The sequence below is a fragment of the Facklamia lactis genome (genome assembly GCF_015863205.1).
GTDB lineage: Bacteria > Bacillota > Bacilli > Lactobacillales > Aerococcaceae > Facklamia > Facklamia lactis.
In genome coordinates this window covers 1-115,343 of sequence record NZ_JACBXQ010000001.1, presented here as the reverse complement: position 1 = coordinate 115,343, position 115,343 = coordinate 1, and the positions used below count along the sequence as shown (strand labels likewise).

106 protein-coding genes are annotated in these 115,343 nt (G+C 35.3%); 13 read left to right on the top strand and 93 right to left on the bottom strand.

The annotated features are described in order from the left end of the window. Window positions 1–118: 118 nt before the first annotated feature. From HZY91_RS00530 to HZY91_RS00465, 14 genes are all read right to left on the bottom strand, one after another. Window positions 119–976, bottom strand: a complete 858-nt coding sequence (locus HZY91_RS00530; protein WP_197113485.1) for an NAD-dependent epimerase/dehydratase family protein — start codon at window positions 974–976, stop codon at window positions 119–121. Further along, window positions 977–1,591 (bottom strand): sugar transferase, encoded by a 615-nt coding sequence (locus HZY91_RS00525; RefSeq protein WP_197113482.1) that lies wholly within the window; start codon window positions 1,589–1,591, stop codon window positions 977–979. It abuts the gene before it with no gap. Between the two features lie 149 nt (window positions 1,592–1,740). Next, a complete protein-coding gene (locus tag HZY91_RS00520) occupies window positions 1,741–2,907 on the bottom strand; it encodes a glycosyltransferase (protein ID WP_197113479.1) in 1,167 nt (388 codons plus the stop codon). Continuing rightward, window positions 2,900–3,439: an acyltransferase gene (locus HZY91_RS00515; RefSeq protein WP_197113476.1), complete on the bottom strand. Its 540-nt coding sequence runs from the start codon at window positions 3,437–3,439 to the stop codon at window positions 2,900–2,902. Before HZY91_RS00515 ends, HZY91_RS00520 begins: the two co-directional genes overlap by 8 nt. Further along, a complete protein-coding gene (locus HZY91_RS11130; protein ID WP_197113473.1) occupies window positions 3,417–4,040 on the bottom strand; it encodes a DapH/DapD/GlmU-related protein in 624 nt (207 codons plus the stop codon). The genes HZY91_RS00515 and HZY91_RS11130 overlap by 23 nt, the downstream gene beginning before the upstream one ends. Window positions 4,041–4,073: 33 nt before the next feature. Continuing rightward, window positions 4,074–5,615 carry a lipopolysaccharide biosynthesis protein gene (locus tag HZY91_RS00505; protein WP_197113470.1) on the bottom strand — a complete coding sequence of 514 codons (1,542 nt, stop codon included), beginning with the start codon at window positions 5,613–5,615 and terminating at the stop codon, window positions 4,074–4,076. Next, window positions 5,616–7,070: a hypothetical protein gene (locus tag HZY91_RS00500; RefSeq protein ID WP_197113467.1), complete on the bottom strand. Its 1,455-nt coding sequence runs from the start codon at window positions 7,068–7,070 to the stop codon at window positions 5,616–5,618. After that, complete coding sequence (locus HZY91_RS11125; protein WP_328751317.1) at window positions 7,063–8,184, bottom strand: glycosyltransferase; 1,122 nt, start codon at window positions 8,182–8,184, stop codon at window positions 7,063–7,065. The genes HZY91_RS00500 and HZY91_RS11125 overlap by 8 nt, the downstream gene beginning before the upstream one ends. Then, a complete protein-coding gene (locus HZY91_RS00490) occupies window positions 8,184–9,161 on the bottom strand; it encodes an SDR family oxidoreductase (RefSeq protein ID WP_197113464.1) in 978 nt (325 codons plus the stop codon). Before HZY91_RS00490 ends, HZY91_RS11125 begins: the two co-directional genes overlap by 1 nt. A gap of 16 nt (window positions 9,162–9,177) precedes the next feature. After that, a complete protein-coding gene (locus HZY91_RS00485; protein ID WP_197113461.1) occupies window positions 9,178–10,497 on the bottom strand; it encodes a nucleotide sugar dehydrogenase in 1,320 nt (439 codons plus the stop codon). 2 nt (window positions 10,498–10,499) lie between these two features. Beyond that, window positions 10,500–11,597 carry a glycosyltransferase family 4 protein gene (locus HZY91_RS00480; protein WP_197113443.1) on the bottom strand — a complete coding sequence of 366 codons (1,098 nt, stop codon included), beginning with the start codon at window positions 11,595–11,597 and terminating at the stop codon, window positions 10,500–10,502. A 721-nt stretch (window positions 11,598–12,318) separates the two neighbouring features. After that, a complete protein-coding gene (locus HZY91_RS00475) occupies window positions 12,319–13,332 on the bottom strand; it encodes an acyltransferase (protein ID WP_197113440.1) in 1,014 nt (337 codons plus the stop codon). 111 nt (window positions 13,333–13,443) lie between these two features. Next, entirely contained in the window at window positions 13,444–14,037 is a 594-nt protein-coding gene (locus HZY91_RS00470) for a uracil-DNA glycosylase family protein (protein ID WP_197113437.1), read from the bottom strand. An 83-nt stretch (window positions 14,038–14,120) separates the two neighbouring features. Further along, a complete protein-coding gene (locus HZY91_RS00465; RefSeq protein WP_197113434.1) occupies window positions 14,121–14,558 on the bottom strand; it encodes a hypothetical protein in 438 nt (145 codons plus the stop codon). A 145-nt stretch (window positions 14,559–14,703) separates the two neighbouring features. Here HZY91_RS00465 and HZY91_RS00460 point away from each other — a divergent pair, with 145 nt between their 5' ends. Then, window positions 14,704–15,225: a GNAT family N-acetyltransferase gene (locus tag HZY91_RS00460; protein ID WP_197113431.1), complete on the top strand. Its 522-nt coding sequence runs from the start codon at window positions 14,704–14,706 to the stop codon at window positions 15,223–15,225. A gap of 43 nt (window positions 15,226–15,268) precedes the next feature. On the opposite strand, the gene HZY91_RS00455 is transcribed toward HZY91_RS00460, so the two are convergent. The 5 genes from HZY91_RS00455 to HZY91_RS00435 all read right to left on the bottom strand — a co-directional run bounded on the left by HZY91_RS00455 (window position 15,269) and on the right by HZY91_RS00435 (window position 20,594). Further along, the gene (locus HZY91_RS00455) at window positions 15,269–15,853 is read right to left on the bottom strand and encodes a hypothetical protein (protein ID WP_197113428.1); all 585 of its coding nucleotides are present in this window, start codon (window positions 15,851–15,853) and stop codon (window positions 15,269–15,271) included. 12 nt (window positions 15,854–15,865) lie between these two features. Further along, the gene (locus HZY91_RS00450; protein ID WP_197113425.1) at window positions 15,866–16,222 is read right to left on the bottom strand and encodes a DUF6568 family protein; all 357 of its coding nucleotides are present in this window, start codon (window positions 16,220–16,222) and stop codon (window positions 15,866–15,868) included. A 64-nt stretch (window positions 16,223–16,286) separates the two neighbouring features. Continuing rightward, window positions 16,287–17,969 carry a hypothetical protein gene (locus HZY91_RS00445; protein ID WP_197113424.1) on the bottom strand — a complete coding sequence of 561 codons (1,683 nt, stop codon included), beginning with the start codon at window positions 17,967–17,969 and terminating at the stop codon, window positions 16,287–16,289. Window positions 17,970–18,045: 76 nt separating this feature from the next. Next, window positions 18,046–19,197, bottom strand: coding sequence for a CapA family protein (locus tag HZY91_RS00440; RefSeq protein WP_235991442.1), 1,152 nt, complete (start codon window positions 19,195–19,197; stop codon window positions 18,046–18,048). 65 nt (window positions 19,198–19,262) lie between these two features. Beyond that, window positions 19,263–20,594 carry a Y-family DNA polymerase gene (locus HZY91_RS00435; RefSeq protein WP_197113422.1) on the bottom strand — a complete coding sequence of 444 codons (1,332 nt, stop codon included), beginning with the start codon at window positions 20,592–20,594 and terminating at the stop codon, window positions 19,263–19,265. Window positions 20,595–20,820: 226 nt separating this feature from the next. Here HZY91_RS00435 and HZY91_RS00430 point away from each other — a divergent pair, with 226 nt between their 5' ends. Further along, a complete protein-coding gene (locus HZY91_RS00430) occupies window positions 20,821–21,990 on the top strand; it encodes a helix-turn-helix domain-containing protein (RefSeq protein ID WP_197113420.1) in 1,170 nt (389 codons plus the stop codon). Between the two features lie 47 nt (window positions 21,991–22,037). Here HZY91_RS00430 and HZY91_RS00425 read toward each other — a convergent pair whose 3' ends face one another. The 3 genes from HZY91_RS00425 to HZY91_RS00415 are packed head-to-tail and all read right to left on the bottom strand — an operon-like array spanning window position 22,038 to window position 24,703. After that, a complete protein-coding gene (locus HZY91_RS00425; protein ID WP_197113418.1) occupies window positions 22,038–22,832 on the bottom strand; it encodes an ABC transporter ATP-binding protein in 795 nt (264 codons plus the stop codon). Next, complete coding sequence (locus HZY91_RS00420) at window positions 22,825–23,715, bottom strand: ABC transporter permease (protein ID WP_197113416.1); 891 nt, start codon at window positions 23,713–23,715, stop codon at window positions 22,825–22,827. Before HZY91_RS00420 ends, HZY91_RS00425 begins: the two co-directional genes overlap by 8 nt. 1 nt (window position 23,716) lies before the next feature. Next, the gene (locus HZY91_RS00415) at window positions 23,717–24,703 is read right to left on the bottom strand and encodes an ABC transporter substrate-binding protein (RefSeq protein ID WP_197113414.1); all 987 of its coding nucleotides are present in this window, start codon (window positions 24,701–24,703) and stop codon (window positions 23,717–23,719) included. Window positions 24,704–25,102: 399 nt separating this feature from the next. On the opposite strand from HZY91_RS00415, the gene HZY91_RS00410 reads away from it, so the two are divergent. Continuing rightward, window positions 25,103–26,833: an Rqc2 family fibronectin-binding protein gene (locus HZY91_RS00410; protein ID WP_197113412.1), complete on the top strand. Its 1,731-nt coding sequence runs from the start codon at window positions 25,103–25,105 to the stop codon at window positions 26,831–26,833. A 24-nt stretch (window positions 26,834–26,857) separates the two neighbouring features. On the opposite strand, the gene HZY91_RS00405 is transcribed toward HZY91_RS00410, so the two are convergent. From HZY91_RS00405 to parE, 5 genes are all read right to left on the bottom strand, one after another. Further along, window positions 26,858–27,784 (bottom strand): manganese-dependent inorganic pyrophosphatase, encoded by a 927-nt coding sequence (locus tag HZY91_RS00405; RefSeq protein WP_197113410.1) that lies wholly within the window; start codon window positions 27,782–27,784, stop codon window positions 26,858–26,860. Window positions 27,785–27,910: 126 nt separating this feature from the next. Further along, window positions 27,911–28,681: a pyruvate formate-lyase-activating protein gene (gene pflA, locus HZY91_RS00400; protein WP_197113408.1), complete on the bottom strand. Its 771-nt coding sequence runs from the start codon at window positions 28,679–28,681 to the stop codon at window positions 27,911–27,913. Window positions 28,682–28,759: 78 nt separating this feature from the next. Then, a complete protein-coding gene (pflB, locus tag HZY91_RS00395; RefSeq protein ID WP_197113406.1) occupies window positions 28,760–31,015 on the bottom strand; it encodes a formate C-acetyltransferase in 2,256 nt (751 codons plus the stop codon). Between the two features lie 290 nt (window positions 31,016–31,305). After that, window positions 31,306–33,783 (bottom strand): DNA topoisomerase IV subunit A, encoded by a 2,478-nt coding sequence (gene parC / locus HZY91_RS00390; RefSeq protein WP_197113403.1) that lies wholly within the window; start codon window positions 33,781–33,783, stop codon window positions 31,306–31,308. Then, the gene (gene parE, locus HZY91_RS00385) at window positions 33,783–35,921 is read right to left on the bottom strand and encodes a DNA topoisomerase IV subunit B (protein ID WP_197113401.1); all 2,139 of its coding nucleotides are present in this window, start codon (window positions 35,919–35,921) and stop codon (window positions 33,783–33,785) included. Before parE ends, parC begins: the two co-directional genes overlap by 1 nt. Window positions 35,922–36,109: 188 nt before the next feature. Between parE and HZY91_RS00380 the strand changes: the two genes are divergently transcribed. Together HZY91_RS00380 and plsY are read left to right on the top strand one after the other, a co-directional pair. Then, window positions 36,110–36,712, top strand: coding sequence for a nitroreductase family protein (locus tag HZY91_RS00380; protein ID WP_197113399.1), 603 nt, complete (start codon window positions 36,110–36,112; stop codon window positions 36,710–36,712). A 113-nt stretch (window positions 36,713–36,825) separates the two neighbouring features. Next, on the top strand, window positions 36,826–37,443 hold the full coding sequence (gene plsY, locus HZY91_RS00375; protein WP_197113398.1) for a glycerol-3-phosphate 1-O-acyltransferase PlsY: 618 nt from the start codon (window positions 36,826–36,828) through the stop codon (window positions 37,441–37,443). A gap of 88 nt (window positions 37,444–37,531) precedes the next feature. Here the strand turns inward: plsY and HZY91_RS00370 are convergent, their stop codons facing one another. The 12 genes from HZY91_RS00370 to HZY91_RS11055 form a co-directional block, all read right to left on the bottom strand. Further along, a complete protein-coding gene (locus HZY91_RS00370; protein WP_197113395.1) occupies window positions 37,532–38,425 on the bottom strand; it encodes an aldose epimerase family protein in 894 nt (297 codons plus the stop codon). 28 nt (window positions 38,426–38,453) lie between these two features. Then, the gene (gene hslU, locus HZY91_RS00365) at window positions 38,454–39,875 is read right to left on the bottom strand and encodes an ATP-dependent protease ATPase subunit HslU (protein WP_328751648.1); all 1,422 of its coding nucleotides are present in this window, start codon (window positions 39,873–39,875) and stop codon (window positions 38,454–38,456) included. Window positions 39,876–39,879: 4 nt separating this feature from the next. Further along, the gene (hslV, locus tag HZY91_RS00360; RefSeq protein WP_197113393.1) at window positions 39,880–40,413 is read right to left on the bottom strand and encodes an HslVU peptidase proteolytic subunit; all 534 of its coding nucleotides are present in this window, start codon (window positions 40,411–40,413) and stop codon (window positions 39,880–39,882) included. 6 nt (window positions 40,414–40,419) lie between these two features. Continuing rightward, entirely contained in the window at window positions 40,420–41,349 is a 930-nt protein-coding gene (xerC, locus tag HZY91_RS00355) for a tyrosine recombinase XerC (protein WP_197113391.1), read from the bottom strand. Between the two features lie 124 nt (window positions 41,350–41,473). Next, on the bottom strand, window positions 41,474–43,534 hold the full coding sequence (gene topA / locus HZY91_RS00350) for a type I DNA topoisomerase (protein WP_197113389.1): 2,061 nt from the start codon (window positions 43,532–43,534) through the stop codon (window positions 41,474–41,476). A 138-nt stretch (window positions 43,535–43,672) separates the two neighbouring features. After that, window positions 43,673–44,578, bottom strand: a complete 906-nt coding sequence (gene dprA, locus HZY91_RS00345) for a DNA-processing protein DprA (RefSeq protein WP_197113388.1) — start codon at window positions 44,576–44,578, stop codon at window positions 43,673–43,675. 60 nt (window positions 44,579–44,638) lie between these two features. After that, window positions 44,639–45,427 (bottom strand): ribonuclease HII, encoded by a 789-nt coding sequence (gene rnhB, locus HZY91_RS00340; protein ID WP_197113364.1) that lies wholly within the window; start codon window positions 45,425–45,427, stop codon window positions 44,639–44,641. Continuing rightward, window positions 45,417–46,277, bottom strand: coding sequence for a ribosome biogenesis GTPase YlqF (gene ylqF / locus HZY91_RS00335; protein WP_197113362.1), 861 nt, complete (start codon window positions 46,275–46,277; stop codon window positions 45,417–45,419). Before ylqF ends, rnhB begins: the two co-directional genes overlap by 11 nt. 21 nt (window positions 46,278–46,298) lie before the next feature. After that, the gene (gene lepB, locus HZY91_RS00330; protein ID WP_197113360.1) at window positions 46,299–46,871 is read right to left on the bottom strand and encodes a signal peptidase I; all 573 of its coding nucleotides are present in this window, start codon (window positions 46,869–46,871) and stop codon (window positions 46,299–46,301) included. Between the two features lie 4 nt (window positions 46,872–46,875). Continuing rightward, complete coding sequence (locus HZY91_RS00325) at window positions 46,876–48,321, bottom strand: S41 family peptidase (RefSeq protein WP_235991443.1); 1,446 nt, start codon at window positions 48,319–48,321, stop codon at window positions 46,876–46,878. A gap of 23 nt (window positions 48,322–48,344) precedes the next feature. Further along, window positions 48,345–49,070 carry a purine-nucleoside phosphorylase gene (gene deoD, locus HZY91_RS00320; protein WP_197113358.1) on the bottom strand — a complete coding sequence of 242 codons (726 nt, stop codon included), beginning with the start codon at window positions 49,068–49,070 and terminating at the stop codon, window positions 48,345–48,347. 11 nt (window positions 49,071–49,081) lie between these two features. After that, a complete protein-coding gene (locus HZY91_RS11055) occupies window positions 49,082–49,300 on the bottom strand; it encodes a YozE family protein (protein WP_328751293.1) in 219 nt (72 codons plus the stop codon). Window positions 49,301–49,485: 185 nt separating this feature from the next. Here HZY91_RS11055 and trhA point away from each other — a divergent pair, with 185 nt between their 5' ends. Continuing rightward, a complete protein-coding gene (gene trhA / locus HZY91_RS00310) occupies window positions 49,486–50,157 on the top strand; it encodes a PAQR family membrane homeostasis protein TrhA (protein WP_197113354.1) in 672 nt (223 codons plus the stop codon). Window positions 50,158–50,198: 41 nt separating this feature from the next. Here the strand turns inward: trhA and proC are convergent, their stop codons facing one another. The 4 genes from proC to HZY91_RS00290 are packed head-to-tail and all read right to left on the bottom strand — an operon-like array spanning window position 50,199 to window position 54,367. Continuing rightward, complete coding sequence (gene proC, locus HZY91_RS00305) at window positions 50,199–51,014, bottom strand: pyrroline-5-carboxylate reductase (RefSeq protein ID WP_197113335.1); 816 nt, start codon at window positions 51,012–51,014, stop codon at window positions 50,199–50,201. Further along, window positions 51,007–51,516 carry a dihydrofolate reductase gene (locus HZY91_RS00300; protein ID WP_197113332.1) on the bottom strand — a complete coding sequence of 170 codons (510 nt, stop codon included), beginning with the start codon at window positions 51,514–51,516 and terminating at the stop codon, window positions 51,007–51,009. Before HZY91_RS00300 ends, proC begins: the two co-directional genes overlap by 8 nt. A 12-nt stretch (window positions 51,517–51,528) precedes the next feature. Beyond that, complete coding sequence (locus HZY91_RS00295) at window positions 51,529–52,470, bottom strand: thymidylate synthase (protein WP_197113329.1); 942 nt, start codon at window positions 52,468–52,470, stop codon at window positions 51,529–51,531. Window positions 52,471–52,480: 10 nt separating this feature from the next. Beyond that, window positions 52,481–54,367: an ABC-F family ATP-binding cassette domain-containing protein gene (locus HZY91_RS00290; protein ID WP_197113326.1), complete on the bottom strand. Its 1,887-nt coding sequence runs from the start codon at window positions 54,365–54,367 to the stop codon at window positions 52,481–52,483. 141 nt (window positions 54,368–54,508) lie between these two features. On the opposite strand from HZY91_RS00290, the gene HZY91_RS00285 reads away from it, so the two are divergent. Then, entirely contained in the window at window positions 54,509–55,180 is a 672-nt protein-coding gene (locus HZY91_RS00285) for a CPBP family intramembrane glutamic endopeptidase (protein WP_197113323.1), read from the top strand. A 1-nt stretch (window position 55,181) separates the two neighbouring features. Here the strand turns inward: HZY91_RS00285 and HZY91_RS00280 are convergent, their stop codons facing one another. Both HZY91_RS00280 and HZY91_RS00275 read right to left on the bottom strand, forming a co-directional pair. Further along, entirely contained in the window at window positions 55,182–55,859 is a 678-nt protein-coding gene (locus tag HZY91_RS00280) for a uracil-DNA glycosylase (protein WP_197113320.1), read from the bottom strand. A 1-nt stretch (window position 55,860) separates the two neighbouring features. Beyond that, on the bottom strand, window positions 55,861–57,585 hold the full coding sequence (locus HZY91_RS00275; protein ID WP_197113316.1) for an ABC transporter ATP-binding protein: 1,725 nt from the start codon (window positions 57,583–57,585) through the stop codon (window positions 55,861–55,863). Between the two features lie 114 nt (window positions 57,586–57,699). Here HZY91_RS00275 and HZY91_RS00270 point away from each other — a divergent pair, with 114 nt between their 5' ends. Further along, complete coding sequence (locus HZY91_RS00270; RefSeq protein WP_197113313.1) at window positions 57,700–58,278, top strand: 5-formyltetrahydrofolate cyclo-ligase; 579 nt, start codon at window positions 57,700–57,702, stop codon at window positions 58,276–58,278. A gap of 34 nt (window positions 58,279–58,312) precedes the next feature. Here the strand turns inward: HZY91_RS00270 and HZY91_RS00265 are convergent, their stop codons facing one another. The 34 genes from HZY91_RS00265 to rpsB all read right to left on the bottom strand — a co-directional run bounded on the left by HZY91_RS00265 (window position 58,313) and on the right by rpsB (window position 97,129). Continuing rightward, a complete protein-coding gene (locus HZY91_RS00265) occupies window positions 58,313–59,188 on the bottom strand; it encodes a mechanosensitive ion channel family protein (RefSeq protein ID WP_197113310.1) in 876 nt (291 codons plus the stop codon). A gap of 88 nt (window positions 59,189–59,276) precedes the next feature. Beyond that, the gene (purD, locus tag HZY91_RS00260; RefSeq protein WP_197113306.1) at window positions 59,277–60,521 is read right to left on the bottom strand and encodes a phosphoribosylamine--glycine ligase; all 1,245 of its coding nucleotides are present in this window, start codon (window positions 60,519–60,521) and stop codon (window positions 59,277–59,279) included. A 15-nt stretch (window positions 60,522–60,536) separates the two neighbouring features. Next, window positions 60,537–62,099, bottom strand: a complete 1,563-nt coding sequence (gene purH / locus HZY91_RS00255; protein ID WP_197113303.1) for a bifunctional phosphoribosylaminoimidazolecarboxamide formyltransferase/IMP cyclohydrolase — start codon at window positions 62,097–62,099, stop codon at window positions 60,537–60,539. Further along, complete coding sequence (purN, locus tag HZY91_RS00250; RefSeq protein WP_197113301.1) at window positions 62,080–62,667, bottom strand: phosphoribosylglycinamide formyltransferase; 588 nt, start codon at window positions 62,665–62,667, stop codon at window positions 62,080–62,082. The genes purH and purN overlap by 20 nt, the downstream gene beginning before the upstream one ends. 10 nt (window positions 62,668–62,677) lie before the next feature. Continuing rightward, on the bottom strand, window positions 62,678–63,718 hold the full coding sequence (purM, locus tag HZY91_RS00245) for a phosphoribosylformylglycinamidine cyclo-ligase (RefSeq protein ID WP_197113299.1): 1,041 nt from the start codon (window positions 63,716–63,718) through the stop codon (window positions 62,678–62,680). 23 nt (window positions 63,719–63,741) lie between these two features. Further along, a complete protein-coding gene (purF, locus tag HZY91_RS00240; RefSeq protein ID WP_197114525.1) occupies window positions 63,742–65,184 on the bottom strand; it encodes an amidophosphoribosyltransferase in 1,443 nt (480 codons plus the stop codon). A gap of 29 nt (window positions 65,185–65,213) precedes the next feature. Beyond that, the gene (purL, locus tag HZY91_RS00235) at window positions 65,214–67,439 is read right to left on the bottom strand and encodes a phosphoribosylformylglycinamidine synthase subunit PurL (RefSeq protein ID WP_197113298.1); all 2,226 of its coding nucleotides are present in this window, start codon (window positions 67,437–67,439) and stop codon (window positions 65,214–65,216) included. Continuing rightward, window positions 67,432–68,118: a phosphoribosylformylglycinamidine synthase subunit PurQ gene (gene purQ / locus HZY91_RS00230; RefSeq protein ID WP_197113296.1), complete on the bottom strand. Its 687-nt coding sequence runs from the start codon at window positions 68,116–68,118 to the stop codon at window positions 67,432–67,434. Before purQ ends, purL begins: the two co-directional genes overlap by 8 nt. A 1-nt stretch (window position 68,119) precedes the next feature. Then, complete coding sequence (gene purS / locus HZY91_RS00225) at window positions 68,120–68,368, bottom strand: phosphoribosylformylglycinamidine synthase subunit PurS (RefSeq protein ID WP_197113294.1); 249 nt, start codon at window positions 68,366–68,368, stop codon at window positions 68,120–68,122. Between the two features lie 13 nt (window positions 68,369–68,381). Continuing rightward, window positions 68,382–69,104 carry a phosphoribosylaminoimidazolesuccinocarboxamide synthase gene (purC, locus tag HZY91_RS00220; protein WP_197113292.1) on the bottom strand — a complete coding sequence of 241 codons (723 nt, stop codon included), beginning with the start codon at window positions 69,102–69,104 and terminating at the stop codon, window positions 68,382–68,384. Then, window positions 69,094–70,413, bottom strand: a complete 1,320-nt coding sequence (purB, locus tag HZY91_RS00215) for an adenylosuccinate lyase (RefSeq protein ID WP_197113290.1) — start codon at window positions 70,411–70,413, stop codon at window positions 69,094–69,096. The genes purC and purB overlap by 11 nt, the downstream gene beginning before the upstream one ends. Before the next feature lie 2 nt (window positions 70,414–70,415). Continuing rightward, window positions 70,416–71,543 (bottom strand): 5-(carboxyamino)imidazole ribonucleotide synthase, encoded by a 1,128-nt coding sequence (gene purK, locus HZY91_RS00210; RefSeq protein ID WP_197113288.1) that lies wholly within the window; start codon window positions 71,541–71,543, stop codon window positions 70,416–70,418. Beyond that, complete coding sequence (gene purE / locus HZY91_RS00205) at window positions 71,536–72,021, bottom strand: 5-(carboxyamino)imidazole ribonucleotide mutase (RefSeq protein ID WP_197113284.1); 486 nt, start codon at window positions 72,019–72,021, stop codon at window positions 71,536–71,538. The genes purK and purE overlap by 8 nt, the downstream gene beginning before the upstream one ends. A 195-nt stretch (window positions 72,022–72,216) precedes the next feature. Then, window positions 72,217–74,040, bottom strand: coding sequence for a translation elongation factor 4 (gene lepA / locus HZY91_RS00200; RefSeq protein ID WP_328751278.1), 1,824 nt, complete (start codon window positions 74,038–74,040; stop codon window positions 72,217–72,219). Window positions 74,041–74,220: 180 nt separating this feature from the next. Beyond that, window positions 74,221–75,366: a molecular chaperone DnaJ gene (gene dnaJ / locus HZY91_RS00195; RefSeq protein WP_197113282.1), complete on the bottom strand. Its 1,146-nt coding sequence runs from the start codon at window positions 75,364–75,366 to the stop codon at window positions 74,221–74,223. A 101-nt stretch (window positions 75,367–75,467) separates the two neighbouring features. Continuing rightward, the gene (gene dnaK, locus HZY91_RS00190) at window positions 75,468–77,303 is read right to left on the bottom strand and encodes a molecular chaperone DnaK (protein ID WP_197113279.1); all 1,836 of its coding nucleotides are present in this window, start codon (window positions 77,301–77,303) and stop codon (window positions 75,468–75,470) included. A gap of 62 nt (window positions 77,304–77,365) precedes the next feature. Continuing rightward, entirely contained in the window at window positions 77,366–77,989 is a 624-nt protein-coding gene (gene grpE, locus HZY91_RS00185; RefSeq protein WP_328751275.1) for a nucleotide exchange factor GrpE, read from the bottom strand. Between the two features lie 14 nt (window positions 77,990–78,003). Beyond that, complete coding sequence (gene hrcA, locus HZY91_RS00180; protein ID WP_197113264.1) at window positions 78,004–79,017, bottom strand: heat-inducible transcriptional repressor HrcA; 1,014 nt, start codon at window positions 79,015–79,017, stop codon at window positions 78,004–78,006. A 135-nt stretch (window positions 79,018–79,152) separates the two neighbouring features. Beyond that, on the bottom strand, window positions 79,153–80,103 hold the full coding sequence (gene ribF / locus HZY91_RS00175; protein WP_197113262.1) for a riboflavin biosynthesis protein RibF: 951 nt from the start codon (window positions 80,101–80,103) through the stop codon (window positions 79,153–79,155). Beyond that, window positions 80,100–81,029 (bottom strand): tRNA pseudouridine(55) synthase TruB, encoded by a 930-nt coding sequence (gene truB / locus HZY91_RS00170; RefSeq protein WP_197113260.1) that lies wholly within the window; start codon window positions 81,027–81,029, stop codon window positions 80,100–80,102. The genes ribF and truB overlap by 4 nt, the downstream gene beginning before the upstream one ends. 187 nt (window positions 81,030–81,216) lie before the next feature. Further along, entirely contained in the window at window positions 81,217–81,567 is a 351-nt protein-coding gene (rbfA, locus tag HZY91_RS00165) for a 30S ribosome-binding factor RbfA (RefSeq protein WP_197113258.1), read from the bottom strand. A 15-nt stretch (window positions 81,568–81,582) separates the two neighbouring features. After that, window positions 81,583–83,913 carry a translation initiation factor IF-2 gene (gene infB / locus HZY91_RS00160; protein WP_197113256.1) on the bottom strand — a complete coding sequence of 777 codons (2,331 nt, stop codon included), beginning with the start codon at window positions 83,911–83,913 and terminating at the stop codon, window positions 81,583–81,585. Window positions 83,914–83,935: 22 nt separating this feature from the next. Then, window positions 83,936–84,262: a L7Ae/L30e/S12e/Gadd45 family ribosomal protein gene (locus tag HZY91_RS00155; protein ID WP_197113254.1), complete on the bottom strand. Its 327-nt coding sequence runs from the start codon at window positions 84,260–84,262 to the stop codon at window positions 83,936–83,938. Beyond that, entirely contained in the window at window positions 84,259–84,555 is a 297-nt protein-coding gene (gene rnpM, locus HZY91_RS00150; protein ID WP_197113252.1) for an RNase P modulator RnpM, read from the bottom strand. The genes HZY91_RS00155 and rnpM overlap by 4 nt, the downstream gene beginning before the upstream one ends. Window positions 84,556–84,580: 25 nt before the next feature. Further along, window positions 84,581–85,867: a transcription termination factor NusA gene (gene nusA, locus HZY91_RS00145; RefSeq protein ID WP_197113249.1), complete on the bottom strand. Its 1,287-nt coding sequence runs from the start codon at window positions 85,865–85,867 to the stop codon at window positions 84,581–84,583. An 18-nt stretch (window positions 85,868–85,885) separates the two neighbouring features. Further along, window positions 85,886–86,359, bottom strand: coding sequence for a ribosome maturation factor RimP (gene rimP, locus HZY91_RS00140; protein WP_197113246.1), 474 nt, complete (start codon window positions 86,357–86,359; stop codon window positions 85,886–85,888). A gap of 135 nt (window positions 86,360–86,494) precedes the next feature. Beyond that, complete coding sequence (locus HZY91_RS00135; RefSeq protein WP_197113243.1) at window positions 86,495–90,802, bottom strand: PolC-type DNA polymerase III; 4,308 nt, start codon at window positions 90,800–90,802, stop codon at window positions 86,495–86,497. A gap of 76 nt (window positions 90,803–90,878) precedes the next feature. Then, window positions 90,879–92,147, bottom strand: coding sequence for an RIP metalloprotease RseP (gene rseP, locus HZY91_RS00130; protein ID WP_197113240.1), 1,269 nt, complete (start codon window positions 92,145–92,147; stop codon window positions 90,879–90,881). Between the two features lie 21 nt (window positions 92,148–92,168). After that, window positions 92,169–92,966 (bottom strand): phosphatidate cytidylyltransferase, encoded by a 798-nt coding sequence (locus HZY91_RS00125; protein WP_197113237.1) that lies wholly within the window; start codon window positions 92,964–92,966, stop codon window positions 92,169–92,171. Between the two features lie 24 nt (window positions 92,967–92,990). Beyond that, complete coding sequence (uppS, locus tag HZY91_RS00120) at window positions 92,991–93,713, bottom strand: undecaprenyl pyrophosphate synthase (RefSeq protein WP_197113234.1); 723 nt, start codon at window positions 93,711–93,713, stop codon at window positions 92,991–92,993. Between the two features lie 145 nt (window positions 93,714–93,858). Next, window positions 93,859–94,416, bottom strand: a complete 558-nt coding sequence (frr, locus tag HZY91_RS00115; protein WP_197113231.1) for a ribosome recycling factor — start codon at window positions 94,414–94,416, stop codon at window positions 93,859–93,861. A 69-nt stretch (window positions 94,417–94,485) separates the two neighbouring features. After that, on the bottom strand, window positions 94,486–95,211 hold the full coding sequence (pyrH, locus tag HZY91_RS00110) for a UMP kinase (RefSeq protein ID WP_197113229.1): 726 nt from the start codon (window positions 95,209–95,211) through the stop codon (window positions 94,486–94,488). A gap of 78 nt (window positions 95,212–95,289) precedes the next feature. Then, window positions 95,290–96,171, bottom strand: coding sequence for a translation elongation factor Ts (gene tsf, locus HZY91_RS00105; RefSeq protein ID WP_197113226.1), 882 nt, complete (start codon window positions 96,169–96,171; stop codon window positions 95,290–95,292). 154 nt (window positions 96,172–96,325) lie between these two features. Continuing rightward, a complete protein-coding gene (gene rpsB / locus HZY91_RS00100) occupies window positions 96,326–97,129 on the bottom strand; it encodes a 30S ribosomal protein S2 (RefSeq protein WP_197113222.1) in 804 nt (267 codons plus the stop codon). A 200-nt stretch (window positions 97,130–97,329) separates the two neighbouring features. Here rpsB and HZY91_RS00095 point away from each other — a divergent pair, with 200 nt between their 5' ends. Then, window positions 97,330–98,520, top strand: a complete 1,191-nt coding sequence (locus tag HZY91_RS00095) for an Mbeg1-like protein (protein WP_197113220.1) — start codon at window positions 97,330–97,332, stop codon at window positions 98,518–98,520. A gap of 91 nt (window positions 98,521–98,611) precedes the next feature. Here the strand turns inward: HZY91_RS00095 and HZY91_RS00090 are convergent, their stop codons facing one another. From HZY91_RS00090 to HZY91_RS00055, 8 genes are all read right to left on the bottom strand, one after another. Next, window positions 98,612–99,283, bottom strand: coding sequence for a hypothetical protein (locus HZY91_RS00090; RefSeq protein ID WP_197113217.1), 672 nt, complete (start codon window positions 99,281–99,283; stop codon window positions 98,612–98,614). A gap of 5 nt (window positions 99,284–99,288) precedes the next feature. Beyond that, on the bottom strand, window positions 99,289–100,281 hold the full coding sequence (gene floA / locus HZY91_RS00085; protein ID WP_197114520.1) for a flotillin-like protein FloA: 993 nt from the start codon (window positions 100,279–100,281) through the stop codon (window positions 99,289–99,291). Window position 100,282: 1 nt separating this feature from the next. After that, window positions 100,283–100,882 (bottom strand): NfeD family protein, encoded by a 600-nt coding sequence (locus tag HZY91_RS00080; protein ID WP_197113214.1) that lies wholly within the window; start codon window positions 100,880–100,882, stop codon window positions 100,283–100,285. Window positions 100,883–101,002: 120 nt separating this feature from the next. Further along, window positions 101,003–102,217: an AI-2E family transporter gene (locus HZY91_RS00075; protein ID WP_197113211.1), complete on the bottom strand. Its 1,215-nt coding sequence runs from the start codon at window positions 102,215–102,217 to the stop codon at window positions 101,003–101,005. 149 nt (window positions 102,218–102,366) lie between these two features. Beyond that, on the bottom strand, window positions 102,367–104,970 hold the full coding sequence (clpB, locus tag HZY91_RS00070; RefSeq protein ID WP_197113209.1) for an ATP-dependent chaperone ClpB: 2,604 nt from the start codon (window positions 104,968–104,970) through the stop codon (window positions 102,367–102,369). 127 nt (window positions 104,971–105,097) lie between these two features. Continuing rightward, on the bottom strand, window positions 105,098–105,493 hold the full coding sequence (locus tag HZY91_RS00065) for a hypothetical protein (protein ID WP_197113205.1): 396 nt from the start codon (window positions 105,491–105,493) through the stop codon (window positions 105,098–105,100). Window positions 105,494–105,528: 35 nt separating this feature from the next. Next, window positions 105,529–106,350, bottom strand: a complete 822-nt coding sequence (locus tag HZY91_RS00060) for an alpha/beta fold hydrolase (protein ID WP_197113202.1) — start codon at window positions 106,348–106,350, stop codon at window positions 105,529–105,531. Further along, entirely contained in the window at window positions 106,350–106,688 is a 339-nt protein-coding gene (locus HZY91_RS00055) for a metal-sulfur cluster assembly factor (protein ID WP_197113199.1), read from the bottom strand. The genes HZY91_RS00060 and HZY91_RS00055 overlap by 1 nt, the downstream gene beginning before the upstream one ends. 151 nt (window positions 106,689–106,839) lie before the next feature. Between HZY91_RS00055 and HZY91_RS00050 the strand changes: the two genes are divergently transcribed. Beyond that, window positions 106,840–107,658, top strand: a complete 819-nt coding sequence (locus tag HZY91_RS00050; protein WP_197113196.1) for a Cof-type HAD-IIB family hydrolase — start codon at window positions 106,840–106,842, stop codon at window positions 107,656–107,658. A gap of 470 nt (window positions 107,659–108,128) precedes the next feature. On the opposite strand, the gene HZY91_RS00045 is transcribed toward HZY91_RS00050, so the two are convergent. Together HZY91_RS00045 and HZY91_RS00040 are read right to left on the bottom strand one after the other, a co-directional pair. Next, complete coding sequence (locus HZY91_RS00045) at window positions 108,129–109,142, bottom strand: YitT family protein (RefSeq protein ID WP_197113193.1); 1,014 nt, start codon at window positions 109,140–109,142, stop codon at window positions 108,129–108,131. 21 nt (window positions 109,143–109,163) lie between these two features. After that, on the bottom strand, window positions 109,164–109,604 hold the full coding sequence (locus tag HZY91_RS00040; protein WP_197113189.1) for a hypothetical protein: 441 nt from the start codon (window positions 109,602–109,604) through the stop codon (window positions 109,164–109,166). A 160-nt stretch (window positions 109,605–109,764) separates the two neighbouring features. Here HZY91_RS00040 and HZY91_RS00035 point away from each other — a divergent pair, with 160 nt between their 5' ends. Then, entirely contained in the window at window positions 109,765–111,654 is a 1,890-nt protein-coding gene (locus HZY91_RS00035; RefSeq protein WP_197113186.1) for a fructose-1,6-bisphosphatase, read from the top strand. 140 nt (window positions 111,655–111,794) lie between these two features. Next, window positions 111,795–112,652 (top strand): class II fructose-1,6-bisphosphate aldolase, encoded by an 858-nt coding sequence (gene fba, locus HZY91_RS00030; protein WP_197113184.1) that lies wholly within the window; start codon window positions 111,795–111,797, stop codon window positions 112,650–112,652. Between the two features lie 408 nt (window positions 112,653–113,060). On the opposite strand, the gene HZY91_RS00025 is transcribed toward fba, so the two are convergent. The 4 genes from HZY91_RS00025 to HZY91_RS00010 all read right to left on the bottom strand — a co-directional run bounded on the left by HZY91_RS00025 (window position 113,061) and on the right by HZY91_RS00010 (window position 114,974). Next, window positions 113,061–113,537 (bottom strand): HEPN domain-containing protein, encoded by a 477-nt coding sequence (locus HZY91_RS00025; protein ID WP_197113182.1) that lies wholly within the window; start codon window positions 113,535–113,537, stop codon window positions 113,061–113,063. 82 nt (window positions 113,538–113,619) lie between these two features. Beyond that, window positions 113,620–114,075 carry a hypothetical protein gene (locus tag HZY91_RS00020; RefSeq protein WP_197113180.1) on the bottom strand — a complete coding sequence of 152 codons (456 nt, stop codon included), beginning with the start codon at window positions 114,073–114,075 and terminating at the stop codon, window positions 113,620–113,622. A gap of 123 nt (window positions 114,076–114,198) precedes the next feature. Next, window positions 114,199–114,399 carry a cold-shock protein gene (locus tag HZY91_RS00015; RefSeq protein WP_197113178.1) on the bottom strand — a complete coding sequence of 67 codons (201 nt, stop codon included), beginning with the start codon at window positions 114,397–114,399 and terminating at the stop codon, window positions 114,199–114,201. 410 nt (window positions 114,400–114,809) lie between these two features. Beyond that, window positions 114,810–114,974, bottom strand: a complete 165-nt coding sequence (locus tag HZY91_RS00010; RefSeq protein ID WP_197113176.1) for a CsbD family protein — start codon at window positions 114,972–114,974, stop codon at window positions 114,810–114,812. Window positions 114,975–115,108: 134 nt separating this feature from the next. On the opposite strand from HZY91_RS00010, the gene HZY91_RS00005 reads away from it, so the two are divergent. Then, the coding region (locus HZY91_RS00005; RefSeq protein ID WP_197113173.1) for a transposase at window positions 115,109–115,343 on the top strand (235 nt) is incomplete at its 3' end.

Genomic DNA, 115,343 nt, shown 5'->3' with positions numbered 1-115,343 from the left:
AGAAGCTAGAAGGTAATAGTTAATAATTATATTAATCATTTGAATATGATTTTAATAAATTTACATAACAATAAGTCCAGACTACATTCAATTAATAGTATGGACTTGCTAATTATATCTAATTTTCTGTTAAAGTGATTGTTTCCTGTAAACTATATAGTTGATAGTTTCCTTTGCTATATTGACTCAGCTCTTTATCATAAAATAAGTTTCCAAAAACTTTATTTATGATAGTAACATCCTTAAACAGTTTAATTAAAGGGTTGAAAACTCTTATGAGCACTAGTGGATGGCCATGAAAATTTGCAATCATCTCAACCATCTGACTAGTTTGTGTATATTCTTTGTTCTGAGGGAAAAAAATTCCATTATCTTCGTTTAATATAACCAATCGAATTAATTCAGCTAAATGATCAATATATAACATTGATCGCTTATTCGGATAGTTAGGAAAAAAAGGAATTTTTCTTGCCATTTTTGCAAGCTTAGGGTAATTGCCTCTTGAGCCTTTACCATAAATCATTGGAGGACGTAAAATAACCACTTTAAAGTCACTATCCTCTAGCTCAGAAAGTCCATTCTCTGCTTGAATTTTCGAATCTCCATATGGATCTTTTGATTGAGGAATAGTTGATCGTGTAATTCTACCATTTTCCAGTTTGCTTGATGTATAGACAATTGCAGAAGACATAAAAATAAACTGCCTAACCCCTTTTTCCTTAGCATACTGAGCTATTTCAATACAAAGATCACGATTCACAGCATAATACAGATCTGCTTGATTCTTTTTGGCATTCGCATGGGCTATCCCGGCAACATGAAAAACTACCTGGTACTGAGAAAAATCTATTTCTTTCCACTTATTATCACGGGTATCCACAGTATCAATCAAAAAATTTTCTTCTGACTTTTTTAGCCATTTTTCAACCGAAGTGCCAATATATGAATTTTTACCTGTTATCAGAATTTTCTTCATTTATTCGTCCTCATTATTTGATTCCAATGTTCCAGTACCACCTTCAACTACACCATCTGATTTAACCACACTAATAACCGTTCCAATTAAACATTTTATATCAAAAATTAATGACATATTTTCAATATAGTAACCATCGAGAGCAGCTTTTTCTGGAATTGGCAGTTCATCTCTTCCGTTAATCTGAGCCCATCCTGTTAAACCAGGCAAAACGTCATTTGCCCCATACTTATCGCGCTCATCAGCAAGATCATATTGATTCCATAATGCTGGTCGCGGTCCAACAAAAGCCATTTCACCTTTTAAAATATTAATTAATTGCGGCAATTCATCAATGCTCGTTTTTCTCAAAAAATGTCCTGAATGTGTAATATAAGTTTTTGGATTCTTTAACATATGCGTTGGAGTATCTTTAGGAGCATCTGAACGCATAGAACGAAATTTATAAATATAGAAATTACTTCGATGTATTCCTATTCGTTTTTGTTTAAAAAAAACAGGCCCTTTCGAATCAATTTTTATCCAACAAGCCAAAAAAATAAAAAGGGGTGATAATAAAACCAAAGCAATAAAAGATAGTATGATATCAATAATTCTTTTAAATTTAATGTACATAGAAAATAGCCTTTCATATAAATTCTCTAGTCATGCCTGCTAACATAGTTATGACTTCTCTATTTTATCAGTCTTTACTTCTCATAAAAACCATTTCTATTATACATCACAAAATCATTTTTATTAATTATAAAATCTAAAATAAAAACTTAAATAAATTGTTTAAAATATTTTTCTATACAAACTGCATATATTTCTTTACTAAAAACTTCTTTTCTCTCAGCACTTGCTTTTTGGTAATGTTCTTTCAATTTTCTATCAGAAAGTAATGATAATAAAGCATTTGCAATTTCTATTTCTTTTTCATTTTCTTCAGAGAAATCAGATTCAAAACACGGAACTAGCACACCATATTTACAAAAGGATGCTTTATTAATATTATATGTTTCGGCACCTATAATTTCAGAAGGACCTGACAAACAAGAACTAACAACTACAGGTAAATCACAGGACATTGCTTCGATAATAACATTGCCAAAACCTTCATTTATTGAATTTAAAATAAAAATATCAGATTGTCTAAAAACAGAATATAGATTATCCAGAAAACCAAGAAAATAAACAGATTTTTCTATATTTAATTCTCTAGCTAATTCAATCAAATCATTCTTATTTGGTCCTTCCCCAAGAATCAACAGAGATACATTTGAATACGTGCTTTTAAGACGAACAAAACTTTTTAATAATTGTCTGTACCCTTTAACATCAGTTAGTCTTCCAGCAGTAACAATTCTATCAGTTTTTGGTAAAAAAAGATTGGGTAAATAGATTTGTGACTTCTCACTAATAGTTTTTGTATCTATTCCGTTATAAATGACCTCTGTTTTATCTTCAGTAAAAGAATATAAGTTACAGAGTTGTTCTTTCATTTTCTTAGAAATTACAACTATTTCATCTGCATTTTTATAAACAAATTTATCCATAAGAGATTTTTTTATATTTGCATACCCTCTAATTGATACTATATTTTTAACATTTCTATCTGTAAACGATAAAATATTTGTTAAATTTGCAGTATTGCCAATAGAATAAGATATAATAGGTTCATATTTTCTTTTAAGACGAGCTAGTTGAAAAGATCTTTGTAATTGGGTAAAGATTTTCCCTATTATTCCCTTTCTACTAGGCAAGTCTAAATTAATTACCGGCAAAAAGGTATCATAAACCTTATCTTTATTAGAAAAGATAATTAACATCACCTGATAATTTTTGCTTAATATTTCAGCTGTCTGAATTGCTATTCTTTCCTGACCTCCACCAGCTAGTCTAGGAACAATTATAAATATAGATTTACGATTCTCTTTTTTACTAATCATTCTCACTATCCCAATTAATATATTTCAGAATTTCTTCTTGCCTATTCTCTCTATAATTATTTTTATCATACGGAGGTGTATTTTGTAGACTCTTTTCTGCATATTCTTCTATTGACATTATTGGTTTAGCAGGAACTCCTGCCACCACTGTATTTGCTGGAACATCCTTTGTTACTACAGCTCCCGCACCAATTACAGCATTAGGCCCAATCGAAATATCTGGCATTAAAATAACATTATTACCAATAAAGCAATTATCTTTAATTTCAATTTTTCCAAATTTTTTGACATCTTTATATTTATCATCTTCTCTAAAAACCCAACTACCTCCATCATGGGTAATGAATCTCACATTTGATGTTATCCTTACATGATTACCAATCGAAATCAGCCAAGGCTCACTGCCAAATCTCCACGACATTATGGAACTTCTTTCTCCTACCTTTACACCTTTATATCTAGCATATTTTATAGGATCTATATAAAAATAAATAAATTCAAAAACTTTTTTAATTGCCCGAATAATTACCATTGTTAACCTCCATATTCTTGTTCAAAATTTTTATTATTTTGGCTGGATTGCCAGCAACTATACAATTGCCTTCTGGAAAACTTTTGGTTACAACACTTCCTGCCCCTACTACCGTATTATCCCCTAATTTCACACCAGGTAAAATTACAGAATTCATTCCAATCCAGCAGTTTTCACCTAAAGTAATAGATTGACCTTTCTCATGTCGCTTTAAATCCTTTAACGAATGATTTGCAGTAATTATTCCAACATTATCAGCAATATAACACCCTTTCCCAATCGTAATTGTTGCTCCAACAGCTTGAAAATATTTTCCTTGCCCTTGAAATATCAGCAAATCATCAGGATTAAAATGTATATTCTCCGGAGTATTCACATGGTTGCGAGGAGAAATGGGAAAAGGAACCCCATTATTAATTCTCAAAAAGCTTCTAGCAAAAAAGTCAGAAACTACCCAACCCCATCCAATCTTAAGAAAACCAAGTCTACTTTCCCTAAAATACTTCCCAGTAATATATTTTTTTTTATATAAAAACAAAGCCAATATGTTACCTAGAAAATAATCTATCGTACCACGAATAATGTATATAAATAATGGCATTTCTATTCTCCTTACTATATATATTTATAGTTTTTATCTGTTAATTAATAACATAACTCTTTTATAAGCATCTTGAAATTCAGGCACTTTTCTAAAAATTAAAACTATCATTATTAAAGTGAAAAGAATGGAAAAAATAGCCATTAATATAAAATTAATGATCGTATTTGAATAAAAAAGGTTTCTTATAGTAATTAGTACTATAGAAATAAATATCGTAAAGACAGTATATCCAAATAAGTTATAAATATATTTATAAAAAGGAATCTTAAAATATTTTTTGTATAAAATATATGGCTCGATCCAAATACTAACTGTTAAAATACTAACAGTTGTACCTATAACTACTCCTGTAACCCCCATATAATGCTGCAAAATTAAAGAAGCAACAAGATTAACAAGGGCTTCTAATATTGGTTTAAACTTTGTATCTTCATATAACCCCAATGCGTTTCTATATGATACAATTACTCTTCTCATAATTAAAAAATAATAATTTAAAACTAAAAAAACAACTGTTATATCAGCAAGTAAATATTTTTCACCAATCCACAAATGAATAAAAGGATTAATAAGTACCACAAAACCAATAGTAGTGATCGTAGCAATTACAAAAAAGATAAAAAACAATACTTTAAAAACCGAATAAACATTTTCGATTTTTTGATCGTGTACCTGATTTCCTATACTTGGTGTCAAAGCAAAACTAACATAGTTTATTAGAGAAGTGGATAAAGTGAAAAGCATAGTATAATTACTATACATCCCAACAGCAGTGATTCCAACAAACTTAGAAATTATAATCGCATCAGTACTATTTACCAAGTAAGAACCTATTCTATAAAGTAACATTGATTTTATTTTGGAAGTAAGGTCCGCTTTGTCTTTATTAGAAAGCTCCCCAATCACTTCTTCTTTAATAAATGGGTATCGTTTCTCTGCAATTTTTGTAATATAAAAGTTTCCCAAAAATGTTAATAACAGCTGAATAATCAAAGTAGGAATAAACTTTTCAAATAAAAATAAAGCTCCAATTTGAAAAATATATCGCAATATCAAAAATACATTTGTCCATAAAGTTACAATATATGATTTTTGATCTGCAATTAATATAGAGTGTTTGTGAATTATCAAATAAGAAAAAGCTGTATTCATTAGATATAAAACAAAAATAAATTCTAACGATTCAGGGATATTAGGCTTACTTTCCACAAAAAAGTTCAAAAAAGGGGTCATAAGTAAACCTAAGCATAAAATAATTACAGAAATACACAAATACATTTTTTTATAATATTTTAATAAGACATTGATTTTTTCTCTATTGTTATTTGCAAGAGGTTCATACAAACTAAAAGTCATCGCGCTACTTATTCCCATTTCAGTCAATGACAACAATGACAAAATATTAGTCATCAAAGCATTTACTCCAAGGTACTCTATACTTAGAAAATATATAAAAATTGTTCTAAAAGCAAAATTCGCAAGCATAGATACAAAGTAACCAGCCACACCAGCAGTTGAATTTAAAAAAACATTGTATGTTCTATTTTGTTTGTTATTTAAATTATTCTTCAACTATGTTTCACCCATATCTTTTGTTTTTTTTATAAAACCTATATAAATCACTAACCAAGCAAAAAACATGTTTCCTAAATAAGTAATTCCTGATAACATATTTGAAGTACATGTTGCTCTCGCAAACATTATAACACCTAAATAGTAAAAATTTTTTAAAACAACATTTGCATTTTGAGAAGCTTTCTTTTCGAAATGAAGTGATAACATTACAGCAGCACTTGGTATAATAGGAGCAAATAAAAACCCGAAATATGCGTACCCTAAACCAATCGAAGGAATAATCTGCCCTAAATAATAACCACCAAAATAATTATTAAAGATAATATTCGTTGTACCGCCAAAAGTTTTGGTAAATATAATTGTTAAATACGGTAGTCTTTGTAGTATGTCAGAAACAATGTTTAGTGCCGTTAAATTATGTTCATTATTTTTCATTGTTATAGCCGTAGCTACATTATGCGGACCACCAAAGTAAGCAGAGATCATTTTACTAAACTCAACATATAGTTGACTTCCTTCCCCGCTAACACCACTTTTATCCATTAAGCCGTATATCATTATTCCTGTAATGACTAAAATAAGTGCTTTAATATTTATATAGAACTTATTTTTCAGTGCTATTGAACTCGATATCAGCAAAGCAATAGCGCATTCAATTGAATGTGCTCTTCCTTCGGTTGAAATAAGCACTGTCCCACCTAACACAATAAGAAAGAGTATATTTCGATTGAATTGAGACTTCACTTTATTGGCAATCTGAGCTAAAAGAAAAGGTGGATATATAGCTTGCAAAATCCAAAAAAATGTAAATGCTATCGTAACCAATTGTGACCCAAAACTTAAACCAAAGGCATTATGTGAAACCTCTCCCGAAAATAACAATTCATATGATTCTTCAGATCTACCAGTTGTGAGGAAAAATGACTCTTGAAATAATCCTGGAGTTCCAATCATTATCAGGACAATGTATAAAATAATACATATTACGGCCCATTTAAAATACTGCGGTATATTAAAAACATTATTCACAGACCCATTAGAAATATCTTCATCATTTTCTTCTCCACTTTTTCCTGTTGTTAATACAAAAAGAATAGTAATGACCATAAATTCCCAACTCATAAGAGAAATGGCTAACCCCATATCTTGTCCATATACTGATTCTATGCCATAAGTTGAATAATTTCCTAAAAACATTGCAAATGGCACAATAATCATTCTAGCGTAATATAACGCTAAAATTAACAATACACTTATTTTATATTTCATATGAGGGAAGTATAGCCATGAAATAATAAATTGTGTAACATATGTTAACGGAAGAACCCATAAAAGATCAAAAGAATATGTTCTCAATTCATCTTGAGCAATAGAAATAATTGATACTATGGAAGTCATGATAACAAATAGTAATAATAACCATTCATAAAATTTCCTTCTAGTATTATACATCTTTAATTCTCATTTCTAATAGATAAAATCTTTTATATAATTCAGCTGATCTTTCAACATCATATTCTGTATTTTTTAATATAGGTACCATATCTTTTCTATTTAAATAGTTCTTATTAATTATAATATCCGCCCATTCTTCTGGTTTAGCTGTTAATGGTATCGTTTCAACTAAATCCGATAAAATAACTTCCGAAGTAATTCTATCCGATATATAACACGAAAGCCCTGTACATTGAGCTTCTACTACTGACCCAGGGAAACCTTCATATTTAGATGGAAAGACAAAAACATCTGCAGCATTCAACAATTCACATATATCAGTTCGGGATCCTAAAAAATAAACGTTGTTTAGCTTCAGTTCTTTTGCTTTTTTCTTAACAATACCATTCATATGATCTTTACCTACTATTAAAAGTATAGCATGTTTATTTCTTATCAAAACTTTCTCAAAAATCTCCAATAAAAACAAATGGTTTTTTTCTGGTTTAATATTTCCAACATGTATCATCACAAATTTACCACTAATATTTAATTTTTTCCTTGTTGTGATACGTAAATCATTATCAAAATGAAAATCATCCATTTTGATTGCATTTGGCAAAATTTTTACTTTAGAATTTTTCATTGCTCTTGCCCCATACAACCATACTCCAGCCTTATAGGATACCGCAAATTTATGCGTAGCTGTATAATTCACTGGTATTTTAACAATGTTCTTTATAATATTTTTTAACGAATAACCTTCTAGAGATGTTCTAGAATGGGCTATTCTAGTTAATATTCCTGCTCTCTTAGCGCTACCTAGCATTAAGCCTGACCATTGATTCAAGTGACAATGTACAATTTTATATTCCTTGTTTTTTATTAAAAACAAGTTGAAATTTCGTAGTGAGGAGTACATTGTTACTATATTCATAGGTTTATTATAAAAAACTTTCCCACCAAGAGCTTTAATCTCTTCATCAAACTCACCGGCTGTCTCTCTTAAAGTATAAAAATCAAATTGTATCTGAGTCCGATCAATATTTTTATAAATATCCATTAACCGATTTTCCATACCAGCACGATTCATTTGAGTAACAACATGCAATATCCTACATGGCTTTCTCACTATAAATTCTCCTTATACCAGTTGATTGCTGCTACAATGCCTTTCTCAAAATTCCATTCAGGTTGATAATCTAACATTTTCTTTGCTTTGCTGATATCTGCATTACTATGTTTGATATCTCCAGCACGATCAGGTCCAAAAATTGGTTCAATTTCTTCTTTCCCTAATGCTTTAGCAAGAGCATGATAAACATCTATTAAATACTCACGACCTCCATAAGCTACATTAAATGCTTCTCCCGCTACGTCACTGGGGGCTTTCAAAGCCTTCAAATTCGCTTCGATAACATTCTCAATATAAGTAAAATCTCTACTCTGTTTGCCATCCCCATTAATAGTTGGCTGCTCTCCATTTAATAATTGCTTAATAAATTTTGGAATAACAGCTGCATAGGCTCCATCTGGATCCTGACGTCTACCAAACACATTAAAATATCGTAATCCATATGTATCCAAGCCATATAATTTAGTATATAACTTAGCATATTCCTCATTGGTTCGTTTTGTTAGTGCATAAGGGGACAACAAATTGCCTTCAACTCCCTCTTGTTTCGGAAGCTTTGGCTCATCCCCGTAAACTGAAGAACTCGAAGCGTAAACAAACTTTTCAACTTCTGTTTGCCGAGCAGCTTCAAGCATATTTAAAGTCCCTCGGATATTGATCTCTTCATAAAGTAACGGCTTTTCAATACTGCGTGGGACACTTCCCCACGCAGCTTGATGAAGCACATATTTTACACCTTCACAGGCTTTTAAACACGTATCTAAATCTCGAATATCACCTTTAGTAAACTCATAATTCGGATTTTCAATAAACATATCGATATTTTCTTTTTTACCTTGCGATAGATCATCTAGCACTCTAACTTTATGTCCTCTTTCAAGTAAAACTTCGACTAAATTAGAACCTATAAAGCCCGCACCGCCTGTAATCAAAAATAAACTATCTTGATCAAAAGTTACTTCTTGATAACTCATACATGACTCCTCATTTCTATAGACGCCAGTAATTATAGCCTAAATCTTCATATTGTTTACGATTCAAAACACCTTTAATATCAATGAGGACCCGATTTTTGTTCTCGCTGACATCATACATTTGTTCAATATCTTCAGGAGTTAAATTCAAGAACTCTTCATGACCTACTGCAATAATTAATGCATCCAAATCTTTTAAATCTTCAAAATCATTAAATTCTAAACCATACTCTTCTAATGCCTCTTCTTTATCTGCAACTGGATCAACAATTATGGGACTAATTCCATATTCCGCTAATTCCTCAACGACATCAATAATACGGGTATTACGGGTATCAGGAACATCTTCCTTAAAAGTAAAACCTAAAATACCTACTTTAGCTTGTTTTACATTGATATCTGCAGCTATCAACTGTTTAACTAAACTTTCGGTAACATATTTCCCCATATCGTCATTTATTTGACGACCATTTAAAATAATTTTTGATCGGTACCCAACTTGTTCTGATTTATATGTTAAATAATAAGGATCGACTCCTATACAATGGCCTCCGACTAGCCCTGGCGTAAAATTCAAGAAATTCCATTTTGTTCCTGCTGCTTTTAATACCGCTTGGGTATCAATACCTAAACGATTAAAAATAATAGACAATTCATTCATAAAAGCAATATTAATATCACGTTGAGAATTCTCAATTACTTTTGCGGCTTCTGCTACTTTAATACTTTCAGCTTTGTAAACTCCTGCTTCTACCACCATTTCATAAACTGCTGCAATCTCTTCTAACGACTCTTCATCTTGACCTGAGACCACCTTCACAATTGTTTCTAAACGGTGCACTTTATCGCCAGGATTAATACGCTCAGGTGAGAAACCTACTTTAAAATCGACCCCTGCTTTTAAACCCGATTCTTCTTCCAAAATTGGAATACAAATATCTTCCGTTACCCCTGGATAAACGGTTGATTCATACACCACAATGGAACCTGAAGTTAAGTTTTGACCAACAGTACGACTTGCAGCCTCTACTGGAAACAAATTAGGTTTCTTATCTTCAGAAATAGGTGTTGGAACTGCTACTATATGAAATTTAGCTTCTTTTAATCGAGAAGGATCTGCTGTAAAATCAACAGTAGTAGATTTAATGGCTTCATCTCCCACTTCTTTAGTTGGATCAATTCCCTGCTTATAAAGATCAATTTTTTCTTGATTAATATCAAAACCGATCACATCAGCTTTTTTAGCAAACGCAACCGCAATTGGCATTCCTACGTAACCTAACCCTACTAAAGAGATTTTTTCTTCACGATTTTTAATTTGTTCTGATAATGACATTTTTATTCCTCCAATATAGCATTTTCTATTTCTTTTAAATAAGATTCAACAATAATGTTTCGGTCAAAGTTTAATTCTACATGCTGTCGCGCATTTTGTCCCATTCTTTCCCTTTGCTCATTTGATAATTTAATAAACTTTTCAACACATCCTTTCAGTTGCTCTATATTTTTCTTTTCAAAAAGATATCCTGAGACACCATCTTGGATAATTTCTTTACATCCAGGAATTCTAGACGCAATAGCTGGCCGTCCGCAAGCTGCAGCTTCTAACAATACGTTTGACATTCCTTCGTGATAAGAAGGATGAATAACACAGTGAGATTTACCAATGATTTCCATCACATTGTCGATATTTCCTAAATAATTAATAATTTCATCTTGTTGTAAAAATTTGATCGTATCAGAATATTCTTTATCATCGATAAATCCACAAGCATAAAAGTAAGAATTTGGATATCTCTTCTTCACATACTTAGCCAATTCAATATATTCATCTACCCCTTTTTCCTTCATAATCCTTCCAATAAACACAAAATTTATAGGTTCAGATTGAGGATAAGGTAAGATTTGATATTCTTGTAAATTTACGCCTGATCCTGGTAATAATTTGTAACTTCCATGCAGTAATCTATATTCTAAAAATTTTTCTAAATTATATTTGTTTTGAAAAAAAACAACATGTGCTTTAGAAAAAGCTAATTTATATAATTGAATAATCACAAGCTTTACAAGAGATTCTTCTTGCATAACGGTACCAATTCCAGTCACATTAGGTAAAAAAGGTATATTCGTCTTTCGAGTTAGGAGGCCTATATATATATTTGGTTTTATTGTATAACCCAATATTACATCCGGTGATATCATTTTGATAAACTTTCTATACTTATGAATAAGAAGCAAATCTTTAAAAATATTCTTCCCTCTTCGATCTATTTCAACATTCAAAGTGTGACATCCCATAGCCACTATTTCATCTGTATATATCCCTTTTGGCAAAACGATATATACTTCATATATTTTAACTAATTCTGCTAATAATTCTCTTCTAAATTTATAAAGTCCAATATCGTGATTAGTTATTATCAAAACTTTATTCACTGCAACCCCCCACAGATACTACTTTTATTTCTTTTACTTACAATAAATTTCAGAAAATTTCTGCTTTATAGTATGTAAGTTCCATTCACACAAAATTAAAATAGTAAATCTCTAAATCTTGAAATAAGCTCAGCCCTTTTGTAAAACATATCAACACTAATTCTGTTAACTATAACTTTCCTTATAAATAGATATGAAAATTTTACCATCTTCACCTCCTATACAAATTATAAATCAGTAAGAATTGTTGAAGGCATTTATCAGAATGAATGGAAACAATAAGTTAACATGCATTACTTACATATTTAAACTTTTCTGATACAATTCTAAATTAGTATCAAAATATATTAAAAATAGTTTTACCCATAACCCTGACTATTCAAGATAAGTTTTAAGTATAAACAAAACATCGAGTATTTACTTTAACTTGGTACATTTTTTATTTAAAAACCAAGACAGCCATCATTTGATTTATTCGAATCCCCCGAAAACTTCTTAATTTAACTGCTTATGATATTCTATAGCTTTGGAAAAATTTCTAGTAAAGAAAAAACATATTAATAAAGTTTGCTAAACAGATAGCAAAAGGTTTTCCTTTCATACCATAACAAAAAAGTTAGCATAATTCCATTACTTGATTGCAAAAATATATTATTGAACATTCTCAATATTTTTTCGTTTTATAATCCTATGACTATCTTTATTCAAAATTTCTATGTTACTAATATTCTATTATCTTATATTTCATCCGTTTCCCTATGAAATATATCCACACAATTACAGCAAAAGCCAACAAAATATATAAAGTTGGATAAAAACTTAGAAAGGAGTATCGTAATAGCCATTCAATGATGATTAAAGTCAAAACATGGGATAGATAGATATCATACGAATGATCTCCAAGTGTTGATAAAACCTTCTCCCAAAATTCTGTTATACCATTATTGATTAAGGCAACTGATAAGAATAGTGCCAGTGAATAAATAGTAACCAAGGGGCGAGTAGTTGCTACAACCATTCCTTCATTAATAACACTCTCTCCTACTACCAACAGAGCCGAAACTAGCAGAATGAAGTAAACAATCAATTTATACTGAGAAAAGAATTTAATCTTTTCTTCAAAACAGTTACTAAACCAAATGCCAACCACAAAAAAGAAGGAATAAGTATAAAAATGTTGCCATTGATCATACGGAATGAAGGGCCACCAATAATCACCTATATGCTGAATAAGGAATAGACTCACAAAACTAAACATTAGCAACCGATTTAGGGCAATATACGATAAAACTGGATAAAGTAAATATAAAATAGAAATTAACGGAACAAAGTATAAATGATATGAATTACTACCTCGGAAAATATTTAATAAAAATTGCAGAAAAGAAATTGGCTCCCCTTTTAGAGGAAAATTAATTAAAGCATAAACTACATTCCAAATTAAATAGGTTGACCAAATTTTTCTTAAACGACTCCAAATAAATTCCACATAAGAGTCAGAGCGACCATAGGCATCCGCCATATCCAAGCCCCACCCTGACAATAGTAAGAAAATCGGCACAGCAAAGCGAGATAACTGATTAAACACAATTGCTATTATAGAAGGTTCAATATTTAAATCTCTTCCTGCTTCAGTTTGCCCTGTAATTGGAGCTGTAATATGGATCAAAATAACCGCTATAATAGCAAGACCTCTAAAATAATCAAAATTCTTAAAACGTTTAACAATCGGCAAAACATTCACCCCTATGGATATAATGATGTTAATATATTGCTTAGTTTTCCCTGTTTAATTGTACTACTTCTAAATTTGATTGCAATAAAATTTAAAAAATAAGCTAGAAAGTCAAATTCTTTCTACTATTAGGAACCGTATTAAACCTTGCAATTCACTAATTACCTCTTCCTCAAACCATGGATTTTTCTTCAACCAACGTCCATTTAATGGAGAGGGATGTACGATCGGAAAAAAGTCAGGTAAATAATCCTGATAAGCACGAACTGTTTCGGTTAAAGTGCCTTTGCGTTTGTCTTTTAAATAATGTTTTTGCGCATAAGCCCCTACTAGAAGAGTCAATTCGATATTAGGTAAACACTCTAATATGCGAGGGTGCCATTTTACTGCAAAATCCTTCCTTGGAGGCTTATCTCCCGTTTTTGCCTTGCCAGGATAATAGAAATCCATCGGAAGTAGTGCTATTTGATCTGGATTATAAAATGTCTCCTCATTAATTCCCATCCATTGTCGCAATCTTTTTCCAGACGCATCATTCCAAGGACAATGACTTTCTTGCGCTTTAATTCCTGGTGCTTGACCAATTAATGCAATTTTTGCTTCTTTGCCAGCAGTATAAACTGGCTTCCATCCCTTATCACTATATTGACGGTTCGCCGCATCTGATATAATCTCTTCGTAGATTTGTTCTAACTCATCACGCATAATCTCACCTTCTTTATAGAATATCCTAACAAAAACCAGCTGATAGTCCTAACTATAAGCTGGTTTTGCAAAATATTTTTTCTCTATATCGGTCTCACTAAACGACCATATTCATCATAGATATATTCTTGAACTTTCTTACCATCTCCCATCGCTTCTAATAAACGATCTCGATAAGGCTCAGCCAACTCATCAAATAGGAATAGTTCCTCATCTAGTTGTAATTTTTTACGTAAAGATTCAATTTCTCCTGGACTTCTCAATTTAACTTTAAGCGAAGGTAAGCGGCCATCTATTTCGCGTTGAACAATTCGATAATAGTAATTATCATCTCCATATGTAATTTCTAATGCCCCCGAATTGGTTCTCCGGTCCTCAACATTCTTATAATTATCTTTCTGAAGCTCCCACCATGATTTAATCGCTTTCCTTGCTGCTTCTTCCGTTGCATAAGATCCGTGTTCTTTTACAACATTATCACGTCGATTAATCCAATAGTTAGTATATACATTTTGCGGCATAACCTCATCCTTTCTTTTTTTTATTTCTCACCCCTATTTTAACAAAAAGGTAATCGCTTTCAAATTAACTAAGTTTATTTATAGAAAAAATATCACTTTTAGTCTGTTTGTTTTATAATAAAAACTATAAAACTGGAGGTAGATTATGGAAACCAAATTAAATATCCGTCTTGCTCAAATTCAGGACGCTAACTCAATTCGCGAATTATATCGACCCTATGTCGAAGAAACTCTCTTCACTCTTGATACGTTTCTTCCTTCGGTTTCAGAAATCGAAAAACAAATATTAGACTTCCAAGCAACTCATGCTTTTTTGGTAGCTGAGTTAAATGAAAAACTAGTTGCTTTTGCTTATGCCCGTCCGTTTTCACTTCGACAGGCTTATCAATATACTGTAGAAGTGTTTCTGTATACTGATCGTAATCACCCAAATTTAGCCATTAAGCAACAACTCTACCAAGAACTTGAAACTTCTCTTTCCCAGAAAAAGATTGTAGCGCTTATCTCAACGATGACCCATCATCATCAATCCGGTATTCAATTCTATGAAAAAAATGGTTTTACTCAAAGAGGTATCCTTCCCAATGCAGGTATCAAATTTAATGAATGGTTAGATATTATTTGGCTAACAAAAGAATTAAATGCACCTGAAAGACTTTCTAAATAAAACAAAGCCACCTTCCTATCAAAAGATTTGAAGGTGGTTATTCTTAGTATTTTGTCACTTCCTTGGCTCGATAGTCGAAGCGATAATGCCCTTTGTGTATCGTGCCATCTGCATAGTGCTCGTCTAAAGCTAAATTAGAGATGTTCGGGTCTAAGGTTGGGAAAACTGTTATCCGGTAATCAACAGTAGAATAAAAATCACCTTCTGCTTTTAAACGATCCATCAGAACGTCAAAAGCACGTTCCACATGTAAATCTTCAATCGTTTCCTGATTATATTGAATAATAGAGTAAGTAACGGGCTCCTCTAATTGGGCGTACTGTTCTCTCAGACTATCCTGTGTTTCATCTTCTAGTTCGTTCTGCGATAACACTGTATTTGTTTCATGGAGTGTAGTTGACTCCGATTCCATTATCTGATCAGTCGAAACAGATTCCTGACGGATTAAGCTTGATGATTCCTTTTCTTGAGGAATACCGATTTTACTAGTCCACGTATTGCGATAAATAATCATAAGAGCCACAATAGACACCGTCATCAAAGCTATCAAAAACCAGACAATAGGCCCCCCCGATCTATCTCTCACCTTATTTTCTTTTTTCGGCTCCTGCTCCACACCATTCACCATCCTCTTCTCCTTCTAAAGATTCACAAATTCAGCAATTTCATCGACTGTCATTTGGGAATTACAGACAGTTTTGACATGATCATCTTCAGAGAACACTAAACCTGGTACTGTCACCACCTTATATTTATCCCGAAATTCAGCCAATGCTTCTTGATCTTCTTGATTTTGAGAATGTAGAAAATGAACAGTTAAAGCATGTTCATTAGCAACCTGAGAAAGTTTATCAATAAACAAGCGACAAAAGCCACAGCTTTCACGCCCTACAAAAATTAAATGCCCTTCACCAGATTGAATCAGCGCTTGCGCTTCAATTCCGTCTACTTTTTTAAAAGATGCTACTTGCTCATTAAATTCAACTATCGTTGCCATTATACAGCCTCCTCTACGTATGGTCATTTAGTATTATATCGAAGAAAAAGCCAAAATACGAGTTTTATATCCAATCTTCCTCATTAGCTTGTAGTTCTTTAATTTTTCGATACTTTATGTAGCGATTAATAGCAAGTAGGATCAATCCTGCTAATAAGAAAATCCCTGAAAGAAGTAAATAAAATCGTTGTTCTCCAGTTGTGGGTAAGCTTAACTTACTTTTACCTTTTGGCTTATCCACTTCATCTTCTTTTTGATACTTCTTCTCTTTCTTCAAGGGTTTTGCAATATCCTTACCATTTGTGTGTTTATTTATTTTTGACTTATTGTCGAGTTTATCCTTTAAATAAGCTAAATGATCATCCCCATAATGCTCAGGAGTCGAAGAAAGACTTGAATCTTGAATTTTGTTAGACTCGTCTTCATTAATGATATGTTCATCTAGTTCAATTCTGCCCTCATTAGTCGTTTCTTCAGTAGAATCATTGTTTCTAGGCGTATGTAACAACTCTCGACTCGAAAAATCATCTAAATAACCTGACTGGCCCCCAAGATATGGCATCCAAGTCTGACTTTGATCATCGTATAATACTAATTTCAATTGATAACGTTGATGAAAAGCCTGCATTTCTCTAATAACCTCGTCCGAAAATAATGCATGGCTATTAAGGTACTCAGCTAATTGCTCCTTCATATAATCGAGTGTTTCAACATTCAATTGATAAAAATATGCGAGTTGCCCTTCTTTGAGATTCAACATATTGTTATAGCTTGTTTTATACACTTCTATCGAACTATTACGATAATAATCATCTAACGCCATCGTTGCTACAATTTCAATGTCAAATAGGCTTAATTCTTTAGCATATTGATAAATTTGAAAAGCTTCCTCATCTATAACTACTTGCTCCTTACCTTGCAATAAGTCGGCAATTTCTTCTCGAGTTATCTGTCGGTTAAACAAGTTATAGATATCATCAAAAGTAACTTTTCGATAAGCTAAAGGTATCAATTCCTGCAAATAATGATCAATTTCTAATAAGTATTCCGACAAAGTAGAACTTTGCTGGTTAATCATTAATTGGTCTTTAGGTATTATTTTACTACTGTATGGATAAAGCTGACACTGATTCAATTGGGCTTCAGATACTTTGCTAGCATCCAGTGTTTGACTTAAATTATCATTATCGTAAGCCAATTGTTCATATTCTAATTCTAAGTCTGCTTTCTCACTAATATATGAATTAATAATTTCTATCAAGCTATCTATATAATTTTGCCACTCAACAATATCAAGATTTTGGCTCACCAAAGCAAGTTGTTCTTCTGCATTCAGGCTTGCAAAATCAGTCTCATTCACTAAATAATCTTGATAGACAGTCTCAATCACTGCTTCTAGGGCTTTCTCTGCTTCCTCAAGCGAATTACTTTCACCTGTTTCTAGTTGAGCAATTTCATCATTTATAACTTGATATCTTTCATTAATAGCTGCCATACGTGTTTGATTTGCAGTTAATTGTTCACGTGCTGCTGCTAAATCAACATCTTCATTACTTGCTCCACTATTCGAATCTTCCCTTAATAGAATTTGACAAGCCCCTAAATCGACTGGCTGATTATTAATCTGCCTCGTTAATATATAAGGTTCCCTCACAATGTCCGACTCACTCGCCAAAATCCTATCACATGGTATCGAGGACAATAGTAAAACGATTATCAAACCAAAATTCCATTTTCTCTTATTCATCCGATCCACCTCCAAATGTAAATACACATTTCGAGATAGATTGCGCTAACCAAGAAAAGAGAGCATTTTTAAAAAATTATTCAAAATATTCTACCACTTCTACAGAATCTGAATAGGTCGTGAATCGCTCATAAACTTCATTGTATAAGGCATCTCCATTCCACAGTCCATAGTCTTGTGCTTCAGTCAACGGAACCACTAAATAGGTATCCCATTCTGGTAAACCAAAATTATAAGTCGGCATAAGGCGCATTTCTTCTAAAGTGACAGAGCCATCTTCATGTTTCTTAAAAGTATACTCCCCAATACCACCAATTTTTTCATATTCTTGGACTTGTCCTGAAAGAAAATTCCCATGAGAATACCACGCACCTTGTGAGTCACTAAAACGCTCCATGGGTTGCATAATATGAGAATGCCCACCCAATACAAAATTAGCTCCTGCTTCAATGGCTAAATCTGTTAAATCTAACTGCGATTGAACAGGAACCATACTATCTTCCCCATAATGATAGATAACAATTGAAATATCCACTTTTTCATTAAGTGCCTGAATTTCCTGTGGAATTAATTCGGTATCGATTAAAGTTGCAAGATAAGGCTCATCTTCTGGTATCGGATTCCCATTCGTGCCATAAGTATAATTCAAAAAACCTACTTTGATTCCATCAACTTCAATAATTCGTGGCTGATGATAGTCTTCCCAAGATTCATACGAACCTACATATTGCATTCCTTTAGTTTTTAGTGTTTCAATCGAAGCATGGGCTCCAGCGCCTCCATAATCCACCGTATGGTTAGTAGCATTAGAAACGATGTCCACTCCTAAATTGAGTAAAGTATCTACAATTTGTTCCGGAGCATTGAAGATTGGATAAGATGAAACACCTAAGACAGAACCTGCTACTATCGTTTCCATATTTGCCGTTGTAATATCTGCTTCTCCAACATACTTAGCCACCGGCTCAAACATTGAATCAAAATAATAACCCTCTTCAGTTTGTCCATCCCAGTAGACAGCGTCATGCAAGAGAATGTCACCTATCGAACGAATGGTGACTGTTTTTCCTGCGCCAGGCACTACTTTTTCTTCTGTTGTTTCTTCTACCGGTCGCTCCTTTTCTTCACTCTCACGCTCTTGCCTTAGTGGACTACATGCTGAAAAAAACAGCACACAAGTCAACAAACCGCATAAAATTCGCAATGTTCGTCCTATATTCATCTGCATATTCTAACCTCTCTCGCTTCACAATATTCTATTCAAGTATAGCACACACCTTGTTTAAATTTTATCTAAATTTTCTTCCCTCCAGAGCTCTCTTCTCCACTCGCCCAATGCCCTCCAAGAAGCTTAGACCTATGAATAGCTGTTCCAGCCTCTTGAAGAGATGAAGCCCGAACCAAGCTTTGATACCCATAGTAATTACGAATTTGATCTATCGTTTTCTCAAATTGATTAGTGGATTCCTCCCAATCTAAATCTGTCAGAAGTCCCATCTGACCATCGCGTCCTCCTTGAATATTTCCCAGTGAAAGTGCCACTCGTCGAACCACTTGCCCTCGATAAAAAGTTCTAAAAAGTTTTAGCATAGCTGAAATAATTCGATAAGAAGATGAGGAGGGGGATATTTTTGCTTGATGGCTAAACCGCTCTGAACATTCCCCTTCTGCAAAACCCAAACTTAAATGGACACTACTTGCTTTCAACCCTCTTTTTCTAAGCCTTGCTGCCACTTGATCTGTCATTTCCCGAATAATCAATTCTATGTCGTCTTGGAGATAATAGTCCCGTTTCAATATCTGAGACTTGCCAAACGATTCTTGGCGCGGTTTAAATTTCTCCGATAAACGACTATGATCAATCCCATGAGCATGATAATAAAGCTGAGTGCCGATCGCGCCAAATTCTTTCTGCAATATACTAAGATCAAAATGAGCAAGATCATATACTGACATTATTCCCATCTGGCGTAGTCGCTTAGCTGTTCTTCGTCCAATTCCCCATACTTCATCTAATTCTTTTATTGGCCATAATTTAAAAGGAACGTCCTCATACGCCCACTTTGTAATATAAGTGGGATATGCCTCCTTCGCTTCTATATCTAAACTCAACTTAGCTAATAAAGGATTATCACCAATTCCAATTGTCATGATTAAGCCAAACTTGTTCCAAACTTCTTGTTGAATCCTCTTTGCAATTTGATAAGGATTTCCAAACAACCTTTGACTCGCTGTCACATCCAAAAAAGTTTCATCAATACTATAAGGATGCCAATCACCTAAATTTACATAACGTAGAAAGATTTCATTGATTTTTTTATTGATATCCAAATACACTCGCATCCGTGGCGGCACTATCAAAAAATCATCAATCCCCACCGGAAGGTCACTGCTCCTATACCCAGTTTTGATTTCATATTTCATCTTCATCTGAACCGAAGCAGCTAACACTACTCCAGAGTGATGACCCGTATGGGAAACTACACATAATTTAGAACGAAGAGGGTGAAGCCCCCTTTCTACTGATTCCACCGATGCGAAAAAAGATTTACAATCTAAGCATAATATTGAACGTCGAGGAAACATCTGTTCCGGCATTCTACTAGTCAACTGGCTCTTTCCCATTTTCCCACTCCTTTAGCTATCTACAAGTTATTATAGAACATACGTTCGTTTTATCAAGCAGGAAGTCTAACAGTTTTTAAATCTATGAGATTGACTCTTCCCTACACTCAAAACCAATCAACATTAATTTAGATAAATTATAAACCATTTTCGTAAACCTTCCTTTGGTAGTTCTTTTATCTTTATTAGGATATAATGGAAGAAAGAACATTGAAAGGAGTAAAAAATGTATAACCAGACCACTGATAATATTCAAAATTCATTATTTACAACTGTAAAATATGATGACCAACAAATTAAACCTTTCAACCGCTTGCTTAGCATTAAAAAAAATCATTCTGATGCCTTATTAAAATTTACCAAGCCAGTGACACTCACTGAATGTAAAGGACTAGCTCTTTTGGTTATTACAGATACTCCTGAAGACTCAGATTCTTATCATTATTACATTTTACAAAATGCTGTTCGTATTCAGCCTAATACCTACTTCAACACCCTAGCCCTTACGCCTGAATGTAAAATTTATTTAGAGCCCACTCAAAATGAAGATCCACAAATTATGAGTGTCAAAAAACGCATCCAGGTTAATAGAAGTAAAGCAAATATCTCGATTGATGCTATCTATAGTCTTCACTATCAGGTCTATTCTAGTGGCGAATCGCTCAAACAACCTTCTCATGATTATTATGAACTGCTAATTATTGATCAAGGTGAAGCAAAAATTTATCTCAACCAACATACTCAACACATACTTAGCAAAAACCAAGCTTGGCTTAAATCACCGGGTCAAAAACACCAAATGATCTTTAAAGAAGATAGTATGTCCACCTTAATCTCTATTTTGTTTCATGGCCAAGGAATAAACGAGAGCATTAGTCAACGACCTGTAAAATTAGGACACCGCCAAATACAACTTATAGAACGCTTGATCAGCTTATCCAATCAAACCCACATAAATATGCCTTATTATTACGATGAAATGCTTGCAAGCTTACAATTGATTATTGCTCAAATGTTAAATGGTGATCATCAACCTCAAGAAGACAGTTCAACATCCATGCGCGAAAATTACGAAAATGAACTCTTCCAATCTATCGTTGAATTTTTACAAGAACAAGTTCATGAACAACATCAAGTAAATGACCTAGTCGAACACTTTAATATTTCAAGATCAAGTTTACAATCCCTCTTTAAAAAATATACAAGTCAGACTCCAAAAGCTTATATCAACAGCTTACGCTTAAAGAGGAGTAAACTATTAATTCATGAATCCAAGATGACCCTTTCTGAAATCGCTTCAGAGCTAGGGTATGGTTCAATACAATATTTCTCAAGAGCTTTTAGTAAAGAGTTTGGTATTAGCCCATCTACTTATGCAAAATCTATTCTAAAATAATGAAAGACCTGGTTAACTCAATGATCACCAGGTCTTTTTATATACTTTTAAATATTAGGTGTTTCAAACGAAATTAATGATTCCAAAAATTCAAATAAATCCTTTGTTTTTAAATAAGGATGAGCTGCTAAGATGTATTCATGTTGAATTTCTCCTTGATGCATCACAACAATACGATCGGCATAGTCAATTGCATCTTGAAGCTGATGAGTAATCATCAAGGTAGTAAGTCCTTGCTCTTCAATCATCCGTTGAGTTAGGTGCATAACAAGTTTCGCCATTCGTGGATCTAAAGCTGCAGTGTGCTCATCTAACAATAATAACTCAGGTTGCTTTAAAGTGGCCATTAATAAAGACACAACCTGTCTTTGCCCACCAGATAAATTTTCGATAGGCAGTTCTAAACAGTTTTCAAGACCAAGTTTAAACTGAGATAGTTCTTGGCGCATAAAATCTTTGTTTGGTTGCGAAAGTGATCGACTCCAACCTCTTCTTTCGCCCCGTTTACTCGCTAATATCAAGTTTTCAAATACTGTCATTCGAGGGGCTGTCCCCATTGATGGATTCTGAAAAACACGTCCAATATTTGCGGCTCGCTTTCGGGATGCTAATCGAGTGACTTCCTTGGAGCCCATCAGTATCTTCCCTTCATCAAGCATGATACTTCCTGCAACCGCATTAAATAATGTTGATTTACCGGCCCCATTCGTGCCAATCACTGCTACGACTTCTCCTTTTGATAAAGTCAAATTAATATTTTTCAAAACACTCACTGTGGTTCCATTTTGCCGAGTAAATGTTTTACTGATATTAATCAATTGTAGAGGTTGAGAATTAGCCATTAGCAAAACCTCCCTTAAATCGTTTTATCTTCTTAAATACCGCAGGTGCTCCTAAAAAAGCTGCAAGAACTAAAGCTGATAAAAGTCTAAAATAATTAGCATCAAAGCCGAGTTTTAAAACAAATACAAGTAGAACACGATAAAGTGACGCTCCAAGAATAATAGAAATAAAACGGTAAGGAAGCTTAATTTGCCTATAAAAAATGGCTTCTCCAATCACAATTGAAGAAAAAGCAATGACCACTGTTCCTGTACCCAGTTGAATATCTGCAAAACCATTGTCTTGCGCGATTAATGCACCACTTAAACCAATTAAACCATTCGCAAGCATTAAAGCAAAACGCATCATACGCGGAGTATTAATCCCTAGTGAATCAGCCATCACCGCATTATCACCCGTCGCTATCACTGCTTGCCCAATATCCGTTCTAAAAAAAATTGAAAGAAATAAGACAGATAGACTTGTAAAAAGAATTCCAATTCCAAATTGCACAATAAACTTATCTGATACCCCCATTATTAAAGTTGAAAAAACAGTCTCATAGCCTCTTAAAGAAAGATTAGGTTGTTGCATAATCCCTAAAGAAACAGAATAAAGACCTGTCATTGTTATAATAGAGGCCAATAATCCAGATATTTCAAAATAAGTCGTTAAAATACCTGTTATCCAACCTGCCGTCATTCCCGCCAGAATTGCTAATAAAGTTGCAAGTAATGGATGAACGTCTGAAGTAATGGCAAAGACTGATACAGCTCCTCCTAAAGTAAAAGACGATTCAGAAGTTAAATCCGCAAAACCAAGTATCCTAAAAGATATGTATAATCCTAATCCCATTATTCCCCATAAAATACCTTGACCAACTGCTGAGTAATAGATATCCATCTTATTCGCCTCCAATTTCATTTAAACTTTTTAACAAGTATTTCGGGATGGTGATATCTAATTTTTCCACCGTTTTAGCATTATAAACTTTATACTTAGTCTTCACGTAAGAGATAGGTATATCTCCAATTTTTTGTCCTTCTAAAATTTTTATAGCAACCAATGCTGCTTCATGACCGATTTCTGCTTGATTAATGGCTAGGGCTGCTACTCCTCCTTGACTAACCATCATATCAATTGAAGGATAGATTCCAATGCCCGAATCCTCAGTAACATCTAATAAGGCTTCAAAAGCAGAAGCAACCGTATTATCTGCCCCCACATAAATCGCATCCACTTGGCCTGCTAATTGTAATCCTACCATCTGCACATCGATCGCTTGAGCTACCCCTTCCAATTCGACCTTCAAGCCTAATGATTGAGCCACTTCTTTTGCTTTTTCTGCATCTGAGCGACCTGATTCATCAGAAGTAGAATATATAATCCCTAACTTTTTAATCTCTGGTTGTATTTCCTTCATCAACTGAAAGTGCTCTTCTAAAGGAACTTGATCGGAAACTCCCGAAATATTTTGACCTGGCCGATCTAAATTATCTACTAAACCAGCTGTCAAAGGATCAGTAATCCCCGCCAGTATAATGGGTATTTCTTGTGTCTTCTCTTGAAATGTTTGAGCAACAGGAGTTGTAATCGCAAAAATCAAATCAGGCTGATCGTTCACTACCTGATCTGAAATCGTTTGAAGTAAACTCATATCTCCTTCTGCATTTTGTTGATTGATTGATAAATTAACGCCCTCTTGATAACCTGACGCTTGAAGTTGATCAACAATTCCTTGATGAATATCATTCAATGATGGATGAGACACTAACTGGACAATAGCAATTTCTAACTCCTCTTTATTTTGAGCCGCTCCCTCCACATTTTGAAAATTAGCCGTTAACATAGCCAATGAAGAGAAAAAAATAAATTTTATTAAAGTCTTCATTTTGAGTCCTTTCTTTGAATACAAAAAAGCTAACGCACATACTATATGCGTTAGCTTCCTCCACTTACCATATAGTATGTATCAATACATCTACATGGTAGGCTGGACTGCTTGCCACATAGATACAAAAGTAGTTATCACAAACTACGGTTGTATCCAGGGAAATGCCCAAGTCTACAACCTATCTATGCCAGCCTTGCCAGCGATTAAATTGAATGTTGCTACCTGAAAACATTTCCTCGACCTCCTAATTTATCTTAAATTCAGTTTATGGTAATGATTAAATTTTGTCAAGCAAGTTTTTCATCAATTTCTAATAAAAAATCAAACTTCTTTCTAGCCTGCTTCTGTCATTTAAGTTACAATAAAGAATAGACTTTCTGAAAGGAGTGAAAAACCTTGTCCATAGATGGATTTTTTACCCGAGCATTATGCGCTGAACTTCGCAATCAACTGAATAAAGGTCGTATCCATAAAATTTATCAACCTTTCGAGCAAGAATTACAACTTGTCATTCGAGCTAATCGGACAAATCACCGTCTTTCTGCTTCTATTCATCCTAATTATTTTTCTATCTATTTAACAGATGAAAGACCTGCTAATCCTGAGCATGCTCCAATGTTTTGTATGTTATTACGCAAATATCTAGAATCTGCCTTTATAATTGACATCCAACAACATGAAAATGATCGAATCATTGATATGCGACTAACTGGCCGAGATGAAATCGGAGTTGAACAAGAATATCTTCTTAGTTTTGAATTAATGGGACGACATTCAAATATTATTCTGGTAAATCCAACAGAAAATACAATCATTGATTGTATCAAGCACGTTCCGAGCACAATGAACTCCTATCGTTCACTTACACCAGGCTCAACATTTAAAAGACCACCCAAAAACACAGAACAACATAATCTATACACACTAACAGATCAAGAATTATATCAGTTCTCTCTTAAATATCATGACACCCTAGCCTCTGGAAAGGCTTATCAAGTGATTCAAGGCATGGGAAAACAACTTTCAAAAACAATAGCTTACTGGATGTCAGATACAGGAGAAGAGCTGTCCGCTATTACGGCTCTTGAGCGTCTAAAGTCTGCTTTAGACTATCCAGCACCCACTCTTTATCAAACAGATCATTCAGTTAAATTTTATGCTTTTGATCTTCCCCACATAGAAGGAATAAAAATCGCCTATTCCTCTCTTTCTGAATTGTTATTTAATTTCTACCATCAAAAAGTTCATTTGGACCGAATCAAACAATTATCAGGTAACATTATCCAAAAGATTGAACAAGTCATTGATAAAAACAAGAAAAAATTATCCAATTTAGAAAAAGATCGAGCAATAGCAAAAGAAGCTGACACCTATCGAATTATGGGTGAATTATTAAATGCCTTTGCTTATCAAATTCCTAATGGTCAAGATGAGATAACGCTCAACAATTATTATCAAGAGAATCAAGAAATAATCATCAAACTCAACCCTCGTCTATCTGCTGTTGAAAATGCGCAAGTGTATTTCAAGAAATATCAAAAATATCGAGATGCCCTAAAATATATTCAACGCGAAGAAAAGCTGGCCAAAAACGAAATTAATTACCTCGAGGGAATTCTTATCCAACTTGAACAAGCGGACTTAGAAGATGTAGAATCTATCAAACAAGAATTAATCGAAGAAGGATACGTTTCACAAAAGAAAATTTCTAGTAAAAAAAGGGCTAAGACAAAAAGCAAACCAAGACGCTTTAAATCTAGTGATGGTTGTCTGATATATGTGGGGCGCAATAACCAACAAAATGACGAACTTTCATTGAAAAAAGCCGCAAAAAACCACTGGTGGCTCCACGCAAAAGAAATACCGGGTGCGCATGTTATTATAGAATCTGATAAACCTTCCGAACAAACAATGCTCGAAGCTGCACAATTAGCAGCTTACTATTCCAAATTTTCTTCTTCTGCTAATGTCCCCGTTGATACTGTCCAAGCCAAGCAGCTCAAAAAACCTAACGGAGCAAAACCTGGCTTTGTAATCTATGAAGGTCAAAAAACACTTTACGTTACCCCCGATAAAAATCTTATCACTCAATTGGCAATCGATAACAAAAAAAGTAGCACAAGTTAGCTTGTGCTACTTTTTTTATTTTAATTAGCTTAAAGCTGCAGTCAAAGGAGGAACTACTTGTTTTTTACGAGAAACCACTCCTGGCAACTCAAATTGCTGATCTTTAATTTCAGTATTAAAAGCTTCTTCAATCACCCGCAAGTCTTCACCCACTGCTAATCCAATGGAATTTGACTCCAATACATCTGTAATCACTAAGACAAATAGTTCTAAATCCATCTCTGCTCGTTTTGCTGCCATCACTTCTAGCAGACCCTCCTTACGAGCCAGAACCTCTTCAAAACCAATAATATTGGTTTGACCAATTCGGATATTCTTCTCATTCATAATAAAGTTTTTAGCATCACCATCTACTATTTCTTCATCTGTCTGTTTACTAATATCAGCTCCAGATTTTAAGAACTCAAGCCCATACTCGTAAAGATCAACTTGAGCAATTTCAGCTAATTTTAAGCCAATTGCTTTATCTTGTTCCGTTGTTGTAGGAGACTTAAATAACAGAGTATCCGAAATAATAGCTGACAACATAATTCCAGCAATATTTTGTGGAATTTGATGTCCAAATTCTTGAAACATTTTATAAAGAATAGAAGCTGTACACCCAATAGGCTCTGCCCGATAGTATAGTGGTTGAGCTGTATTAAAGCCTGAAATACGGTGATGATCAATCACATAATCAATTTGAACTTGATCTAAATCATCAACTGATTGTTGTGGTTCATTATGATCAACCAAAGCTACATGGGTCACTTCATTTGCAGCAGTTTCTATCATTCGAGGTACTGGTAGACCAAATTTTTCTAATGCAAACACAGGCTCGCCACTTACTTCACCTAATGCAACAGCTTCTGCTTCATGACCTTCTTGCTCTAAAAAATAAGCAAAGGCAATAGCTGATGCTATTGTATCCGTATCTGGCTTCTTATGTCCAAAAACTAAATATTTTGTCATTATTATATCCTCCTCATATCAGTTACTCCTATAGTGTAGCATCTTTTCTAGAAAAATAGAATGCTCGCTTCACATTTCCAATCCCTTTATTAATGCTTTTTGATGCAAAAATCATTCCATCTTATTCTATTTGTTCAAATATCCGGTATATTGGTCTACTTTTAAAATTTTTTTAGCATTCTCAACTCGTTCAACACTCGGCGGCTCAATACCTTCAAGCTTATATTTATAACCTAGAGCCGTATATTTATATACCCCCATCTTATGGTACGGTAACACTTCAAATTTTAAAACATTCTTTAACCCCGCAACAAAATCGGATAAACGATATAAATACTCATCATAATCTGTTCGTGTAGGAACCAAAACGTGACGAATCCAAACATCTTGTCCTATTTCAGACAAATAATTTGCTAAATCAATAATATTAGAATTCGGATGACCCGTTAAATGAATATGTCCTTCATTATCAATATGCTTAAGATCAAACAGTAATAAATCGGTATATTGTAGTAATTGATTAAATTTTGAAAAAAAAGGTTCTTGATAAGTAAATGGTTGACCACAGGTATCAATGGTAGTATGAACGCCATTAGCTTTACAAATTTTAAAGTATTCTATCAAGAAATCCATTTGTAATAAGGGTTCTCCTCCTGACACCGTGACTCCACCATTATTCCCCCAAAAAGCTCGATATTGCTTTGCTTCATCAAATAACTCTTGCGCTGTATAAGCTTGGCCACCGGTTATTTTCCAAGTATCAGGATTATGACAAAATTCGCATCTCATTCGACAACCTTGCATAAAAGAAATAAAACGAATACCTGGCCCGTCTACTGATCCAAATGATTCTGTAGAATGAACATAACCAATTGTTTGTCTCCTTGTCTCCACCATTTTCTCACACTCCTTCCCCATTAAGAAAAGTGCAGCCAGCAAAAGTGGCTGCACTTTTTATAGTTTTTTTAAAGATGTTTACATTGCCTCGTGCATGGTACGATTAATAACATCTAATTGCTGTTCACGTGTTAATTTAATAAAGTTAACCGCATAACCAGAGACACGAATCGTCAATTGTGGGTATTCCTCTGGATGTTCCATCGCATCTAATAAAGTATCACGATTAAAAACATTAACATTTAAGTGATGGCCACCATTAACAGAATAACCATCCAACATGCTAGCAAGATTGGCTTTCTGAGTTTCTTCTTCTTTTCCTAGTGCTTTAGGGACAATTGAGAATGTATTTGAAATACCATCCAAAGCATATTCATAAGGCAATTTTGCCACAGATAGCAGGGATGCCAACGCTCCATGAGTATCACGACCATGCATAGGATTCGCTCCAGGTGCAAAAGGTTCTCCTGCTCGACGACCATCTGGCGTGTTTCCTGTTTTCTTACCATATACAACATTAGAAGTGATCGTTAAAATTGACGTTGTATGAACGGACTCTCGATAAGTTTTATGCTTACGAACTTTTGTCATGAAAGCTTTTAATAAATCTACAGCAATTTGATCGACACGATCATCATTATTACCATATTTAGGGAAGTCTCCCTCTGTTTCAAAATCAATCACTATGCCTTTGTCATCACGAATTGTTTTAACTTTAGCATATTTAATAGCAGATAATGAGTCAACTGCTACTGAGAAACCTGCAATTCCTGTTGCCATAGTACGTAATACTTGAGTATCATGCAGAGCCATTTCAAGACATTCATAAGAGTACTTATCATGCATATAATGAATAATATTTAAGGTATTGACATACAATTCTGCTAACCATTCCATGATATCGTCATATTTAGTCATCACTTCATCATAATCTAAGAACTCTGATTGAATCGGAGCATATTTCGGTCCTACTTGAGCATGAGATTTCTCATCAACTCCACCATTAATAGCATATAACAAAGCTTTTGCAAGGTTTGCTCGTGCTCCGAAGAATTGCATTTGTTTTCCTACTCGCATCGCAGAGACACAGCATGCAATCGCATAGTCATCGCCATATTGCGGACGCATAACTTCATCATTTTCATATTGAATAGCAGAAGACACAATGGACATCTTAGCAGCATATTCTTTAAATGATTGAGGTAATAAAGGCGACCATAAAATGGTTAAGTTTGGTTCTGGAGCTGGCCCTAAATTAGATAATGTATGTAAGAAGCGGAATGAATTTTTAGTTACTAATGGTCGTCCATCTAACCCAATTCCTCCAATTGATTCTGTTACCCATGTTGGATCTCCTGAGAACAATTCATTATATTCTGGTGTTCGAGCGAACTTAACTAATCGTAGTTTCATCACAAAATGATCGACTAATTCTTGCGCTTGTTCTTCTGTCAGTGTTCCATTTTCTAAATCACGTTCAATATAAATGTCTAGAAAAGTTGAAGTGCGTCCTAAAGACATTGCAGCTCCATTTTGTTCTTTAACAGCAGCTAAATATCCAAGATATAACCATTGGAAAGCTTCTTGAGCATTCTCAGCAGGACGAGAAATATCAAAACCGTAAATCTCACCTAACTCTTTTAATTTTTGTAAAGCACGATATTGTTCAGAAACTTCTTCCCGTAGACGCATAATATCTTCAGACATCATTCCATTGCCAATATTGGCAAAATCTTTTTGTTTTTCTTCCATTAATCGTTCTACACCATATAATGCTACACGACGATAGTCTCCGATAATACGGCCACGTCCATAAGCATCCGGTAATCCTGTGATAACTCCAGAACGACGGGCTGCACGCATCTCAGGAGTATAAACGTCAAAAACTCCTTGATTATGTGTTTTACGATATTCCGTAAAAATATGTTCAGTCTCTGGATCTATTTCATATCCATAAGCTTCTAAAGAATTAACAGACATACGAATCCCACCAAAAGGTTGCAATCCTCTTTTGAACGGTTTATCAGTCTGGAATCCTACCACCGTTTCTTTTTCCTTATTGAGATAGCCTGGGCCATGTGAAGTAATGGTTGAGACTGTTTTTGTATCCATATCTAGAACGCCACCGGCCTCACGCTCTTGCTTATTAAGATCCATAACCTGTTCCCAAAGATCCTTTGTGTTCTGAGTAGCTTCCGCTAAAAAGTTTTCATCTCCTTCATAAAGCTGGAAATTTTCTTGAATAAAGTCACGCACATCTATTTCATCGCGCCAGATACTCCCTTTAAACCCTTCCCATGCTTGATTGATTTCTGTTTGATTGGCTATTTCCATTTTATATTCTCCCTTTCGTTTGCTCAAAACATCACTTGTGTTACGACAAACATAATATAACACATTGTTTTTTAAATGTAAACAGATAAAAATGCTTTTTAAATCATAAGACCGTTAATAACCTTAGTTTTAAAAGAGATTTTTTATTAATAATTATTTCTCACTTAAAACCTGTACTACATAATATAACAGTTTGTTAAATTCACCGGTGATACATTGTAACAGTTAATGGATTATATGATTAACATGTTGTATAAAAAAAGAAGCCTATAAAAGGCTTCACTGTTTGTCTATTGTTCATCTAACATTTTCAGACGAGCGGGATGCATTCCAATCACCTTGGCTAATTTACCTATTTCTTGCAATTGACTTCCGTTGTTTAACCTTGGTGTAATCCCTACATCATACGCCATTAATTCTACACTCTGGCCATTATCGCCTTGAACAACCAGAGGAATATTGCCTTTCGTGAGAGCTAGAGCATCGATAATGCGATGAGGCTTTGACTTCACCTCTTTCAATATAAGCGTTCCTACGCTCCCGCGTCTAGCCTCAGCTATTTCTTCAATATCCATGCGTTTTATATTTCCTCGTTGTGTCAGAATAAAAGTTTGGGGTCTTTCAATCGTTTGATCAATAATAAAGGCTGCAGCTAAATAATCATCATTTTTAATATTCATTCCAATGACACCTTGCGCTCTTAGTCCTTGCTTTGAAACTTGTTCCAGATCATATCGTAAACCATACGAACGATGTGTCATCATTACCACTTGATATTTATGATCTGTTTTAGCTAATTGAGCAGAAATTATCTGATCTTTTTCATCTTGTAATTTCATTGCAATACTTGTTTTTGATTTATAGGATCGATATGTGATGAACTGGTCTAAATTCGTTTGTTTTATTCTTCCAGAGGATGCTACTAAGACAATCGCAACCTCCGAATAATCGATACTGTCTTTTTGGGCAAACACAGCCACTATTTGTTCACCCTGTTGGATTTGATATTGTTGTGACCAATGTAAGCCTATATCTTTCCATCTAATATCGGGTAACTCATGGACTGGCAAATGAATATAATTCCCCTTAGAGCTAATCATGACGATCGAGTCATGTGTTGACAGCTCTTGAACAAAGATTGGATAGTCCAAATCTCGTGATCCTAAATCTGTTGTATCTGAAGCAGTGAACGATCTGACGCTCGTACGCTTCATATAGCCTTCTTTTGTAATCGATACATAAACCTGTTCTTTTGGAATTAATACACTTGTTTCAATGGTTAACGCTTCAACTTTTGCTTCTATCTGAGTTAAACGCGGACTTTGGTATTTCTTTTTTACTTCTTTTAATTCATTGATTAAAACATTATTCAAAATGGTTGGATTAGATAATATATTCTCATACATGTGAATACGCTCATTTAATTCCAGTTTTTCATTTTGCAACGCTACAATGTCCGTATTAGTTAAACGATATAGCTGTAACATCACAATGGCTTCAGCTTGTTCCAACGAAAAACCAAACTCATCCACCAAGTTCTGTTTGGCATCTGTTTTATTTTCTGATTGACGAATCATTGCGATAACTTCATCAAGAATCGAGACCACTCGAATTAAACCATCTACTATATGAAGTCGCTCTTTATCTTTCTTCATATTAAAAGCTGTTCGGCGAGTAATAATTTCTTTTTGATGATCAATATAAGCTTTCAGCATTTGCTCTAGAGAACATAATACTGGACGTCGATTATGTATCGCAATCATATTAAAATGATAATTCACTTGTAAATCAGTGTGTTTATATAAATAAGCCAGTATTTGGTCCGGATCCACTTCCCGCTTTAATTCAATTACCACTGCGACACCATTCATATCTGAATCATCTCGAACATCTGCAATGCCTTCTAATTTTTTAGAAAGACGAATCTCATCTAGCTTTTGGATTAATTTACTCTTATTCACATCATAAGGAATCTCGGAGACAACTAATTGCTTTTTTCCACCTTTTAATGCTTCAATTTCTACCTTAGACCGTAAAACAACCTTGCCTTGACCTGTTTGATAAGCTTCACGGATCCCATCTTTCCCTTGGATAATTCCACCCGTTGGAAAATCTGGTCCAGGTAAGATCGTCATAATACGATCTAAATCAAACGCTTTATCTTGGTGAGTCAAAATGAAAATAAGTGCGTCAATCACTTCTCCTAAGTTATGAGGTGGAATGTCAGTTGCATACCCAGCAGAAATACCTGTTGCTCCATTGACTAATAAATTAGGAAATCGGGCAGGCAACACACGAGGTTCTTCTATCGTATCATCAAAATTCAACATCCATTCTACTGTATCAGAGTGTATATCTCTTAATAATTCCATTGCTACATTGGACAGTCGAGCCTCAGTATACCGCATTGCCGCTGCCGGATCTCCGTCCATTGAGCCTTTATTCCCATGCATATCCACTAATGGTGCTCGATTTTTCCAATCTTGTGACATTCTTACCATGGCATCATAGACCGATGAATCACCATGTGGATGGAAATTACCAATAACATTCCCAACTGTTTTTGCTGATTTACGATAAGGCTTTTCTGCTGTGTTAGAATCATTATACATCGCATATAAAATACGACGTTGAACTGGTTTCAAACCATCACGAATATCTGGTAATGCTCGATCTTGAATAATATATTTAGAATATCGTCCGAATCGATCTCCAATTACTGAAGAAAAATTAAGTTCTTGAACTCCGTGCTGCGATTGCTTGCTCATTATTCATCCCCTCCAAATAAATTAATTTGGCCATCTTCATCACTATCAAAAATCCCCTCTTCTCCATCTGCTTGATCTATCAACTGTTCAACATCTTCTATATCACTTGCAAGATTTTTACTAGCTAAGAGGGCCTCCTTCTCATCATTTTCAAGTTGAAGTCCTGTTCCTTGATTTTCCTTTAATAGTAAATCTTCTTCATCCATTGTAAATTGAACGTTACCTTCTATCCATTTTCGTCTTGGTTCCACTTTATTTCCCATTAGAGTCGAGAGTCTTTTCTCAGAGAGGGTCTCGTCATCAATTGTCACTCTAATCAAAAGTCTAGTTTTAGGGTTCATGGTTGTTTCCCATAACTGTTCTGCATTCATTTCTCCCAAACCTTTATATCTTTGCAACATATATCCTTTTCCCACTTGACGTATTTTTTCAGATAATTCTTCATCCGTCCAAGCATATTCAATAATCTCTTTTTTACCTTTCCCTTTTGATATTTTGTACAAAGGAGGCATAGCTAAATAGACTTTTCCCGCTTCAATCAGTGGTTTCATATAACGATAGAAAAAAGTCAACAATAACACTTGAATATGGGCACCATCTGTATCGGCATCCGTCATAATAACCACTTTATCATAGTTACATGCAGCTAAATCAAAATCAGGTCCCACCCCAGCGCCAATCGTATAAATCATCGTATTTATTTCTTCATTCTTGAGGATATCTGCTAAAGAAGCTTTTTCAGTGTTAATCACTTTTCCTCTCAAAGGGAGAATCGCTTGAAACTTACGGTCGCGCCCTAACTTAGCTGATCCCCCAGCAGAGTCACCCTCGACAAGATATAATTCATTCTTGGATGCATCTTTTGACTGCGCTTTAGTTAGCTTTCCAGAAATGAGTTTTTCTTGTTGTTTATGACTCACTCCTGATCTAGAGGCATCTCGTGCTTTTCGGGCAGCCTCACGTGTCTCTCTTGCTTTTAAAGCTTTCCTAAGAATAGTTTGTGCCCAATTACCATTTTCAGCCAGATAATAACCTAACTTTTCTACAACAAAACCTTCTACGAGAGCACGTATTTTAGGTGTTCCCAATTTTTCCTTCGTTTGACCCTCAAATTGTAAATATTGTTCAGGAATTCTAACTGATACGATAGCAGCAATTCCTTCACGAACATCTGATCCTTCAAGGTTTTTATCTTTCTCCTTAATTAAACCAACTTTTCGTCCATAATCATTAAAAACTTTTGTAATTCCTGTTTTCATCCCTATTTCATGAGTCCCTCCGCCAGAAGTTCGAACATTATTTGCAAAAGAAATGATTGTTTCAGAATAGCCGTCATTATATTGCATAGCAAAATCAATCTCAAAATCATCTAGCTCACCTGAAAAAGAAGCAATTTCTCCCATTGACTCCTTATCTTCATTTAAATAAGCGATAAAATCATAAAGACCTTTTTCATAGTAAAAAGTATCTTTTCGCTCATTGACATGATCCGTTAAAGTAATCGTCAACCCTTTTAGTAAAAAAGCTGATTCTCGCAACCTCTCTGAAATCGTCTCATAATCAATCGATGCCTGACCAAACACCTCAGAATCCGGCATAAAATGAACACAAGTCCCTGTGTCAGTTTTGTTCTTATACTTACGTTTCGTGAGTTTTGAAGCTGGGTGTCCTCCATTTTCAAAACGCATCTGATATTGGAACCCATCGCGTAGAACTGTTACCTCTAACCATGAAGATAAGGCATTTACCACTGAAGCTCCTACACCGTGCAAGCCTCCTGCAGACTTATAACCACCTTGCCCAAATTTTCCACCAGCGTGCAATACAGTAAAAATTACTTGCACAGTTGGAACACCTGAAGAATGTTTACCAACCGGCATACCACGTCCATTATCATAGATCTTTATTGAACCATCTGTTTCAATTGAAACATCAATTTGATTTGCAAATCCCGACAGAGCTTCGTCGACCGCATTATCAACAATTTCATAGACTAGATGATGAAGACCTCTCTGGTCAGTGGAACCAATATACATCCCCGGTCTTTTCCGAACGGCTTCCAGTCCTTCTAATATTTGAATGGCTTCATCATTATAATTTTGTAAACTAGTATTGGATATTTGTTTTTCTCTTGCCATACTTTCACCCTTTAAAAAATATTGTGCCTTCAACGCACTTCAACTTCATTATCATATCAGACATTAGGAAAGATTGGCAATTTTTGTACTAATTAGAGATAAATAAAAACGAGAATTCCTACTTGACTTATTCAAACATTTATTTTAATATCTTAAGTGTAAACAAACAAGATAAGGGAGAGAATATTATGTCAAAATTTATAGATTTAGCTTCTAAACGTCGCTCACATTATGTAGTAGGTAAAAATGTTGATTATACGGTAGAGGAAATTGCTGATTATATAGGAAAAGTTGCTCTTGAGGTGCCGACTGCCTTCAACTCACAAACAAGCCGTCTGGTGATCGTAACAGGGGAAGCCAATGCTAAAGTTTGGAATATTATTCACCAAACGCAAAAAGAAGTGCTTCCAGCTGAAATGTATGAATATTTTAAAGGTCTTTTTGAAGGTTCGGAAAATAACGCCTTTGGAACCATTCTTTTCTTTGAAGATCGTGAAGCGATAAAAGCAAATATTCCTACTAATGAAGAACGACAAGAAATATATAAAGAACAAAACGCAGCTAATACTCAATATGCTACCTGGTTAGCCTTAACTGAATTAGATCTTGGTGCAACCTTACAACACTTTAATGTAGGCTATAAACAAGGATTTGATCGTAGTCTCCGTGAAGCATTAAACTTACCAGAATCATGGGAATTAAATGCCCAAATGCCATTTGGTTCAATTGAAGCAGAAGCTAATCCAAAAGATAAAATGCCAGTAGATGAAAAAGTTTTAGTGATTAAATAAAATAAATTTTTATCAGGTTCTATCATGAACCTGATTTTTGTTGTAAAATTCAAAGCTTGTCCCCTCCTCTCATTGCATGGTAAGATAAATACAGAAAAGTGAGGAGGCTAAAAATGGCTGCATTTATTATGATAATATCTGCCTATCTAGCAGGATCAATTCCCACAGGAGTGTGGTATTCACTATTAGTACACAAAGTAGATGTTCGAACACTAGGTTCCGGAAATTCTGGCGGAACGAATATTGGACGAAATTTCGGCCCTGTCGCTGCCCTGATCGTGATTACTGTTGATGTTTTAAAAGGATGGATTCCAACTTTGATTGCTAAACATTTCTTTGCAGGCCAAGCTGATTGGGTGGTCATACTAACAGCAATTGCCTGTGTCTTAGGACATGCTTATCCTATATGGGGAAATTTTAAAGGAGGAAAAATTGTCGCTACTTCTGTAGGCGTTCTATTAGGATATAACTTCTTCATAGCAATAAGTCAGGTTATACTCCTAGTCTGTTTTTTATTTTTATTCTCAATAGTAAGCGTGGCTTCAATGCTTTCTTATGCTTTGATCGTAGTGTGGATTATTATTCATGAGCCCCTTATTTATGGCATGGGCTTTGCTCTTATTGCCCTTTTCATGGTTTATCGGCATCGCCAAAATATTCAAAGAATAATTCAAGGCAAAGAACGCCATGTCTCTTTCGGGCTACGTGCTTCAAAAAAGAACAATTTATAAAATATTTGGATTAGTATCTGAAGTAACCCCCAAAAGTGAGTATATCAACTCTCACTTTTGGGGGTTACTTCAGTTTTGTGAGGCAATTTTAATATCTTTCAAAGGCTAGTGTATAATCATGGGTATTTATTGTATTCGCTTCCAATTTAATCATAGACAATTTATTAATAAGCTGTCCATCACTATTATCATAATCGGGCAAACCAGTCATAGGTTCCATGGAGACGAAAGATGTTCTCTTCGGATAAGAAGACCACAGAGCCAAATATGGCATTCGACTAGGAGTTAATGTTATCTTAACCCCCTCGGTATGATCCCAAAGTTCTACTATGGTCTGTTGATTGATTTGATAGATTAAAGGCCCTTTACGAAAATGTTTATGAGTTAAATCAATTTGATCTAATGACTGATACCTTGTCTTTTTGGTTTCAATTAATCCAAATTTATCTAAAGGTAAATAATAATATTGTCCTTTCGGATCGATAATAATTGAAATTCTATTATATTCCATTTGCGAGTTATGAAGACTTCTTTGACTCACATTAAAGGCAGGACATCCCCCAATTGCATAATACAGTGGAGTTTGATGGGATGGATTAAGCACTTCGTATGTTACTGTAATTTTATTTTCATATAAGACATAATTAATCTGAAAAGAAAATTCAAACGGATAATGGTCCATAGTAAAGTTATTATGCTTTATATTGAAGCTAGCGGTATTGGAAGTTTGATTTTGTACCATAAACTCCATATCTTTGGCAAAGCCATTATGCTCTAAAATATAAGACGTTTCATTATAAATGTATTCTTGGCCACATAAACTACCCACTATGGGAAATGAAACAGGGGCACTATAAGGCCATGCACTCGTTTTACCTTGCCAAATATATTCAAAACCAGTCTCTTTGTCAATTACAGATTTTATTTCCGCACCTAATTCTTGTAATACCACTTTAAGATGCTCATTTTCAAGTATAACCATCCCTATCCTCCATTGATACTATCTCATTTTATAGTATGTAATGACTGAGATCTCTATTTTCTACTTTATCTGATAACTTCTCATCCACATACTTTTTTGTAATCTCAATTTCCATTGGCGTATTGGCAGCCTCAAATAGTAATTCTTCCAACACAGTTTCAATAATAGTGTGTAATCTTCGTGCCCCAATATTATCAGTATTCTGATTTAGAGTTACTGCATAATAAGCCATTTGTTCAACTGCTTCTTCTGCAAATTGAGCTTGAACTCCTTCAGTAGCCAAAAGAGCCTGATATTGAATAAGGAGTGCATTTTCTGGTTCAGTTAAAATTCTGACAAAGTCTTTTTGACTTAAATCACTTAAATTAACTCTAATCGGAAAGCGTCCTTGTAATTCAGGGATAAGATCAGATGGCTTGGCAACATGAAAAGCTCCTGATCCAATAAATAAAATATGGTCTGTCGAAATAATCCCATATTTAGTTTGAATCTGACTACCTTCAACAATAGGTAAAATGTCTCTTTGAACACCTTGTCGGGAGACTTCACCTGAATTTTGATTATTGGAAGCGATTTTATCCATCTCATCAATGAAAATAATACCATTTTCTTCTGCTAAATGTAAACCTTTCTGATGAATATCTTCTTGATTTACCAATTGATCTGCTTCTTCTTCTGTTAAAATTTCTAGTGCTTCCTTAACAGTGACTGTTCTTTCAATCATTTTTTTAGGTTTTAAAGCATTAATCGAATCTTGCATCTCCATCATTTGCTCCATCGCTGGATTCATAGAGTTTAATTGAATCTTTGGTTCATTAATTTCAATTGTAACTTCATGCTTATCGATCAAACCTTCTCTCAGTTGCTGTCTAATATGACGACGATTGGTAGCAATTTCTTCCGTTTCTTCTTCTACATAGGTTGTCTCTTCGCCAGATAATTGTTTAAATAAATCTTGCATTCCTGGGAAACCTAAAGAATTGAATTGATCTCCTTGCTTAGAGGGGTCTTTAGCTTTCTTCTTTCTTTTAGCAGGGACTAGAACTTTAGCTAAGCGATTAATCGCTCGTTCATACGCTTGATCATGTACTTCCTCATGCATTTGTTTACGTACAATTCGAATTGCTTGTTCAACTAGATCGCGAACCATGGATTCCACATCTCGACCCACATAACCTACTTCTGTGTATTTTGTAGCTTCTACTTTAATAAAAGGAGCATGCGTAATCTTGGCTAATCGTCTTGCAATTTCTGTCTTACCGACACCTGTTGGTCCTATCATTAATAAGTTCTTAGGCTTAACTTCCGATTGCATAATGGGGTCAAGTTTTAAACGTCTCTGACGATTTCGAACAGCAACTGCAATCGCTCGTTTGGCCTCGTTCTGTCCCACAATATACTTATCTAATTCTGCTACAATTTCTTTTGGTGTAAATTCTATCATTGAAATCTCCCTATTCAGTTTCAAAACTTTCTACTATTATATTATCATTGGTAAAAACATCAATTTCTGATGCAATTTGCAGCGATTCTTTAGCAATTTGGCTTGCCGTTAAATTATCACTCGACCGAAGCATAGCCCGAGCAGCAGCTAAGGCATAATTACCGCCCGATCCAATCGTCAATACACCATCGTCTGGTTCAATGACTTCTCCGGTTCCACTTACTAGCAATAAATTTTCGTGATTCATTACAATTAATAGTGCTTCCAATTTTTGTAACGTTCGATCCGTACGCCACTGCTTTGCAACTTCTACAGCAGCTCGTACTAATTGCCCTTGATGAGTTTTCAATTTATCTTCAAACATCTCAGATAAAGTAATAGCATCTGCAACACCGCCCGCAAATCCAATCACAACTTGGTCATCAAAAATTCGACGTAGCTTACGAGCACCGCCCTTCATAATAACACTTTCTCCCATTGTAACTTGGCCATCACCTGCCATTGCTAAATGATTGCCTTTTTTTACTGCACAGATCGTTGTCATACGATTTTATTCCTCCCTAGATTGACGTCTTGCCCTTGGATGGGCGTTTAAATATGCTTTACGCATTTGGTCTCCTGTAATATGCGTGTAAATTTGAGTTGAACTTAAATTCTCATGACCTAACAATTCTTGAACAGATCTCATATCTGCACCATTATTTAGTAAATGAGTTGCATAAGAATGACGAAGCTTATGTGGATGGATTTCCAAGTTTAGTTGATGCTTTCTAACTAAAGTATTTAGAATAGTACGAATTTGATCAGGTTTAATTGGTATCCCTTTATCGGATAGAAACAGTCTATCATAGCCAGGACTTTGCATCATGGGACTAAGTATCGATAATTGAGGTCGTTCTATCTCTAAGTAGTTCTTGACAGCTTGAGCAGCAGGATCTCCAAAAGGAATGATGCGTTCCTTATTTCCCTTTCCTTTCACCCGAATAATTTGAACAGAAAAATCAACCTGACTAATTGTTAAATCACAACATTCTGAAACTCTAATGCCTGTTGCATACATTAATTCAATAATAGCTAAGTTACGATAGTGATAGCGATGATCGTCTTTTTCAGCTGCTTTAATAAGTTTCTCCATCTCATTTTCATATAAAAAGTCAGGTAGATGTTGCTTTTTAGCCTTATAAGATATTAGTTCCATGGGATCTTGATCAATCCAACTTTGCCTAATACTGTATTGAAAAAAAGATCTTAAACTTGATAATTTACGAGCAATAGATGACGAAGATAATTGCTTTTCATTCAAATAAGCTAAATACAAACGCATATCTCGGTATTCTAATTCTTCTAATTTACTAGAACCTGACTGATCCATAAATTCTTCCATCTCATTGAGGTCTCGTTGATAAGCTTTTATAGTGTTATCTGAATAACGTCGTTCATTTGATAAATAATTAAGAAAACACTGGATCTCCTTTTTCATAATAATCCCCTCTTCAGCAGATTATATCTATTATAACGTTTGAAACTCCAATTGCCTATTAATAAAAGATTAATATAATGTAAACAAAAAAACCAGTCGAAAGCACTGGTTTATGAAGTTTAAATTAATTTTCAATTTCTTCAGCATAATCACAATGACTACATTTCACTTGTTTTCCTTTGCGAGAAATTTTTTCAATTAAAAACTCCTTACATTTAGGACAAGAACGACCCACAGGTTTGTCCCAAGAAACAAATTCGCAGTCTGGATAACGTGAACATCCATAAAAAATACGGTTTTTCTTTGATTTTCTCTCAATCACTTGCCCCTCTTCACATGATGGGCAGGTTACTCCAATTTCTTTAATAATAGGTTGTGTATGCCGGCAGTCGGGAAAATTAGAGCAAGCATAAAATTTACCATAACGTCCTATTTTAATTACCATTGGATTGTCACATTCTGGACAATTAAATCCAGCAGGCTCATCTTTAATCTCAATTTCTTCCATCTGATCCTCTGCATTTTTAAGATCTTTCTCAAACATTTGGTAGAAGTCAGCTAATATGCCTTGCCACTTCTCTTTACCCTCTTCTACCTCGTCCAGATTATTCTCCATCCCAGCAGTAAATTCAGTATCGACAATCATTGGAAAATATTCTGCCATGACTCCGTTTACTATTTCACCCAATTCGGTAGGTTCAAATCGTTTCGCAACCATCTTAACATAATATCGTTTTCTCAATGTTTCAAGCGTTGGAGCATACGTTGAAGGACGTCCTATTCCTAATTCTTCTAAAACCTTTACTAAGCTAGCTTCATTATATCTAGCAGGTGGTTGAGTAAAGTGTTGGCTCGTCTCTATTTGATCGATTTTAACTTTATCATTCACAGCTAAACTTGGTAAATAATTGTCTTTATCATTTTTACTTGGATATATCTTTAAAAATCCATCAAATTTGATCCTCGAACCGCTAGCTCTAAAAATCACTTCATTCTGAATAATATCCGCTCGTATCGTATCATAAACAGCATCTTTCATTTGTGAAGCGAGAAATCTAGCCCAAATCAATGAATAAAGACGAAATTGATCTCTCGTTAGTGAATCTTTAATGCTTTCTGGTGTTAATTGCACATTAGAGGGCCTTATCGCCTCATGTGCATCCTGAGCTCCCGATTGATTGGCTACTTTGCGTCCTGCTCCCACATAGCTTTCTCCATAAGTATCTGAGATAAAACTAGTTGCACTAGCTCTCGCTGCAGGTGAAATACGAGTCGAATCTGTACGCATATAGGTTATCAAGCCAACTGTATTCCTCTTTATTGAAATTCCTTCGTACAATTGCTGCGCAACCATCATTGTTTTACCAGCACGAAATCCTAAACGATTCGCTGCATCTTGTTGCAAAGTAGAGGTTGTAAATGGAGCATAAGGTTTCCTTCTACGTTCTTTTTCTTCTATATGATCTACAAGGAAATCTGCTTCAAGATCCAATTGTTCCATTACACGTTTTACTTCCGTCTCATTAGGCAGATCTATTTTTTTACCATTCACACCATAAAATTCAGCCTCAAATTTTGTCCGACCTTTTTTAAACTTAGCTGGGATCTTCCAATATTCTTCAGGCTTAAAATTTCGAATTTCATTTTCTCGATTAATAATTAACTTTAATGCGGTAGATTGAACACGACCGGCAGATAGACCACTTTTTATCTTCTTCCAAAGTAAAGGAGAAATTGAATAGCCAACAATACGATCTAGTATTCTTCTCGCTTGTTGAGAATCAACTAAATCCTGATCAATTTTACGTGGCTTTTTAAAAGCTTCTTTAACTGCTTCTTTCGTTATTTCATTGAATACTACCCGATTTTCTTCATCTCGATCTAAATTTAGCAGAAATGATAAATGCCAAGCAATTGCTTCACCTTCACGGTCCGGGTCACTTGCTAAGTAGACTTTTTCAGCTTTCTTCGCAAGTTTTCTTAGTTCCTTAATTGTCTCTCCTCGTCCCCTAATAGCAATATAATGTGGTTCGAAGCCACTTTCAATATCGACCCCCATCTTTGATTTAGGCAAATCACGCAAATGACCTTTTGAAGCCACTACTTTATAATTTCTTCCTAAATATTTATCGATTGTCTTGGCCTTGGTGGGTGATTCGACAATCACTAGATATTTATATGCCAATGAACAATCACTCCTTTTCTACCTTCTGTAATAATATGCAAAATCGTAACAATCTTATTCTAAACTTTGCATTCTGTCAAATTATTCAGAGAAATTTTTAATAAAGAAAGTGATGCTTCACCTATAATTATAAAAAAATTAAGCCAAATGATTGAAGTAAAAACCTTGATTAAAATAAAATTGCTTAAGATCGCTAACTAATTCTTTAAGGCCAATCACAGGAATTGCTCCAGCTGAAATCAATTGGTTACAACCATAAGATTGATTATCTGTAATAGGACCAGGTACCGCATAAACAGTTCGGTTATAGTCTAGCGCATAATTAGCCGTAATGAGAGAACCGGATTGTTTAGCAGCTTGGATCACAATGGTGGCAGGACTCATTCCTGCTAGTAGTCTGTTCCTTGCAATAAAATGATGCTTACGAGCCCGTTGCATTGGCAAATATTCACTCAACAATAAATGTTTTTGTCCAATTATTTCTTGTAAAGTATAGTGTTCAGTAGGATAATACCGATCGAAACCGGTTGCAATAATTCCAATTGTAGATCCTTTTCTATATTGACAACCAGCCTTATGCACTTGATAATCGGCTCCTTTGGCCAATCCAGAGACTGTTATCCAACCATTTTCTACTAATATTTTAGACAAATCACAGGCTACTTTATAACCATAGTTACTTAATTTCCGAGAACCTACAATTGTGATTAAAGGCATACGTAATAAACTTAAATCCCCTTTATAAAAAATCGTTATGGGTGGTTGAGGTAGCTGTTTCCACAAGCTCGGATAAAGACTATCCAAAATAAAGAGACACTGATTCTTTAATCGACGAACAAGTGGATAATGTTGTCTCCAAGCTTGAAAAACAGTTTGCTCCTTTTCCTGCCAAATGCCTTTTTTTATCAAAAAATCTACCAACATTTGTTGATCTAGCTCTAATTTATTAGCTAATTTTAGGTAAAAAGCAAAATAATACCATCTTTTTTGATAGGATAAACCAACAATTTGCAAATAAATCATATCTTCTTTAATTTTCAACATTCTATCACCTCAAGAATAGATAAGTGATAAATTAAAAAATGCGCTAAAAACCTTTAAAACTTATTCTCGATATTTTTTAGTGCTTGTCATCACAGGTCCAAAGCTTTGACGATGAATAGGAGTTGCACCATACACATTCAAAGCATTCAAATGATCTTTTGTGGGATAGCCCATATGCCTCTCAAAACCAAACTCCGGATATATCTCGGCATATTTCTTCATCAATTCATCCCGGTATACTTTTGCAATAATAGACGCTGCTGCAATTGATAAAGATTTTTGATCTCCTTTAACAATTGATTGTTGAGGAATAGAGCTGTCAATTTTCATCGCATCGATTAACAGATAATGAGGGGTTGGTGATAATTGTTCCGCTGCTTTAGCCATCGCCAATCGACTTGCCTCATATATATTAACTTTATCAATAACTTCAGGTGAAATTTCAACAATGGAATAAGCCTTTGCTTCCTTTTTGATCAAATCCGCTAAAATTGTTCTTTTGTGATGACTCATTAATTTAGAATCATTTACCTCAAATAAAGATTTCGTCTCATCTGGAAGAATAACCGCTGCTGCCACCACAGGACCTGCAATAGGACCACGCCCGACTTCATCTAGCCCCGCTATCAAAGCCCTTGGATTTCTGTCTAAAATCTCATTTTCAAAATCTAATCGCTTCAAATAATCCTGATATCGTTTTTGTTTTTTTTCCAATTCTCGATATTTTTGCTGAATGATTTTTTGAACGCCAATTCGACTATCCTCTTTTAGCTCATTGAATAAAAAATGATCGGGATCATCAATATCACTGAGTAGCGCTTTGATTTCCTTAATTGATTTATCTCTCATTATGGTCAACACTTTCTATCGGTTGATCTAAACTGATATTTCCTAATTTATGCTGTCTAAAATCTTGAATAAGCTTTTCACCTGCTTGATGATAATCTTCACCCAATCCCATTTTTTTCGTTAATAAAGATAATATTTCTGCTGAACTCTTGTCTTTTGTTTGCCCTAGCTGATAATACTCTTCAAGAATTGTCGGATAAAATTGTTGCAAATGTTGAATGAAGACCAAGGATAGCTCTTGCATTTCAAGCAATTGATCCTTAATGGCTCCAGTCAAAGCCAGATATTTACCCGTCGCAGGGTCTTCAAACTTTGGCCAAAGAATTCCTGGTGTATCCAATAATTCAAAGTCTTTTCCAATTTTAAGCCATCTTTGAGCTTTGGTAACTCCCGGTTTATTTCCTGTTTGTGCCTGATTTTTACCAACAAAACGGTTAATCAAAGTAGACTTGCCGACATTTGGAATGCCAAGTATCATTAAACGTATTGGACGAGGTTTTACACCTTTTCGTTTTTGCTTTTCAAAATAATCATTCATCAATACTTTACAAGTATTAGTCAATTCTTTTAACCCTTTTGAATGCTGAGCATCGATTGCTAAAGCTGTTTGACCTTGACTTTTATATTCTTCCAACCATCTCTTGGTGACCTGTGGATCGGCAAGATCTGATTTATTGAGAACCAGAATACTCGGTTTATTGGCAATGATTTCTTGAATTATTGGGTTCCGACTTGATTCTGGAATGCGAGCATCTACCAATTCAATTACAATATCGACTAAATTTAATTTTTCCTTTGCTTCTCGACGTGCTTTGGCCATATGACCTGGATACCATTGAATGTTAGCCATACAATTCCTCCTCTGTATTATTTATTCAAGTTTTAATTCATAATCCTCAATAAAACCAAAACGGTCAAAAGGATAATAGATAAAATTAGCTTCGCCTTGAATACTATCCTCTGCTACAAAACCAAATTGACGACTATCACCAGAAGCTGGACGGTTATCGCCCAGAACAAAAAAATAATCATCCGGCACCCTTGTCTCCCCCGTAATATCCCACAAAGAAAAATCTCCTGTATAAGCAGATGTTGTTTGTGAAGCAAGGGGTTGCAAATAAGGTTCTTCAACTTGCTTGCCGTTTATGTATAAAATATCATCCTTAACTTGGATTTCATCCCCAGGGATACCGATAATTCTTTTAACATAGGACTGACCGGATCCCATTGGGTCTGGAAACACAACTACATCAAAGCGTTCAAGATGATTTTGTTTCAGCATCATCATTTGATCCCCATCATATAAGGTTGGATTCATTGATCGGCCGTCCACTTGGAAAGGCTGTACCACATAATAACGCAGTGCTAAAAATATTAGCACTGCTATTATCACTGCAAAAATAATATTCACAATCTCTACCAATAAAATGCGTAGAACCCTCATTCATCTATTCTCCTAGCACTGTATCCATTGCTGCTTTGTATTGTGGATCGTTTTCTTCAATATATTCACGTGTCTGATCCATCAGTAATTGAGCAGTTTCTCCATTAATAATTCCTGATACTTCTAATTTATTTTTCTTTTGAAATTCTTTTACAGCTTGTTGCATTTTTTGATCAAAATAACTTGTTTCTGATAGATCGAAGCCTAATGCATCTAACATCAGGGATGCTGATTGAACAAATTCAGAAGCATCTCCTTCTTTTAACTCCGATGTAGTATCTAACATGATCGCTGAAGCTACTGCTGGTTGTTCGACAACTTTATCTGGCTTCACACCTTGGTCATGTATCCATTCACCTTTTGGAGATAACCATTTGGCAATTGTTAATTTCAATTCTCCATATTCCGAAGATGTTGCCAACGTTTGAACAGTTCCTTTACCAAAAGTATTAGTTCCAATTACATCATGATCTGTATTCTCTTTAATAGCTACAGCTAATATTTCACTGGCACTGGCTGAGCCCTCATCTACTAATAATACATAAGGCTCCTCCACTTGAAACTTGCCATATTCAGCATCTGAAGCTTCGTAGGTAGTAATTCCAGAAAGTTTATCTTCCGTTTGCATTAAAATTTGCTGATCATCCATGAACATATTCGTAATAGCCAAAGCAGAGTCCAATAAACCACCTGGATTATATCTAAAGTCAAAGATAAATCGTTCAGCTCCTTGATCTTGTAGTTCTTTAATTGAAGTAACCATTTCCTCATAAGTAGTAGACGCAAACTGAGAGATTTTTAGATAACCGACTTCTGGATGTTCCTTATCTAATTCAGATTCCACTGTTGTTAGTGGAATCTCTGCTCGCTTAATCGTGACATCAAAAGTCGAAGTACCTCTCTGAATTGTTAGCTTAACTTCGCTACCTTCTGGCCCTCGGATCAATTCAACGATTTCACTAGTAGTCAATCCTTCTAACTCCACATCATCTGCTGATATAATCACATCATTGGCCTTAATTCCTGCCTCTGAAGCTGGAGTTCCATCAATAGGAGCAATGACTGTAGGTTTCCCTTCTCGAATCATAAACTGAACTCCAATCCCATTAAAGGAGCCATCCACTGAATCATCAAAGGTCGTTTGTTCTGAAGGGTTCAAAAATTCAGAGTAAGGATCTTCTAAGGAACCTACCATCCCTTTAAAAGCACCTTCTAGTAAAGTTTTTTTATCTACTTCATCAATGTAATTGACTTGAATGGTATTATACATTTCTTCAATCAGTGCGATATCTTCTTTCGTAAGTTGCTCCTCCTGAGCTACTTTTTCTTTATCTTCAAAGATCCATTCAAACCCCTTTACATTCATTGGGTGAAAATAACCGCTAAACATGATAATAATCAGTGAGAGAATGATGAGAGAGATCCTTTTATTTTTCTTTTCAATTTTCAATATATCCAGCCTCCTGACTGTGATTATGTATTAGGTACATGTATTTTGACAGCAGTTTCTAAAGCGATTTCCATCATATCGGTAAAAGTTTGTTCTCTTTCTTGAGAAGAAGTTGATTCTCCTGTCACGACATGATCTGAAACAGTACAAATGGCTAAAGCTGATCGGTCATATTTAGCAGCAACAGCATATAATCCGGCTGCTTCCATTTCAACTGCCAGAACACCATAACGAGCTAATTTTTTCTTATCCATTTCTTCATTATAAAAGCGATCACTCGATAAAATATTCCCAACATGAATATCTGACTTCCCTTGTTCCTTCGCAATATGGTAAGCTAAATTCAATACTTCAAATGAAGCAATAGCAGCATATGATACTTGTCCTTCAAATATATTTGATAGAATGCTGGAATCAGTGGTAGCTCCTAAACCAAACACTAAATCTCGTACCTTTACTTCTTTTTTTAAGCCTCCTGCTGAACCGACTCGAATAATCGTTTGTACATCATAGGAACTGTATAATTCTTCAGCATAAATCATAGCAGATGGAATTCCCATTCCCGAACCTTGGACTGATACCGGCACACCTTTATACTCCCCAGTAAATCCAAACATATTTCGAACTGTGTTATATTGCTGTGGGTTCTCTAAATAGTTTTCAGCTATGAACTTAGCCCTTAGAGGATCCCCTGGAAACAGAACTGTGGGGGCAATTTCCCCTACCTGTGCGTTAATATGTGTGCTCATATTCATTCTCCTTAACTTGTATATTGATATTGTTGCCAAGCATCATCAAAAATCGTTAGCATTTTACTATATTGGCTAGTCTTTTCTAAATAATTAGATAGTTCGTCAAAATCACAACTTTGCTTAGGAAAAGCAATGTCTTCACTAATTTCATTAGCCAATCGACTCATTGGATCTTTCGCTCCTTCATTGGCATAGCGCATTATAAATTCATAAAAAGTCGGTCCCACTTTTATCCCTCTTTTTCTATCTGATTTCATTTGTATTCTTTCAAATATTATATCTTATAATGGTAGTTATTATAACATTATAGAGAGCTTCTTTTAAATTATTCATTAAAAAACCATATATTTACCTTTCATTTCTTCCTGATTCGTTTAAAATATACTTAGTAAGATTAAAGGAGTGAGTTTATATGAAGCGTTCTCAATCATCGACCTCTACCTCAGTAACTAAACCACAAGATAAACATCATTTATGGGCAGAAGTTTTAAATGCTATTACCCATGGGATTGCCGCTATTATGAGTATTATTGGCACTGTATTTCTTATCAAAAAAGGGCTTAATGCTGAGTCAAAAATCTCTATTATTGCTTATATGATTTATGGTTTAAGTTTAATTACTCTTTTTTCAAACTCAACGCTCTATCATTCCTTAACTTTTACCAAGTTTAAAAAAATTTTCCAAAAATTAGATCACTCTTCTATTTATTTACTGATTGCTGGCACCTACACACCTTATTTAATGGTATCAATTGGGGGCAAAATGGGCTACCTATTTCTTACACTCATTTGGGCACTAGCCTTCATAGGAATTACTTTTGAAATGATAACCATTAACCGTTTCCCTCGTCTTTCAACTTTTATGTATTTAGGTCTAGGTTGGTTAGGACTCCTGATCTTCTATCCCCTTTTTAAAAGCATTGAGATTAACGGCGTTGTATTGTTAGCAGTAGGGGGACTCTTCTACTCACTTGGAACTATTTTTTACAGCATGAAACACAACAGATGGATGCATGTCGTTTGGCATCTTTTTGTACTCGCCGGGGCCTTATTTATGTTTATTTCTATTTATCAATATGTATAATAACAAATCCCGATACCTAATCTTGGTATCGGGATTTTAATCTATTCTTTTGCTTTTTCAACGGTTGCTGCAATTGCTTCAATTATCGAAGACCTAAAAGCACCGGCTTCTAAGGTTCTAATTCCAGCAATTGTTGTTCCACTAGGACTCGTCACCGCATCTTTAAGTTGAGCAGGATGCTGATTCGTTTCTGAAACCATTTTGGCCGCCCCTGCAACAGTAGTAGCAGACATTTGAAGTGCTTGTGAACGTGGTATCCCATAATAAACAGCGGCATCACTCATCGCCTCAATTAATTGAAAGATAAAAGCGGGTCCAGAACCTGCAACTGCACTTGCAACATCAAACAAGTTTTCATCAAGTTGAACCACCTGACCAGTTACCTGCATGAATTGAATAAATTCTTCCTGAACTTCCTCGCTGATTTCATTATCAAAACAAGTAGAAACGTAGCCTTGACCGATTGCGACCGGTGTGTTAGGCATAATACGAATAAATTGTTGACCTGCTGGAAAATATGAATGCAGTTGCTCCAGACTCACTCCTACTGCCAGTGATACCCATCTAGTCTCTGAATCAATGTTTTTGCAAATTGCAAGTTTTTTAAAAAGATCCGGCAAATCCTTAGGTTTCACCGCAATAAAAATCAAATTGACATGGGGAAACATTTCTTTATCTAGATCTTCCATTCGACAAGCATTAACATTCGTTTGTTCTGCTAATTGAATAGCTTTTTCATTAAAATAATCTGCTAAATATAAGGGAATATCTGGGTGATGTTTTGCAAAAATTTGTGTAAGGGCTGATCCCATATTTCCTGTTCCAACAATTCCTATACCCTTAATCGTTTTATACACTATCCCCATTCTCCTTTTTTCGTTCCCACCATTCAAAACGGTGAGCATATTTATTTTTCTCATCAATCTTTCCTATCTGCTCTTGAACTAATTCAAATTGATTTGTATCTAATTCTGGCATATAGGTATCAGCTTCAAACTCTTCATCAATCACAGTCCGTATAATTCGATCTACATAAGGAAATAAAGATTTAAAGACTCCTGCTCCTCCAATTACCATTAACTCCTGATCATTAGCTAGTTTAATTACCTGATCAATCGAATTAACTACCTTCAACCCTTCAATATCTTGTCCATATTCTACGTCAGAAGTCATTACAATGGTTTTTCTACCAGGCAATAAACGTTTATTCATGCTTTCAAAAGTCTTTCTCCCCATCAAAATGCTATGTCCCATTGTGACCTTTTTAAAAAACTTTAAATCATTTGGTAAATACCAGGGTAAATCATTATTATATCCAATAGCCCCTCGTTTATCTTGTGCATAAACATAAGTAATCATTTTTTCTCCTCCTTATACTGCAATGGGCGCCTTAATTGTATCGTGAGGCCGATAACCTTCTAATCTTATATCGTCTACTGTAAGTTCTGCCATTTTTTTATCAGTTTCAAGAACTAAATATGGTAGTTCTCTAGGTTCTCTTTGCATCAATAAACGAACAGCCTCCAAGTGATTTTCATAAATATGAGCATCTCCTATGGTATGAATGAACTCCCCTACTTCTAGACCTATCTCTCTAGCAATCAAATGTATTAATAAAGCATAAGAAGCAATATTAAAAGGAACCCCCAAAAAAATATCTGCTGATCTTTGATAGAGTTGACAGGAAAGTTTGTTATCAGCTACATAGAACTGAAACAAGATATGACAAGGAGGCAAGGCTGCATTTGGGACATCTTCTGGATTCCAAGCCGTCACAATATGCCGGCGTGAGTCAGGTGAACTAATTAGTGAATCCAGCACTTGTTGAATTTGATCAATGGTCCCTCCTTCTCTGGTTTGCCAAGAACGCCATTGTTTACCATAGACTTCTCCTAAATCGCCATATTTAAATGCAAATTGATCATCTGTTAAAATTTGCTGATGAAATAATGCCATCTCTTGTTGGTAAAGCATTGCAAAATGCTGATCTTCTAAAGAACGTTTACCAAAATCAGACATATCAGGTCCAATATAATCATCACTTTCAACATATTGCTTAAATGCCCATTCATCCCAAATATGGTTATGATGTTTTAATAAAAAACGAATATTTGTATCTCCCTTTAAAAACCAAAGCAATTCACTTTTCACTAAAGAAAATGCTATTCTTTTTGTCGTTAAAATCGGAAAACCTTCTGTTAGATCAAAACGCATTTGATAACCAAAGATTGACCGTGTTCCAACTCCCGTACGGTCTGACTTGACATGCCCATTGTCTAAAACATGCTGTATCAATTCTTTATACTGTTTCATTCTCCACTCCTTATTGATCAAGATTGCTCAGATACTCATAACGCTCATATAACTCCAATAAATTTGCTTCTGATTCATCTAACTCTTCTTGCAATGTCATTAAGGCCACAGCATTATTTGCCGATTGCATCATCTCCTTATTAATTTTATCTATCTTACTTTCCATTTCCTCAATATTCTTTTGAATCACTGCCCATTCTTTTTTCTCTTGATAAGACATCCTTTTATTGTGTTTTTTTTGACTCTTATTTATGACGGATTGTGATTTTAAATCCAAATGGACTATATTAGATAAGGCACTTTTTTCTTCTAGAAAATCACTATAATTTCCCCAATAAAACTGATAATTTCCTTGTCCTGTAAGTTCTAAGATTTGATCTACTGTTTTATCTAGAAAATAACGATCATGTGACACAATCACGACAACTCCTAAAAATTCAGCTAAATAATCTTCGAGAGTTGTCAAAGTATCAATATCCAAATCGTTAGTTGGCTCATCTAATAGTAAGACGTTAGGTTCTTGTATTAATAAAGTTAATAGATACAAGCGACGTCTCTCTCCACCAGACAAGGAAGAAATAAACGAGCCGTGAGTTTCTCTAGGAAAATTAAACCGCTCAAGCATCTGTGATGCCGATACCTTCGATCCATCAGTCTGCTCAAAATCATCAGCCACTTGTGTTAAAAAGTTTAACACACGCATATTATCTGGTAAATCTTCATCCAACTGCCGATAATAAGCAATACGAACTGTTTGTCCTACTTTATAGATCCCCTGATCAATTGAGTGATAACCAGCTAACATATTAAGGAAAGTAGATTTTCCGACCCCATTATCACCTACAATTCCCAAACGATCCCCCTTAATAAAGACTTTAGAGAAATCTTCAATAACGACTTTATTCGCAATATTAATTTTTATATTTTCAAGCTCCATAATTTGATTCCCGATACGCTGTTGGCCAAAATCAAATGCTATTTCTCCTTCCTCTTGTTTTCGATTCGCAATATCATGCTTCAAATCTTTAAAACGATCAATACGAGCTTGTTGCTTCGTTGTACGTGCTCTTGCACCTTGTCGCATCCAAGCCAGCTCCTGTTGATACAGGCGGTCTTGTTTTTGAAGTACCTTTTCTTGAATTTCAAATTCTTCTGCTCGTTTAGTCAAGTAAGTCTGATAATTTCCTTCATATTCCCTTAATAATCCTTGTCGTAATTCAAAAATTTTATTCACAGAACGTTCTAAAAAATAACGATCGTGCGTTACTAATAATAGCGCTCCTTTATAATTAGCTAGATGTTTTTCTAACCATTGAATCGTTTGAATATCCAAATGATTGGTCGGTTCATCTAAAATGAGTAAATCAGGTTCTGCAATCAAAACTTGAGCCAAACCTATCCTCTTCTTTTGTCCTCCTGAACAACTTCCAACTAAGTGATTCATATCAAAAATCTTTAACTGAGTTAAAATTGTTTTCGCCACAATTTCAATATCCCATGCTCCTTTAAGCGTCATTTCCTCACTGATAGAAGTAAAAGTTTCTTGTAGTTGAGGATTATTAGGGTCTAATTCTAGCGATAATCTTATCTGTTCATATTTAAGTAACAGTTGTATTAAAGGAGCTGATGATTCATAAACAGCTTCCAGAACTGTCTGAGCAGGATTCAATTGTGGATTCTGTTCCAAATAAGCAATTTCATAATTTTTTGATTGAGAGATGGTCCCCGCATCATAATTATCTTTCCCTGCAAGTACCTTTAATAGCGAAGATTTACCGGTTCCATTAGGTCCAATCAAACCGATTCGATCTCCAGTCCGAATCGAAAAATTTACATTTTCAATTAAAGTTTTACTTCCATATGATTTACATAAATTTGTAACCGTTATCTCTTTCATATTATACTCCTTAGCGTCTATACTTTCTTTAAATAACCCTCAAATTAATGACCAAAGTCATGGATTTAAGGACCTAAGTCTATTTATTCTTCATTATTTTCTATTATAATAATAACATCAATCATTTATGGAGGAATATTAATGAACAAAAAGTCAGTCTTAATGATTAGCTCTTATTTATTATTATATATTGTGTTTCCCGCTATACTCTACACGCTCAAAGTTAGTAATCCAATGCTATTAGCTTTGACCTTCGTAGCAAATGTCCTGCTCATAATTTTAGCTTCATTTTTATATAAAGAAACTTTACAAAAAGACTGGCTTTTATTAAAAGAACAAGAAGGATCCTGGGGTAAATTATTTAAAGACATTACGATCGTATTTATCTTGAGTAAAGCTTTATCAGTCATAGGTATCATGTTAGTAAGTAATTTTATTAATATTGAAGATTTAGCTCAAAATCAACAAATGTTAAATGACTTCTTTCAAAATAATCCTTTCTTATTTTCCGCTTTCCTAATGGTAATTTTTGCGCCGTTTATTGAGGAACTTGTTTTTCGTGAAGCTATCATTGGACCCGTACATCAGGATAAAAGAAATAAATTAATCTTAAACACCATCATTTCAATCGTTTTATTTACAGCCGCTCATAGTCTAATGCTAGCAGATGCCATTATCTATTTACCAATCACCCTAAGTTTAACTTATATCTATTGGAAGTATGATCGAAACATTATTGCTTCAATGGCCTTTCATTTTATAAATAATGGTCTAGCAATACTCATGATGTACATTCAATTCAAACTATTATAACTTACCAAGCAATTGGATCTTGTCCAGTTGCTTTTAGTTTTGCATTAATATGACTAAAGGGTTTTGAGCCGAAAAAGCCGCGATATGCACTAAGTGGGCTTGGATGAACTGACTTTATCACTGAATGACGATCGAGATCGATAAAGGGTTCTAAAGTTTGAGCCGTTTTACCCCAAAGGACAAATACAATAGGATGAATATTTTGATTTATCTGCTTCACAATTTCTTGAGTAAAATCTTCCCAGCCCAAATTTTGATGTGATCCCGCTTGACCCGCTCTAACCGTTAAGACTCTATTTAACAATAAAACTCCTTGTCTTGCCCAATCAGATAGGTCGCTCTCTTGACGTAAATCAGTTCCTAAATCTTCTGCTAATTCTTTAAAGATATTTTTTAAAGAAGGGGGTAACTTTACTCCAGAATTAACGGAGAAAGCTAGCCCGTTTGCTTGTTTAGGCCCATGATAGGGATCCTGACCAATTATCACCACTTTTACCTCTGATGGCTTAGTTAAAGTTAATGCTCGAAAAACGTTTGAGCAGTCAGGATAAATACAGTATTCTTTCGCTTCACCTTCAATACGAGATATTAAATATAAATAATTATCCGAAAGTAAATGATCCTCCAGAATCGAATACCATTCTGGAGCTATGTTGGATAAATTAGGTAAAGTATACATATTAATCCCCTCTTTTACCGAATTGAGCATTATATAGAGCAGCATATTGTCCATTCAACGCTAATAGTTCATCGTGGCTACCATCTTCTACAATACCTTCTTGATTTACTACAATAATCCGATCTACATTCTTAATTGTGGCTAATCGATGTGCAATCACTAAAGTTGTTCGTCCTTGTGAAAGTTTTTCGAGTGATTGCTGAATAAATTGTTCTGTTTTTGTATCTAAAGCAGATGTTGCTTCATCCAATATTAAAATAGCAGGGTTTTTCAAGAAAATTCTTGCAATCGATAATCGCTGTTTTTGACCTCCAGATAAGCGAACACCTCGCTCACCAATTTGTGTATCCAAACCCGCTGGTAAATCCGCTACTACTTCTTCTAAACGAGCTGCTTTAATAGCCTGCTCTACCTCATCTTCACTGGCATCAAGGCGCCCATATAGCACATTTTCACGAATCGTTCCTCCAAATAAAAAGACATCTTGTTGGACTATTCCGATTTGTTTGCGCAAAGATTCCATCGTCATATCTCTAAGATCGATTCCATCGATTTTAATAGATCCCTCATCAACTTCATAGAAACGTGGCAGTAAATTTACGATGGTTGTTTTCCCTGCTCCACTTGGTCCTACGAAAGCTACATTCTCGCCTGCATGAATCTTTAAATTAATATTTTTGAGAATAGGAACATCTTTTTCATAGGCAAAGTGAACATTTGTATAAGTTATTTCACCTAAAAAAGCAGGGGCATCAATTGCATCTTCTTTATCGACAATATCAGGTTCTTGTGCTAACACTTCTTGGAATCTTTTAAAACCAGCATATCCCTTTGGATATAATTCTAACATTGCATTAATTTTCTCAATCGGTCGAATAAAAACATTCGATAAAAGGATAAATCCTACCATCTCTCCAATTGAAATTTCGCCCCGCAAAGTGTAAAAAGAGCCTGCCAACAAAGCAAATAAATTAATTAGACGCATCATTATATAATTAAAGGAAGAAGAGCTTCCCATTGTTTGATAATAATTCAATTTTTGCTTACGGTATCCTTGGATCAAATTTTCAAAATTTTCTTTCTCAAACATTTCATTTGCAAAAGCTTTGACAACGCGGATTCCAGATAATGAGTTCTGAATTCCAGCTGTAAATTGGCCAAGATTGCTAAAGATTTTACGATTAATTCTCACCATTTTACGATTGAAATAGATAAAGACCATCGCTAATAATGGCACCAATAATACCGTTATAATTGCCAGCTCTGCATGAACCCTCAACATCAAGATAAAGGCTCCTATTAGTGTCATTAACGTAATAAAAATATCTTCTGGACCATGATGGGCTAACTCTGAAATATCAAATAAATCAGTCGTAATTCTACTCATCAATTCTCCGGTCTTATGTTTATCAAAATAATGGTAAGACTGTTTCTGATAATGGGCAAAAAGCTCTCGACGCAAATCAGTTTCAATATTAATTCCTAAACGATGGCCAATCGTTACTACAATATAATTTAAAAACATATTAAAAATATATAAAACAAATAATATTACCGACACAATCAAAATTAGAGATAAATCCGCTTGAGGTAGAACCGTATCGATTATCCGATTAACTGCTGCAGGGAATAACAGTTCCAAAAAAGCTGCTAATATAGCACAAGAAAAATCAATCACAAATAATTTACGATATGGACGATAGTATTTTGCAAACTGATTAAACATTCAAAAACCACCTTTCAATAGATACTATTCTATTGGATTTTTGATTGAGTTACAAACACTGAATCTACTTTTTGAAATTTTAATGAAGAATGATATAATCATAGCTATAAAAGGATGAAACTGGGGGAGATCAAAATCGATAAGAATGAATTAAGAAAAGAAATATTCTCAGCTAGAGAAAAATTGTCAAATGAATATCGAGAAGAAGCAGAAAAAGTAATTTACCAAAAACTCTTCGCCTTAGAAGAATTTCAACAAGCTAACACTATTATGGTCTTTTATTCCACTGAAGATGAATTTAATAGCCACCCAATTATTGAGAGAGCTTGGCAAGAAGGGAAAAAAGTGGGTATCCCAAGAGTTTATCCTAAACGCGTCATGGAAGCTTTAGAATATACACCACAAACCCAACTTGAAAAATCATCCTTTGGAATTCCTGAACCAATTCAGTCTAGCCCTATTATTAAAGCCAGTGACATTGATCTCATCATAATGCCTTGCGTCACCTGTAATAACCAAGGAGAGCGCTTAGGCTACGGAGGTGGTTACTATGATCGCTACTTACAAAGAACAAACAATCCCCACCTAATCCTACCATTCTACGCTCTCTTGCAGCGTAATAATATTCCAATGGAAGAACACGATCAATTGGTTGACGTAGTAATAACTGAAGAGAGAAGCGTCCATTTATAGCAAATAAAAAAGATAACCATCCATAAAAGATTGGTTATCTTTTTTCACTTATAATAGTAATTCTCTCTCTATCACTCAGCGGCATAACAATTTCCGCCTGTGACATAGCATTCACAAACAATTTATAATACCTTCCTTTCACTGACAGAGTATCATCAGCGGATCTCGCCCAAATCCGTACTTTATAGATTAAACGTCCATGAAGATCCTTAAAAACACCCAAGAAATCAGCTTGCCTCACTACTTCTTCATCAATTTCAGCATTTTGTTGATAAACCTTTTTGAGCACTTCTTCTAAAATATCTATATTTTGGTCTGGATATATCAAGAGATCGATTTCAATTCTGACACTTTCCCGTGATTTATTAGACATTTGACCAATTTCCCCATTAGGAATAAAATGATGAACTCCATCATAATCTCTAATCACTGTCGTTCTCAATCCTATCGAATATATTTGTCCACTATAGTCATTGATCACCACATGATCCCCTACATCAAATTGGTGTTCCAATAAAATGAAAAAACCATTGACAATATCTGCAACTAAATCCTTGGCTCCAAGACCAATTGCTAAACTTGCTACTCCAGCTCCTGCAATTAAAGTTCCTACCGGAATTCCAACAATCGATAAAACAGAATAAGCTAGCATAAAATAATAAATATATTGAACAACATTATTAAACAAACGACACAGCGTTTTATTTCTGGCTTGGTTTTCAAATCTTAATCGTTTTGCTCGATTACCTAGAAAGTAACTATCAATTAATTTAGTGGCAATTGTTTTAATAAGAAATAAAAAAAAGATCGTCACAAACAATTTTCCTAGAAGAAACAACAAGTGCTTACTGATGCTAAAAAAATCAAGTGATTTCCAAAATTGAGAAAAAAATTCTTTTATATAAAACACCGTCTACCCCCTTTTCAAAAAATTATTATAGCATATAAAACAAAAGATCCGAACAAGTTACTTTCAAAAACTTGTTCGAATTCCTTTGTTAAACAGTATCTCCAATATCTTCTCGATACTGTATTTTTTCTAACTTTTGTTCTTTTAAATAGTGATAAACTAATTCTTGGGCTGCTTTTTTATTCGAAGCATATCCTGTCACCATAGCAATCCGACCTCCCGAAGAACATATAGGATCGAGCGATGAGATCCCTGCATAGTAAATCTTAAGTGCTGGATTATTAACTGAATTTAATGTAAATTCAATCCCTTTGATTGGTTTTTCTGGATAGCCTTCAGCAGCTAAAACCACTCCTAAACAAGTTGAATCCTCATCCCATTCCACATCTGTATCCTTACCATGTAGTAAATTATTGATTAAACTAGCAAAGTCCGTTTTTAATAAAGGTAATACCACTTGGGTTTCTGGGTCTCCAAAGCGAGCGTTGTACTCAATCACTTTAGGACCTTCTTTTGTTAGCATTAGACCAGTATATAAAACACCATTAAAAGGAGTTCCCTCTTTTGCCATTGCTTCAAGAGTAGGTTCAACTATTTCCCTTATAGCTCGTTGATAAATTTCTGCTGAAATATCTATTAAAGGAGCTAACGCTCCCATTCCACCTGTATTAGGTCCTCTATCTCCATCTTCAAGTCTTTTATGGTCTCTTGCAGGTACACTATGACAAACCTTCCCATTAAAAACCATACTGAATATTGAAAATTCTGGTCCTTCTAAACATTCTTCTACAACTATTCTTTGATTACCATCTTCCTTACCAAAAGCTTGTATAACCGCATTTTTCGCTGCAGATAGAGTCTCTGCTACGGTCACTCCTTTACCAGCAGCTGGCCCATCCACTTTTATCACTATCGGGAGCGTTTGTTGTTCTAAATATTTCAAAGCTTCTTTTTGGTCTGTAAATGTCTGGTATTTAGCAGTAGGGATATGGTACTTTTCCATCAAACGTTTCGCAAAAAGTTTTGATGCTTCAATTTGTGCAGCTGCCTGACTAGGACCAAAAGCGACCTGACCTGACTCTGCAAAATGATCCACTATTCCTCCGAATAAAGGAGCCTCAGGACCTACGAATGTCCAATCGATCTGCTCTTCCTTTGCAAAAGCGATTAAAGACTCAAAATCCATTTCAGATATATCTAAGCAATGAATGCCATCTGCTTGCATACCGGGATTACCTGGAGCACAATATACTTCTTGAACTAAAGAACTTTGTTTAAGATGAAAAGCAATCGCATGTTCTCTTCCACCTGAACCAATAACAAGTAATTTCATAAGATCCCTCCTTTACTAATGACGGAAGTGTCTGACGTTTGTCGCTAACATCGAAATATTATACTCATTAGCTTTATCAATGACTTCTTGATCATTAATCGAACCGCCCGGTTGGATGATTGCCTTAACTTGATGCTGATGAGCATACTCAATTGTATCTATCATAGGAATAAACGCATCTGATGCTAGCACCATATTCGTCAGATCAAAGCCACTTTGTTCAGCTTGTTCTATAGCAATCTTTGCTGCACCTACTCGATTCGTTTGTCCCGCACCAATACCAAACGTTTGATACTCATTCGTCACTACAATCGCATTAGACTTTACATGCTTCGCTACTTTCCAAGCAAATTGTAAGGCTTCTCGTTGAATGGATGTAACATCTTTCTCAGTCATTAGCACCCATTCGCTTGGCTCTTCTTCAATTAAATCTTGATCTTGAACAAGGATACCGCCTGATACTGATATGACTTCTTTTTCTTCCATTGTTAAATCATCCATTTTGAGTCTTAAAAGTCTTACATTTGGTTTCTGCTTTAATATCTCAAGGGCTTCTTCTTCAAAGTCGGGTGCAATAATAACATCTAGAAACATTTGATGTAGTCGATTGGCTAATTTTTCTGTGATGGGTTGATTAAAAGCCACAATGCCTCCAAATATGGAAACAGGATCCGATTCATAGCAACGTGTAAACGATTCTTCAATCGTATTTCCAATCGCTACTCCACAGGGATTTAAATGCTTAACCGCAACTGCACAAATTTGATCAGAAAATTCTCGCAAGATTTTGATTGCTGCATCCGCATCACGATAATTATTAAAGGATAAATTTTTCCCATTTAATTTTTCAGCTTTGGTAATCGAATAACTAGGAGCCTGCGGATTAGCATAAACCGTGGCTGTTTGATGGCTATTCTCACCATAGCGTAATTCATGCAGTCGTTCTCCTGTTAAAGTTAAGGTGTCAGAATCGATTGAATCTTTTGTTTGCTCTTCACTTAGCTGCTTTGATAAATAACTAGCAATGGCAGCATCATAAGAAGCTGTATGAGCAAAAACTTTTTGTGCGAGCAGTTTACGAGTAGATAAACAAGTCGCTCCATGTTCTTTTAATTCACTGATGACCTGCTCATAGTCCTCTGGATCAGAAATAACAGTGACTGATTCATAATTTTTTGCTGCCGAACGTAGCATGCTGGGTCCCCCGATATCGATCTTTTCAATTGCTTCAAAAAGATTAACATTCGGATCCTGAATCGTTTCTTTAAATGGGTATAGATTCACAATAATATAATCAATCTTCTCAATTTGGTGTTCTTCTAACGCCTGCATATGATTTCGATTATCACGAAGAGCCAAAAGACCGCCATGAACTTTAGGATGTAGAGTTTTAACTCGCCCATCCAAAAGTTCTGGAAAGCCTGTCACCTCTTCAATGGAAATAGTTGTAATGCCATTTTTACTAAGATATGCTTGCGTTCCACCTGTCGATATAATTTCGATCCCCATCTCCTGAAGAACCTGTGCTATTGCTATCAAATTTGTCTTATCTGATACACTAATTAATGCTCGTGTCATATCTTTTCCCTTCTTCTATTAACTGTCCAACCACTCTTGGATAGAGTTGATGTTCTATTTGGTGAATTTTCGTTTCTAAATCTGCCAAAGTATCTCCTTCATCAATTGTAACTTTCTCCTGCGCTAGAATAGGTCCCGTATCAATTCCCTCGTCAACCAAATGGACCGTCACACCAGTTTCAGTCACTCCAGCATTATACGCATCTGCAATACCTGTCCTCCCAGGAAAATCAGGTAATAACGAAGGATGGATATTAATAATTCGATTAGCATATGCATTTAATAAGGGAGACCCAATAATTCGCATATACCCCGCCAATAAAATATAGTCTACTTTTGCTTCCTGGCATAATTCAACTAGATATTTTTCATATTCCAAACGAACCGGAAAATCCTTAGGCTGTGCAACTTTAACTGGAACGCCTAACATCTTCGCACGTTGAATAGCATACGCCTGTTTTTGATCGGTGAACAAAAACACAAATTCGACTTTTGGATTTTGATAATGTGACTCAACAATCTTCTGAAAATTCGAACCGGATCCTGAAGCAAAGATAGCAAACCGCATATCCAACCTCCTATTTAAAGATAACTTCTTGATCAGTTTTTTCAACTACTTGCCCAATTTCGTAACAAAGCTCACCCTTCTGATCTAATTGCTCTTTTACTTGTACAACATATTCAGCAGGAACAGCCAATACCATTCCTATTCCCATATTGAAAATTTCATACATCTCTAAGGAATCTACATTACCCAAGGCTTGCAATTGATTAAAAATAGGGAGAACGGGCCAAGAACCTAATTTAATTTCAGCAGCAAGATGATTTCCCATCATACGTGGCAAGTTTTCAATAAATCCACCACCCGTAATATGAGCAATTCCACTAATGATTCCTTCTTTAACAAAAGGTAATACTGATTGTACATATATCTTGGTAGGCTCCAATAAAGCTTCTGACACAGTAATGTCTGAACCTTCAATTAATACTTGATCTAATTTATAATCATGTTGTTCAAATAAAATATCTCTAACCAAGGAGAACCCATTAGAATGAATACCAGAAGCTGCTAACCCAATCAAAATATCTCCTGCTTTAACTTTCTCCCCTGTAATTAATTGATTCTTCTCACCAATTCCTACTGCAAAGCCAGCAATATCAAAATCATCATATGCATACATTCCCGGCATCTCAGCCGTTTCTCCACCAATTAGAGCTGCTCCTGCTTGCACACACCCTTCTGCAACACCAGAAACAATACTTTCCACTACTTCTGGTTTGTTATTACCTAAGGCAATATAATCTAGAAAGAAGAGTGGTTCGGCACCTTGCGCCACAATATCATTTACACACATAGCAACACAATCAATTCCTACCGTATCATATTTTTCAGACCCGATAGCTACCATCAATTTTGTTCCTACCCCATCTGTTCCACTGACTAAAACAGGCTCTTGATAATTAAATTTAGATAAATCAAAAGCGCCCCCAAAACCACCTAAATTAGTTAGAACCTCTGATCTCAGCGTTCTTTTTACATGTTTTTGCATTCGATTAACCGCTTCGTAACCAGCATGAACATCTACCCCAGCACGACTGTATGCATTACCTTGTGTCATTTAATATCCTCCTCTTTGAAGCTTTAGTTCTTAACGATTTTTGCTAATTCTAACTTATATTTTTCTTCAAAATCATGCAAGGCTGTAGGATAATCTCCATTAAAGTAAGCCATACATAAACCTTGGTATGGAGCTGAAGACGAAAGATTGATGGCTGATATTAAGCCATCTTCACTTAAATAAGCTAATGAATCTGCGCCTATGATAGCCGTAATTTCCTCTTGCGTATGATTAGCAGCTATCAACTCTTGCGTATTTGAAATATCGATCCCATAAAAACATGGGTGCTTTAGAGCAGGTGACGCAATTCTAACATGTACTTCTGCCGCTCCTGCTTCTTTTAAAAGGCGAACTATTCTCTTACTGGTTGTTCCTCTTACGATAGAATCATCAACCATCACTATTTTTTTGCCTTCAACGACTTTCCTAACAGCCGAAAGCTTCATTCGAACTCCTCGTTCTCTTAATTCTTGAGTAGGTTGAATAAAAGTTCTTGCTGTATATTGGTTCTTAATAAGACCCATTTCATAAGGAATTCCTGCAGCTTCAGCATAACCGGATGCCGCTGATAAAGATGAGTTTGGTACACCAATTACGATGTCTGCCTCTGGACAAGGTGCTTCTTCTGCTAGGATACGTCCCGATTTTTTTCTTGCAGTATGAACATTCACACCATGAATATTAGAATCAGGTCGAGCAAAATAGATAAATTCCATCGAACAAATCGCTTGTTGTCGTTTTTCAGTGTAATACTCTTTTTCTATGCCTTGATTATTGATATAAACAATTTGCCCAGGTTCTACATCAAATAAATACTGAGCCCCAATTTGGTCTAAAGCTGTTGATTCTGAAGCCATTACGTAGCCTTTTTCAGGCAATTGACCGACAATCAGAGGCCGAAACCCGTTCGGATCACATGCGCCAATTAATTCATTATTTGTCAAAAAGAGATAAGTATATCCTCCTACAACCTGGCAAAGGGCTTCCTTCAATTTATCATGGAAACTTCCAGCCTCTGACCTTCTTACAAGGTGCATAATCACTTCCGAATCAGAAGTAGTTTGAAAAATAGACCCCTTCTGTTCTAATTCTTTCTTGATAGACTTCGCATTCACCAAATTCCCATTGTGTGCCATCGCAATATCGCCATCTTCAAAATGAAAAACTAAAGGTTGAATATTATTAATATCACTTGTGCCAGATGTTGCATAACGAACATGTCCCAAACTAGAACTACCTTTTAATTCTATTAGTGATTCCTTGTCTTTAAATATCTCATGAACCAAACCAAAATCACGATGAGCATTAATTTTAGAATCTAATAAACAAGCGATTCCTGCGCCTTCTTGCCCACGATGTTGAAGTGCATGCAGGCCATAATAAGTATCAAAAGCAGCATCTTCTTGATTCCATATTCCAATTAAGCCACATTCTTCATGTGGCAAATCATAAATATCTTCGCTAATATCTGTCGAAAGATATTCTATTCCATCAATTACTTCCCTTTTAAAAGACACGGTATCGCTTCCTCCCAAATCTCTTGTAACTCTGAACGAGAGGCTTGAATTTCTTGATCTTGGGCTTTAATTCTTAAGCGATCTTCAGAAACAACTTTACCAATACGTTTAAAGTTCTTACCAAATTCTTTTTCAAATTCATCTTGCTTGCTGGCTTCAACTGAAACAATAAAACGTGACCCATTTTCCGCAAATAATTTATCTGCCGTTAAATCAAGTTCGACTTCAGCACCTAACTCTGTTCCAAATACTGATTCAGCAATAGCAACTGCCAAGCCTCCTTCGCTTAAATCGTGTGCAGATGCCAATAATCCTTTAGAAATCGCATTAGATACTGTCTTTTGATTTTTTACTTCACTCTCTAAATCAAAATCAAATAAAGGCCCCTCAATCTTACCTAGTAGCATCTTCTGTAACTCTGTTCCATTGAAAGCATCTGTTGTTTCTCCAATTAAATAAATAACGTCGCCAGCTTGCTTAAACTTCTGAGTCACTGTTTGTTTCACATCAGAAATTAGACCTACCATCCCAATCATAGGGGAAGGATAAATAGCCTGTCCATTAGATTCATTATACAGAGAAACATTTCCTGAAATAACAGGGGTATCTAATTGTCTGCAGGCCTCTGCAATACCATCTGCTGATTTATCTAATTCATAAAACACTTCTGGTTTTTCAGGATTACCAAAATTTAAACAGTCAGTAATAGCCAGTGGTTTCCCACCTGAAGCCACAATATTACGAGCTGCTTCAGCAACTGCCATTTGTCCACCTATTTCAGGATTCAAATAAATATAACGTGAATTATAATCGGCTGTCATTGCTAACGCTTTTTCAGTGCCTCTGATTCGAATCACTGCTGCATCTGATCCTGGCCCCACTACAGTTGAAGTTCTTACTTGTGAATCAAATGTCTCATAAGCCACTTTCTTTGAGGCGATAGTAGGCTGGGCAAGAATATCCTTTAGCACTTGACTGGCATCATCAATTTCAGGTTGGAACTGTCCTAACTCTTTCCAATCCAAAATACGCTGAGGAACTTTTGATTCATTATGATAAACAGGACCATCACCTAAAGAAGTTACTGGAACATTTGCCACAACTTCGCCCTGATGGATTAGGGTATATTGTCCGTCTTCCGTCACTTCACCAATAATAACCGCGTCCAAGTCATATTCCTTGAAGACTTGGATGATTTCTTCTTCCATACCACGCCGAACACACAAGAGCATTCTTTCCTGTGACTCAGATAACATCATTTCATAGGGAATCATTTCTGATTCACGTTGGGGAACCAAATCAAGATTTAATTTCACTCCTGTTCCTGCTTTTTCAGCCATTTCAGAAGAAGAAGAAACCAAGCCTGCTGCGCCCATATCTTGTATTCCCACTAAAGCATCTTTATGATGATAGATAACTTCCAAACAAGCTTCCATTAAAAGCTTCTCCATAAAAGGATCCCCAACTTGAACAGCTGAACGTTCTGTTTCGACCTCATCATCAAATTCCTCAGAAGCGAACGTGGCGCCATGAATACCATCACGACCTGTTTTAGCCCCAACATAAACAATTGAATTACCTACTCCTGACGCTTGTCCGACTTGCATATCTTCATGATCAATTAACCCTACGGACATTGCATTAACTAATGGATTTCCTTTATAAGCATCATCAAAGGCAATTTCACCACCAACTGTTGGGATCCCTATGGAATTACCATACCCAGCAATTCCTGCTACAACTTCTTCAAACAAGAAACGCGTTCTGTCATTATCTAATTCCCCGAATCTCAAAGAGTTTAGAGAGGCAATCGGACGAGCTCCCATTGAGAAAATGTCACGAAGAATTCCTCCAACACCTGTTGCTGCACCTTCATAAGGTTCAACTGCTGAAGGATGATTATGGCTTTCTGCTTTAAAGACTACTGCTTGTTGGTCTCCAATATCAACGATTCCTGCGCCTTCACCTGGTCCTTGTAAAACCTGCGGCCCTTCAATCGGGAATTTACGCAATACAGGTTTTGAGTTTTTATAAGAGCAATGTTCTGACCACATTACAGAATAAAGTCCTGTTTCAGTAAAGTTAGGTTGACGTCCTAGAATATCGTCGCGAATATGAGCATACTCTTCATCTTTTAAACCCCATTGTTGATAAATTTTTTGACTTTCAATCTCTTGAGGAGTAAATTCATGCATTTTAGCCATTTTGCACCGCCTTATCTTGATAATATTTGATCATCGATTGAAATACACCTATTCCATCTGTACCATTAATTAAAGCCTCAACAGCTCGTTCTGGGTGAGGCATCATCGCCATCACATTTCCTTGCTTATTTACAACTCCTGCAATATCACCCATTGATCCATTCGGATTGGTTCCAGCATAACGGAAAAGAATCTGATTATTTGCTTCTAAATCTGCTAATTCTTCCTCTGAAACAATGTAATTACCTTCCCCATGGGCAATCGGTACAGTGATAACTTGTCCTTTTTCATAACTATTTGTAAAAGCTGATTGGTCATTTACAACTTCTAAAGGCTGATTCTTAGAAATAAATTTCAAAGAATGATTTCGTATCAAGGCTCCTGGAAGTAGACCCGCCTCTGTTAAAATTTGAAACCCATTGCAAATACCAATTACTAATTTACCTGAAGCTGCAAATTTTTTAACAGCCTCCATCACATTGGAATGGGAAGCAATCGCCCCACAACGTAAATAATCACCAAACGAGAACCCACCAGGAACGATTACCGCATCAAATTGATCAAGATTTGTTGAATTATGACTAACATATTCTACTTCTTCATCCATTACATCTTTAATAGCATGAAAAGCATCAATATCACAATTAGATCCTGGAAATTGTATCACAGCAAATTTCATACTATTCCACCTCCGAAATATTATACCGATAACTCTCCATTACAGGATTTGCAAGAATTTTATCACAAATCTTTTCAACTATTTCTTCAATGTTTTGCTCTTTTTTCTCAATTTTCATTTCAAAATATTTACCTTGGCGAATTTCTTGGACATCATTATATCCCATTCGATGAACAGATCCTTTAATAGCTTCTCCCTGTGGATCTAAAATAGATTCCTTATAAGTAACAAAAACTTCAACTTTATACATGTTAATATCCCCTTTATAATTTATTAGTAATTTCTTCAAGACGTTTCAAAACTAATTGATAAGCAGCAATAACATCCCCACTATCTTGCCTAAATAAATCTTTATCTAAACTTGTTAAATTTTGGCTATCCCATATCCGACAATTATCGGGCGAAATCTCATCAGCTAAGATAAGTTCCCCATTCTTATCCAACCCAAACTCTAATTTAAAATCCACTAGTTCCAAATTCGCTTTATTAAAGAGACTAATCAATAATTGGTTAATGACATTTGTAAGATTTTTGATCTCGACAAGTTTTTCTTCGCTGATCAATCCGAGAATCCTAATATGATCTTCACACATAAAAGGATCATCTAATTCATCATTTTTATAATAGAACTCAATAATAGGTTCAATTTTTTGACCTCGCTCTAGTTTGAAGCGTTTTTCTAAGGAACCAGCTACTCGATTCCGTAATACCACTTCTAATGGAATCATCGATAATTTTTTCACTAGAACTTCTCGATTATTGAGTGCTTTCATATGATGCGTTTTGATTCCTTCTCGATTTAAATAATTGAAAAGTAAATTTGAAATTTGACTAGCCACAATCCCTTTGCCCTCTTTAATTTCGAGTTTAGCCCCATTAAGAGCCGTCAACTGATCTAAGTACTCTACAATTAAGTAATCTGGATCTGTTGTTTCAAAAACTTTTTTAGCTTTTCCTGCATATAATAATCTAATTTTATCTGCCATTAACATTCTCCTGAGGTTTAATTCCTACACGCTCAAATATAGAATCTACTTCTTTTAAATGATACGTATAATCAAATGCATCTTCTAGATCTTCAACCGTCAAATTTCTCATAATTTGAGAATCTTGTTCGAGTAGCTCTCTAAAAGATCTTTGTTCATCCCATGCTTGAGCAGTTTTGGGTTGAACTAAGTCATACGCTTGTTCTCTCGACATTCCTTTATCAATCAATTTTAAAAGAACGCGTTGAGAATAGATCAGACCAAAAGTTCGATTCATATTTTCTTGCATATTGGTTGGAAAAACAGTTAACTCGTTAACAATTCGACTAAAACGATTAAGCATATAATTTAATAAAGTTGTTGCATCAGGTATGATAATCCTTTCTGCAGAAGAATGTGAAATGTCTCGTTCATGCCAAAGTGCAACATTCTCATAAGCCGTTACCATATAACCTCTTATCACTCGAGCTATCCCTGTCATATTCTCAGAACCAATTGGATTACGTTTGTGCGGCATCGCAGAAGAGCCTTTTTGTCCTTTAGCAAAAAACTCTTCTACTTCCCTTTGTTCCGATTTCTGTAATCCTCTAATTTCTGTAGCAAATCGCTCAATACTAGTTGCAATTAACGAGATACAGGCTAAATATTCTGCATGCAAATCTCTTGGTAAAACTTGGGTCGATATTTCTTGTGCTCGAATACCCAATTGCTCACAAACGTAAGCTTCAACGGCTGGAGGGGTATTTGCAAAAGTCCCAACAGCTCCCGAAATTTTTCCAGATTCAACCCCTTTCGCTGCATGTTCAAAACGTTCAATGTTCCTTTTCATCTCTGAATACCAAGTAGCAAGTTTAAGTCCAAACGTAGTAGGTTCAGCATGTACTCCGTGAGTACGCCCCATCATCACCGTATCTTTATGTTCTAATGCTTTTTCTCTAATAATATCTGTCAGATTCTCTAAATCCTTTCTTATAATATTATTAGCTTGTTTTAAAAGATAACCATAAGCCGTATCCACTATATCCGTTGAAGTTAAGCCATAATGGATCCATTTCTTCTCTTCTCCCAAAGATTCTGAAACTGCTCTTGTAAAGGCTACTACATCATGTCTAGTATCTTTCTCAATTTCTAAAATTCGTTCAATATCAAAAGCAGCATTTTTTCGAATTGCTTGGGCATCCTTAGAAGGGACTTCACCCAATTCAGACCAAGCTTCTGAAGCTAGTATTTCTACTTCTAACCATGCTTGATACTTATTCTGATCACTCCAAATTTGTTTCATTTCTGGTCGAGCGTAGCGATCAATCATATTTATTCTCTCTCCCATATCTTCAAATTCTTATTATTTTCTAAGGTGCTTTCAACATCTTGGGTGAGTTGGGTAATATGCCCCATCTTTCGATTAACCTTAGCTTCGCCTTTTCCATATAAATGCAGATGCCAATCAGCATGTTTAGGCCATTCTTCCACGACTGCTTCCAAATGTTGTCCCAAAATATTCGTCATAATGACTGAAGAAAACAAATGATTGTCTGGTAAAGCCGTTCCACAAATTGCTTGAATATGCATATCAAATTGTGAAAATTCACATGCTTCAATGGAATAATGACCAGAATTATGTGGGCGAGGAGCCAGCTCATTAACTAATAACTCATTGCCACTCACAAAGAATTCAATCCCCAAAACACCCACTAATCCGATCTCTTTAGCAATCTTCTGAGCAATCGATACAGCTTCTTTTTCTATATTTTTTTCTACTCTTGCAGGAACAATCGACTGATGTAAAATATGGTTAACATGGATATTCTCAGACAATGGAAAAACTTTAATCGTTCCATTCAAATCACGAACGACCATTATAGATACTTCTCGATCAAAAGTTATATAATCTTCCAAGACGCAGGGTGCAGTCTGAACAAGCTTTTTAGCTTCTAAAAGATCATTATCATCTTTAATCATTATCTGGCCTTTACCATCATATCCGAAACGTCTTGTCTTCAAAACAGCTGGATATCCATTAGCTGAAAGGGCCTCTAATAAGTCTTCTTCATTATCAACCCGATAGTATTTTGCTAAAGGGACTTCAGAATGGTCAATAAATCCCTTCTCACTCATTCGATCCTGAATAATATTGAGTATTTCCGTCCCTTGAGGTAAATAAACACCTGATTGGACAATACTTTTTAAACTTTCGACCGATATATTCTCAAATTCAAAAGTCATAACATCTACTTCTTCAGCAAATTTCATTAGCTGTTCTCGATCATCATAGGCTGCTTGATAATGAAAATCAGCTACTTGTGCTGCTGAACAATGTTCAGTTGGATCAAATATGCCTACTACATAGCCCATTTGTTTTGCCGATTGAGCAAGCATTTTCCCCAATTGTCCTCCACCTATAATGCCAATTGTTGAGCCTGGTTTTATATATTTAGTCAAGTTCTCGCTCACTTTCTATCGATTGACGACGCATTTCATTATGATATTCTTTTAGTTTTTTAGAAAGTTCTTTATCTTCGATGCTTAAAATTCTAACAGCTAACAAGCCTGCATTTTTTGCTCCAGCATCTCCAATCGCTGTAGTTGCAACAGGAATTCCTCCTGGCATTTGTACAATCGATAATAAAGAATCTAATCCATTGAGAGTACTTGATTTAATGGGAACTCCAATAACTGGTAATGTCGTTTGACTAGCAACCATTCCCGGCAAATGAGCTGCTCCGCCTGCTCCAGCAATAATCACTTTAATTCCTTTATCTTTCGCTTCTTTTGCGTAAGCAAACATCTCATCTGGCATACGGTGGGCCGACACCACTTTTCTTTCATACTCAATACCAAAATCAGTTAAAACTTTCGTTGCAAGTTTCATCGTAGGCCAATCTGATTTTGACCCCATAATAACTCCAACTGATATCATATCATCGCCTCCTCAAAAGAATAGTAGCATAAATACAAGTATTTAAAAATACAAAATCAAACATTTCATGAATGTGCCATCTTTTCGTTCGGGTTTAACCAGAAAAATACTTTTCTCCATCATTTAGCACTTTAATTCGTACCCATCAAAACAAAAAAGTCAGAAAATACGTCTATCGTATTTTCTGACTTTTCTTTATTCTTCATCCATTTGTAAGACAGCCATAAAGGCCTCTTGAGGAATTTCAACATTCCCCACTGCTTTCATTCGTTTTTTTCCTTCTTTTTGTTTCTCTAGTAACTTCTTACGACGGGAAACATCCCCACCATATAGTTTTGCAGTAACATCTTTACGGTAAGCTTTAATCGTTGTTCTAGCGATTATTTTATGCCCAATTGCTGCCTGGACAGGAACTTCAAACATTTGACGAGGAATAATTTCTTTTAACTTTTCTACTAATGCACGTCCACGACCATAGGCAAAATCTTTGTGTACAATAATCGAGAAGGCATCAATCACATCATTATTCAATAAAATTTCCATCTTAACAAGATTCGACTCACGATAACCAATTAGTTCATAATCAAAGGAAGCATATCCTTTTGTACTAGACTTAAGTCGATCGAAAAAATCATACACAATTTCAGCCATCGGAAGTTCATAGATAACATTAACTCGGAACTCATCTAAGTAATCCATTGTAATAAATTGTCCACGTTTTCTCTGTCCAAGTTCCATTACAGCTCCAACATACTCACTGGGTACCATAATCGAAGCTTTAACATATGGTTCATATATTTTATCGATTTCGGTCGGATCCGGCATTTCTGATGGATTATCTACAACCACTTCTTCCCCATCAGTTTTAATCACCTTATAAATAACAGAAGGAGCAGTAGTAATTAAATCGATATCAAATTCACGTTCTAGTCGTTCTTGAATAACATCCATATGAAGCAGACCTAAAAAGCCTGTTCGGAATCCAAATCCTAAAGCTTGAGAAGTCTCTGCTTCAAATTGGAGAGACGCATCATTTAACTGAAGTTTTTCCAAAGCCTCTCTTAAATCATTATAGTCTGAAGAATCTACTGGATAAAGACCAGCAAAAACCATTGGATTAAGCTTACGGTATCCTTGCAAAGGCTCTGGTGCTGGCCGATTAGCTAACGTAATAGTATCCCCCACACGCGTATCTTGGATTGTCTTAATACCTGCTGTGATATAACCAACATCTCCAACCATCAGATAATCTCTTTTCAAAGCTGATGGAGAAAAAACTCCCACTTCAATCACTTCGAATTCCTTATGATTACTCATCAGTCGTATTTTATCACCCGGTTTAACGATTCCATTCATTACCCGAATATTTAAAACAACACCCCGATATGCATCATAGGCAGAATCGAATATTAAAGCTTGTAATGGTTCTTCTATATCTCCTGTTGGTGCAGGAACCTTTTCAACAATTTGCTCTAAAATTTCTTCAATTCCAATACCTGCCTTAGCTGAAGCATAAACAGCCTCCGAGGCATCAATGCCAATAATTTCTTCAATTTCCAATTGTACTTTTTCTGGATTGGCTGATGGTAAATCAATTTTATTAATAACGGGCAATATTTCTAACTCATTATCCACCGCTAAATAAACATTAGCCAATGTTTGAGCTTCAATACCTTGAGCTGCATCTACAACCAAGATAGCTCCTTCACACGCTGCAAGAGACCGTGATACTTCATAAGCAAAATCGACATGCCCTGGCGTATCGATAAGATGAAAAATGTATTCTTGCCCATCTGAGGCTTTATAGGTTAACTCCACAGCATTTAACTTAATTGTGATCCCACGTTCTCGCTCTAAGTCCATTGAGTCGAGTAATTGAGCTTGCATATCTCGATCTGCAACAGTATGTGTTTGTTGTAAAATCCGATCTGCTAAAGTTGATTTCCCATGATCAATATGCGCAATAATCGAAAAATTTCGGATTCTTTCTTGACGTTCTTTCATTCTATTTATATCCACTTGACTTCACTTCCTTTTCAAGCATCTTAAAGATAGCTACACTATATCATATCAAAAATAGCCTCATTTAGATAGTTTTCTTTCCAAGTTAAATTTTAAGACCTACACGATCCGGTATTTGTTTATCCAACTATAAACTGATCCAAAATAAAAAAGCAGGATCCAACATCCTGCTTTTTTTTAATCATGATTAAAAATATCACGCATTTTATCAAAAAAACCGCCTTCTTGTTCTTTCACATTAGAACCCATCTCTTGAGCTAATTCTTTAAATAATTCACGTTGTTTATCATTTAGTTTCGAAGGTGTCACAACCTTTACCGTCACTTGTTGGTCCCCAATATGTCCTGTTCTCACATTAGGCGCACCCTTTCCTTTCAATCGGAAAGTAGTTCCCGTTTGAGTACCAGCAGGGATCTTTAATTTCACTTTACCATGAACAGTTGGTACTTGAATTTCATCTCCAAGTGCCGCCTGACTAAAAGTAATCGGTAAATTATAATATATTTCTGAACCTTCACGTTTAAATTCCTTGCTTGACTCTACTATGAAGACAACATATAAATCTCCATATGGTCCCCCATTAGCACCTGATTCACCTTGTCCGGCAAGTCGAATTTGATTTCCTTCTTCCACTCCAGCTGGTACAGTCACTTTAACTGTATGGCTTACCGTTTCAATACCTGAACCATGGCAGGTAGTACATTTTTCCTTAATTTCTTTACCGGTTCCCCCACATACATCACAAGTAGCCTGAGTCATAACTCGACCGAATGGTGAATTACGTTCAACTTGGATAACACCTGTACCGTGACACTTATGACAAGTCACCGGTTCCGTACCTTCTTTTGCACCACTACCATGACAAGTACGACATTCTTCATTTCGATTATATTTAATCGTGGTTTCTTTTCCAAAAATTGCTTCTTCAAAGGTCAAATTTAAACGATATTGTAAATCATTTCCTTTACGAGGAGCATTGGGACGACGACTTTGGCCAGACGCTCCGCCAAAGAATGTATCAAAAATATCATCAAAACCAAAACCAGCTCCACCTGAGAATCCACCGAATCCCCCACCAAATCCTTGACCAAAATTAGGATCAGTCGAAGCATGGCCATATTGATCATAAGCTGCACGTTTTTGACTATCACTTAATACTTCGTAAGCTTCTGCTACTTCTTTAAACTTTTCAGCAGCCTCAGGCTCTTGATTGATATCAGGGTGATATTTTTTTGAAAGTTTACGATATGCTTTTTTGATTTCAGCATCAGATGCATCTCTTGAAACACCTAGGACTTCATAATAATCTCTTTTATTAGCCATTTGTTCCCTCCTTTACATTGTTGGCTGACAGAAAGGGAAACGATTGAATCATGCATGACTCAACATGACTCAATCGCTTTTCTTTTCTTGTTCGAAAAATTTTAATCTACTTCTTCAAAATCAGCATCTACAATGTTATCATCTGAGGAATCAGTTGCTTCACTTGCCCCTGCTTCCTGCTGTGCTTGGGCTTGTTGAGCTGCTTGCTCATAAAGCTTTACAGATAAATTCTGTACTACTTCATTAAGCGCATCACGTTTTTCTCTCATTTGATCAAGATCATTGGCCTCTACCGCAGCTTGTAATTCATCACGTGCAGCTTCTGCTTTTTGGATTTCATCTTCTGAAATATTATCGTTATCTTTTAATTCTTCTAACGTTTTATTAGTTGTAAAGATCATTTGATCCACTTCATTACGTAAATCTACTTCTTCACGACGCTTCTTATCAACCTCTGCATTAGCTTCCGCATCTTTAACCATACGTTCAATTTCTTCATCGCTTAAACCTGATGATGATTTAATAGTAATGGTTTGTTCTTTTTGAGTCCCTAAATCTTTAGCAGAGACATTCACAATACCATTCTTATCAATGTCAAACGTCACTTCAATTTGTGGTACTCCACGAGGAGCTGCTGGTATATCAGCTAATTGGAAACGACCAAGGGTTTTATTATCGGCAGCCATTTCACGTTCTCCTTGCAAGACATGAATATCAACGGCAGGTTGATTATCAGCAGCTGTTGAGAAAACTTGTGATTTAGAAGTAGGAATAGTAGTATTACGATCAATTAATTTTGTAAATACGCCACCCATTGTTTCAATCCCTAATGATAATGGTGTCACATCAAGTAGTACAACATCTTTGACATCACCAGAAATAACTCCACCTTGAATAGCCGCTCCCATCGCTACCACTTCATCAGGATTCACTGATTTGTTTGGTTCTTTTCCTGTTTCTTTCTTAACAGCTTCTTGAACAGCAGGAATACGCGTTGAACCACCCACCAGAATCACTTCATCAATTTCAGACTTATCTAAACCAGCATCTTTGATCGCTTGGCGTACAGGACCTTTAGTTCGTTCAACTAAATCATGAGTTAATTCATCAAATTTAGCTCGTGTTAAATTCATTTCTAAGTGTAATGGTCCATCTTCAGAAGCAGTAATAAACGGTAAGCTAATCTGAGTTGAAGAAACACCTGATAAATCTTTCTTAGCTTTTTCAGCAGCATCTTTTAAACGCTGTAAAGCCATTTTATCTTTAGATAGATCAATCGAATTTTCTTTCTTAAATTCTTCTACTAGATAATCAATAATTTTCTCATCAAAGTCATCTCCACCGAGCTTATTATCACCCGCTGTCGAAAGTACATCGAAGACTCCATCTCCCAACTCAAGAATAGAAACGTCAAAAGTTCCTCCACCTAAGTCAAAGACTAATACTTTTTCTTCAGCTTCTGTCTTGTCCAAACCATAAGCTAGAGCAGCTGCCGTTGGCTCATTTACAATACGCTCTACTTCTAACCCCGCAATTTTACCTGCATCTTTAGTTGCTTGACGTTGAGCATCATTGAAGTAAGCTGGAACTGTAATAACAGCCTTATCCACTTTTTCTCCAAGGTAATCTTCCGCATAAGATTTTAAATGCTGCAAAATCATAGCAGAGATCTCTTGCGGTGTATAATCTTTTCCACCCATTGATTGCTTATAGCCGTCTTCTCCAATATGACGTTTAATTGAAGCAATCGTCTCTGGATTTGTCACTGCTTGTCTCTTTGCAACTTCCCCTACTTGTATTTCATCATTTTTAAATGCTACTACTGAAGGTGTTGTACGATTTCCTTCTGGGTTGGGAATAATTTTAGCCTCTCCACCTTCAAGAACTGCTACTGCAGAGTTTGTTGTTCCTAAATCAATACCTAAAATTTTTGCCATAAGACATTCTCCTTTATGTTGTATTTATTTCAATTTTACTTTAACATCTATTCATTACTGTACTACGCAGAAACAATCACCATCGCAGGACGGATAATACGATCATTTAAAACATAACCCTTTTGCAACACGTTAATTACAATGTCTGTATCTTGTCCATCTTCAGCCGGCTGAGTGGTAACCGCCTGGTGAAAATTAGGATCAAATGGTTGATTGATCGGATTAATCATTTCAATATTTTCTTCTTTAAAAGCAGATAATATTTGCTCATAAACCATTTCCACTCCTTTATGAATGGCTTGAGCTTCTTCGCTTTTAACTTCTTGTTGTAAGGCTCTTTCTAAATTATCCATCGCATCTACTAGCCTTTTAGCTAAAAACTGCGAACGATACTTGGCTGATTCTTGACGTTCTCGTAAATTTGAACGCTGGATATTTGCGATTTCTGCTTGTAATCTAAGGTTGCGATCTTCTAATTCTTCCATCTGATGCATTAATTCATCTACCTTTGATGACTCTTCTTGAATGGAGTCAGAATGATCTTCCTGAGGAGACAATTCTTCTGCATTATCCATCGTTTCTTTTTCAATCTCTTCTACATTTTTCTGGTTAAGATCTGAATTTTTTTCTTGTGCATCTATTTTTTCATTTGCTTGATTGTCCATCTCTTTTTTTTCTTCAGTCACTTGAAGCCCCCCTTTTAATTGGTAAATTCTTTAATCATCTGATCCATTAACGTAATCATACGAGAAAACTTCATGGTTGATGAACCTAAGATACTTATCGTCATTTTTTGTACATCCAAAGTAAAAGTCCCCATGACAAGAGCTAAATTTTGCATGCCTTTCGGTGCAAAATCTTGCCCAAATAACACCTCAATCCCTTCCGAACGTTGCTCAAACGTATCAAATAATTCTTTAGAACCATCGAGAAGATTGAACAAATTCTTAAAATCTCTTGGAGTTATCTGTCTATCCATTACATCAAACAAGTTATTCTTACCACTAATAGAATAGCGATGTCCTTTCAATTGTTGAATAGCTTTTTCGATTAATGGTGAAAAGTCTATTAGTTGCGAGACCTGTCTTTGAAGCAATAACGGAATCGTGAGCTTCAATCGATGATAGGCATCCTCAAGAGGAACTCCTCTGAGTTCTACATTAATAATTTCACTCACTTTACTCAATTCTCCATCTGATAAACTAAAATGGCTTCGGTAAAGTTGGCTTTCGACATGGCTAAGATCTGTCACTAAAATAGACATAATGCTATTTCCTTCAAGTCGAATAAGCTTAAAATCTGCAATTTTGTGTTCTTCCTTACTTTGTCCAAACACTAAGCATGGAAACCCAGTAAGAGAAACAAACAAATCAGCCACAATCTTTGCCATCATGAAACTATCAGCAGGTCGATTACGAAACAATTCACTGACTGCTTTACGATCACTATCATATATGTTTTTCCATTTATCTGTATCCAATAAACGATCAACATAATATTGATAGCCTTCATTAGAAGGGATACGCCCACTTGAAGTATGCGCCTTTACTAAAAAGCCATTTTGTTCCAATACTACCATATCATTTCGAATAGTAGCGGGACTTACTTTTAAGTAACTTTCTTTTAATAAAGTCTTTGAACCTATCGGCACTTCAAGATCAGCATATAATTGTACAATTAGCTCCAGTATCTCTTGTTGTCTTGGTGTTAGCATTTATCTTTCACCTCATAACGTTAGCACTTATTAACCACGAGTGCTAACTGTCTATATCATACAACGGTAACGGTCGATTGTCAAGAAAGATCGCTAAAAATGAACAGAAAAATTAGCACTCTTTTATAACGAGTGCTAATTTATTTTTTCTTTGAAATAGTTTCTTGTATCAATTAAATCTTGATCCAATTGACTAATTAATTTTTCTATGCTGGGGAACTTCTCTTCTCCCCTTAAATAATGGTGCCACTTTATTTTGACACTTTCCCCATAAATCATTTTATCGAAGTCAAGAATATAAACTTCTACTGATAGGTCTTCAACATCATCAAAAGTTATATTATAACCAATTGATGCCATGCCATAATACCAATTCCCCTGCACCCAAAACTCTACAACATATACACCAATTCCTGGAAGCGTCTGCTCCCAATCAGATGCAATATTGGCAGTAGGATAACCAAGTTTAGTACTCCCCCTTTTCAGACCATTAATAACGATTCCATGCGTTTGATATATATAACCCAATTCTTTATTTGCTTTCTCCAACTGCCCTAAATGCAAATATTGACGAATAGAAGTGGAAGCAATTTTGTCATTATTGACGACTTGTTTGGGAATTTTAATAATCTCAAATCGATCTTTAGCATGATTGACTAGGGTGTCCATATTAGCCATATCTTTTGGACCATAGGTATAATCAAAACCTGCCACTACTACTTTTGCGCCCAATCCGACAATATAATTATCGACAAACTCTTGTGGGCTTTGGTGTCCAAATGCATAAGTAAATTCAGAAATATAAACATAATCAATTCCTAAATTTTTTAACAGCTCCATTTTACGCTTGTAAATAGAAAGATATGTATACCTTTGCGGATGTATTTTCTCATATACTAATCGCGGAGTATGATTAAAGGTTAAAACCGCTGAAAAAAATCCCCTTTCATTAGCAAGTTCAACAGCTGTTTTGATCACTTCCTGGTGCCCTCTATGGACTCCATCAAAAAATCCTAAAGCTAAAACAAGCTCTTTATTTATAATTTCTTCTTTCGAGTAGGGATGCTTCAAATTGATTATCTTCATTTTTCCACCTTTTCTCTTGGAAACATTTTATAAGGTTTAAGTTTATCATCTTTACTGGGGTGACGATCATAAATGGCTCTTAACTTATCTTCAAAAAATAAGGCTGTTGCTTTACTAATTTTTTGATTGAAATAATCGTTCGCTACAACCGCACCATGTCTAATTTCTTGAAACTGATCTTTGGTCAAATTGATACGAGGTAGACCTTCTATCGCTTTTTCAAGTGGAATCACTGCTTCATTTAAGTTTGATGCTTTAGCTAATTGTTCCAACTCCCTTAATGTAAATGCTTCTTTATTATTAAAGCCCGCTGAAGCCGTTCGGGTTAGTTGCGACATATGGCCTGGATAACCTAACTTAACACAGCAATCCACTGCTAAAGTTCTGACATAGGTTCCTTTACCACATTCTACTTCGAAATTCCATTTCTGAATTTTTTGCTCTGGATCATAAAATGGATCACTTGTTCTTCTAAACTTTTCGATCTGAACCCGACGTTTTGGCCTTTCAACTTCTTGTCCAGCTCTCGCATATTCATATAATCTCTTGCCCTTCACCTTAACAGCAGAGTAATACGGAGGCACTTGCGCGAGTTCACCTTCCATGTCTTTCATGACATCATCAATCACGCTTGAAGGAATTGGTTCCTGCACTTCTACTACTTTTATAACTTCACCATGAGCATCTTCAGTAGTTGTTGCAATCCCTACAGCTATCTCACCTTGATATTGTTTTTTTCCATTCATTAAGATGTCTACTAATTTGGTCCCTTGTCCTAAACACACCACTAATATTCCATCTACTTCTGGATCGAGAGTGCCAGTATGACCAATTTTTTTCATTTTAAAAATTTTTCTCATTTTAAACACGACATCATGACTCGTCATGCCTTTTTCTTTCCAAACAGGCACTATCCCATCAAACATATATCTTCCCCCAATAGTAAAATAACATATCTATTATACTTTAAATTACCTATTTAACCAATAGTCACACCTGCGAAAGAAATGTCTTGAGATTTATCATTTTCACACAATAAAAAGACGAATCCAAAGATTCGTCTCTTAACGTGTCTATCCTAATTCACTTAATAAATTAAAAGTATTTCGTGAATTATTCACTTTTTTTTATTTGGTTTAATAAGCTATCAATACGATTACCATAATCAATCGAATGATCGCGTTCAAATATAATTTCAGGAACTTTATATAGTGAAAGACGTTTGCCAAGTTCTGAACGGACTTTACCTGCTACCGCTTGAAAACCAGCCTGAGTTTTCTGCCTTTCACCAGCCTTATCAGATAAAGTAGAATAAAAAATAGTGGCATGTTGCAAATCGCCCGTCACTTCAACGTCTGTTATCGTGGCACCTTCAATTCTTGGGTCTTTAATAACATTTAACAAAATATCATTAACTTCGCGCAATATCTCCTGTCTCACTCTACCTATGCGATATTTTGCCATTTCTAACCCTCCTTTTTATCTTTTAACTTCGACTAGTCGATAAGGTTCAATAATATCATCGACTTTTATATCATTATATCCTTCAATCATAATGCCACATTCGAGACCTTTTGCTACTTCACGAGCATCATCTTTGAAACGTTTTAAACTCGCTAATTCTCCCTCGTAAATAACAATGTTATCTCGTATCAAACGAACTTTACTTGATCTTTCAATGAATCCTTCTAAAACATACGCACCTGCTATTGTCCCTAATTTAGAAACAGCATAAGTTTCGCGCACCACAACCTGTCCAGTAATCTCTTCAACATATTCGGGATCTAGCATGCCCTTCATAGCTGTTTCGATCTCATCAATAACATTATAAATAATGTTATGTAATCGAATATCTACTTGCTCTTCCTCTGCTTGAGCTCTAGCTTGAGGAGTTGGTCTTACATTAAAGCCTATCACAATCGCAGATGAAGCATTCGCTAAAGTAATATCACTTTCGTTAATCGCTCCCACTGCTTGATGGACAATATTAACTTTAACTCCTTCAACATCTATCTTAAATAAACTAGCAGCTAGTGCTTCAATCGAGCCTTGAACGTCTCCTTTTAAAATCACATTAACTGATCTTAATTCGCCTTCTTGCAAGGTTTCAAACAGATTATCTAATGTTACTTTTCTCTTAAGATCACGTTGTCTCTCTTGAGCTTTCTGAGCTCTTTCTTCACCAGCTTGTCGGGCTGTTTTTTCATCTTCAAAAACAACAAACTGATCTCCAGCTTGGGGAGCATCATTTAGTCCCGTAATTTCTACTGGGGTTGAAGGCCCGGCTGAACGAATTCTTCTACCATGATCGTTCAGCATCGTTCTGACACGACCATATGTATTTCCAACTACAATAGGATCTCCAACTCTTAAAGTTCCTTGTTGAACTAATAAAGTAGCCGTTGCTCCAGTTGATTTATCTAAACGGGCTTCTATCACTGATCCTAAAGCTAAACGATCCGATTTTGCTTTTAATTCTTGAATTTCTGCCACTAATAAAATCATCTCCAGCAATTCATCCAAGTTATCACCGTATTTTGCAGAAATGTTAACAAATATATGTTCTCCACCCCAAGCTTCTCCGATAATTCCATATTCTGACAATTCTGTCATCACTCGTTCTGGATTAGCTTCAGGTTTATCAATTTTATTAATCGCAACAATTATCGGAACATCTGCTGCCTTAGCATGATTAATTGCTTCAACTGTTTGAGGCATAACTCCATCATCAGCAGCTACCACAATAATAGTAATATCAGTAACATCTGCACCTCTCGCCCTCATCGTTGTAAAGGCCGCATGTCCTGGAGTATCAAGAAAAGTAATTGACTTTCCATCAACATCTACTTGATAGGCTCCAATATGCTGAGTAATGCCTCCGGCTTCTCCTTCGGTTACATGGGTGTTTCTAAGCGAATCTAACAAACTGGTTTTTCCATGATCCACATGTCCCATAATCGTTACCACAGGTGGACGAATTGTTTGGCCATCATCTTCTGCAGCTGCTTCGAAATAATAATCCAAATCCGAAACTTCTACCACAACTTTCTCAACGGGTTCAACCCCATATTCTAAACAAATTAACTCAATCATCTCTTTTGAGAGCGCTTGGTTCTGATTAACCATCACACCCTGCATAAATAGCTTCTTGATAATTTCAGTAGCATCGCGGTGGAAATGTTTGGCAATCTCTTGGATATTAATGCCTTCCGTATAATGAAACGTTTCAGGTAGATCTTTATGCTTACGGGCTGTTAAGCCTTTTGATTCAACAGTTTGCGACCCTTGTCTACCTTTACGTCGATTTCGACGATTCCCTTTTGATCTCTTAGACCCTTTTTGTTCTTGTTGCTTATTGGCTTGACCATGATTTTTTTTCTTATTATCATGTTTTTGCGACTCACTATCAGAACTTGAACCGCTCGCCTCTTCCTTCGTCTGCTTCGAAGCAACATTATTTTTTGTCGCGTGCTCTCTTTTTTCATTCGTTAATTTTGTAGCATGAACTTGACTGTCTTTTGTTTTTTTATTTTTTTCATCCTGCTCAATTTTATTAGACTTCGTCTCTGATGGCTGATTATTATTTACTTTGGTATGATTTGTCGTAGGCTTTTCCTCTTTTTTTACAGTCTTATTATCTGACTTATTATTTTTCGCTTGAATCACTTGATTCAATTTAGCTTGCTGAGCTTCATCAATTGAAGACATGTGGCTGTTAAATTCCATTCCATGTTCTTCAGCGATTTTTAAAATTTCTTTGGATGTCATATCTTGTTGTTTAGCAAATTCATAAATTCGAACAGCTGTCATACAATCACCTTCCTATACTTGACTATTTATCATTCATGTTCTCTACCCCTGTCACATATGATAAAAATTTTTGTGATATGCCATGGTCTGTAATCCCACAAATTGTTCGAGATTTTCCAATCGCATGACTGATTTCATACCTATTAAAATTTATATGAATAGGTACATTATATTGAACACTCATCTTTTGATAACGTTCTTTGGTAGCTGAACTCGCATCATTAGCCACCAAAATTAAGTGAACTTTTCCTTTTTTAATCCCTTTTTCGACCTGTTCATCTCCAGATATCAATTTAGAGGCTCTTAGAGACAAACCTAGCAAATTTAACTGCTTTTGCTTAAAGATCATAATAACTCTTTCCTTGCTTTCTGATGATCAAGATATTTATAAAGTTCATCATAAAAAGTATCTTCAATAGCAATGTCAAACAATCGGTTAAATATTCGTTTTTCTTTAGCTTTATAGGCTAACTCTGGATCTAAAGTAATATAAGCTCCCCGACCATTCTGACGCCCAGATGGATCAATTTCAACCTTTCCTTCTGGTGTTCTCACAATCCGAACCAAATCCTTTTTGGGAAACATTTCTCCAGAAACAACGCATTTTCTCATTGGTATCTTACGCTTTTTTTGTTGCTTCATTCTCTAACCTCCTCAAAAGGATATTTTATAACTCCTCTTCTTCATTCACTTCTGCAATGTATTCAACTTCTTCCACTAATTCAGCATAATCCTGTTCAGGGTCAATGCTCGCTTCATCCATCATTGCCTCAGCACCTTCTGGATCTAAATTTTGCTCTGCATAATCTTGTTCTGCTCTTAATTCTATTAATTCATCCGCTGTATCTTCTATAATAGCATCAATATCTTCCACTAAATCTTCCTCAGTAGAATCCATTTGATCCATTTCGGCTAAATACTCAGCATAAGAACTTTCTGATTTAATATCAATCTTATAGCCTGTTAAGCGAGCTGCCAAACGAGCATTTTGCCCTTTTTTACCAATTGCTAGTGACAATTGATAATCGGGCACTACTACGATGCATGAATGATTTTCTTCATCAAAAATCACATTAATAACCTCAGCTGGGTTCATTGCATTTTTAATAAAAACAACAGGATCTTCATCCCAATGGATAATATCCATGTTTTCACCATTCAGTTCATTTACAATAGATTGCACCCGTGTTCCTCTTGGTCCTACACAAGTCCCAACTGGATCAATATTAGAATCTCTTGAATTCACTGCTACTTTCGAACGATCTCCTGCCTCCCGTGCAATTGAAATTATTTCAACAATTCCATCATAAATTTCTGGCACTTCTTGCTCAAATAAGCGGCGTAAAAAATCAGAATGAGCACGGCTCACAACTACCTGCGGACCTTTACTGGTCTTATCTACTTTTACTACATAGACTTTAACTCGTTCATCCATCACAAAGCTCTCACCTGAAATTTGTTCACTAGCAGGCATAATGGCTTCAATTTTACCTAAGTTAACATATACATTTCTTGCATCGACTCTTTCGATCGTTCCTGTTAATATTTCATCTTGATATTCAATGTATTCATCATAAATAATATCTCGTTCTGCTTCTCTAATTCTTTGCATTACAACATGTTTTGCTGTTTGAGTAGCAATTCTTCCGAAGTCTTTCGGAGTTACTTCAAATTTAATTTTATCTCCTATTTCATAAGCGCGATTAATTTTTAATGCTTCTTCAAGGGAAATTTCTAAAGTAGAATCATAGTTAATCTCTACAACTTCTTTAACCGAGTATACTTTGATCTCTCCTGTGTTTTCATCAAATACAACTTCTACATTCTGTGCCTGATCATAGTTTTTCTTATACGCCAAGATCAAGGCGGATTCCAAAGCCTCTTTAATGACGTCTGGTTTAATACCTTTTTCTTCTTCTAGAATGCGCATAGCAGCTATTAATTCTTTACTCACTAATGCTACTTCCTTTCTCTAAAACTTTACAGCTAAACGTGCTTTAGCTACAGCCTTTTTATCGATTTCTAATTCTTTACTCACTGTTTTTATCTGTACTTTCAAAAGATAAGTGTCTTCGTTCACAGCCAATAGAATACCATCATGGTGTTTTTCACCGTATTGAGGTGCATAATAATCAAAATGAATATATTCACCAATGGCAGATTTTATTTGTTCTTCAGTTTTAAGAGGTCTTTCAGCACCTGGTGATGAAATTTCTAAAAAGTATGCATCAGGAAACGGGTCAGGCTGCATTGCATCTAATTCTTCAGAAACTCTTTCACTAATCAAAGCACAATGATCCAAATCGATACCCGCTTCATTATCTGCATATACCCGCAGAAACCAATTCTTACCTTCCTTTACATATTCAATATCCACGAGTTCACAGCCCGCTTCTTTTACTATAGGTTCAATCAAAGGTCGAACTTTATCGACTATTAAGCTCATACATTCACCTCTCATTTATCAATTTTGTAACATTTAAAACGAAAAGAGCGAGCGTTTCCGCTCACTCCTCCAGGACATTTATAATTTGATTATACCATAACTTCTGTATATCAACAAGAACAACTTACTTCTAGCTTAAAATAGAGAAAGTTGATCTTCATCTGGCAAGCCAGCTAAAACTCCATTTTCATCCAAATATTCCATGATTGTCTTAGATACCTTTCCCCTCTTTTGCAGGTCTTCTTTTGAAATAAAAGGAGCTTCTTCTCGCGCCAATACTATTTGTTGTGCAGCTCCTGAGCCTAGTCCGGGAATGGTTCTAAACGGAGGGATCAAACTATCTCCTTCAATCACAAAGTTAACAGCAAGCGATTTTTCTAAACTAATCATCTGAAAACTAAATCCACGTTCAAGCATCTCATTCGCCAATTCTAAAACTGTTCTCAGGTTATTTTCTTTAACCGATGCATCCATACCTTTACTCAATATTTCTCGCAAACGATGCTTGACCATCTCTTTGCCTTGGTGCATGGCAATAATATCAAAGTCTTCAGCCCTCACTGAAAAATAAGCAGAATAATAATATAAAGGATAATGAACTTTAAAATAAGCAACCCGCAAAGCCATCATAATATACGCCGCCGCATGAGCTTTCGGAAACATATATTTGATTTTTAAACAAGAATCAATATACCACTCTGGAACGTTTTTAGCCCGCATCTCCTCTTGCCATTCATCTGGGATACCTCTACCTTTACGGACAAACTCCATAATTTTAAAGGCTAACGAATCTTCCAATCCATACTGCATAAGTGTCACCATAATATCATCACGACATCCAATAACTCTCGCAAGAGGTACAACATTATTCTTAATAAGTAGCTCTGCATTCCCTAACCACACATCCGTACCATGTGACAAACCGGAAATTTGAAGCAATTCAGCAAAAGTCGAAGGATGGGTTTCGGTTAACATTCCTCGCACAAAGTTTGTACCAAATTCTGGCACTCCCAAGGTTCCAGTCTCAGAAAAAATTTGCTCACTTGTTACTTTTAAAGACTCTGTTCCAGAGAATAGAGCCATTACTCCCGGATCAGTTAAAGGAATATCCTTCGGGTCAATCCCTGAAATATCTTGTAAAAAACGAATCATTGTTGGATCATCGTGCCCCAGAATATCCAATTTCAACACATTATCATGTATAGAGTGAAAATCAAAGTGGGTCGTTTGCCACTCAGAATTTATATCATCCGCCGGATATTGAATAGGAGAAAAATCAAAAACATCCATATACTCTGGTATCACAATAATCCCTCCGGGATGCTGACCCGTTGTCCGCTTAACACCTTCGATCCCTTTAGCCAGGCGCTCTTTTTCAGCTTGAGGAACATATTTTTGTACATTATCTAGATAACCACGAACATATCCAAAAGCCGTTTTTGTAGCCACAGTTGAAATGGTCCCTGCACGGAAAACATGGTCTTCACCAAATAATACTTTTGTATAAGCATGAGCCCGTGGTTGATATTCCCCCGAGAAATTTAAGTCAATATCGGGAACCTTATCTCCTTTGAAGCCAAGAAAAGTCTCAAAAGGAATATCATGACCATCTCTACTAAGAGGCTGATGACAATTCGGACACTCTTTCTCGGGTAAATCAAATCCAGATCCCACTGATCCATCTGTAAAAAATTCATTAAAATGACACTCCTTACAATAATAATGAGGCGCTAATGGATTTACCTCTGTAATCCCTGTCATCGTCGCCACAAAACTTGATCCAACTGATCCTCGTGATCCGACCAAATAGCCATCCTCATTACTTTTTAAAACCAATTTTTGTGAAATCAGATAGATAACAGCAAAACCATTAGAAATAATAGAATTTAATTCTTTTTCCAACCTTTTCTCAATAATTTCAGGAAGAGGATTGCCATACAATTCATACGCTCGCCCATAAGATAGGTCACGAATTTGTTGGTCCGACCCCTCAATATTGGGTGTATAAAGTTTTGACTTAATTACCTCTATTCCATCATCAATCCAATTTGCTATTTCATTTGAATTCTTAACTACTAATTCATATGCTATATCTTCTCCCATAAAAGAAAATTCTTCTAACATTTCATCTGTCGTTCTAAAATGTAAAGGAGGTAAGTATAATTTCCGATTGGCATTCATTTTTAATGATTTTAAAAGGATCTCACGATAAATTGAATCATTTGGATCTAAGTAGTGAACATTGCCTGTCGCTACTACCAATTTACCAGATTCTTCTCCCAGTCTGACCATTTCATTCATTATATGATTTAAATCCTCACGAGATCGAATGAGTTCTTGCTCTATTAAAACATCATATATTGAAGGTGGTTGAAGCTCAATAAAGTCATAGTAATCAACCAATTGACGAGCTTCATCATACCCTTTCTGCATCATAGCCGTAAAAACTTCTCCATTTGAACAAGCTGTTCCAATGATTAAATTTTCCCTGTATTGATTTAAAACTGATCGAGGAATACGAGGTTCGCGGAAAAAATATTGAGTATTTGAAATCGAAATTAACTTAAATAAATCTTTTAAGCCTGCTTGATTTTTAGCAAGTAAAGTAGCATGAAAAGGACGAGACTGTTTATAAGCTTCTCCTTGACCGATTTGTTGATTTAACTGGTTATGAGATATCATCTCAAATTGCTCTTCAGCTTGTTCTAAAAGTTTCATCAAAATCTGACCAGTTGTTTCCGAATCATAAATAGCCCGATGATGTTGTTCGAGAATAATTCCATAATGCTTTGCCAATGTATTCAAGCGGTGAGCCTTCATATGCGGATTAACTAAACGAGAAAGAGCTAAAGTATCAATAACCGGTAAGGAACTTGTCTCCTTTCCATAGCGCTCATATGCCTTATTAAGAAATCCCATATCAAAAGAAGCATTATGTGCCACTAATATAGAACCCTGAGTGAAATCATAAAAATCATTCATTACCTTCTCTTCAGGAGGAGCATCCGCTAGCATTGCATCCGTAATTCCAGTGAGCTCTGTCGTAAATGATGATAAAGGATGACCAGGATTAATAAAAGCCTCGAAAGAATCTACAACATTTCCCTTATACATTTTCACCGCTGCTAATTCAATAATACGGTCATATACTGAAGAAAGTCCTGTTGTTTCCACATCAAAAACAACATATGTTGCTTCTGAAAGTTGCACATCCGATTCATTATAGGCAACGGGTTCACCATCATTAACAATATTTGCTTCTATACCATAAATCACTTTTATATCATGAGCATTCCCTGCATGAAAAGCATCTGGAAAAGCTTGACCGGTAGCATGGTCCGTAATGGCCACAGCTGGATGTCCCCATTCCGCAGCTCTCTTAATTAAATCTGAAACAGAATTCGTGGCATCCATTTGACTCATATTAGAGTGTAAATGTAATTCTACTCTTTTATCTGTCTTAGCTTGATCTTCTCGTTTTGCTTTCTTAATCTTACGAATAGAGCGCGGCCGAAAGTCTAATTCCCCTGAAAAATTGTCCGGAACCATGTCTCCCTCAAGTCGCAACCATTCTCCTTCTTTAAATTGTTCTATTTGACTCTTTTTTATTCTTTTTCCAGAAATCAATTTAACAGCGATCGAAGAGGTATAGTCTGTCACTTTCATTATGAGCAAAACTTCTCCAGAGCGTAATTCTTTATTTTCAATTGAGAAAACATAGCCTTCAATCACTTGTCGATATTGATTTTCGGGCAAATCAATAATTGAAGTTGGAGCAACTGCCGGAATATATTTTCCAATCGGTTGAACTTCTTCTACCACTTCCACTTGCCTTTGTTGTTTCTTTTCTTCATTCTCCAGAGCTTCTATTAGACTAGCTTGATCTAATTCTTCCAATCTTTGGCGTGTTTGAGTATACTCTTGTTGACTAATGGTTTCATCTACATAATAACTAAGTGTTAGATACTCTAAACCAACCTGTTGCAAGCGCTGGAGAAATAGTTGATGATATTGATTCTCTAAACTATAGACTTGATTTTGACTTGCGAGTCCAATTTGTATCATTTGATTTTCAGGATCAAACTGACAATTAGCATTCGCAAGTGTAATTCTTAAGAAAGGTGTATCCGCTACAAGTTGTTGCTGTACAGCCTGCCAATAATCGTTAATTTCTTCATTAGAAAGCTCTTTTTTTTCTTGAAAATGCCACCATACTTCTGTTTGAGCAATATCAGAAAAAGCATTCCTCATCGAATGCATAAAAATTGAATAGACATCTGGATGAATTCTCCGAGGTGACTTCAGATGGAAATGCCACTGTTCTGTACTTTCATAGACGTCGACTCTTTCAATCTCAATTTCTGACAAACTAGCAACTATATCTGGATTGTCAATTCCTAATTGATCAATTAATACTTCAAATAACGAAGGATTTTGTTTCATATAATCCCCTTTCAATTCTGATGTTTATCAATAATACCCCCGTTCTATTATTTTAATAAACGGGGGCAAAGTTCAATTAAAAAAAGGCTCTCATAATATCATTCCATGTGACAGCTACCATTAGTACTAAAAGCAAAACAACTCCTACCAAGGTGATTAAGCCTTCTTTTTCTTGACTTAACGGTTTTCCTCGAAGCAATTCGACAAGGTTCATTACAATTTTACCACCATCTAAGGCAGGAATAGGTAGTAAATTAATAATTCCTAAATTCGTCGAAAGTGATGCCAGAAACCATATGATATCCACTAATTGTTCATTTGCCACTTGACTCGTTGCTTGAGCCATGGCAACAGGCCCTCCAAACATATTCAGATCAAAACCTCGTGTAAAAATAGTTGAAAGTGCCCCCAAAACCATCATGACAACATTCCAAGTTGCCGTAAATCCAAATAAAATTCGATCTAAAACTGCCGTAGATTTCTTAATAGTAATTCCTAAACTTGCCACTTTCTGACCGTTTTCCATTTCTGAAGAAGATACTTTGGCAGGAACAGTCATCTGTTTGTTATCTCGTTCTACTTCTATCTCCACCGACTTATCGGGATATTTCGCTATTTCCGCTGTTAATTCATTCCAATTTTTGGTTGAAATTCCTTCAATTGATAGAATCCGATCTCCAGCAAGTAAACCAGCTTCTTCTGCAGAAGAATTCTCAATCACTTCACCTATCTCATTACTATAATTAGGCACATTCGGCAACATGAAGCCAACAATAGTGAATGCAAGAATGGATAAAATAAAATTGTTCAAGGGGCCACCAAAATTAGTTAAAATTTTATTAAATACGGATACTGACTCATATCGACTTTCCTTTGGTGCAACTCGTACAATAGTTCCATCCGGCTCTATGATCTCAGCTTGTCGATCTACTTCAAAATCTTTCCGCTCATCTTGTCCCGTTACATAACCAGAAATCTTCATCTCATCCACTAAATCTACATGATCGATTTGGATAGGAAGTTCCTCTAGTTGAGCCTGTTTTTCACTGGTATTGACCTTCACTACTTTATCTTGTTCATTTAAAATAATCCCAACCGATTGTCCAGGCTGAATCATCTCTTCTTCTCCTAATCCAGCTAAGCGGACATAACCACCTAAAGGGAGCATTCTAACTGTATAAGTCGTCCCATCTTTTGCTTGCTTAGCAAACAACTTAGGACCCATTCCTAACGAAAATTCACGGACAAGAATACCAGCTTTTTTTGCCCAATAGAAATGCCCAAACTCATGGATTACCACAATTATTGAAAAAATTACTAAAAATACTAAAATCGTTTTTACCATTCTTTTCCTCATTCCTTACTTCTACATTTTTGCAAAATTTACCCAAACCATAAACATAATACTTGCAAAAAGTGTAGAATCAAATCGGTCCAATACACCACCATGACCTGGTAAGAAGCTACCAGAGTCTTTCACTTGAAAATATCTTTTATAGGCAGATTCTACTAAATCACCAAATTGCCCCGCTAGGGAAATCAAAATCGTCAAAACTCCTATATAGTCTTGCCCTGGAATTTGTAATTTAAAAATTAAACTATAAACTCCTGTTACAATTAGAGAAGTTATAATCCCCCCTAAAGCCCCTTCAATTGTTTTATTTGGACTTATATAACTTGCAAGCTTATGAGATCCATAATGTTTACCTACAAAATAAGCTCCCGTGTCCGTAGACCAAATGACTAAAAAGAGATAAATCATCGTCGGTAACCCCAGGTTTCTAATCTCTATAATAAAACGAAAGCCAAACCCAATATACAATGCTGCAAATATTAAAGTTGCAGCATCCACAAAATTAAAATATTTATAACGATAAACTGTCAAAATTAATAAGAGCATCCCACAAATATAAAAAATTATAAGGGGTTCTGAAATAGGAATTATTTGCTCCAAATAAGAGCCAGGTAACACAACTGAAGCTAAAGCAACTGTCGAAATGATCCCAATCTCTCCAAAATATTTAATTTTTTTCATCTTTGCAATTTCATAGAGACCGATGGCTCCTAGGACAAAGATCACCCATGCAAACCAATGACCACCAACATAAAGGAAAGGGATAAAGATGGCCATTGCAATTAAGGCAGTTATAATACGCAACTTCATTGCTTCTTTCCTCCCTGGAGACGTCTAGACTTTACCAAAACGACGCTTTCTTTTACTATACTCGATTATTGCTTCATCAAATTGCTCTGGTTTAAAATCCGGCCATAAAATATCAGTAAAATAAAATTCACTATAGGCTAGTTGCCATAACAGAAAATTACTTAATCTTAATTCACCACTGGTTCTTATCATAAGATCAGGAGCAGAATATTCTCCTAAAAAATGAGTCATTAAGTGGGCATCAATCAGTTCTTCATCGATTGCATTTGGCATCAACTCACCTTGCGCTACTTTTGTAGCAATCAACTGAACAGCTTGGGTAATTTCTTGCCTACTTCCATAATTCAAGGCAATATTTAAAATCATCCCTGTATTCTTTGATGTTTGAGCAAGCCCTTCTTGCATAATGGCTTGGGTTTCTTCTGGCAAACGATTTGCATCCCCAATATAGTCTACTTTTACATTATTTTTATTCAACTGAGGAAGAAATGAATCAAAAAAATCTTTCGGTAAATTTAACAAAAAATTCACTTCATCTTCTGGACGAGACCAATTTTCTGTAGAAAATGCATAAACAGTCAAAATTTTAATTCCCAGTTCATTTGCTCTAATGACAATTTCCTTGAGGGTCTCCACTCCTTTACGGTGACCAAAAACTCGAGGCATCATTCTTTTCTTAGCCCAACGCCCATTGCCATCCATAATAATAGCGACGTGCTTAGGAATTTTTTCTAGATCATGGTTCATAATGGATATCCTTTCAAGTAAAAATACACTACTCATTATAACAGAAAGGGCTTCTTATCAGAAGCCCTTTTGTTTTAACTATGTCCTATTAGAATAAAACTAGAAGGTAAAGACAATTTCGCCTGCACCTTCTAGTTTAAAAAAATTAATTATTACGAATTTCATCCTCTTTTACAGAAGTTAATTGATCAATTTCTTTAGTAGCCTCATCCGTTAGCTTCTGAATATCTTTTTCATATGATTTAACATCATCTTCTGTTAACTCATTTGCTTTTTCTAACTTTTTAGCTTCATCTATAGCATCTCGTCTAATATTACGGATCGCTACTTTTGCGTTTTCTTGTTCCTTGCCAACTACTTTAACCAAATCTTCACGTCGTTCTTTTGTTAAAGCGGGTATCACGAGACGGATCACATCTCCATCACTCGTTGGAGTAATTCCGACATCACTCATCAAAATTCCTTTTTCAATATCCTGCAATGAGTTCTTATCATAAGGTGATATCACCAACATACGAGGCTCAGGTATTGTAATAGAAGCAAGTTGATTTAAAGGAGTTGGAGCACCATAATATTCTACAGAAACTCTATCTAGTATACTCGCATTAGCAACCCCTGCACGAATAGTTCCTAATTCACGTTGATATGCCTCAATCGTTTTATTCATCCGGCTTTTTGTATCTTTTAATAAATTGTCAGCCATTTTCTTCCTCCTATGTGACTTTGTCCAACTATTATAGCAAAATTCATAAATATTGTGAATGGTAAAAGACTAACTCTCCTGATTTCCAACCGTTGTTCCAATATTTTCTCCTAGAACAACTCGTTTAATATTACCTGGCTCATTCAGATTAAAGACGACTAAGGGAATATCGTTATCCATACTTAATGATGAAGCCGTTGCATCCATCACTTTCAATCCTTTAGAGATGACATCTAAGTGAGTTAAACTTTCGTATTTTGTCGCCTCAATATCGGTTTTGGGATCTGCGCTATATACACCATCAACATTATTCTTAGCCATTAGAATAACATCTGCATCGATTTCAGCAGCTCGAAGTGCAGCAGTAGTATCGGTCGTAAAATATGGGTTCCCTGTTCCACCAGCAAAAATCACAACACGGCCTTTCTGCAAATGACGAATAGCCCGACGACGAATATAAGGTTCTGCAACAGCCCGCATTTCAATTGATGTTTGAACTCGAGAAGGTACTTCGAGATTTTCTAAGGAATCTTGAAGTGCTAACGCATTCATCACAGTAGCAAGCATTCCCATATAGTCCGCTTGCGCTCGCTCCATTCCCATTTCTGATCCTATTGAACCTCTCCATATATTACCACCACCCACAACAATTGCTACTTCAATCCCCAATTGGTGAACCTCTCTTAGTTCTTGTGAAATAGTTTGGACTGTTGCGGGATCAATTCCAAAACCCTTACTTCCTGCTAAGGCTTCTCCACTTAATTTTAATATGACTCTCTGATATTTAGTTTCCACGAGATCCCATCACCTTTCCTTTTTTTCTTAAAAAAAGCCCCAGCATGAACTGGGGAATATGAATCAGTTGTTAAATAACTATTTATTCATTTGAGCTGCAACTTCATCCGCAAAATTGTCTGAACGTTTTTCTAAACCTTCTCCAACCTCAAAGCGAACATAATCTGTCACTTTTCCACCTTTGGATCCAACATAATCCGCAACTTTTTGGTCTCCATCTTTAACAAAAGCTTGCTCATTTAATACTACTTCACTGTAGAACTTACTCATACGACCTGCCACAATTTTATCCACAATATTCTCTGGCTTTCCTTCATTTAAAGTAATTTCGCGTTGAACACTTTCTTCACGCTCTACTTCAGCCGGATCAACATCTTCACGGTTAAGATACTTAGGATTAATAGCTGCAACGTGCATCGCAACATCTTTGGCAACAGATTCATCTTGAGAACCAGCTACCACAGTCACTACACCAATACGTCCTCCCATGTGTGCATACTCACCAAACGCATCTTCATCTGTTTTAGTTAGCAAAGCATAACGACGGAAAGAAATCTTTTCTCCAATAACAGTTGTAGATTCTGTAATTAAGTCAGCAATGGTTTGACCATTAACTTCTAATGCATTGGCAGCATCCATATCTGCTGGTTGTCCTTTTGCAATTGTTTCAGCAACAGTTTTTACCAATGAAACAAATTTTTCGTTTTTAGCAACAAAGTCAGTTTCAGCATTAATTTCTACTAATGCTGCTACGTTTCCTTCAACATGGCTTGCTGTTAAACCTTCAGCTGCAATACGATCTGCTTTTTTAGCCGCTTTTGCTAATCCTTTTTCACGTAAGTAATCAACAGCTTGATCCATATCACCATCGACTTCAACTAAGGCTTTCTTAGCATCCATCATACCAACACCTGTCATATCACGTAATTCTTTGACTTGTTTTGCTGTTACATTTGCCATTGTATAAATCCTCCTTGGAATATCTTACTTGGTTACCACCTTAACTAGTATATCAAAATAACCTGACTAGCTAAAGCACAAACTTTAATTTTTAAAAAAAGCTGCCATTAAGCTGCAATGCGCAACTCAACAACAGCTTAGTCTTTGATCGTTATTATTCAGCTTCTGTTGCTTCTGCTTCAGTCACTTCTGTATTTTCAGTATTCTCTTCTTTATTTTCAAATAGGTTATCAAAGAACTCTTTGTCACCTTGCTCATCCGTATCAACATCGATTTGACCTTGATTAGCCTCAATGACTGCTTCTGCCATTGCAGTTGAAATTAATTTAATTGCACGAATCGCATCATCATTCGCTGGAATAACATAGTCAATTTCATCTGGATCACAGTTTGTATCAACCATTGCAACAATTGGAATATTCAATTTTTGAGCTTCTTGAACTGCAATACGTTCTTTACGTGGATCTACAATAAAGATAACATCCGGTATTCTTGGCATATCTTTAATTCCACCTAAAAACTTCTCTAGACGATCCCATTCTTTTCTTAACTCTACAACCTCTTTTTTAGGTAAGACATCAAATGTTCCGTCGATTTCCATTTTTTCAATTGCTTTCAAGCGACGAATACGTCCTTGAATCGTTTCCCAGTTGGTTAACAAACCGCCTAACCAGCGGTGGTTAATGTAAAATTGCCCTGCTCTTTCTGCTTGTTCTTGAATAGCTTGTTGTGCTTGCTTCTTAGTTCCCACAAAAAGGACAACCCCACCATCCATTGCAGAGTCACGCATATAGTTATATGCCTCATCCACTAATTTAACTGTTTTTTGTAAATCGATAATATAAATACCATTACGCTCAGTAAAAATATATCGTTTCATTTTTGGATTCCAGCGACGTGTTTGGTGTCCGAAATGTACACCTGCTTCTAATAATTGTTTCATTGAAATTACTGCCATACAAAATTCTCCTTTGGTTTTTTTATTTTCCTCCGCAAGTTTCACCTAGTATGTAGACTTTCAGCTGAAAGCACCCTACAAACTATCCATTTGCGTGTGAATTGTGCATAAAGCACTCCTAATACTTTATAATAAGTTAGTTGAATTTGCAAGTCTTTTCTTTCATAATAAAACTAAACAATTTGCTTAGGAGGGGTGATATGTCTAGTATGCATGATTATATTCAAAAATATGGCCATCTAACTTTTAAAGAAGAAGCTTTTAATGAAGTAGATGCGTTAATTTTAAATGAAATTGTTTATTTACCTATTGAACATTTTATCAGTCATGATTTTGATAAGAATAAAGCAATCTCTTTAAAAAAACTTTTTCAGCTCTATCAGCCTTTAGCTCAATACTTTATGGACCGCAATGCTCCGCTAGCCTCACTCCATCGCACAGGTTTAATAGAAGCGATCGCAGATTCTGCTCGTTATCAATCCATTCAACTCCTTGCTTTTCAAAATAAAATTGATTTTAAAATCGAAACTCAATCTGCCTATTTATGCATGATCATTGATGATCTGTTTATTAATGTTATTTATCGGGGAACAGATGATCTAATTATCGGCTGGAAAGAAGATTTCATGCTGGCCTATCAATCTTCAATTCCAGCACATCTCTTTGCCACCCAATATTTGCAGAATGTCTTGACGCATTTTCCAGAGGACAAGATTATTCTTTCTGGTCATTCTAAAGGAGGTCATCTTGCCTTATATGCAGCAGGTCAAATAAGCGAAACAGCTCTCGATCGGATACTAATTATTTATACTTTTGATTCTCCAGGTCATCACTTGGTCACTTTAAAAAGAAAAGGAATGATCCAAGCCTGTAAGAAGCAAATACGAATTGTGCCTAATGACTCAATTGTCGGTATGATGCTCTTTCACTTAAGTCAACCGATCGTTATCAAGAGCAAACTATCTGGCTTTAAACAACACGATGTGTCAAACTGGGTGATTTGTGAGCGACAACTTGAGCGAACTCATCAAACAAATGTAACCAGTCGAATGATTGACAAAGCAAATAAAGAGTGGCTCAAAAACTATTCACCAGCATCTCGCAAGTATCTTACACAGACAATCTTTACACTGATCAATGCAACTCAGGCAAGATCGATTAATGAATGGTATGCCGAACCCCAATTACACTTAAATCGGTTAAGATCAGCTTTTAATCAACTTGAGTTGAGTGAACAGAATGAAATTAAGAGTTCTGCCAAACTTTACCTTAAATGTTTGGGCAGGAGCTTCAGGGGTCATCGTAAAGAATACTTTTCATATTCTTGGATTGAAGCCAAACATAACTTTTTAAATATATTACGTTTCTTCCAATCAATTTTTGGAATTTAAAGTAATAATATCCATCAAAAATCCCCCTCAATCAAAGTTTAGATTGAAGGGGTATAATACAAAATTTTAATAAAACTTTCAATAAAATTTGCTATCTTAAGCTTTTTGGAGCTTGAAGAATTTCTGACCAAATGATTGCTTGTCTTATTTGAGATTTTGACATTTTTGTTTTTTCCTTTTTAGAACTTTTCTCCATGACACTAATATCTGTTTTTTTAATTGAATCAGGGATCGCACCGATTCTTTCGCTATCTTCTTTCTCCTCATTCGTCAGTTCCTCATCATGACTCTCTTCATTAAATATTTCATTGCTTCCACCCATTTGATTTCGGTCTGTCACAGAGTTAACTTCTTTAGCGATTTTTATTAACATTTTTCTAACCTGAGGATATTTCTCAAAATCTTGGGCTTTCTTTTGAATCGTCATTTGGCCAGATGCCATACCGTCCAGAACCTGACGGAGTAAATTCATCGGCATATGTTCTAATTGTTTCTGATATTTTTTCAAAATTGAATGATATTCAACTGGAATTTTTGCATAATACTTTTCTAAAACATCTGCTTTACTAGATCGTTTTTGTTTAAGTCGATCTTCAGGACGTTTATAATTAGCTAGTCTTCTTTGAGATGCTTTTTCAGAAGATTCTTGAGGGGAAAGTTCCATTTGACTCCACCCAGTCTCTTTTTTATCATTTTTTTTCTTTTTATTACCTGTCAAGGCTAAACCAAAGAAAACAATCGCAATGATTTCAAATAATCCCATATTTATCACTCATTTTCTGGAGTATGAGAAGCTTCACCAGCTATGGTTTGTCGCATTTTAGAATCTGCCTGTACATTTTCTAATTTATAATAATCCATCACACCCAATTGTCCATTTCGGAACGCTTGCGCTACTGCTAATGGAACTTCAGATTCGGCTTCAACCACCTTCGCTCGCATTTTTTGAACTTCTGCCACATTTTCCTGTTCTACCGCAACCGCAACTGCGCGTCGTTCTTCAGCCTTAGCTTGAGCTATTTTCTTGTCCGCTTCAGCTTGATCTGCCTGAAGTTTTGCTCCAATATTTCTTCCAACATCTACATCAGCGATATCAATGGATAAAATTTCAAATGCTGTTCCTGAGTCTAATCCTTTTTTCAAAATAGTTTGTGAGATTGAATCAGGGTTCTCTAATACAATTGAGTGCATCTTCGCTGAACCTACAGTCGTAACAATCCCTTCACCAACCCTTGCGATAATTGTCTCTTCACCAGCGCCACCTACTAAGCGCTCAATATTAGCTCTGACCGTTACTTTTGCTTTAGCTTTCACTTCAATCCCATTCATAGCAACCCCTGCAATAACAGGTGTTTCAATAACTTTAGGATTTACTGAAACTTGAACTGCCTCAAATACATTTCGTCCAGCCAGATCAATCGCTGCCGCTTGTTCGAACTCAAGATCAATATTTGCTCTTTGAGCTGCAATTAATGCATCAACCACTAGGTTAACATTTCCTCCTGCGAGATAATGAGCTTCTAATTGATTTGTTTCAATTGGAACTCCTGCTTTTGTAGCTTTAATCATTGGGTTTACAATATGGGCAGGTTTGACACGGCGTAATCTCATCCCTGCTAGGTCTCCAATTGAGACTTTAGTCCCCGAAAAATAAGCTGTAATCCATAGCCCTAATGGCACAAATCGTAAAAAGATTGCAATGAGTACTAAGGCTAGAATAAAAATGATACCTGTTGTTAATAAAGTGGAATCTGGATTAATATTATCCAATGACTTCTCTCCTCACATAAATTTTATTTTTTTCAATTTTGACTATCTTTACAGCTGCTCCAGCTGAAATCATCTGATCCATACTATATGCATCATAGATTGTATCCTTTATTTGGATCCTTCCCACTGGCTTTAAATCAACCATTGCTTTTCCAATAGATCCTACTTCTGGTAAAGTCGATTTCTCAGGAAACATCTTTTGTTTTTCTCCAACGGTCCTATCTAAAATAAAATTGGGACTAATTGATAACTCAAATCCTGATTTTATCAAAATGCTAGCCACTGCTACAATCACCATAAGACAAGCTAACAATAGCAGAGCTAAATGAGTTAAATTTTCTAATTTTAACCAGAGAGCGTAAACGCTTGCTCCAAAGCCTATTATTCCAGCTAGTCCAAAGTCAGGAATATAAAATTCTATCAGAATTAATCCTACTCCAATAATAAACAACAATGATAGAAGTATTCTGTCTTGAGTGACACCAAAGTACATCACAAAACAAATAAGTGCCAGTGGTATTACGAACCATGAATGTCTCGTAAACAGAGCTAACACAAGAAGAGAAATCCCGACCAATATGACTATGTCCAACTCTTTACCTCCTCTCTGCATTTATTATACCATGTATCCGCTCTCAGATATATGATAAAATTAGGTTCATTTAACATTTAATAGGTAAACTTGCCCTAGAGCTGCCTAATTTCTATTTTGTTAAATTTTCTGATCTTCGATATCATCCTCTACCTGCTTTAAAGAGTCATTTCGGGCCATTTTGATGAAGCTTTTGCGTTCTGCTAGAGAGTATTTCTCTCTTTCCTTCACATCTTTTCGAATGATTTTATACGTTGCCGATGCCAAGGGGACCCCTAGTAACATTCCTGGTATCCCAAATAAGCCTCCTCCAATAGTTACGGCAAACAGAACCCACATACCAGGCAAGCCCAACGATTCTCCCACTACACGTGGATAAACCACGTTCCCCTCAAATTGTTGTACCACTACTATAAAAACAATAAACCATAAAGCCTGTGGGATTGACTGGACTGAGATAAGTAACATTCCAATCGTTCCTGAAATATAAGCTCCTAACATAGGGACTAAGGCAAATACTCCAGTTAAGGCTCCAATCATACCTGCATACGGGAATCTAAATACCCACATTCCCAAAGTAACTAACATACCTAAAATAGTCGCATCAATTACTTCGCCTGTTAAAAAATGTTTGAAAGAGTCATCCAAAGTTGTCAATAAATAAAAAATACGACGGGATGTTGGCGCCTTAGTATAGGTTGTTACCAAACGAATAAATTGATCCATTAGTTTTTCTTTTGATAACAACAAATAAAAAGAGAAGATCAAAGCTAGCACAGCATTGATAAGAAAGCCCGCTAAAGAACCAACCGTCGATATAGTAGTATTAACAATTCCCGAAACTAAAGTATTACTCCAATCTCGTATATTCCTTAGCATCATGTCCCAATCGATTTGGAATCGTTTCAGAAATTCATTTGATTCGTCAGGTAACCATTCTTCTAAATTATTAAGTGAAAGTTCTAACTTTTCAAACAAAACTGGCACAGCTGAAACAGCTTCAGAAAAAACATTATATACTTGAGGGATGACTAATCCTAAAACAAATAATAATACGATAATAATTGTCAAAAAAGATAACATAATAGCAAAAGGACGTCTCAATTTTAATAGGATTGGTTTCTTCGTCTTTTTCCAAAGTACTTTTTCATATTTCACCATCAAAATATTCAAAACGTAAGCAATCGCTATTCCCGCTATAATTGGAGTTAAAACAGACCACAATTTACCAATCCAAGCAAAAATAAGCTGATAATTAAAAATTAATAATACTAATCCCGCTATGAGTAGAATATACCGCACTACTATTCGATCTAATTTTTCTATTTGCTTCATACCATATTCCTCTCCATCGTTCCTAATCTTCTTAATTTTATCACTTTTACTCAATATTTTATAGTTATCTTAAACATTAAAGAAAAAAAGAGCTAGCTATTTCTTATGTAAGAAATAGCTAGCTCATGTGATAGTAATTTGTCTCTAACTTAGTCTTTTATTGTAAAACCAAGTGAATCTTCTTTCAATTCAACTTTAATTGTAGTATTAGGATAGATTTCACCTGCGATTAAAGACTTGGCAAGTGGAGTCTCTAATTCACGGGTAATAAACCGTAGTAAAGGGCGAGCCCCATATACTGGATCATACCCATTTTCAACGATCCAATCTAACGCCTCATCCGAAAGTTCAAGACTAATGTCTTGATAATCTAATCGGTTACGAAGATTTCCTAAGAATTTGTCTACAATTCCTCGTAAATTTTCCTTAGTAAGTGGTTTAAATAGCACAATGTCATCAATTCGGTTTAAAAATTCAGGTTTAAAGTGTTGGCGTAAGGCTTGATTGACTTGAGTTTCAGCTTCAGGTTTAATATTTCCATCTTCACTTACACCTTCTAATAATAAGTGAGAACCAATATTTGAGGTCATAATTAAAACCGTATTTTTAAAATCAACTAAACGTCCTTTTGAATCGGTTAATCGACCATCATCTAACACTTGTAAAAGAATATTAAAAACATCAGGGTGAGCCTTCTCAATTTCATCTAATAAGACAATCGAATATGGACTTCGACGAACTGCCTCTGTTAATTGACCGCCTTCTTCATATCCGACATATCCAGGAGGGGCTCCAACCAAACGAGAAACCGAATGTTTTTCCATGTACTCAGACATATCGATTCTCACCATATGATTCTCATCATCAAACAATATTTCTGCTAATGACTTAGCTAATTCGGTCTTCCCTACTCCTGTTGGACCTAGGAAGATGAAAGATCCAATCGGCTTACTTGGATCTTGTAAGCCAGCTCTAGAACGTAAAACTGCTTCAGAAACTTTTTCTACTGCTTCTTCTTGTCCAATCACCCGTTTATGCAGAGTAGCTTCTAAATTCATCAATTTAGCACGCTCGCCCTCCACTAATCGATTAACAGGTATTCCAGTTAGTCGTTCGACTACTTTTGCTATCTCAACATCTGTTACTCTTTCTTGGGTTAGTCTATCTGAATTTTCATCAACGTGCTCTTCTGCTTTTGCTTCTAATTCACGAAGCTCTTGTTCAATTTCAGGAATTTCTCCATGACGAAGTCTGGCTGCTGCTTCAAGATCATAATTACTTTCAGCCTCCTCTAATTGACGCCTTGCATTATCTAGCATCTCGCGTTTTTCACGTAGTAGATTTGCAGCTTCTTTTTCAATTTCCCAACGCATTTTTAATTGATTAGCTTCTTCTCGCAAATCAGCTAATTCCTCTTGTAAATGCTCTAAACGCTTCTTACTCGCATCATCTGTCTCCTTCTTCAAAGCAGCTTCTTCAATTTCTAATTGCATCAATCGACGATTGACAGTATCCATTTCTGTTGGCATTGAATTCATTTCTACCTTGATTGTTGCTGATGCCTCATCAATTAAATCAATTGCCTTGTCAGGTAAAAAACGATCGGTAATATAACGATCTGAAAGGGTGGCCGCTGCAACGAGAGCATTGTCATGTATATTTACTCCATGGTGAATTTCATACCGCTCTTTTAAACCACGCAAAATCGAAATCGTATCTTCTACGGTTGGTTCTTGAACCAATACTCTTTGAAATCTTCTCTCTAATGCTTTATCTTTTTCAATATTTTCACGATATTCGTCTAGTGTGGTAGCCCCAATGCAATGCAATTCTCCTCTAGCTAACATTGGCTTGAGCAAGTTTCCAGCATCCATCGATCCTTCTGTTTTACCTGCACCCACGATCATATGAATTTCATCAATAAATAATAAGATACTTCCTTGAGATTCCTTTACTTCTTTTAGAACGGCTTTTAATCGCTCTTCAAATTCCCCTCGATATTTTGCCCCTGCAATCAATGATCCCATGTCTAAAGAGAAAATCTCTTTATTTTTAAGATTCTCAGGAACATCTTTTCGTACAATTCGATGAGCTAACCCTTCAATAATTGCGGTCTTGCCGACACCCGGCTCTCCAATTAAAATTGGATTATTTTTTGTTTTACGGGAAAGAATTCTAATAACATCCCTAATTTCTTCATCTCGACCAATAACTGGATCCAATTTATTAGCCTTAACGGCTTCGTTTAAATTGGTTGCATACTTACTTAATGATTCATAAGTTTCTTCTTGATTCTGTGAAGTCACTCGATCGCCTCCTCGTAATTCCTCAATTCTTTGTTGCATCATTTCTTTTGTAATACTCTTTTGCACTAGCCACTTAGTCAAAGGATTTCCTTTTTGAGCATACAATGCAAGAAGGAAAACCTCTGTTGCTAAATATTCATCGCCCAATTCTTGTGCGATTCTAGAAGCTTCTGCAATTAGCTGAGCCATTCTTTGACTCACTTGCTGCCCATATTGAATATTCGCACCCGATACTTGGCTTATTTTATCTACTTCAGATTCTATGAATGTTTGAAATGCTTTACGATCTACACCTAAATCCTCATATATTTTTGCAGCAAAGTGGTCTGCTTGTATAAAGATTAACCAGAGGTGTGGAACATCAATTTCTTGATGCTGACGCGTCATTGCAATTTGTTGTGCCTCTGCCATAGCAGTTTGCATCGTGGTAGTCATTTTTTCAATCATATGCGTCACTCCTTTTTAAATGTCAAAAATAGTCAAAGATTTTAATCTATAATAAAAGCTCTTCTCTAGAGCTCTTACTTAGTATATACCATTAGTCAAAATTGGTCAATAATTTGTACTTCTTTTTTCACTCTTTTTTTTGCATTTGCATCGGAACATATGAATTAAGAGAAATATTAATAGCCATGGAATCAAAGTCAATATCTGAGTGTGCCTCATAATGATTGACAAGAACTTCCTCAACAATTCCTACAAAACCACTTAACCAAATTAATACCTGGCTAGAATTAGCATCGTTATCTTTTTTATAAAGGTGAAACCGCTGATTAATAATTCGATCAATTTCCTGACGCTCATGAAATGCTAATACAGGGAAACCCGTTCGAATATCAGTTGCGATTAAAGAATGAGCCACTAATAGAACAATTTCAAACTCAAAAACTCCTATTTTTTCGCTCAATGTTTCTCCCATTTTGTGACTTAATTCAATCTTATGACTAATCCATTGTTTACGAGAATTCAAGCCATGCTCCTTTCTTACAATACATCAAGCTAAATTTAGAAAGGTCCTAACCTTTTTGTCATAGTCGACTGAGTAACTGTCCAGATCTGATTTTTTTCTTGATGATAAGATGCCTTAAAAAACTCTCCCATTCGGACAATTTCTTTAAAGGGCACTTTATGATCACTCGCTTCATGCAAATAGTAAAGAAATTCTAATTCCGGAGTATCTTTATACTGCTTCACAAAATCATTCGTTAAATCAAAGTCCACCACTGTGTCATTTTCACCATGCCACATAAATAAGGGGCGGTGACATATTTTTTCAACATTTCGACTTAGATCATTGTGGAAAATTAGCGGATAATTTTTTCTAACAGTTTGAATCGTCAATTCATCAGATTTTTCACTCAATACATCTAATTTTCTGGTAATAAAATCTGTAATATTAGGCGTTCCCATGAGTGAAACAGCAGCAGAAATATAAGAAAACTTACTCAATAATAATAGGCTAGTTATCGCGCCCATGGACATTCCGGCAACTCCAACAAAACGATTTGCAATCGTCTCTTGATAATGTTCAATAATGTCTTCAAATTCATTGATATTAGCAGATAAAACTTCCAAAAATTGATCTAACTCAATCTGACTTTCAATCATTCTTCGACCATGATACAAAGCATCGGGAGCGATAACTCGAAAACCTTGTCTCGCAATTTCAACAGCAAAATGAATATGTGCATCACTAGAGCCCGTCCAACCATGATAAAAAACAACCAGAGGTAAAGACTGATCTTTCAATTGAGTTAAAATAAGCTCGTTGCCTAATATAAAACCTTTAGAGGTTTTAATTTGAAAATCCTGTATAAGAATTCCCATTATAGTACTCCTAATGCAATTTTAGCGTAGCGAGATAACTTTTCTAGAGACCAAGGCGGATCAAAAGTCAAAGTCACCTCAACATCTTTAACTTCACTCACATCCTTAAAAGCTAAATTCAATTCATCTATGATAACATCTGCCAAGGGACACATCGGCGTTGTCAACGTCATCAAAATAGCCAAAGCACCTTCTGAATTAAGATCCGCGCGATATACCAAACCTAAATTCAAAATATCGATGCCAAGTTCAGGGTCAATCACACTTGAAATACAGTCTACTATTTTTTCTTGTATCGGAGTTAAATCTCTTGCATTACGCATCGTTTCTAAGTCCATACTATCCCTCATTTCTAGAATCTATTCTACCCTACTTCAATTAATTCTCCAAGATGTTAACTTGATTTATCTAACCATCTTTTATCTCAAGTTCTTTTGCTTGTTGAAGGAAAATTTTGCTATAATCAAAGAACAATCTAGGAGGATTAATATGACACAACATTTAATTGCCATTGATCTTGATGGTACAACACTTAATAATCAATCACAATTAACCGACTTAACAATCAAAACCCTTCGAAAACTCTCAGATATGGGCCATATGATTGTCATCATTACAGGAAGACCTTTCCGTACAAGTATTGGAATCTATCAGCAACTTAACATAAAAAGTCCAATGGTTAACTTTAACGGTGCCTATTGCCATTTCCCTAACCAAGAAGCTTGGTTACCCCAGTATCATTTAGAACTTGATCGAGAAATTGCCCTTGAAATTTTTAGCCATCAAGAAGAACTAGAAATTGATTTAATATGCGCTGAGGGAATTAACCAACTCTATACTTCTTCAACTAAATTACCTGATTCACCCTTTTATCCGGCTAGCGATGCGAAATATGTCAAACTTAGTAGAAAATCTCTTACCCAAAACCCAACTGCTCTGACACTTTTTTCCAGAGAAGAGAAGCAAGAATCCATTCAAAAAAGAATTCTAACAAAATACGGGGACATTGTATCAGTACGTACCTGGGGAGGAGAATTTCCAGTTCTTGAAGTAGTCAAAAAAGGGATTAATAAATCCCTTGGAGTGAAAACAATCGCTGATTTCTATCATATTCCTAGACAGAATATCTTCGCTTTTGGTGATGAAGATAATGATCTTGAAATGATCGATTATGCAGGTCGAGGTGTCGCTATGAAAAATGCTATTCCAAAAATAAAAGCTATTGCCGATGATCAGACTGATTTTACTAATGATCAAGATGGACTTGCCAAGTATCTAATCGATACCTTTGAACTCACATTCATTTAGCTATCTCTTTACAAATCGGCACTCTATTCGTATAATTTAGTTGAAGGTTAGGGAATAGCAGATAAGTTTGAGAGGAGTGAGAAAATGGATATTTTTACTAAACAAGTAAAAATCCTTTTCGTAACTCCAAGTCTTATCAAAATGCTTGGACTATCTTCACGACCACTTTTCTATGAGGCTTTAGCATCTATAACTTTAATAATTAACTCACATACCTATTGTTAGTCTCTAACAGTAGGTATTTTATTTTAGTTTTATCCTCAGTCGACAAGTGGGATAAATTAGTGAAAGGAGTGTTGGGATTGTCATTAACTCAAATTTTAAAGAAAGGTTAAGGTGATCCAAATGCTTAAAATGCACGTATCTCGTGACTAGAACGTTATCTAGTACCAATTAAAATATTTAAAAATAAGAAAACAAGCCTGTTAGAGTATAAATAATACTACAGGCTTGTTTTTCTATTCTTGCTATTAATCTTCCATATCTGGAACCTGTTCATAGAGTTGGTCAAAGTCGAGGTTAGAGCTCAAAAGACCTTCGCTATCATCAGAATCCTGCTGCTGTTCTTTTTCAACTTTTTTAACTTGCCACTTCATCGCTTTTTGTTGATCTCTAGTAAAGAAATGACCGACGACTTTTGTTGAGTGAATAATATTCACAAAAGCATTATCATCTGCTTGCTTCACTGCGTTCTGAAGAGAGAACATTTCATAACGGTTAATCACTACCATCAAGACATCTCGTTTATCCCGTGAATAGCCACCTTGACCTTGTAAAATCGTCACGCCTCGAACAATTGATTTATAAATAGCATTTACCACGTCATCCGTTTGGTTGGTCACTATAAAGGCAGTCAAACGATGCTCGCTCGTATGAATTCCATCAATTGTTTTTGATAAAACATAGATAGAGATAAGAGTATAAAGCGCATACTCCCAATCAAATAACAAACCAGAGGCTAAAATAATCAATAAATTGATCGCAAAGCCTAAAGAACCAACATTAGAACCGGTAATTCGTGAAAGAACTAACGAAATAATATCTAGCCCGCCACAAGACATTCCATATTTGATCGTAATCCCAGAAGCTACTCCAGCAATGGCTCCCCCCATTATAGCATTCAATAAAGGATTAGCTGAAACTTGAATAACTGGAATCATATTAGTAGCTATCATAGATAGAACAACTACTAAAAGTGTCATAACCGTAAAATGCTTGCCTAATTTGACCCAAGAAAGAATGATGATTGGAATATTCAAAATCAAAAATAAGTTCCCTATAGTTAGTAAAGGACCGATCACTGGAATTTGATCCGCAAAATAATTTATTATCTGCGCAATCCCTGTTGTTCCAGAAGAAAAAATATCACCCGGTACTAGAAATAAATTTAACCCAACCGCCGTAGACAAAGCAGCAACAACTGCAATAAATATTTGAAATGCAAAATTTAAGACTGGTCTTTTTTGAATATAATCTATAAACAAGCATTTTCCCCCTTTCTTTGATTATATTTTGGCTGAAGGCCCAAGTTTCTTTTCGAAATCTGCTTGTAAATTACGTGCAATCCCAGACCCAACAACTATTGTTTCATAGAGTGGATAAGGATCATGTCCAATTCTCATTAAATTACGTAGATAAATTTCTCCATCTCCTGCTAAATACAAATGATAGTATCCAGTTCGCATACCGTTTAATTCATTAATCAAGCTGAGGGCATCATTTTGTTTGCTATAATCATTCAATACATGAACATGACGATAAATAACTTGAACATCAAAATATTCTTTATCACTATCTTGAATAATTACTTCGACAATGAGAATGCGGTCTTCACTAATCCGAAATTGAAAACGATAAAGATGATTACCACCTTGAATTTCCTGATACTTAGCAGGTAACTTTTTCTCATTTAATAAAGCTTCAAATTGTTCTTTAAATTGTGTCATGATTCATCCCTCTTTTCAAATATTGGCGATTATTAGCCAATTTTTAGTATATCAAATCTGATACTTTTAACAAGGTTATTGACAAAATAGTAAAAGTTATCTAGTTTAGTAACTATAAAAGCAAACGCTTTAAAAATAGATAGAAAATGAGGCGGGAGATATGAATAAACAAGCTGAATCACAGATTGTAGATGATTTAATCGAGATTATCAATCTTGAAGCGATCAAACAATTACCAAAATCAACCGAACATTTCATTAGTGATTTACATGGTGAGTTTGAAGCTTTTGATCATTTATTAAGAAACTGCTCTGGCGTTATTAGTATTAAAGTAGCCGATCTATTTGATGACATTCTTACTAAAGAAGAACAATTAGACCTATGTTTTAATATTTATTATCCCGAAGATATCTTACTAACTGCAGATAAAACTAAGGATGAGTGGATCACTCTTTTAGACCAGCTCGTTCAAGTAACAAGACATGTCTCTAGTAAGTATACACGTTCTAAAGTTCGTAAAGCCCTTCCTAAACCTTATGATTATATTTTAGAAGAACTCATTTATCAATATGATGAGGAATCCAACAAACTCAAATATTACCACACGATTTTCAACACTATTATTGATCTCAACCTTGCTAACCATTTTGCTGTAGCTTTAGCCCTTTTAATTCAGCGTTTTGTAGTGGATCATCTTCATGTGCTGGGTGATATTTATGACCGTGGACCAAATCCAGATAAAATTGTCGATCGTCTGATGGAAATTCCTTCTTTAGACATTCAGCTAGGTAACCATGATATTATTTGGATTGGTGCCTATTCAGGCTCCATGGCCTGTCTCACCAATGTTTTACGTATCCAGTTGCGATACGGCCATACACATTTATTAGAAGATTATGAAATAGACTTATCCAGACTAGCTAAATATGGTCGAAGATATTATCAAGATAATAAAGCTTTTCACCCTCGAGGAGATACCTCCCATTTAACGCAAGAGGAAATCGATGATATCACTCTCATGCACCAAGCAATTTCCATTATGCAATTTAAAGTTGAAAGTCAATTAATTCTTCGGAGACCTGAATTTAAAATGGAGAAGAGACTTTTATTAGATAAACTCTCCAAAGATCAAACTTCTATTACTCTTGAAGGTGAAAGTTACCCTATTGAAAATGGTTGCTTTCAAAGAGTCGATCCTGATAATCCTTATGAATTGACTTTAGGAGAAGAATTGATTCTGCTCGATCTCCTCAACCAATTTCAGAATTCTTTAAAACTAGAAAGACATATTAACTTTCTAGTATTACATGGGACCATGTACAAAGCCTACAATGGAAATTTACTCTTCCACGGCTGCTTACCCTGTACCGAAGAAGGTGAGTTCATGGAAATCGAATTAGAAGACGAGCGTTTAAAAGGAAAATCATTAATGGATCGCTTCGAAAAAGCCATTATGGCTTCTTTCAGAAACAAGCGTTCCAAGGAAGATTTTGACACCGATTTAATTTGGTATTTATGGTGTGGCGAAGTGTCTACACTCTTTGGAAAACACTCAATGAAAACATTTGAAAGATATTTCCTAACCGATAAAAAAACTCACAAAGAAATTCAAAACCCGTACTATCGCTTAAGAGACTCAGAAGAATTTTGTAACAAAATCTTAGAAGAGTTTGAACTTGAGAAAAGTGGCTATATTATTAATGGCCATACACCTGTTAAAGCGCTTGAAGGAGAAAAACCAGTTAAAGCAAATGGTAAAATGCTTGTCATTGATGGAGGCTTAGCAAAACCGTATCAAAAAGTAACTGGCATTGCTGGCTATACATTAGTCGATAATTCACATGAAATATATATTTGTGCGCATTCTCCATTCACTACCAAAGAAGATGCCATTGCATCTAAACGTGACATTTTGCCCAAGCAGTTTATTGTGACAGAAAGAGCTAGACGCCAACAAGTCGCCGATACAGATATTGGTAAAATGTTAGACCAACAATCTCAAAAATTGAGAGACAATTTACCCCCTTATCATCCTGAATTACTCTTATAATTGGATAATCTATTTCTTTTCTGACAATCTTAAATAAAATTTATTTATCACAAATATCTTTAAATCAGTCTAGTGAAAGATTCTTTAATCATGTATAATGTATTCGTATCAACAACAAATTTTAAAGGAGTGTTATATAAATGAGTAGACTAGTTAATATGACAGATATGTTGAACAAGGCACTTAAAGAAGGGTATGGTGTTGGTCAATTCAATATCAACAATTTAGAATGGACCCAAGCTATTCTTCAAGCAGCTAAAGAAGCTAACTCTCCAATCATCTTAGGTGTTTCTGAGGGAGCTACTAAGTATATGGGTGGAGCAAAAGTTGTCACTGCTATGGTGAATGCACTAATGGAAACTATGGACATTAACGTTCCGGTTGCCTTACACTTAGACCACGGATCTTCTTATGAAACCTGTGTCAACGCTATTGACGAAGGTTATACATCTGTGATGTATGATGGTTCTGCTCATCCAATTGATGAAAATATTGAAAACACTAAAAAAGTTGTTGAATATGCACATTCTAAAGGTGTTTCTGTTGAGGCAGAAGTTGGTACTGTTGGTGGAGAAGAAGATGGTGTTATCGGGGGCGTAAAATACGCAGACCTTAATGAGTGTATCCGAATGGTTCAAGAAACAGAAATTGATGCTTTAGCTGCTGCGCTTGGATCTGTTCATGGACCTTATCAAGGAGAACCTCAATTAGGCTTTGATGAAATGAAAGCTATTTCGGAAGCTACAAAAACTCCACTTGTCTTACACGGTGGTTCAGGAATTCCTGAATATCAAATCAAAAAAGCAATTGAACGTGGTCACTGTAAAATAAACGTAAACACTGAACTACAACAACAATGGGCAGCTGCGGTTCGTCAAAAATTAAATGACGATGCAAAAGTATATGATCCTCGTAAAGTAATTGCACCTGGTAAAGAAGCAATTGTAGCGGAAGTAAAACGCACTATGGATCGTTTCGGATCAACTAATAAAGCCTAAATTTTAATATCCCTGCTATATAGCCCCTTAAATCTGTAAAAGATTTAGGGGGCTTTCTTTATATTTTGCTTTTAATTCTCTATACAAATATAATCATCCCATTAAAGTGTTAAGAATAATACAACAAAAAAACTTCAAGAACAGCTATATTAAGCAATTCTTGAAGTATAAAATGATTTTGATTATCTTCCACGTTCTTTTCTGATGTAAGATTCTTGTAAATTCCGATAAGTAAGAAACGCATAAAATAAACCTTTATCTACTATTATATATGCTATAAAATGCTAGTAAGTTTAAAAGACGTATTCAAAAACGTATTCAATTACAACCTTTCCACACGCCAATGCTTATGAAAAACTACCAAGTACACCAGTGCGGTTAAATATTTTTTATTTTGTATAATTTATTTTAATTAAAAACTTTTTCAGAAGAAATTATACCTTTAGAATTTTCAACTTCAATAAAATATTTATCAATTTTTTTACTATTATTAGGTAAATAGTTAAAACTTTGAAATTCAGTCAAAAACTTCTTAAATACTCTTCTTACAATTTCATCCAACTCTACTGAATATTCTTCTAAATCATGAGAATGTTTAATTTCTCCACCGTGAACATATGAAGAACGTACACCATATATTTTCTTCATTTTCTTGTATAAATCTACTCTACTATCACCTTGCTCTATGAATCTAGAAACTCTTTCAGCGCAATTATGTGTATTATTTGATTTTACTGCAAAAAGACATTCTAACACTGAAATATAATTTGCAATTTTAGCAGGTATAAAACTTTCTTTTCTAGTTGAAGTTAAATATTGTTGAGCTTTTACAAAGCTTGAATAGTTACTGATTGTACTAGATCCTTCTCGAATAATTCCCTCCATATTTTTAGAGATCTCATTGATATTTTTTTAGGGTAACAATTATGTATAACAGGCATTAATCCAATAGCATCATTAATCTCACTCATATTATATTTAACTTTTTCAAACTTACCATTTGAAAGAGAATTAAACACATTTGTTCTAATTTGTCTACCACGTTGTATATCATATTTATAAAAAAACCTAATTTAAAATTAATACAATTATCCTTGACTAACCATAAAGCTTGCGAAAATATATTTAATGTATTTACCACTCTCATAAAAGTAATATTGTCATTAAACGTACATTCTAGGAATTTATCACAAGAATAGAAAACTAGATTATTTGTTATTTCATCGAAACCTGTCGTCCCAAAAATTTGATAGTAATCTTGATCTATATTTTTAGGTTCAATAAAGAACCTACCATATCTATATGAATTAAATTCTAAATTTGTAAAAATATTCGGTAATTCTAAATATAAAATCGGAATAGTAATCTCATATTTTGTATTAAGTCCTTTATTTATTTCACTAATAAATTCTTCAGATTCCATCCCTATACGCCCCATTTCATATATCATCACCCACATTATAATCCCAAACGCTCTATATATCGATACATTTCTAAACAAAAAAAGACAATCCTTTCAGATTGCCCAATACCATTATTATTTATATTAAAGTTTAACGATATTTGAAGCTTGATCGCCACGTTGTCCAGCAACTACGTCATAAGACACGGCTTGACCTTCTTCTAATGTTTTGAATCCGTCACCTGTGATAGCTGAGAAATGTGCAAAAACATCATTTCCGTCTTGACCTGTGATAAACCCAAAACCTTTATCTGCATTAAACCATTTAACTGTACCGTTATTCATAATGTAAATCCTCCTGTGTGCGTCTTAGGCACTTTGTATTGCAATAAAACTTAATTAAACAAAAATGATTTACATACTACTATGAAAAAACGATTCTTTATTTAGTTACTTCTTACTACTTGTCCTACAATACAGGCAAAACATGTAAATGTAAAGCTACTTTACACAAATAACTAATTAAGACACCTAATGACTGTTAAATGGACGCTAAAAACCACTCTGGTCTATAATACTCATCCAACTGATGTTTATGTTCAGATGTAAAGTACTCTTACTAATTCTTCATATTGTTATCCACATACTCTCAATCTAATTTTGATTTTAAATATCTTTTCATGCCACTATGATATTCGCCACTAAATATTATACGAACAAAAAAAGCAATCCATAACGGACTGCCTGAGTTCTAATTAGTCTTTATCTTTTTTCAAACCTTCAATAGCACCTTTGATAGAATCTTTTAAATCAGTGGAAACTTCCTCAATTTTGCCTTTTAAGTTTTCTGCTTTACCTGCAGCTTCTTTTAATTTACCAGACGCTTGACCTAATTTATTATCAATATTTTCTTGACTCATCTTGAATCCCCCCATTATCTTATAAATGCACCATAACTCTTTTTATACAAAGTGTCTATTGAATCGTCTACACTTAATTGGACAAGTCTCCTGAGAGAATGTATTGTTAAATTAAGAAAGTAGGCGATTTATTTATGGCTAGAACAAGAAGAACCTTTACTCCAGAATTTAAACTTCAAATGGTCCGTTTGTTTGAAAACGGAAAATCTAAATCTGATATTATTAGAGAATACGATCTAACCCCTTCGGCGTTAGATAAATGGATTAAGAATCATCAAAATAGTGGTTCATTTAATGTTGTTGATAATCTAACTGATGAGGAAAAAGAACTCAGAAAATTGCGTAAAGAAAATCAACAATTAAAAATGG

Excerpts from the sequence above, each read along its gene's own strand:
- HZY91_RS00530 (WP_197113485.1), bottom strand. The coding sequence starts at position 976 with ATGAAGAAAATTCTGATAACAGGTAAAAATTCATATATTGGCACTTCG.
- HZY91_RS00525 (WP_197113482.1), bottom strand. The coding sequence starts at position 1,591 with ATGTACATTAAATTTAAAAGAATTATTGATATCATACTATCTTTTATT.
- HZY91_RS00520 (WP_197113479.1), bottom strand. The coding sequence starts at position 2,907 with ATGATTAGTAAAAAAGAGAATCGTAAATCTATATTTATAATTGTTCCT.
- HZY91_RS00515 (WP_197113476.1), bottom strand. The coding sequence starts at position 3,439 with ATGGTAATTATTCGGGCAATTAAAAAAGTTTTTGAATTTATTTATTTT.
- HZY91_RS11130 (WP_197113473.1), bottom strand. The coding sequence starts at position 4,040 with ATGCCATTATTTATATACATTATTCGTGGTACGATAGATTATTTTCTA.
- HZY91_RS00500 (WP_197113467.1), bottom strand. The coding sequence starts at position 7,070 with ATGTATAATACTAGAAGGAAATTTTATGAATGGTTATTATTACTATTT.
- HZY91_RS00490 (WP_197113464.1), bottom strand. The coding sequence starts at position 9,161 with ATGAGTTATCAAGAAGTAACTTTTGATCAAGATAGTTTATTTTTGATT.
- HZY91_RS00485 (WP_197113461.1), bottom strand. The coding sequence starts at position 10,497 with ATGTCATTATCAGAACAAATTAAAAATCGTGAAGAAAAAATCTCTTTA.
- HZY91_RS00470 (WP_197113437.1), bottom strand. The coding sequence starts at position 14,037 with ATGCGTGATGAGTTAGAACAAATCTACGAAGAGATTATATCAGATGCG.
- HZY91_RS00465 (WP_197113434.1), bottom strand. The coding sequence starts at position 14,558 with ATGCCGCAAAATGTATATACTAACTATTGGATTAATCGACGTGATAAT.
- HZY91_RS00460 (WP_197113431.1), top strand. The coding sequence starts at position 14,704 with ATGGAAACCAAATTAAATATCCGTCTTGCTCAAATTCAGGACGCTAAC.
- HZY91_RS00455 (WP_197113428.1), bottom strand. The coding sequence starts at position 15,853 with ATGGTGAATGGTGTGGAGCAGGAGCCGAAAAAAGAAAATAAGGTGAGA.
- HZY91_RS00450 (WP_197113425.1), bottom strand. The coding sequence starts at position 16,222 with ATGGCAACGATAGTTGAATTTAATGAGCAAGTAGCATCTTTTAAAAAA.
- HZY91_RS00445 (WP_197113424.1), bottom strand. The coding sequence starts at position 17,969 with ATGAATAAGAGAAAATGGAATTTTGGTTTGATAATCGTTTTACTATTG.
- HZY91_RS00440 (WP_235991442.1), bottom strand. The coding sequence starts at position 19,197 with ATGCAGATGAATATAGGACGAACATTGCGAATTTTATGCGGTTTGTTG.
- HZY91_RS00435 (WP_197113422.1), bottom strand. The coding sequence starts at position 20,594 with ATGGGAAAGAGCCAGTTGACTAGTAGAATGCCGGAACAGATGTTTCCT.
- HZY91_RS00430 (WP_197113420.1), top strand. The coding sequence starts at position 20,821 with ATGTATAACCAGACCACTGATAATATTCAAAATTCATTATTTACAACT.
- HZY91_RS00425 (WP_197113418.1), bottom strand. The coding sequence starts at position 22,832 with ATGGCTAATTCTCAACCTCTACAATTGATTAATATCAGTAAAACATTT.
- HZY91_RS00420 (WP_197113416.1), bottom strand. The coding sequence starts at position 23,715 with ATGGATATCTATTACTCAGCAGTTGGTCAAGGTATTTTATGGGGAATA.
- HZY91_RS00415 (WP_197113414.1), bottom strand. The coding sequence starts at position 24,703 with ATGAAGACTTTAATAAAATTTATTTTTTTCTCTTCATTGGCTATGTTA.
- HZY91_RS00405 (WP_197113410.1), bottom strand. The coding sequence starts at position 27,784 with ATGACAAAATATTTAGTTTTTGGACATAAGAAGCCAGATACGGATACA.
- pflA (WP_197113408.1), bottom strand. The coding sequence starts at position 28,681 with ATGGTGGAGACAAGGAGACAAACAATTGGTTATGTTCATTCTACAGAA.
- pflB (WP_197113406.1), bottom strand. The coding sequence starts at position 31,015 with ATGGAAATAGCCAATCAAACAGAAATCAATCAAGCATGGGAAGGGTTT.
- parC (WP_197113403.1), bottom strand. The coding sequence starts at position 33,783 with ATGAGCAAGCAATCGCAGCACGGAGTTCAAGAACTTAATTTTTCTTCA.
- parE (WP_197113401.1), bottom strand. The coding sequence starts at position 35,921 with ATGGCAAGAGAAAAACAAATATCCAATACTAGTTTACAAAATTATAAT.
- HZY91_RS00380 (WP_197113399.1), top strand. The coding sequence starts at position 36,110 with ATGTCAAAATTTATAGATTTAGCTTCTAAACGTCGCTCACATTATGTA.
- plsY (WP_197113398.1), top strand. The coding sequence starts at position 36,826 with ATGGCTGCATTTATTATGATAATATCTGCCTATCTAGCAGGATCAATT.
- HZY91_RS00370 (WP_197113395.1), bottom strand. The coding sequence starts at position 38,425 with ATGGTTATACTTGAAAATGAGCATCTTAAAGTGGTATTACAAGAATTA.
- hslV (WP_197113393.1), bottom strand. The coding sequence starts at position 40,413 with ATGACAACGATCTGTGCAGTAAAAAAAGGCAATCATTTAGCAATGGCA.
- xerC (WP_197113391.1), bottom strand. The coding sequence starts at position 41,349 with ATGAAAAAGGAGATCCAGTGTTTTCTTAATTATTTATCAAATGAACGA.
- dprA (WP_197113388.1), bottom strand. The coding sequence starts at position 44,578 with ATGTTGAAAATTAAAGAAGATATGATTTATTTGCAAATTGTTGGTTTA.
- rnhB (WP_197113364.1), bottom strand. The coding sequence starts at position 45,427 with ATGAGAGATAAATCAATTAAGGAAATCAAAGCGCTACTCAGTGATATT.
- ylqF (WP_197113362.1), bottom strand. The coding sequence starts at position 46,277 with ATGGCTAACATTCAATGGTATCCAGGTCATATGGCCAAAGCACGTCGA.
- lepB (WP_197113360.1), bottom strand. The coding sequence starts at position 46,871 with ATGAGGGTTCTACGCATTTTATTGGTAGAGATTGTGAATATTATTTTT.
- deoD (WP_197113358.1), bottom strand. The coding sequence starts at position 49,070 with ATGAGCACACATATTAACGCACAGGTAGGGGAAATTGCCCCCACAGTT.
- trhA (WP_197113354.1), top strand. The coding sequence starts at position 49,486 with ATGAAGCGTTCTCAATCATCGACCTCTACCTCAGTAACTAAACCACAA.
- HZY91_RS00300 (WP_197113332.1), bottom strand. The coding sequence starts at position 51,516 with ATGATTACTTATGTTTATGCACAAGATAAACGAGGGGCTATTGGATAT.
- HZY91_RS00295 (WP_197113329.1), bottom strand. The coding sequence starts at position 52,470 with ATGAAACAGTATAAAGAATTGATACAGCATGTTTTAGACAATGGGCAT.
- HZY91_RS00290 (WP_197113326.1), bottom strand. The coding sequence starts at position 54,367 with ATGAAAGAGATAACGGTTACAAATTTATGTAAATCATATGGAAGTAAA.
- HZY91_RS00285 (WP_197113323.1), top strand. The coding sequence starts at position 54,509 with ATGAACAAAAAGTCAGTCTTAATGATTAGCTCTTATTTATTATTATAT.
- HZY91_RS00280 (WP_197113320.1), bottom strand. The coding sequence starts at position 55,859 with ATGTATACTTTACCTAATTTATCCAACATAGCTCCAGAATGGTATTCG.
- HZY91_RS00275 (WP_197113316.1), bottom strand. The coding sequence starts at position 57,585 with ATGTTTAATCAGTTTGCAAAATACTATCGTCCATATCGTAAATTATTT.
- HZY91_RS00270 (WP_197113313.1), top strand. The coding sequence starts at position 57,700 with ATGAAACTGGGGGAGATCAAAATCGATAAGAATGAATTAAGAAAAGAA.
- purD (WP_197113306.1), bottom strand. The coding sequence starts at position 60,521 with ATGAAATTACTTGTTATTGGTTCAGGTGGAAGAGAACATGCGATTGCT.
- purH (WP_197113303.1), bottom strand. The coding sequence starts at position 62,099 with ATGACACGAGCATTAATTAGTGTATCAGATAAGACAAATTTGATAGCA.
- purN (WP_197113301.1), bottom strand. The coding sequence starts at position 62,667 with ATGCGGTTTGCTATCTTTGCTTCAGGATCCGGTTCGAATTTTCAGAAG.
- purM (WP_197113299.1), bottom strand. The coding sequence starts at position 63,718 with ATGACACAAGGTAATGCATACAGTCGTGCTGGGGTAGATGTTCATGCT.
- purL (WP_197113298.1), bottom strand. The coding sequence starts at position 67,439 with ATGGCTAAAATGCATGAATTTACTCCTCAAGAGATTGAAAGTCAAAAA.
- purQ (WP_197113296.1), bottom strand. The coding sequence starts at position 68,118 with ATGAAATTTGCTGTGATACAATTTCCAGGATCTAATTGTGATATTGAT.
- purS (WP_197113294.1), bottom strand. The coding sequence starts at position 68,368 with ATGTATAAAGTTGAAGTTTTTGTTACTTATAAGGAATCTATTTTAGAT.
- purC (WP_197113292.1), bottom strand. The coding sequence starts at position 69,104 with ATGGCAGATAAAATTAGATTATTATATGCAGGAAAAGCTAAAAAAGTT.
- purB (WP_197113290.1), bottom strand. The coding sequence starts at position 70,413 with ATGATTGATCGCTACGCTCGACCAGAAATGAAACAAATTTGGAGTGAT.
- purE (WP_197113284.1), bottom strand. The coding sequence starts at position 72,021 with ATGATATCAGTTGGAGTTATTATGGGGTCAAAATCAGATTGGCCTACG.
- dnaJ (WP_197113282.1), bottom strand. The coding sequence starts at position 75,366 with ATGGCTAATAAAAGAGATTATTATGAAGTCCTAGGTGTTTCAAGAGAT.
- dnaK (WP_197113279.1), bottom strand. The coding sequence starts at position 77,303 with ATGGCAAAAATTTTAGGTATTGATTTAGGAACAACAAACTCTGCAGTA.
- hrcA (WP_197113264.1), bottom strand. The coding sequence starts at position 79,017 with ATGCTAACACCAAGACAACAAGAGATACTGGAGCTAATTGTACAATTA.
- ribF (WP_197113262.1), bottom strand. The coding sequence starts at position 80,103 with ATGAAGATAATCAATTTGAAGCATCCCTACTCGAAAGAAGAAATTATA.
- truB (WP_197113260.1), bottom strand. The coding sequence starts at position 81,029 with ATGTTTGATGGGATAGTGCCTGTTTGGAAAGAAAAAGGCATGACGAGT.
- rbfA (WP_197113258.1), bottom strand. The coding sequence starts at position 81,567 with ATGGCAAAATATCGCATAGGTAGAGTGAGACAGGAGATATTGCGCGAA.
- infB (WP_197113256.1), bottom strand. The coding sequence starts at position 83,913 with ATGACAGCTGTTCGAATTTATGAATTTGCTAAACAACAAGATATGACA.
- HZY91_RS00155 (WP_197113254.1), bottom strand. The coding sequence starts at position 84,262 with ATGATCTTTAAGCAAAAGCAGTTAAATTTGCTAGGTTTGTCTCTAAGA.
- rnpM (WP_197113252.1), bottom strand. The coding sequence starts at position 84,555 with ATGAAGCAACAAAAAAAGCGTAAGATACCAATGAGAAAATGCGTTGTT.
- rimP (WP_197113246.1), bottom strand. The coding sequence starts at position 86,359 with ATGAGCTTAATAGTCGATAAAGTTCGACCTTTGATTGAACCTATAGTA.
- HZY91_RS00135 (WP_197113243.1), bottom strand. The coding sequence starts at position 90,802 with ATGAAACAAAATCCTTCGTTATTTGAAGTATTAATTGATCAATTAGGA.
- rseP (WP_197113240.1), bottom strand. The coding sequence starts at position 92,147 with ATGGTAAAAACGATTTTAGTATTTTTAGTAATTTTTTCAATAATTGTG.
- HZY91_RS00125 (WP_197113237.1), bottom strand. The coding sequence starts at position 92,966 with ATGAAGTTGCGTATTATAACTGCCTTAATTGCAATGGCCATCTTTATC.
- uppS (WP_197113234.1), bottom strand. The coding sequence starts at position 93,713 with ATGAACCATGATCTAGAAAAAATTCCTAAGCACGTCGCTATTATTATG.
- frr (WP_197113231.1), bottom strand. The coding sequence starts at position 94,416 with ATGGCTGACAATTTATTAAAAGATACAAAAAGCCGGATGAATAAAACG.
- tsf (WP_197113226.1), bottom strand. The coding sequence starts at position 96,171 with ATGGCAAATGTAACAGCAAAACAAGTCAAAGAATTACGTGATATGACA.
- rpsB (WP_197113222.1), bottom strand. The coding sequence starts at position 97,129 with ATGGCAGTAATTTCAATGAAACAATTATTAGAAGCAGGTGTACATTTC.
- HZY91_RS00095 (WP_197113220.1), top strand. The coding sequence starts at position 97,330 with ATGTCTAGTATGCATGATTATATTCAAAAATATGGCCATCTAACTTTT.
- HZY91_RS00090 (WP_197113217.1), bottom strand. The coding sequence starts at position 99,283 with ATGGGATTATTTGAAATCATTGCGATTGTTTTCTTTGGTTTAGCCTTG.
- HZY91_RS00075 (WP_197113211.1), bottom strand. The coding sequence starts at position 102,217 with ATGAAGCAAATAGAAAAATTAGATCGAATAGTAGTGCGGTATATTCTA.
- clpB (WP_197113209.1), bottom strand. The coding sequence starts at position 104,970 with ATGATTGAAAAAATGACTACCACGATGCAAACTGCTATGGCAGAGGCA.
- HZY91_RS00060 (WP_197113202.1), bottom strand. The coding sequence starts at position 106,350 with ATGGGAATTCTTATACAGGATTTTCAAATTAAAACCTCTAAAGGTTTT.
- HZY91_RS00055 (WP_197113199.1), bottom strand. The coding sequence starts at position 106,688 with ATGGACTTAGAAACGATGCGTAATGCAAGAGATTTAACTCCGATACAA.
- HZY91_RS00050 (WP_197113196.1), top strand. The coding sequence starts at position 106,840 with ATGACACAACATTTAATTGCCATTGATCTTGATGGTACAACACTTAAT.
- HZY91_RS00040 (WP_197113189.1), bottom strand. The coding sequence starts at position 109,604 with ATGACACAATTTAAAGAACAATTTGAAGCTTTATTAAATGAGAAAAAG.
- HZY91_RS00035 (WP_197113186.1), top strand. The coding sequence starts at position 109,765 with ATGAATAAACAAGCTGAATCACAGATTGTAGATGATTTAATCGAGATT.
- fba (WP_197113184.1), top strand. The coding sequence starts at position 111,795 with ATGAGTAGACTAGTTAATATGACAGATATGTTGAACAAGGCACTTAAA.
- HZY91_RS00025 (WP_197113182.1), bottom strand. The coding sequence starts at position 113,537 with ATGGAGGGAATTATTCGAGAAGGATCTAGTACAATCAGTAACTATTCA.
- HZY91_RS00020 (WP_197113180.1), bottom strand. The coding sequence starts at position 114,075 with ATGGAATCTGAAGAATTTATTAGTGAAATAAATAAAGGACTTAATACA.
- HZY91_RS00015 (WP_197113178.1), bottom strand. The coding sequence starts at position 114,399 with ATGAATAACGGTACAGTTAAATGGTTTAATGCAGATAAAGGTTTTGGG.
- HZY91_RS00010 (WP_197113176.1), bottom strand. The coding sequence starts at position 114,974 with ATGAGTCAAGAAAATATTGATAATAAATTAGGTCAAGCGTCTGGTAAA.